This window comes from Herbidospora daliensis (genome assembly GCF_001570585.1).
In the GTDB taxonomy this organism is placed as follows: Bacteria; Actinomycetota; Actinomycetes; order Streptosporangiales; family Streptosporangiaceae; genus Herbidospora; species Herbidospora daliensis.
Genome location: NZ_BBXF01000005.1, coordinates 111,312 through 223,899, shown reverse-complemented (window position 1 = coordinate 223,899; position 112,588 = coordinate 111,312). Strand labels below are relative to the sequence as shown.

General features: G+C 72.0%; 108 protein-coding genes, 3 pseudogenes and 1 riboswitch (2 of these 112 only partly in view). Of the genes and pseudogenes, 54 read left to right on the top strand and 57 right to left on the bottom strand.

Features of this window, described 5'->3' with window-relative positions; translation table 11 throughout:
* Window positions 1-413 carry the 5' end (the start) of an LLM class flavin-dependent oxidoreductase gene (locus tag AW274_RS24280; protein WP_062436582.1) on the bottom strand. The gene continues 625 nt to the left of window position 1, outside the view, so 413 of the gene's 1,038 nt are visible here — the first part of the coding sequence; the start codon lies at window positions 411-413; its stop codon lies beyond the left edge, outside the window.
* Window positions 410-1,462, bottom strand: a complete 1,053-nt coding sequence (locus AW274_RS24275) for an LLM class flavin-dependent oxidoreductase (protein ID WP_198169381.1) — start codon at window positions 1,460-1,462, stop codon at window positions 410-412. The genes AW274_RS24280 and AW274_RS24275 overlap by 4 nt, the downstream gene beginning before the upstream one ends.
* A gap of 59 nt (window positions 1,463-1,521) precedes the next feature.
* On the opposite strand from AW274_RS24275, the gene AW274_RS24270 reads away from it, so the two are divergent.
* Window positions 1,522-2,007: a MarR family winged helix-turn-helix transcriptional regulator gene (locus tag AW274_RS24270; protein ID WP_062436578.1), complete on the top strand. Its 486-nt coding sequence runs from the start codon at window positions 1,522-1,524 to the stop codon at window positions 2,005-2,007.
* A gap of 357 nt (window positions 2,008-2,364) precedes the next feature.
* On the opposite strand, the gene AW274_RS24265 is transcribed toward AW274_RS24270, so the two are convergent.
* Window positions 2,365-3,096 carry a DUF7873 family protein gene (locus tag AW274_RS24265; RefSeq protein ID WP_062437908.1) on the bottom strand — a complete coding sequence of 244 codons (732 nt, stop codon included), beginning with the start codon at window positions 3,094-3,096 and terminating at the stop codon, window positions 2,365-2,367.
* A gap of 33 nt (window positions 3,097-3,129) precedes the next feature.
* On the bottom strand, window positions 3,130-3,309 hold the full coding sequence (locus AW274_RS24260) for a hypothetical protein (RefSeq protein ID WP_062436576.1): 180 nt from the start codon (window positions 3,307-3,309) through the stop codon (window positions 3,130-3,132).
* A 388-nt stretch (window positions 3,310-3,697) separates the two neighbouring features.
* Here AW274_RS24260 and AW274_RS40540 point away from each other — a divergent pair, with 388 nt between their 5' ends.
* The 3 genes and pseudogenes from AW274_RS40540 to AW274_RS42135 form a co-directional block, all read left to right on the top strand.
* The gene (locus AW274_RS40540) at window positions 3,698-4,450 is read left to right on the top strand and encodes a hypothetical protein (protein WP_157520693.1); all 753 of its coding nucleotides are present in this window, start codon (window positions 3,698-3,700) and stop codon (window positions 4,448-4,450) included.
* A gap of 111 nt (window positions 4,451-4,561) precedes the next feature.
* On the top strand, window positions 4,562-5,788 hold the full coding sequence (locus AW274_RS24250; RefSeq protein ID WP_062436571.1) for a cytochrome P450: 1,227 nt from the start codon (window positions 4,562-4,564) through the stop codon (window positions 5,786-5,788).
* Window positions 5,785-6,480: pseudogene (locus AW274_RS42135) on the top strand (enoyl-CoA hydratase/isomerase family protein); the annotation flags it as partial. The gene AW274_RS24250 and the pseudogene AW274_RS42135, both read left to right, overlap by 4 nt.
* Window positions 6,481-6,498: 18 nt before the next feature.
* Here the strand turns inward: AW274_RS42135 and AW274_RS24240 are convergent.
* Both AW274_RS24240 and AW274_RS24235 read right to left on the bottom strand, forming a co-directional pair.
* Window positions 6,499-7,320: an alpha/beta fold hydrolase gene (locus tag AW274_RS24240; protein ID WP_062436568.1), complete on the bottom strand. Its 822-nt coding sequence runs from the start codon at window positions 7,318-7,320 to the stop codon at window positions 6,499-6,501.
* Window positions 7,321-7,352: 32 nt separating this feature from the next.
* Window positions 7,353-7,751 (bottom strand): MarR family transcriptional regulator, encoded by a 399-nt coding sequence (locus AW274_RS24235; protein ID WP_232320325.1) that lies wholly within the window; start codon window positions 7,749-7,751, stop codon window positions 7,353-7,355.
* Window positions 7,752-7,830: 79 nt separating this feature from the next.
* On the opposite strand from AW274_RS24235, the gene AW274_RS24230 reads away from it, so the two are divergent.
* Together AW274_RS24230 and AW274_RS24225 are read left to right on the top strand one after the other, a co-directional pair.
* Window positions 7,831-8,505 carry an NAD(P)-dependent oxidoreductase gene (locus AW274_RS24230; RefSeq protein ID WP_062436564.1) on the top strand — a complete coding sequence of 225 codons (675 nt, stop codon included), beginning with the start codon at window positions 7,831-7,833 and terminating at the stop codon, window positions 8,503-8,505.
* A gap of 50 nt (window positions 8,506-8,555) precedes the next feature.
* Window positions 8,556-9,872: a PP2C family protein-serine/threonine phosphatase gene (locus AW274_RS24225; protein ID WP_083974743.1), complete on the top strand. Its 1,317-nt coding sequence runs from the start codon at window positions 8,556-8,558 to the stop codon at window positions 9,870-9,872.
* Here AW274_RS24225 and AW274_RS24220 read toward each other — a convergent pair.
* Genes AW274_RS24220 through AW274_RS24210 form a run of 3 tightly spaced genes read right to left on the bottom strand, consistent with a single transcriptional unit; the run spans window position 9,853 to window position 12,679 of the window.
* The gene (locus AW274_RS24220) at window positions 9,853-10,983 is read right to left on the bottom strand and encodes an NAD(P)/FAD-dependent oxidoreductase (protein ID WP_062436560.1); all 1,131 of its coding nucleotides are present in this window, start codon (window positions 10,981-10,983) and stop codon (window positions 9,853-9,855) included. The genes AW274_RS24225 and AW274_RS24220 overlap by 20 nt on opposite strands.
* A 53-nt stretch (window positions 10,984-11,036) precedes the next feature.
* On the bottom strand, window positions 11,037-11,906 hold the full coding sequence (gene sigJ / locus AW274_RS24215) for an RNA polymerase sigma factor SigJ (RefSeq protein ID WP_062436558.1): 870 nt from the start codon (window positions 11,904-11,906) through the stop codon (window positions 11,037-11,039).
* Window positions 11,907-11,908: 2 nt separating this feature from the next.
* Window positions 11,909-12,679 (bottom strand): TetR/AcrR family transcriptional regulator, encoded by a 771-nt coding sequence (locus AW274_RS24210; RefSeq protein ID WP_062436556.1) that lies wholly within the window; start codon window positions 12,677-12,679, stop codon window positions 11,909-11,911.
* Window positions 12,680-12,736: 57 nt separating this feature from the next.
* Here AW274_RS24210 and AW274_RS24205 point away from each other — a divergent pair, with 57 nt between their 5' ends.
* The 3 genes from AW274_RS24205 (at window position 12,737) to AW274_RS41455 (ending at window position 15,309) form a co-directional block, all read left to right on the top strand.
* Complete coding sequence (locus AW274_RS24205; protein ID WP_062437907.1) at window positions 12,737-13,663, top strand: ATP-binding cassette domain-containing protein; 927 nt, start codon at window positions 12,737-12,739, stop codon at window positions 13,661-13,663.
* Between the two features lie 103 nt (window positions 13,664-13,766).
* Complete coding sequence (locus AW274_RS24200; RefSeq protein WP_157520692.1) at window positions 13,767-14,555, top strand: ABC transporter permease; 789 nt, start codon at window positions 13,767-13,769, stop codon at window positions 14,553-14,555.
* Window positions 14,556-14,577: 22 nt separating this feature from the next.
* Window positions 14,578-15,309 carry an SRPBCC family protein gene (locus AW274_RS41455; protein ID WP_062436554.1) on the top strand — a complete coding sequence of 244 codons (732 nt, stop codon included), beginning with the start codon at window positions 14,578-14,580 and terminating at the stop codon, window positions 15,307-15,309.
* Here AW274_RS41455 and AW274_RS24190 read toward each other — a convergent pair.
* Entirely contained in the window at window positions 15,306-15,998 is a 693-nt protein-coding gene (locus AW274_RS24190; RefSeq protein WP_232320324.1) for a CHAP domain-containing protein, read from the bottom strand. The two genes, AW274_RS41455 and AW274_RS24190, sit on opposite strands and share 4 nt — an antisense overlap.
* A 12-nt stretch (window positions 15,999-16,010) precedes the next feature.
* A riboswitch (cyclic di-AMP (ydaO/yuaA leader) is annotated at window positions 16,011-16,210 on the bottom strand.
* Window positions 16,211-16,330: 120 nt separating this feature from the next.
* The gene (locus AW274_RS24185) at window positions 16,331-17,674 is read right to left on the bottom strand and encodes a serine hydrolase domain-containing protein (RefSeq protein ID WP_062436550.1); all 1,344 of its coding nucleotides are present in this window, start codon (window positions 17,672-17,674) and stop codon (window positions 16,331-16,333) included.
* 30 nt (window positions 17,675-17,704) lie between these two features.
* Here AW274_RS24185 and recD2 point away from each other — a divergent pair, with 30 nt between their 5' ends.
* Both recD2 and AW274_RS24175 read left to right on the top strand, forming a co-directional pair.
* Window positions 17,705-19,894, top strand: a complete 2,190-nt coding sequence (gene recD2 / locus AW274_RS24180) for an SF1B family DNA helicase RecD2 (RefSeq protein WP_062436548.1) — start codon at window positions 17,705-17,707, stop codon at window positions 19,892-19,894.
* Window positions 19,895-20,059: 165 nt separating this feature from the next.
* The gene (locus AW274_RS24175; RefSeq protein WP_062436546.1) at window positions 20,060-21,265 is read left to right on the top strand and encodes a L,D-transpeptidase; all 1,206 of its coding nucleotides are present in this window, start codon (window positions 20,060-20,062) and stop codon (window positions 21,263-21,265) included.
* Here the strand turns inward: AW274_RS24175 and AW274_RS24170 are convergent.
* Window positions 21,262-21,441 (bottom strand): hypothetical protein, encoded by a 180-nt coding sequence (locus AW274_RS24170; protein WP_062436544.1) that lies wholly within the window; start codon window positions 21,439-21,441, stop codon window positions 21,262-21,264. The genes AW274_RS24175 and AW274_RS24170 overlap by 4 nt on opposite strands.
* A 36-nt stretch (window positions 21,442-21,477) precedes the next feature.
* Here AW274_RS24170 and AW274_RS24165 point away from each other — a divergent pair, with 36 nt between their 5' ends.
* From AW274_RS24165 to AW274_RS24155, 3 genes are all read left to right on the top strand, one after another.
* Window positions 21,478-22,239, top strand: a complete 762-nt coding sequence (locus AW274_RS24165; protein WP_062436542.1) for an MBL fold metallo-hydrolase — start codon at window positions 21,478-21,480, stop codon at window positions 22,237-22,239.
* 388 nt (window positions 22,240-22,627) lie between these two features.
* Window positions 22,628-24,160 (top strand): ankyrin repeat domain-containing protein, encoded by a 1,533-nt coding sequence (locus tag AW274_RS24160; RefSeq protein WP_063813576.1) that lies wholly within the window; start codon window positions 22,628-22,630, stop codon window positions 24,158-24,160.
* Between the two features lie 827 nt (window positions 24,161-24,987).
* Window positions 24,988-25,407, top strand: coding sequence for a VOC family protein (locus AW274_RS24155; protein ID WP_232320322.1), 420 nt, complete (start codon window positions 24,988-24,990; stop codon window positions 25,405-25,407).
* Window positions 25,408-25,694: 287 nt separating this feature from the next.
* On the opposite strand, the gene AW274_RS39465 is transcribed toward AW274_RS24155, so the two are convergent.
* Window positions 25,695-26,542, bottom strand: a protein-coding gene (locus tag AW274_RS39465; protein WP_439648792.1) for an IS5 family transposase whose coding sequence is annotated in 2 segments (ribosomal slippage) — window positions 25,695-26,177 and window positions 26,180-26,542 — 846 coding nt in all. Because the reading frame shifts where the segments join, the coding sequence is not laid out codon by codon here.
* 47 nt (window positions 26,543-26,589) lie between these two features.
* Window positions 26,590-27,210 carry a pyridoxamine 5'-phosphate oxidase family protein gene (locus AW274_RS24140; protein WP_062436539.1) on the bottom strand — a complete coding sequence of 207 codons (621 nt, stop codon included), beginning with the start codon at window positions 27,208-27,210 and terminating at the stop codon, window positions 26,590-26,592.
* 42 nt (window positions 27,211-27,252) lie between these two features.
* Between AW274_RS24140 and AW274_RS40530 the strand changes: the two genes are divergently transcribed.
* Window positions 27,253-27,483, top strand: a complete 231-nt coding sequence (locus AW274_RS40530) for a hypothetical protein (RefSeq protein ID WP_062436538.1) — start codon at window positions 27,253-27,255, stop codon at window positions 27,481-27,483.
* Window positions 27,484-27,923: 440 nt separating this feature from the next.
* On the opposite strand, the gene AW274_RS24130 is transcribed toward AW274_RS40530, so the two are convergent.
* From AW274_RS24130 to AW274_RS24120, 3 genes are all read right to left on the bottom strand, one after another.
* Window positions 27,924-28,829 (bottom strand): hypothetical protein, encoded by a 906-nt coding sequence (locus AW274_RS24130; RefSeq protein WP_062436537.1) that lies wholly within the window; start codon window positions 28,827-28,829, stop codon window positions 27,924-27,926.
* A 794-nt stretch (window positions 28,830-29,623) separates the two neighbouring features.
* Complete coding sequence (locus tag AW274_RS24125) at window positions 29,624-30,352, bottom strand: phytanoyl-CoA dioxygenase family protein (RefSeq protein ID WP_062436536.1); 729 nt, start codon at window positions 30,350-30,352, stop codon at window positions 29,624-29,626.
* A gap of 122 nt (window positions 30,353-30,474) precedes the next feature.
* Window positions 30,475-31,479, bottom strand: a complete 1,005-nt coding sequence (locus tag AW274_RS24120; protein ID WP_232320320.1) for a radical SAM protein — start codon at window positions 31,477-31,479, stop codon at window positions 30,475-30,477.
* Window positions 31,480-31,555: 76 nt separating this feature from the next.
* Between AW274_RS24120 and AW274_RS24115 the strand changes: the two genes are divergently transcribed.
* Both AW274_RS24115 and AW274_RS24110 read left to right on the top strand, forming a co-directional pair.
* Window positions 31,556-31,879 carry a DMT family transporter gene (locus tag AW274_RS24115; protein ID WP_062436534.1) on the top strand — a complete coding sequence of 108 codons (324 nt, stop codon included), beginning with the start codon at window positions 31,556-31,558 and terminating at the stop codon, window positions 31,877-31,879.
* 15 nt (window positions 31,880-31,894) lie between these two features.
* Window positions 31,895-32,218 carry a DUF952 domain-containing protein gene (locus AW274_RS24110; protein WP_062436533.1) on the top strand — a complete coding sequence of 108 codons (324 nt, stop codon included), beginning with the start codon at window positions 31,895-31,897 and terminating at the stop codon, window positions 32,216-32,218.
* Here AW274_RS24110 and AW274_RS24105 read toward each other — a convergent pair.
* On the bottom strand, window positions 32,202-32,861 hold the full coding sequence (locus AW274_RS24105) for a response regulator (protein ID WP_062436532.1): 660 nt from the start codon (window positions 32,859-32,861) through the stop codon (window positions 32,202-32,204). The two genes, AW274_RS24110 and AW274_RS24105, sit on opposite strands and share 17 nt — an antisense overlap.
* On the bottom strand, window positions 32,858-34,018 hold the full coding sequence (locus AW274_RS42705; protein WP_157520691.1) for a sensor histidine kinase: 1,161 nt from the start codon (window positions 34,016-34,018) through the stop codon (window positions 32,858-32,860). The genes AW274_RS24105 and AW274_RS42705 overlap by 4 nt, the downstream gene beginning before the upstream one ends.
* Before the next feature lie 134 nt (window positions 34,019-34,152).
* Between AW274_RS42705 and AW274_RS24095 the strand changes: the two genes are divergently transcribed.
* Window positions 34,153-34,779 carry a DedA family protein gene (locus AW274_RS24095; protein WP_062436530.1) on the top strand — a complete coding sequence of 209 codons (627 nt, stop codon included), beginning with the start codon at window positions 34,153-34,155 and terminating at the stop codon, window positions 34,777-34,779.
* Here the strand turns inward: AW274_RS24095 and AW274_RS24090 are convergent.
* The 5 genes from AW274_RS24090 to AW274_RS24070 form a co-directional block, all read right to left on the bottom strand.
* Window positions 34,770-35,237, bottom strand: coding sequence for a hemerythrin domain-containing protein (locus AW274_RS24090; protein WP_062436529.1), 468 nt, complete (start codon window positions 35,235-35,237; stop codon window positions 34,770-34,772). The two genes, AW274_RS24095 and AW274_RS24090, sit on opposite strands and share 10 nt — an antisense overlap.
* Before the next feature lie 20 nt (window positions 35,238-35,257).
* A complete protein-coding gene (locus AW274_RS24085) occupies window positions 35,258-36,079 on the bottom strand; it encodes an ABC transporter permease (protein ID WP_157520690.1) in 822 nt (273 codons plus the stop codon).
* 4 nt (window positions 36,080-36,083) lie between these two features.
* Window positions 36,084-36,827, bottom strand: a complete 744-nt coding sequence (locus AW274_RS24080; RefSeq protein ID WP_198169380.1) for an ABC transporter permease — start codon at window positions 36,825-36,827, stop codon at window positions 36,084-36,086.
* A gap of 14 nt (window positions 36,828-36,841) precedes the next feature.
* Window positions 36,842-37,765 carry an ABC transporter ATP-binding protein gene (locus AW274_RS24075; RefSeq protein ID WP_232320319.1) on the bottom strand — a complete coding sequence of 308 codons (924 nt, stop codon included), beginning with the start codon at window positions 37,763-37,765 and terminating at the stop codon, window positions 36,842-36,844.
* A 262-nt stretch (window positions 37,766-38,027) separates the two neighbouring features.
* Complete coding sequence (locus AW274_RS24070) at window positions 38,028-38,471, bottom strand: SRPBCC family protein (RefSeq protein WP_062436524.1); 444 nt, start codon at window positions 38,469-38,471, stop codon at window positions 38,028-38,030.
* A gap of 84 nt (window positions 38,472-38,555) precedes the next feature.
* Between AW274_RS24070 and AW274_RS24065 the strand changes: the two genes are divergently transcribed.
* Both AW274_RS24065 and AW274_RS24060 read left to right on the top strand, forming a co-directional pair.
* Window positions 38,556-38,945 carry a DUF3224 domain-containing protein gene (locus AW274_RS24065; RefSeq protein ID WP_062436522.1) on the top strand — a complete coding sequence of 130 codons (390 nt, stop codon included), beginning with the start codon at window positions 38,556-38,558 and terminating at the stop codon, window positions 38,943-38,945.
* 901 nt (window positions 38,946-39,846) lie between these two features.
* Window positions 39,847-40,296, top strand: a complete 450-nt coding sequence (locus tag AW274_RS24060) for a hypothetical protein (RefSeq protein WP_062436521.1) — start codon at window positions 39,847-39,849, stop codon at window positions 40,294-40,296.
* A 659-nt stretch (window positions 40,297-40,955) separates the two neighbouring features.
* On the opposite strand, the gene AW274_RS24050 is transcribed toward AW274_RS24060, so the two are convergent.
* Window positions 40,956-41,522 carry an SRPBCC domain-containing protein gene (locus AW274_RS24050; protein WP_083974737.1) on the bottom strand — a complete coding sequence of 189 codons (567 nt, stop codon included), beginning with the start codon at window positions 41,520-41,522 and terminating at the stop codon, window positions 40,956-40,958.
* 1 nt (window position 41,523) lies between these two features.
* Window positions 41,524-41,877 carry an ArsR/SmtB family transcription factor gene (locus AW274_RS24045; protein WP_062436517.1) on the bottom strand — a complete coding sequence of 118 codons (354 nt, stop codon included), beginning with the start codon at window positions 41,875-41,877 and terminating at the stop codon, window positions 41,524-41,526.
* 55 nt (window positions 41,878-41,932) lie between these two features.
* On the opposite strand from AW274_RS24045, the gene AW274_RS24040 reads away from it, so the two are divergent.
* Window positions 41,933-42,136 carry a hypothetical protein gene (locus tag AW274_RS24040; RefSeq protein WP_062436515.1) on the top strand — a complete coding sequence of 68 codons (204 nt, stop codon included), beginning with the start codon at window positions 41,933-41,935 and terminating at the stop codon, window positions 42,134-42,136.
* Between the two features lie 3 nt (window positions 42,137-42,139).
* Here AW274_RS24040 and AW274_RS24035 read toward each other — a convergent pair whose 3' ends face one another.
* Window positions 42,140-42,625: a cupin domain-containing protein gene (locus AW274_RS24035; RefSeq protein ID WP_062436513.1), complete on the bottom strand. Its 486-nt coding sequence runs from the start codon at window positions 42,623-42,625 to the stop codon at window positions 42,140-42,142.
* A gap of 58 nt (window positions 42,626-42,683) precedes the next feature.
* On the opposite strand from AW274_RS24035, the gene AW274_RS24030 reads away from it, so the two are divergent.
* The 3 genes from AW274_RS24030 (at window position 42,684) to AW274_RS24020 (ending at window position 45,422) form a co-directional block, all read left to right on the top strand.
* Window positions 42,684-43,697: a tyrosine-type recombinase/integrase gene (locus AW274_RS24030; RefSeq protein ID WP_062436511.1), complete on the top strand. Its 1,014-nt coding sequence runs from the start codon at window positions 42,684-42,686 to the stop codon at window positions 43,695-43,697.
* A gap of 88 nt (window positions 43,698-43,785) precedes the next feature.
* Complete coding sequence (locus tag AW274_RS24025; protein WP_062436509.1) at window positions 43,786-44,562, top strand: MerR family transcriptional regulator; 777 nt, start codon at window positions 43,786-43,788, stop codon at window positions 44,560-44,562.
* A gap of 137 nt (window positions 44,563-44,699) precedes the next feature.
* Window positions 44,700-45,422 carry an HAD family hydrolase gene (locus AW274_RS24020; RefSeq protein WP_063813638.1) on the top strand — a complete coding sequence of 241 codons (723 nt, stop codon included), beginning with the start codon at window positions 44,700-44,702 and terminating at the stop codon, window positions 45,420-45,422.
* Window positions 45,423-45,426: 4 nt separating this feature from the next.
* Here AW274_RS24020 and AW274_RS24015 read toward each other — a convergent pair whose 3' ends face one another.
* From AW274_RS24015 to AW274_RS24000, 4 genes are read right to left on the bottom strand one after another with little or no spacing between them, the layout of a single operon-like run.
* On the bottom strand, window positions 45,427-46,464 hold the full coding sequence (locus tag AW274_RS24015) for a DUF4037 domain-containing protein (RefSeq protein WP_063813636.1): 1,038 nt from the start codon (window positions 46,462-46,464) through the stop codon (window positions 45,427-45,429).
* 44 nt (window positions 46,465-46,508) lie between these two features.
* Window positions 46,509-47,357: a GNAT family N-acetyltransferase gene (locus AW274_RS24010; RefSeq protein WP_062436501.1), complete on the bottom strand. Its 849-nt coding sequence runs from the start codon at window positions 47,355-47,357 to the stop codon at window positions 46,509-46,511.
* Window positions 47,354-48,778 carry an adenylosuccinate lyase gene (gene purB / locus AW274_RS24005; protein ID WP_062436499.1) on the bottom strand — a complete coding sequence of 475 codons (1,425 nt, stop codon included), beginning with the start codon at window positions 48,776-48,778 and terminating at the stop codon, window positions 47,354-47,356. The genes AW274_RS24010 and purB overlap by 4 nt, the downstream gene beginning before the upstream one ends.
* Before the next feature lie 38 nt (window positions 48,779-48,816).
* Window positions 48,817-52,017 carry an efflux RND transporter permease subunit gene (locus tag AW274_RS24000; RefSeq protein WP_062436497.1) on the bottom strand — a complete coding sequence of 1,067 codons (3,201 nt, stop codon included), beginning with the start codon at window positions 52,015-52,017 and terminating at the stop codon, window positions 48,817-48,819.
* A 138-nt stretch (window positions 52,018-52,155) separates the two neighbouring features.
* Between AW274_RS24000 and AW274_RS23995 the strand changes: the two genes are divergently transcribed.
* On the top strand, window positions 52,156-52,686 hold the full coding sequence (locus tag AW274_RS23995) for a MarR family winged helix-turn-helix transcriptional regulator (protein WP_063813574.1): 531 nt from the start codon (window positions 52,156-52,158) through the stop codon (window positions 52,684-52,686).
* On the top strand, window positions 52,655-53,428 hold the full coding sequence (locus AW274_RS23990; RefSeq protein ID WP_062436495.1) for an SDR family NAD(P)-dependent oxidoreductase: 774 nt from the start codon (window positions 52,655-52,657) through the stop codon (window positions 53,426-53,428). The genes AW274_RS23995 and AW274_RS23990 overlap by 32 nt, the downstream gene beginning before the upstream one ends.
* Window positions 53,429-53,464: 36 nt before the next feature.
* Here AW274_RS23990 and AW274_RS42125 read toward each other — a convergent pair.
* Window positions 53,465-53,800 (bottom strand): annotated as a pseudogene (locus tag AW274_RS42125) (NUDIX domain-containing protein); the annotation flags it as partial.
* Between the two features lie 197 nt (window positions 53,801-53,997).
* Window positions 53,998-54,471 (bottom strand): pyridoxamine 5'-phosphate oxidase family protein, encoded by a 474-nt coding sequence (locus AW274_RS23985; protein ID WP_062437893.1) that lies wholly within the window; start codon window positions 54,469-54,471, stop codon window positions 53,998-54,000.
* 120 nt (window positions 54,472-54,591) lie between these two features.
* Between AW274_RS23985 and AW274_RS23980 the strand changes: the two genes are divergently transcribed.
* Window positions 54,592-55,563 carry an aldo/keto reductase gene (locus tag AW274_RS23980; RefSeq protein ID WP_062436493.1) on the top strand — a complete coding sequence of 324 codons (972 nt, stop codon included), beginning with the start codon at window positions 54,592-54,594 and terminating at the stop codon, window positions 55,561-55,563.
* On the opposite strand, the gene AW274_RS23975 is transcribed toward AW274_RS23980, so the two are convergent.
* Both AW274_RS23975 and AW274_RS23970 read right to left on the bottom strand, forming a co-directional pair.
* Window positions 55,553-56,308, bottom strand: coding sequence for an alpha/beta fold hydrolase (locus AW274_RS23975; RefSeq protein WP_062436491.1), 756 nt, complete (start codon window positions 56,306-56,308; stop codon window positions 55,553-55,555). The two genes, AW274_RS23980 and AW274_RS23975, sit on opposite strands and share 11 nt — an antisense overlap.
* A 164-nt stretch (window positions 56,309-56,472) precedes the next feature.
* Window positions 56,473-57,441 carry a helix-turn-helix transcriptional regulator gene (locus AW274_RS23970; protein WP_062436489.1) on the bottom strand — a complete coding sequence of 323 codons (969 nt, stop codon included), beginning with the start codon at window positions 57,439-57,441 and terminating at the stop codon, window positions 56,473-56,475.
* Between the two features lie 56 nt (window positions 57,442-57,497).
* Between AW274_RS23970 and AW274_RS23965 the strand changes: the two genes are divergently transcribed.
* Entirely contained in the window at window positions 57,498-58,256 is a 759-nt protein-coding gene (locus tag AW274_RS23965; RefSeq protein WP_062436487.1) for a DeoR/GlpR family DNA-binding transcription regulator, read from the top strand.
* Between the two features lie 11 nt (window positions 58,257-58,267).
* Window positions 58,268-59,476, top strand: coding sequence for an MFS transporter (locus AW274_RS23960; RefSeq protein WP_062436485.1), 1,209 nt, complete (start codon window positions 58,268-58,270; stop codon window positions 59,474-59,476).
* On the opposite strand, the gene AW274_RS23955 is transcribed toward AW274_RS23960, so the two are convergent.
* Genes AW274_RS23955 through AW274_RS23945 form a run of 3 tightly spaced genes read right to left on the bottom strand, consistent with a single transcriptional unit; the run spans window position 59,412 to window position 61,762 of the window.
* Window positions 59,412-60,128, bottom strand: a complete 717-nt coding sequence (locus AW274_RS23955) for a sulfite exporter TauE/SafE family protein (protein WP_062436483.1) — start codon at window positions 60,126-60,128, stop codon at window positions 59,412-59,414. The genes AW274_RS23960 and AW274_RS23955 overlap by 65 nt on opposite strands.
* A gap of 48 nt (window positions 60,129-60,176) precedes the next feature.
* Window positions 60,177-61,028 carry a DUF2268 domain-containing putative Zn-dependent protease gene (locus AW274_RS23950; protein ID WP_062436481.1) on the bottom strand — a complete coding sequence of 284 codons (852 nt, stop codon included), beginning with the start codon at window positions 61,026-61,028 and terminating at the stop codon, window positions 60,177-60,179.
* 41 nt (window positions 61,029-61,069) lie between these two features.
* Window positions 61,070-61,762: a hypothetical protein gene (locus AW274_RS23945; RefSeq protein ID WP_157520688.1), complete on the bottom strand. Its 693-nt coding sequence runs from the start codon at window positions 61,760-61,762 to the stop codon at window positions 61,070-61,072.
* Between the two features lie 188 nt (window positions 61,763-61,950).
* Between AW274_RS23945 and AW274_RS23940 the strand changes: the two genes are divergently transcribed.
* From AW274_RS23940 to AW274_RS23920, 5 genes are read left to right on the top strand one after another with little or no spacing between them, the layout of a single operon-like run.
* Window positions 61,951-62,955 carry an AAA family ATPase gene (locus AW274_RS23940; RefSeq protein ID WP_062437891.1) on the top strand — a complete coding sequence of 335 codons (1,005 nt, stop codon included), beginning with the start codon at window positions 61,951-61,953 and terminating at the stop codon, window positions 62,953-62,955.
* Window positions 62,952-63,854, top strand: coding sequence for a DUF58 domain-containing protein (locus AW274_RS23935; protein WP_062436477.1), 903 nt, complete (start codon window positions 62,952-62,954; stop codon window positions 63,852-63,854). The genes AW274_RS23940 and AW274_RS23935 overlap by 4 nt, the downstream gene beginning before the upstream one ends.
* Window positions 63,851-64,798, top strand: coding sequence for a VWA domain-containing protein (locus tag AW274_RS23930; protein ID WP_062436475.1), 948 nt, complete (start codon window positions 63,851-63,853; stop codon window positions 64,796-64,798). Before AW274_RS23935 ends, AW274_RS23930 begins: the two co-directional genes overlap by 4 nt.
* 23 nt (window positions 64,799-64,821) lie before the next feature.
* On the top strand, window positions 64,822-65,415 hold the full coding sequence (locus AW274_RS23925) for a class I SAM-dependent methyltransferase (RefSeq protein ID WP_232320316.1): 594 nt from the start codon (window positions 64,822-64,824) through the stop codon (window positions 65,413-65,415).
* Complete coding sequence (locus AW274_RS23920) at window positions 65,412-65,957, top strand: TrmH family RNA methyltransferase (RefSeq protein WP_062436473.1); 546 nt, start codon at window positions 65,412-65,414, stop codon at window positions 65,955-65,957. The genes AW274_RS23925 and AW274_RS23920 overlap by 4 nt, the downstream gene beginning before the upstream one ends.
* Window positions 65,958-66,058: 101 nt before the next feature.
* Here the strand turns inward: AW274_RS23920 and AW274_RS23915 are convergent, their stop codons facing one another.
* Window positions 66,059-66,607, bottom strand: a complete 549-nt coding sequence (locus AW274_RS23915) for a TetR/AcrR family transcriptional regulator (protein ID WP_062436471.1) — start codon at window positions 66,605-66,607, stop codon at window positions 66,059-66,061.
* Window positions 66,608-66,684: 77 nt separating this feature from the next.
* On the opposite strand from AW274_RS23915, the gene AW274_RS23910 reads away from it, so the two are divergent.
* Window positions 66,685-67,077, top strand: a complete 393-nt coding sequence (locus AW274_RS23910; protein ID WP_198169378.1) for a nuclear transport factor 2 family protein — start codon at window positions 66,685-66,687, stop codon at window positions 67,075-67,077.
* Between the two features lies 1 nt (window position 67,078).
* On the opposite strand, the gene AW274_RS23905 is transcribed toward AW274_RS23910, so the two are convergent.
* The 3 genes from AW274_RS23905 to AW274_RS23895 all read right to left on the bottom strand — a co-directional run bounded on the left by AW274_RS23905 (window position 67,079) and on the right by AW274_RS23895 (window position 70,375).
* Window positions 67,079-68,152 carry a DUF5685 family protein gene (locus AW274_RS23905; protein ID WP_062437886.1) on the bottom strand — a complete coding sequence of 358 codons (1,074 nt, stop codon included), beginning with the start codon at window positions 68,150-68,152 and terminating at the stop codon, window positions 67,079-67,081.
* Between the two features lie 65 nt (window positions 68,153-68,217).
* The gene (locus AW274_RS23900) at window positions 68,218-69,363 is read right to left on the bottom strand and encodes an MFS transporter (protein ID WP_062436467.1); all 1,146 of its coding nucleotides are present in this window, start codon (window positions 69,361-69,363) and stop codon (window positions 68,218-68,220) included.
* Between the two features lies 1 nt (window position 69,364).
* Entirely contained in the window at window positions 69,365-70,375 is a 1,011-nt protein-coding gene (locus AW274_RS23895) for a LacI family DNA-binding transcriptional regulator (RefSeq protein WP_062436465.1), read from the bottom strand.
* Between the two features lie 148 nt (window positions 70,376-70,523).
* Here AW274_RS23895 and AW274_RS23890 point away from each other — a divergent pair, with 148 nt between their 5' ends.
* From AW274_RS23890 to AW274_RS42120, 3 genes are read left to right on the top strand one after another with little or no spacing between them, the layout of a single operon-like run.
* Window positions 70,524-71,309: an ABC transporter ATP-binding protein gene (locus tag AW274_RS23890; protein ID WP_062436463.1), complete on the top strand. Its 786-nt coding sequence runs from the start codon at window positions 70,524-70,526 to the stop codon at window positions 71,307-71,309.
* Window positions 71,306-72,319, top strand: a complete 1,014-nt coding sequence (locus AW274_RS23885; protein WP_062436461.1) for an aliphatic sulfonate ABC transporter substrate-binding protein — start codon at window positions 71,306-71,308, stop codon at window positions 72,317-72,319. The genes AW274_RS23890 and AW274_RS23885 overlap by 4 nt, the downstream gene beginning before the upstream one ends.
* Window positions 72,316-73,134, top strand: a complete 819-nt coding sequence (locus AW274_RS42120) for an ABC transporter permease (protein ID WP_232320315.1) — start codon at window positions 72,316-72,318, stop codon at window positions 73,132-73,134. The genes AW274_RS23885 and AW274_RS42120 overlap by 4 nt, the downstream gene beginning before the upstream one ends.
* Window positions 73,135-73,263: 129 nt before the next feature.
* On the opposite strand, the pseudogene AW274_RS39450 reads toward AW274_RS42120, so the two are convergent.
* Window positions 73,264-73,800: pseudogene (locus AW274_RS39450) on the bottom strand (MerR family DNA-binding transcriptional regulator); the annotation flags it as partial.
* Window positions 73,801-73,879: 79 nt separating this feature from the next.
* On the opposite strand from AW274_RS39450, the gene AW274_RS23875 reads away from it, so the two are divergent.
* The 7 genes from AW274_RS23875 (at window position 73,880) to AW274_RS23845 (ending at window position 79,794) form a co-directional block, all read left to right on the top strand.
* The gene (locus AW274_RS23875; protein WP_062436459.1) at window positions 73,880-75,010 is read left to right on the top strand and encodes an erythromycin esterase family protein; all 1,131 of its coding nucleotides are present in this window, start codon (window positions 73,880-73,882) and stop codon (window positions 75,008-75,010) included.
* Window positions 75,011-75,040: 30 nt separating this feature from the next.
* Window positions 75,041-75,907, top strand: a complete 867-nt coding sequence (locus tag AW274_RS23870) for a fumarylacetoacetate hydrolase family protein (RefSeq protein ID WP_157520686.1) — start codon at window positions 75,041-75,043, stop codon at window positions 75,905-75,907.
* 20 nt (window positions 75,908-75,927) lie between these two features.
* A complete protein-coding gene (locus AW274_RS23865) occupies window positions 75,928-76,440 on the top strand; it encodes a methyltransferase family protein (RefSeq protein WP_062436456.1) in 513 nt (170 codons plus the stop codon).
* A 156-nt stretch (window positions 76,441-76,596) separates the two neighbouring features.
* Complete coding sequence (locus AW274_RS23860; protein WP_062436454.1) at window positions 76,597-77,448, top strand: ABC transporter ATP-binding protein; 852 nt, start codon at window positions 76,597-76,599, stop codon at window positions 77,446-77,448.
* Window positions 77,448-78,155, top strand: a complete 708-nt coding sequence (locus AW274_RS23855; RefSeq protein WP_062436452.1) for an ABC transporter permease — start codon at window positions 77,448-77,450, stop codon at window positions 78,153-78,155. Before AW274_RS23860 ends, AW274_RS23855 begins: the two co-directional genes overlap by 1 nt.
* Window positions 78,146-79,204 (top strand): sensor histidine kinase, encoded by a 1,059-nt coding sequence (locus AW274_RS23850; RefSeq protein WP_062436450.1) that lies wholly within the window; start codon window positions 78,146-78,148, stop codon window positions 79,202-79,204. Before AW274_RS23855 ends, AW274_RS23850 begins: the two co-directional genes overlap by 10 nt.
* Window positions 79,201-79,794 carry a response regulator transcription factor gene (locus AW274_RS23845; protein ID WP_062436448.1) on the top strand — a complete coding sequence of 198 codons (594 nt, stop codon included), beginning with the start codon at window positions 79,201-79,203 and terminating at the stop codon, window positions 79,792-79,794. The genes AW274_RS23850 and AW274_RS23845 overlap by 4 nt, the downstream gene beginning before the upstream one ends.
* Window positions 79,795-79,883: 89 nt before the next feature.
* Here the strand turns inward: AW274_RS23845 and AW274_RS23840 are convergent, their stop codons facing one another.
* The 3 genes from AW274_RS23840 to AW274_RS23830 form a co-directional block, all read right to left on the bottom strand.
* Window positions 79,884-82,223: an alpha/beta hydrolase gene (locus AW274_RS23840; protein WP_157520685.1), complete on the bottom strand. Its 2,340-nt coding sequence runs from the start codon at window positions 82,221-82,223 to the stop codon at window positions 79,884-79,886.
* A gap of 120 nt (window positions 82,224-82,343) precedes the next feature.
* The gene (locus tag AW274_RS23835) at window positions 82,344-82,925 is read right to left on the bottom strand and encodes a TetR/AcrR family transcriptional regulator (RefSeq protein ID WP_062436444.1); all 582 of its coding nucleotides are present in this window, start codon (window positions 82,923-82,925) and stop codon (window positions 82,344-82,346) included.
* A gap of 13 nt (window positions 82,926-82,938) precedes the next feature.
* Window positions 82,939-83,934 (bottom strand): glycoside hydrolase family 113 protein, encoded by a 996-nt coding sequence (locus tag AW274_RS23830; protein ID WP_062437881.1) that lies wholly within the window; start codon window positions 83,932-83,934, stop codon window positions 82,939-82,941.
* A gap of 99 nt (window positions 83,935-84,033) precedes the next feature.
* Between AW274_RS23830 and AW274_RS23825 the strand changes: the two genes are divergently transcribed.
* Entirely contained in the window at window positions 84,034-94,746 is a 10,713-nt protein-coding gene (locus AW274_RS23825) for a hybrid non-ribosomal peptide synthetase/type I polyketide synthase (protein WP_062436441.1), read from the top strand.
* Here AW274_RS23825 and AW274_RS23820 read toward each other — a convergent pair.
* A complete protein-coding gene (locus tag AW274_RS23820) occupies window positions 94,743-95,324 on the bottom strand; it encodes an NAD(P)-dependent oxidoreductase (RefSeq protein WP_062436439.1) in 582 nt (193 codons plus the stop codon). The two genes, AW274_RS23825 and AW274_RS23820, sit on opposite strands and share 4 nt — an antisense overlap.
* A gap of 63 nt (window positions 95,325-95,387) precedes the next feature.
* Here AW274_RS23820 and AW274_RS23815 point away from each other — a divergent pair, with 63 nt between their 5' ends.
* A complete protein-coding gene (locus AW274_RS23815) occupies window positions 95,388-95,750 on the top strand; it encodes a winged helix-turn-helix transcriptional regulator (RefSeq protein ID WP_232320313.1) in 363 nt (120 codons plus the stop codon).
* Window positions 95,751-95,753: 3 nt separating this feature from the next.
* Here the strand turns inward: AW274_RS23815 and AW274_RS23810 are convergent, their stop codons facing one another.
* On the bottom strand, window positions 95,754-98,081 hold the full coding sequence (locus AW274_RS23810) for a transglycosylase domain-containing protein (protein ID WP_083974731.1): 2,328 nt from the start codon (window positions 98,079-98,081) through the stop codon (window positions 95,754-95,756).
* Window positions 98,081-98,929 (bottom strand): class A beta-lactamase, encoded by an 849-nt coding sequence (bla, locus tag AW274_RS23805; protein ID WP_062436436.1) that lies wholly within the window; start codon window positions 98,927-98,929, stop codon window positions 98,081-98,083. The genes AW274_RS23810 and bla overlap by 1 nt, the downstream gene beginning before the upstream one ends.
* Before the next feature lie 83 nt (window positions 98,930-99,012).
* Between bla and AW274_RS23800 the strand changes: the two genes are divergently transcribed.
* Genes AW274_RS23800 through AW274_RS23790 form a run of 3 tightly spaced genes read left to right on the top strand, consistent with a single transcriptional unit; the run spans window position 99,013 to window position 101,548 of the window.
* Window positions 99,013-99,882, top strand: a complete 870-nt coding sequence (locus tag AW274_RS23800) for a LysR family transcriptional regulator (protein ID WP_062436434.1) — start codon at window positions 99,013-99,015, stop codon at window positions 99,880-99,882.
* 17 nt (window positions 99,883-99,899) lie between these two features.
* On the top strand, window positions 99,900-100,757 hold the full coding sequence (locus AW274_RS23795) for a serine hydrolase (protein ID WP_062437876.1): 858 nt from the start codon (window positions 99,900-99,902) through the stop codon (window positions 100,755-100,757).
* A gap of 29 nt (window positions 100,758-100,786) precedes the next feature.
* On the top strand, window positions 100,787-101,548 hold the full coding sequence (locus tag AW274_RS23790; RefSeq protein WP_062436432.1) for a TIGR02452 family protein: 762 nt from the start codon (window positions 100,787-100,789) through the stop codon (window positions 101,546-101,548).
* On the opposite strand, the gene AW274_RS40520 is transcribed toward AW274_RS23790, so the two are convergent.
* The 5 genes from AW274_RS40520 to AW274_RS40510 form a co-directional block, all read right to left on the bottom strand.
* Window positions 101,538-102,338: a PepSY domain-containing protein gene (locus AW274_RS40520; RefSeq protein WP_157520684.1), complete on the bottom strand. Its 801-nt coding sequence runs from the start codon at window positions 102,336-102,338 to the stop codon at window positions 101,538-101,540. The two genes, AW274_RS23790 and AW274_RS40520, sit on opposite strands and share 11 nt — an antisense overlap.
* Before the next feature lie 177 nt (window positions 102,339-102,515).
* Window positions 102,516-103,190 carry an SPFH domain-containing protein gene (locus AW274_RS23780; protein WP_062436428.1) on the bottom strand — a complete coding sequence of 225 codons (675 nt, stop codon included), beginning with the start codon at window positions 103,188-103,190 and terminating at the stop codon, window positions 102,516-102,518.
* Between the two features lie 1,293 nt (window positions 103,191-104,483).
* The gene (locus AW274_RS23775; protein ID WP_062436427.1) at window positions 104,484-104,768 is read right to left on the bottom strand and encodes a hypothetical protein; all 285 of its coding nucleotides are present in this window, start codon (window positions 104,766-104,768) and stop codon (window positions 104,484-104,486) included.
* Window positions 104,769-104,803: 35 nt separating this feature from the next.
* Complete coding sequence (locus AW274_RS40515; protein WP_157520683.1) at window positions 104,804-105,256, bottom strand: hypothetical protein; 453 nt, start codon at window positions 105,254-105,256, stop codon at window positions 104,804-104,806.
* Window positions 105,257-105,397 (bottom strand): hypothetical protein, encoded by a 141-nt coding sequence (locus AW274_RS40510; RefSeq protein WP_157520682.1) that lies wholly within the window; start codon window positions 105,395-105,397, stop codon window positions 105,257-105,259. It abuts the gene before it with no gap.
* A 360-nt stretch (window positions 105,398-105,757) separates the two neighbouring features.
* Between AW274_RS40510 and AW274_RS23765 the strand changes: the two genes are divergently transcribed.
* The 4 genes from AW274_RS23765 (at window position 105,758) to AW274_RS42700 (ending at window position 108,582) form a co-directional block, all read left to right on the top strand.
* Window positions 105,758-106,291: an RNA polymerase sigma factor gene (locus AW274_RS23765; protein ID WP_157520681.1), complete on the top strand. Its 534-nt coding sequence runs from the start codon at window positions 105,758-105,760 to the stop codon at window positions 106,289-106,291.
* Window positions 106,288-107,439: a hypothetical protein gene (locus AW274_RS40505; protein ID WP_062436421.1), complete on the top strand. Its 1,152-nt coding sequence runs from the start codon at window positions 106,288-106,290 to the stop codon at window positions 107,437-107,439. Before AW274_RS23765 ends, AW274_RS40505 begins: the two co-directional genes overlap by 4 nt.
* Before the next feature lie 507 nt (window positions 107,440-107,946).
* Window positions 107,947-108,267 (top strand): hypothetical protein, encoded by a 321-nt coding sequence (locus AW274_RS23755; protein ID WP_062436419.1) that lies wholly within the window; start codon window positions 107,947-107,949, stop codon window positions 108,265-108,267.
* A gap of 186 nt (window positions 108,268-108,453) precedes the next feature.
* Window positions 108,454-108,582, top strand: a complete 129-nt coding sequence (locus AW274_RS42700) for a hypothetical protein (protein WP_269750619.1) — start codon at window positions 108,454-108,456, stop codon at window positions 108,580-108,582.
* A gap of 206 nt (window positions 108,583-108,788) precedes the next feature.
* Here the strand turns inward: AW274_RS42700 and AW274_RS23750 are convergent, their stop codons facing one another.
* The 3 genes from AW274_RS23750 to AW274_RS23740 form a co-directional block, all read right to left on the bottom strand.
* Window positions 108,789-109,604, bottom strand: a complete 816-nt coding sequence (locus tag AW274_RS23750; RefSeq protein ID WP_062436417.1) for an SGNH/GDSL hydrolase family protein — start codon at window positions 109,602-109,604, stop codon at window positions 108,789-108,791.
* Between the two features lie 678 nt (window positions 109,605-110,282).
* On the bottom strand, window positions 110,283-112,559 hold the full coding sequence (locus tag AW274_RS23745) for an ATP-binding cassette domain-containing protein (protein WP_198169376.1): 2,277 nt from the start codon (window positions 112,557-112,559) through the stop codon (window positions 110,283-110,285).
* Between the two features lie 10 nt (window positions 112,560-112,569).
* Window positions 112,570-112,588, bottom strand: the 3' portion of a protein-coding gene (locus AW274_RS23740; RefSeq protein ID WP_062436415.1) for an ABC transporter permease. 677 nt of this gene lie beyond the right edge of the window; only the last 19 of its 696 coding nucleotides appear in the window; the start codon falls outside the window, past its right edge — the gene reads right to left on this strand; its stop codon occupies window positions 112,570-112,572.

The window sequence follows — 112,588 nt, the reverse complement described above, 5'->3', positions numbered from 1 at the left end:
TTCTCCTCGAACAGCTGGTCGTAGTCGGCCAGGTCGTAGCCGAACAGCGGGAACGACTCGGTGAAGGAGCCGCGGCCGAGGATCACCTCGGCGCGTCCGTTCGACAGCGCGTCGACGGTCGCGAAGCGCTGGAACACCCGGACGGGGTCGTCGGAGCTCAGCACGGTCACGCCGGAGGCCAGGCGGATGCGCGAGGTGCGGGTGGCGATGCCGGCCAGCACGGTCTCGGGCGTGGAGATGGAGTATTCGGGCCGGTGGTGCTCGCCCAGGGCGATCACGTCGACGCCGAGCTCGTCGGCGATCACCGCCTCGTCGAGGACCTGGCGGATCGCGGCGGCGTGGGACAGGGGGGCGCCGGAGTCGTCCGCCGGCACGTCGCCGAAGGTGTCCAGGCCGAAGGTGATGTCGCTCATGCGCTTCTTCTTTTCGGGGAGGAGAGGAGTTCGCGGACACGGGGGGCGACCTCGCGGCCGAGCAGCTCGATGGTGCGGGCTCGGGCGTCGCGGGGGAGCCGCATGATGTCGTACTTGAGGTCGAAGCGGCTGAGCCGCAGGTCACGGGCGGTTCTGACGATCTTCTGGGCGACGGTCTCGGGGGAGCCGACGTACAGGGCGCCCTGGTCGAGTTCGGCTTCGAAGCGGTCGCGGGTGGGGGCGTAGAAGCCGCGTTCGGCCGCGAGTGCGGCCACGACCGGCTGCCAGTGGGTCCACCAGGTCTCGCGGGCCTCCTCGTCGGTGTCGGCGACCAGGCCCAGCGAGTGCTGCCCGATCGGCAGTTCCGGCCGGCCCGCGCGCCGCAGCGCGGTCAGGTAGAGGTCGACGTTGCCGGCGAACCGCTGGGGCCGCCCGCCGATGATCGCCATCATGAGCGGCAGGCCGTGGCGGGCGGCGCGCAGCACCGAGTTCGGGCTGCCGCCGACGCCGATCCAGGTGGGGATGCCTCCGGGGCGCATGCGGGGGCGGGGGGCGTACCGGATCAAGGGGGTTCTGACCGTGCCCGACCAGGTGACCTCCTCCTCGCGTTCGAGGCGGAGGAACAGGTCGAGCTTCTCCTCGAACAGCCGCTCGTAGTCGGCCAGGTCGTAGCCGAACAGCGGGAACGACTCGGTGGCCGAGGCGCGGCCGAGCACGATGCGGGCCCGGCCGTCCGACACCGCGTCGAGGGTGGCGAACTCGTGGTGGAGCCGCACCGGGTCGTTGGTGCTCAGCACGGTCACCGAGGTGCCGAGCGCGATCCGGTCGGTGGCGGTGGCGATGGCGGCCAGCAGCACCGGCGTGGCCGAGTCGGTGTGGCCCTCGCGGTAGTGCTCGCCCAGGCTGAACACGTCGAGCCCGGCCGCCTCGGCGAGCCGGGCCTCCTCGACGATCAGCCGCACGGTCTCGGCGTCGGACAGGGTCCGCCCGCCGTCCGTGGCGACCTCGCCGAAGGAGTTCAGCCCCAGTTCGAACATGTCGTGCCTCAACGTCATATGATCGGAAATGATTGACGTGTCAATTATATTCCCGATGGGAGGAGAGCACGTTGACGCAGCGTAGAGGCCGGTTCCCCACCCGGGAGGAGCTGCGGATCTGGCGGGACTTCATCGAGACCACCGACGCGCTGCGGGCCGCGATGGCCGCCCGGCTGCAGAGCGAGTCGGGGTTGTCGACGGGCGATTACAGCGTCCTGCTGGCGTTGAGCGAGGCCGAGCACGGGCGGCTGCGCTCCTCGGAGCTGGCCGCGACGATCGGCTGGGAACGCAGCCGGTTGTCTCACCACCTCGGGCGCATGGACAAACGGGGGCTGATCAGGCGGGAGAACTGCACCGGCGACAACCGGGGCGCGGAGGCGGTGCTGACCGAGGAGGGCGCCGCGGCCTTCCACGGGGCGACCGTGCCGCACCTGCGCGCCATCCGCGAACTGTTCGTCGACGGGCTCACCCCGGCGCAGGTCACCGCGGCGGGCGAGCTCGCAGCAGCGCTGCGGGAGCACCTCGGAAACGGCGGTGGCCCCCAGGAAATACCCTGAATCCCGGGGGCCGTTACGCCGCCACATCGCGGCGCCGGAGCCTTTGAAGGCCGCGGATCACGGTCATGTCGTCCGCTCTTCCGTTGAGCTACGGGCGCAAGGAGAGCACCCGGTGGGATTCGAACCCCCAACCTGACGACTTTCGTCCGCGACCGGTCGCTCCGGCGACCGGCGGCAATGCTGAGTCTGGAGCGAGAGCCTGAGTTTGAACGGCTGCCTCTACCGATTGGGCCACCCCCGCGTGGATGCGGGGGGCAGGAGTCGAACCTGCGCTGTCACCGTCGTTCAGTCGTGATGCTTCAGTTTCAGCTTGCGCTCATCGCGCTCCCCATCCCTTGCGGGCGGGGGTCTGTGGGGTCACCCGAGCAGGTAACCGAACAGCGCCTCACCGATCCGCTGGTCGGTGATCTCGGTGCCGTTGGCCTCCTCGCGGGCGAACTTGACCGCCTCCTGGAGCTTGGTCAGCCGGGTCAGCAGCTCGTTGACGCGCCGCTGCGGCAGCGCGCCGGAGAAGGCGACGCGCGTCCAGTAGCCGACGACGACATCCTCGGTGAACACCTGCACCTGCGCCGGGTGCTTCTCGGTGGCCTCGGCGAGCACGTGGTTGCGCGGCACCTTCTTGGTCCGGGTGGTGCGGACCGGCTCGGTGCGCCAGGTGTCGGTGTTGCCGTCGAGCGACCACGTCTCCGACGGGTCGAGCGTGGGCAGCCGGGAGATGAGCGCGTGCAGGTCGGTGAGCTGCTTCTCCAGGAACAGCAGGTACGTCACCGGCACGTCGCGCACCAGGGTCGCGCCGTCGACGACGACGTCGGCCTTGGCGGCGCAGTTGGCGACGTCCTTGGTGGCGGTCACGTCGAACAGCCGGGTCAGGGTGACCGTGACGTCGCGCAGCACCTGCTCGGCCTGCACCTGCACGCGCGTCGACTCGGGCGGCAGCTGCTCGCCCTCGTCGTCGATCGGCTGGTAGGTGCGGGAGATGCCGGACAGCAGCGGCGCCTTCTGGATCAGCGTGTTGGCGTCCGCCACCTTGCGCTGGACGTCGGCCTTGACGCCTTTCTCGACGGCCAGGATCTGGTTGAGCTTGGTCACGATCATGACGGTAGCGGGTGAGGTGTCGTGACTTCAGCTGATTTGTTCAAGCTCCAGTTCGAGCATGTGATGCAGGACGTACAGGGCCGCGGCGATGGCCGGGGCGGCCGGGCCCGGCACCCGGGTGCGCCTGATGGGGGTGACGGCGAGCGCCTCGGCATAGACGGCCGCGAGCGCCCGCTCGTCTGCGGCGGCGAGGGCGAGGCGGAGCATCGCGGCGCGGTGGGGCTCGGACGCGGTGCGGTGAGGTTCGGGCAGGGCGCGGTGAGGCTCGGACGCGACGCGGTGAGGTACGGAACCGGTGCGGTGGGGCTCGGTAGCGGCGCGGTGAGGTTCGGAACAGGTCGCGGCCAGGTTGGCGATCGGCCCGATGACGTCGGCCTCGTGGGCAGCTTGGGGGAACGCCGCGGCGAGGAAGGCCAGCGCGCACTGGACGGCTTCGCACTCCTCCGGCCAGCGGCGCAGCAGCGCCGGCGCGGCTGCCTCTATGGCGTGCCGGGTCGCCGTCTCCTCCGGGTCCTCGCCGAAACCGAGCCCGAGGGCCGATCGCCGGTCGGCGTCGCGGGCCGCGTGCCGGCGCCTCGGCGAGCAGGAACAGCAGGTGAGCCCGGTGGACAGGGGCGATCCGGTCGTGTCCGATGACCCCGGCCAGCAGCGGGATCTGTACGGCGGTGTGCGGGGAGCAGGTGCCCTGGTGCAAGACGGAGTCCCAGAACTCGGACACCAACTCGTCGTCGCCGACCTGCCTGGTTTCCTCGGTCAGCCACCAGCTGATCTCCGGTCCCGCCGCACCGTCGGCCGCCACCCGGCACGCGACCGCCTGCACCACGTCTATGAGCGGGCCCGCGACGGTACTCGAGGCGACGCTCGGTGCGGTAATTGTTGTGATGCTCGGACCGGTGTGCAGGGCCGGGAAGGATCGCACGATAGCCGCGCGCCGTTCGTGGGCCTGTTCCTGCGGGGGGTCGTGGAGCAGGCCTCGCAGGTCCAGGACGCGCAGGAGCGTTTCGCGGTCGGCCATGGATCCGCCGTCCATGAAACCGCCGTGGTCGCGGGCGAGCGCGGCGACCGCGGCCTCTTCACATTCGCACTGGTGGTCTTCCGCGTCGTCGTCCACGGCGAGTTCGTCGACCACCGAGGTGACGTGCCACCAGCCTTCGAGTTCCGGCCAGGAGAACTCGGGCTTGCCGAACCAGGGGTGCGCCGGATCCAGGTGCGGGAGGTAGGCGGGGCGCAGGCGTACCCAGCGGTGGCCTCGGTCGGCGAGGGCGGCGGCGAGCAGGCGTCCGTGGGATTCGTCGGGGGTCGCGCACCGGTATTCGCGGAGCAGGGCCGATTCGCGGGGCATCGGTGAAGGATAGATCCGATCAACGTTCGCCAGGTCTTGATCAAGGTCCCTTTCGTCCGCCACCAGGTACTTGATGATTCAACCGCTGGGGGAAGCCGCGGACGAACAAGGTGGACGATGACGACGGCAGGAGAGGTCGGCAGGCTGCTCGTGCGGCTGCGATCGGGGCAGGGCAGGCAGGATCCCTATCCCCTCTACGAGCGGCTGCGGGCGATGGGACCGGCGGTGGAGTCGCCGCTGGGGGCGCTGCTGGTGACCGACTACGCCTCGTGCGCCGAGCTCGCGGCCTCGCCGAACTGGCGCATGCCCGACCCGGAGTGGAAGGACCGGTGGGTGCCGCGCTGGCGGGACTACCCGATGGTCGGCGTGGTCTCCGAGGCGCTCATGCAGCTGAACCCGCCTGAGCACGGCGACCAGAGGGCGCTGGTGCTGCGGCACATGTCGGCCCGGACCGTGCGCGACCTGCAGCCGGTGATCGAGGGGCACGCGGCGGCGGCGGTCGAGCGGCTGGCCGGGCGGCTGGCGGAGTGGGGGCGGGCCGACTACGCCGAGCTGGTCGCCGACGCGCTGCCGCTGCAGGTGCTGTGCGACCTGCTCGGGGATCCGTTCGGCGATCCGGCGACGCTGGGCAAGCTGGCCGCCGACAGTCAGCTCATGCTGGAGATCTCCCCGGGGCGGCACGAGCTGCGGGAGCTGGAGGAGCAGACCCGGCGGTTGTACGAGTACTGCCTGGCCATGGTCGACGAGACCCGGCGGCGGCCCCGGCCGGGGCTGCTGGCGGCGCTGCTGGAGACGGTGGGTTTCCGGGAGCGGCACTGGCTGGCCATCCAGGCCCAGACGATGATCATCGCGGGGTGGAAGACCACCAGCTCGATGCTGAACTCCATGGTCCTGGCCCTGACCGCGCACCCCGCCCAGGCCCGCGACCTCATCAAGAACCCGGGGCTCGTGCCGCAGGCGGTCGCCGAGGTGCTGCGCTGGGATCCGCCGGTGCAGATCCTGGTGCGCGTCGCCGGGCCCGGCGCGACCCTGCACGGCCGGCCGGTCGCCGAGGGCGTGGCCGTCTACCTGATGGTGGGGGCCGCGCACCGCGACCCCGGCGACGGCGGCGACGGTGACCCGGCCCGGTTCGACGTCACCCGGACCTCCTCGCGCCGGTCGCTGGCCTTCGGGCTCGGCCCGCACTACTGCCTGGGGTCGCGGCTGGCCCAGGTCGAGGCCGAGGCCGTGCTGCCGCTGCTGCTGCGACGGTTCGGCGCCCGCCTGGCGCTGGCCGCCCCGCCGGTCAGGCCGCGCGGCCTGGCCTTCCGCGACGTCACCGCGCTGGAGGTGACGCTCGCGTGAGCGTCACCGTCGACCGCGATGGGCGCATCGGCCACGTGCGGCTGCACTGCCCGCCCCCGCACCACACGGTCTCCCTGCGTATGCTGCGCGAGCTCCTGGCCGCGTTCGAGAGTCTCGAATCGGCCGCGGTGATCGTGGTGTCGGGGGAGGGGCCGAGCTTCTGCCAGGGCGGCGACGTCGCCGAGCTGCTCGCGCTGGCGGGCGGCGAGGGCGGCGTCGACGCGGTGCGCCGCGCCGCCGACCTGGGGCATCGGGTGTGCCGGGCCATCGCCGACAGCCCGGCCGTCACCGTCGCGCGGCTGCACGGCGCGGTGGCGGGCACCGGCCTGTGCCTGGCCGCCCACTGCGACCTGCGGGTCGGCGCCGACACCGCGACCTTCCGGCTGCCCGAGCTGGCGCTGGGCGTGCCGCCCGCCTGGGGCGGCACGGCGGCGCGGCTGGCCATGGACATCGGGGTGTCCCGGCTAAGGCACCTGGTGCTGACCTGCGACGCCGTCGACGCCCCCACCGCGCTCCAGTACGGCCTGCTGCACCAGGTCGTGCCCGAGGACCGCCTGATCAGGGCGGCCGACGTGCTGGCCCGCAAGCTCGCCCGCCGCGACCCCGGCGGGATGCGGGTGGCCAAGGCCATGGTGCGGGCCATGGAGAACAGCCACCGCCAGGGCGATCTCACCCAGCTCGACAGCGAGCTGTTCGCCCACGGGCTGGTCTCAGCCCAGGAACGCCGCGACCGTCGCGGTCTGGCCGGTGACCAGGTGCCCGACGCCGGGCAGCAGCCGGACGTCGGCCTTGGGGACGACGGCGCGCACCCGCCGCGCCGTCTCGGGCCCGTTGATGAGCGCGTCGCGGTCGCCGGCCAGGACCAGTAGCGGCATGGTCAGGCCGGCGAGCTCGGCGTCGGTGTAGATCGGCAGATCGGTCCGGCGGGGCTTGAAGTCGCGGTTGATGCGGTCGAAGAACTCCCCGAACCAGCCGGTGTCGCTCAGGTCGGCGCCCAGGATGAGCTTCTGGGAGCGCCTGCGCTGCCCGACGGCCAGCAGGAGCAGCGCCAGCAGCAGGATGCCGCGCCGGACCTTGCCGATGCCGCCGGGGCAGATCAGCACGAGCCGCTCGACGCGCCGGGGGTCGGCGACCGCGAGGCCGGTGGCGATCCAGCCGCCCAGCGACAGGCCGACGACGGTGGCCGACTCGACGCCGAGGCCGGTCATGACCTCGCCGAGCCAGCCGGGGTAGTCGCCGATCGGCGGCCGGTTGGGGGCCGACAGACCGGGCTCGCCGGGGATGTCGACCGCGAAGACGCGGTGATGCCGCGACCAGGCGGCGATGTCGCCGTACCAGGTGAGGGAGTTGGCCATCGCGCCGTGGACCAGGATCACGGGCGGCGCGTTGGCCGGGCCGGAGGCGAGCACGAAGGTGTCGCCGAGCGAGGTCGCGACGGTCAGCCGCTCGGCCGGGACCGGCCAGGTGTCCAGCAGCTCCGCATAACGGCCCAGGAGGGCGCGCCCGGCGTCGGGGGAAGTGAAGATGTCCATGTACGCACCCTAACACTCCCTACGATAGGGAGTCATAGGGAATTTTTCGCCGCGTCAGCGGCATCGGTGACCTTGGTGATGAAGTCGAGGAGGAGGGCACGCTCCTCGGGGGAGTAGCCGTCGCAGATGCCGTCGAGGGCGCGGGTCATGCCGGCGTACAGGGAGACGATCTCGGGGACCCGGTCGGGGAGCGGGCGGATGAGCACCGCGCGCCGGTCGCGCGGGTCGCGTTCGCGGGCGATCCAGCCGCCCTTCTCCAGCCGGTCGAGCACGCCGGTCATGGTCGCCGGGTGGAGCCCGGTCAGCTTGGCCAGCGCCGAGGGCGTCATGGGCGCGTGCCGGGAGATCAGGTAGAGGCAGTCACGGTCGACCGGGCGCAGGTCGAGCCGCCCGCCCACCTGCTGGTTGAGCAGCGACACCTGGGCGGTCAACGCGCGCAGCGCATCCTGGATAGAAGATACTGAAACCATATAATACGACTCTCATACTATTCGTGTTTCGGAGGATTCCGTGAAGATCACGATATTCGGCGCCACCGGCGGCGTCGGCAGCGAATGCCTCAGATTGGCCATGGAGGCCGGCCACGAGGTCACCGTCGTCGTGCGCGACGCCGCCCGCCTGTCGCTCGACCCCCACCACGTCATGGTCGCCGACCTGCGCATCGCCCCCGACGCCAAGGAGCTGATCGTGGCCTGCGAGGGCGCCGGCGCGGTGCTCTCGTGCGTCGGCCCGCGCTCGCCCCAGCACGACCGCGGCGTGGTCACCGCCGCGACCCGCGTGATCGTGGCCGCCATGCACGCCGCCCACGCCCGCCGGATCCTCATCGTCAGCGCCGCCCCCGTCTCGACCATCCCCACCCCGGGCAACCCCGACGCCCCCCGGCACGACCCGGGCGAGGGCTTCTTCGCCCGCCACGTGCTGACCCCGATCGTCAAACGGGCCCTTCCCTCGGTGTGCGCCGACCTGTCGGCCGCCGAAGACGTGCTGCGCGAGAGCGGCCTCGACTGGACGGCCGTGCGCCCGCCCCGGCTGACCGACAAGCCCGGCACCGGCCGCTACCGCACCGCCCCCGACCGCAACCTGCGCGGCGGGTTGTCGATCCCGCGCGCCGACCTGGCCGCGGCGATGCTGGCCATGGCGACCCAGCCCTCGACCGTCGGGCACGCCATGGGGGTGGCAACCTGAGCCCCTTTCCGGGTAGGGGAAGGTAAGGAGAAGCTGTCCGGGAGGCTCAGGTGACGTGGGTAGGACGGGACCGGCTCGCTCAGGCCCAGGCCGCGTTGTCACGGTCGGAGCTGCTGCTGCGCACGGCCGAGGATCTGGCCGACACCGACAACCTCGTCGACATCCGGCGCCGGGTCCGTGACCTGGTCGTCTCCGACCTGAAACCGAGCTACGTCGGCCTGGTGCTGGCCGAGGAGGGGCGGCTGCGCCGGGTCGTCGACGACGAGATCCCCCGCACGGTCGAGACGGTGGCCCGGCAGTACGAGGTCGGTCCCGAGTGGCCGACCGCGCAGGCGTTCCGGCGGCAGCGGGTCGTCGAGATCACCGGCCCGGAGATGTTGCGGGCGGGCCACGGCGAGGCGGCGCTGGCGGCGTTCACCGAACTGGGCCTGGCCTCGGCGGTGTGCGTCCCGCTGCCCGGCGTGGGCGGCCCGGTGGGGGTGCTGGTGCTCGGCTGGGACCGGCCCCACACGGTGGACGTGGAGGAGCGCGCCGTGCTGCTCGCGGTGGCCGGCTACACGGGCCGGGCGGTCGAGCGCGCCCAGCGGCTGCACGAGCGGGTGTCGGTCGCCCACCAGCTCCAGCGGGCCATGCTGACCGACCTGCCCGAGATCTCCGGCCTGGAGGTCGCCGCGCTCTACCGGCCGGCGGTGACGGCCGACCTGGTCGGCGGCGACTGGTACGACGCCTACTTCCTCGGCCTGCCCGGTGACGGCCCCCGGGCGCTGGCCGTCACGGTGGGCGACATCACGGGCCACGACATGCAGGCCGCGACCCTGATGGGCCAGGTGCGCAGCATGCTGCGCCAGGCCGACGTCGACCATCCCGGGCGCGGCCCGGCCACTTCGGTGGCGGCGCTGGAGCACGCCTGCCGGCTCGTGCTCCCGCAGGCCACCGGCAGCCTCGTCCACGGCCACCTGACGCCGCGGCCGGAGGGCTGGGAGCTGACCTGGACCAACGCCGGGCACCCGCCGCCGGTGCTGGTCCACCCCGGCGGCGGGGTCGAGGAGCTCACCGCCCACGACCTGATGTTCTTCCCGACGCTCGAACAGCACGAGGGCCACGGCCCCCGCACCGAGTCCACCCGGCTGCTGCTTCCCGGCACGCTGCTGGTGATGTTCACCGACGGCCTGATCGAGGCCCCCGGCGTCGACCTCGACGTCGCGACGGGGCGCCTGCTCGCGGCGCTGCCCCGCTACGGCGGCGATCCGCTGCCCGCCCTGCTGGAGAAGCTGACCGACGAGATCGCGGGCGCCGACGGCAACGTCGACGACATCGTCGTGCTGGCGGTCCGCGTCCCCGACCTGCTCAGCCCTGCCGGGCGGTGAGCACGCTGATGCCGGGGTGGCGCGGGTTGTAGCGGCCCGCGACCCGCAGGACCGCCTTCTTGATGAGCGCCACCCGGCGGCCGGTCATGGGCGTGCCGTGCGGGACGCCGTCGAGGTCGGTGTGCTGGAGGACGCCGTCCCACGCGCCGAGGCTGACGCACAGGGTGTCGGCCGCCAGGCGCAGGGGCCGGGGGTCGCGTCCGGCCAGGCGGGCGGTGATGGCGTGGTAGGCGCAGGCGCCCGCCAGGCCGCCGGGTCCGCAGCCCATGCGCAGCACGTGGCCGTCCTTGGTGCGGGCGGCGGCGGCGTCGCCGATGCCGTACACCTCGGGGTGGGAGCGGGAGCGCAGGGTGCCGTCGACGAGCATGCGGCCGGTCCCGTCGACGGCGAGCCCGGCCTCGGCGGCCAGGCCGGCGACCCGGAATCCGGCGGTCCAGGCGACCGCGTCGGCGGCCAGGTGGCGGCCGTCGTCGAGCAGCACGCCGCCGGCGTCGACCTTGGCGACGGTGGTGTTCTCGTGCACCCGGACGCCGAGGCGGTCCAGGGCGCGGCGCAGGTGTTCCTGGCCGGGTTCGGTCAGCTGGTGGCCCAGCGGCCCGCCGGTGATCAGGCGCACGGTGCGGCCGGGGTGGGTCTCGGCCAGTTCGGTCGCGGTCTCCAGGCCGGTGGGCCCGGCGCCGATGACCGCGACCGTATCGGCCGTGCGCATCCGGTCGCGCAGCTGTTCCGACTGTTCGACGCCGGCCACGGCGAAGGCGTGGTCGGCGGCGCCGGGGACGGCGTCGAGGTCGGCGTGGCTGCCCAGGGCGTACACCAGCAGGTCGTAGCCGAGGGGTTCGCCGGCGGCGAGTTCGACGTGCCGGGCGGCCGGGTCGAGGCGGGTGACCCGGTCGACGAGCAGCCGGACGCCGCTGCCGCGCACCAGGTCGCGCAGCGGCCGGCGGGTGACGGCGCGGCCGGCGGCGACCTGGTGGTTGCGCATGCGTTCGACGAAGTGGTCGCGGTCGTTGACGAGGGTGACCGGCGCGCCGGTGCGGCGGGCGAGCAGTTTGGCGATCGTCAGCCCGGTGTATCCGGCTCCCAGGACGGCGATGCGGGGTGGTGTCGTCATGCGCGATGAACGGGACAGTGCCGCGATCCGTGACAGCCGGGCCGCGGAAATCTTCAGTTTTTCTGGTTGACGAGGTAGGCGAGCTTGTCGGGGTTGGCGACGGCGTGGATGGCGGTGATCCGGCCGCCGGCGACCTCGACGACGGTGACGCCGGACAGGTGGCCGTCGAGGTAGAGGGCGAGGGCCGGCTGGCCGTTGACGGTCTCGGGTTCGAGGCGGATCCGGGCGGCGTGGCGGGTCAGGGCGAGCAGGTGACGCAGGACCTGTTCGCGGCCGGAGACCGCGACGCGGGTGGCGGGGGCCTTGCCGCCGCCGTCGGCCCAGGCGACCACGTCGTCGGCGAGCAGGCGTTCGAGCGCGGCCACGTCTCCGGCGAGGGTGGCGGCCATGAACCGTCTCAGCAGCTCCTCGCCCTGCCCGGGGGCGGGGGTGAAGCGCCGGCGCTCCTCGGCGACGTGCGCCTGGGCGCGCCGGTAGAGCTGGCGGACGTGCGGCTCGGTGACCTCCAGGATGTCGGCGATCTCGCGGTGGCTGTGGCCGAACGCCTCGCGCAGCACGAACACCGCGCGTTCGGGCGGGGTGAGGCGTTCCAGCAGGACCAGCAGGCCGATGGACAGCAGGTCGCGCTGGGCCACCACCTCCAGCGGGTCGTGGGGGCCGCCGGTGAGGACCGGTTCGGGCAGCCAGGTGCCGACGTAGCGTTCGCGCCGGGCCCGCGCGGAGGTGAGCCGGTCGAGGCACAGGTTGGTGACGACCTTGGTCAGCCACGCCTCGGGCACGACCGCGCTGTCGCAGCGCTCCCAGCGCAGGTAGGCGTCCTGGACGACGTCCTCGGCGGCGGTGGCCTCGCCGAGCAGCCGGTAGGCCACCCCGAACAGGCGGCGGCGGTTGGCCTCGAAGCGCGCCAGCCGCTCGGGGGTCATCGTCACCGCCCCTCGATGAGGACCGCGATCCCGTCGAGGAGGCGGGCCAGCCCGAACTCGAAGGCGCCGGTCGGGTCGGCGGGGGCGTTGTAGGCCTCGCCGCTGGCGCTGCCGACGCGGCCGGCGAGCGGGTAGGCGGAGAAGTCGCCGGCGGCGGCCAGGAACGGCTCGTGGGCGCGCCACCACTCCTCGTCGGTCATGCCGGTCTCCTGGGCGGCGCGGGCGGCCTCGACCACGCCGCGGGCCGCGCCGTGGACGTAGGCGGCGACCAGGGTCAGGACGTTGTCCATCTCCAGGTCGCTCAGGCCGATGCCGTCGAGGGCCGACAGTTCGTGTTCGTACTTGCCCAGCGTGCCGGGGCCGAGCGGGGGGCGACTGACGGCGACCTGCAGGATCCACGGGTGGCGGCGGTAGAGGGCCAGGTTGTCGCGGGCGATGCGCTCGACCCGGGCGCGCCAGCCCTGGGGGACCGCCGCGTCGGCGAAGGTCTCCTTGTAGACGGTGTCGAGCATGACGTCGATCAGTTCGGCCTTGCCCGGGACGTGGGTGTAGAGCGACATCGTGCCCACGCCGAGGTGGTCGGCGACCTTGCGCATGGACAGCGCGGCCAGGCCCTCGGCGTCGGCGACCTCGATCGCGGCGGCGATGACCCGGTCGGCGGTCAGTTCGGGGCGGCCCTTGCGGGGGGCGCGCTCGCGGGCGCGGGAGGGGTCGCGCCACAGCAGCGCCAGTGTGCGCGCGGGGTCGCCGCGTCCGATGTATTCGGTCGTCATGATGCGGCCAGATTACTCGGGACGCTTAACCGTATGCCGTACGGTACGCTGTACGGCATGACGTACACGATAGAGGCGCGCGGCCTCGTCAAGCGCTACGGCGACCGCGCCGCCCTCGACGGGTTCGACCTGACCGTCCCGGAGGGGACGGTCCACGGCCTGCTCGGCCCCAACGGGGCGGGCAAGACCACGGCGGTGCGCGTGCTGACCACGCTGCTGCGTCCCGACGAAGGCCTCGCCCGGGTGGCCGGGTTCGACGTGACCCGCGACGGCGCCGAGGTGCGCCGCCACATCGGCCTGGTCGGCCAGCACGCCGCCCTCGACGAGGCCCTGTCGGGCCGCGCCAACCTGGAGATGTTCGGCCGGCTGTCCCATCTGCGTCCCAAGGCCGCCGCGCGCCGGGCCGGGGAGCTGCTCGACCGGTTCGGGCTGGGCGACACCGGCCGCAAGGCGGTCAAGCACTACTCGGGCGGCATGCGCCGCCGCCTGGACCTGGCGGCCGGGCTGATCCTGTCGCCGCCGGTGATGTTCCTCGACGAGCCCACCACGGGCCTGGATCCGCGCGGCCGCGCCGAGGTGTGGGCGGCGGTGCGCGCCCTGGTCGCCGACGGCACCACGGTGCTGCTGACCACGCAGTATCTGGAGGAGGCCGACCAACTGGCCCACCGCATCAGCGTGGTCAACGAGGGCCGCCAGGTCGCCGAGGGCACGCCCGAAGAGCTGAAGAAGACCGTCGGCGGCGACCGGGTGGAGATCGTCGTCCACGACCCGGCGGACCTCCCGGCCGCCGCGGCCCTGCTCGGCCCCGATGCCGAGACCGACCCCGACACCCGGCGCGTCAGCGCGCCCGCCCCCGACCGCATGGCGACCCTGACGGCGGTCGTCAACGACCTGGCGGCCGGCGGCATCGCCGCCGACGACGTCGCGATCCGCCGCCCCACCCTCGACGAGGTCTTCCTGCACCTCACCCGGAGCGCCGCGTGAAAATCCCGCTCCGTTACGGCTCCGCCCACCCTGCCCCGACCGCCGCCGCCGGCGCCCGCCGTATCCGGCGCCGACCGGCCGCGCCCGCACCGAGGAGTCACGCGTGAACCGACTGACCTGGGCCTTCGCCGACGGCTGGACCGTCACCCGGCGGGAGGTCACCCACTGGACCGCCAACCCCGGAGGGCTCGTCGCGGGGCTGCTGTTCCCCGTCATGGTGCTGCTGCTGTTCGCCTACCTGCTGGGCGGCGGCATCGAGGTGCCCGGCGGCGACTACCGGGAGTTCCTGATGCCCGGCATGTTCGCCATGACGATGGTCTTCGGCCTGGAGGGCACCTTCACCGCCATCAGCACCGACGTCACCAAGGGCGTCACCGACCGGTTCCGGTCGCTGCCGATGGCCTCCTCGGCGGTGGTGTCGGGCCGGGCGGCGGCCGACCTGCTGACCACGGTGTTGTCGCTGGCGGTGCTGATCGTCAGCGGGCTGGCGATCGGCTGGCGCGCCCACAACGGCTTCGGCGATGCGCTGGCCGCCGTCGGGCTGCTGCTGTGGTTGCGCTTCGCGCTGCTGTGGACGGGGATCTGGCTCGGCCTGAAGATCCGCAACCCGGAGGCGGTGATGGCGCTGCAGATCCTGGTGTGGCCGATCGCCTTCCTGTCCAACGCCATCACCTCGCCGGCCACGATGCCGGGCTGGCTGGGCGTGATCGCCGACTGGAACCCGCTGTCGTCGACGGCGGCGGCGACCCGGGAGCTGTTCGGCAATCCCGGCTGGGCCAACGACACCTGGGCGGCCGCGCACGCGCTGGAACTGGCCCTGGTGTGGCCGCTGGTCATCACGGCGATCTTCGCGCCGCTCTCGGTGCGGGCCTACCGGAACCTGTCCCGCTAGCCGCGTCGCTAGTCTGGCGGGCATGTCGCATGAGTTCGAGGTCCGTGAGGAAATCGTCCTGCCCGCCACCACCGAGGAGGTGTGGGAGGCGATCGCGACCGGGCCGGGGGTCGACTCGTGGTTCATGGGCGCCAACGACTTCGAGCCCGGGGTGGGCGGCGCGGGCCGTCAGACGGTCGCCGGGTTCACGACGAATGCCACCGTCACGGGCTGGGATCCGGGTGAGCGGCTGGCGTTCACGACCGACACGGCGGCCGACGGGTCGTTCATGGCGTTCGAATACCTGCTGGAGGGCCGGTCGGGCGGCAGCACCGTGCTGCGGTTCGTGCACTCGGGGCTGCTGACCGGCGACTGGGAGGACCAGTACGACGCGCTGTCCGTGGGCGACGGCCTCTACCTGCGCAAACTGCACGCCTATCTGACGCACTTCCCGGGCCTCACCGCCGATTACGCGCTGTTCGAGATCGGCCGCCCCACCCCCGATGCCGCGAGGGTGTGGGCGGCCTTTCTCGACGCCTTCTCTCTGGGGCAGCCACCGGAGAAGGGCCGCGTCTCGGTTCCGGGCCTGAACCCCGACGACGCGCAGGTCGTGTTCGCCGAGTCGGGGTTCCTGTGCGTGGTGACCGCGACGGCGCTGATCACGCTCGTCCACGGGTACCGCGACGCCGTCGTCGCGGAGTACCACGCCTTTCCGGGGGAGATCGCCAGGCCGCAGGCGGAGACCGCCTGGCGGGCCTGGCTGGGGGATGTCTAGGCCGTGTAGACGGGGTAGCCGTAGCCCACGACGTCGGCGGTCTGCCGCTCGCGGACCTCGACCACGCCGTTGCCGGTGTTGCCTTCCACGGTCTCGATGGTGCCGTCGCCGTTGTCCTTGATGACGAAGCCGACGTGCTGGATGTCGTGGATGTCCTTGCCGCCGTTCCAGTCGAAGAACACGACGGCGCCGGGGGTGGGGACGGTGCCCCAGCGGTTGTTCTGCTCGAACCACTCGGCGTGGCGGACGGTGTAGGCGTCCTCGCCGAGCACGGGGCTGATGCCGAGCTGGTTGCCGACCCAGCTGACGAACATGTCGCACCAGGCCGCGTTGCGGTATCCGAGGCGGGTTCCGCCGTCACGCGCGATGGTCTGGGCCGCGCGGTCGGAGTTCATGTACCAGTCGTGGAATTTTGTTCCACCGCCGTACGTGTTCTCGCTGATGCCGACCTGGCTGGTGGCGAGGTGGAGCACCTGCTGGGCGCTGACCCTGGGGAGCCGCTTGGCGACCTCCAGCAGGGGGCTGTAGGCCGGGGCGACGCCCTCGGGTGCCGCCCCCGCGGGGGCGGCGGCTTCGGCGTGGGCGACGGGGGTCAGGTCGACGGCGGCGAGGGTGCCGCCGGTGACCAGGGCCGCCGTCATCAGGCCGGTGGCCAGGACAGCGCGAATTCCAGGGTTGGGGGCTCGCATGGGTGGGGTTGACTCCTTGCTTCCATGCGCCTACCGGGTTAGCTGACGGACTCGGGCGTGGAAGCCGCCCTACGGCCTGCCGATGAGGGGTTGGCAGGCCGATTCACCCCAGAGGACCCGGTGGGTGGTGCGTGGTGATCGGGAGATGATCACCGGGTCCTCGCTGGTTCCCCGGTTCCGCGCGGGGCGCGCGGATTCGGCGATCTCTAGTTGTCTTCCTTTCGGCGGCTGACCTGCGGTTACGTAGGTCACACCGCCTCGAGTTCCCCAGAAGGTAGTACAACTCCCAGAATCGGTCAAACTTGGACAATCAACACATTGTGGGAGTAACGTCAGCGCCAGCCTTCGGGGTCGACTCCGCCGGGCACCGGACCGGGCGGCCCATAGGGCTCACGAGTGAAGACGAACGTGTTGAGATCGAGGTGAACGCCCTCGCCGGTGCGCACCACGCGGAGCGTCTCCCCGGCGTAGTAACCATCGAGGCCCAGCCAGGTTCCGTCGGCGAGCGCGGCGAACCGGGAGGCGCGCCCGGTCTCGCCGACCGGGGTCAGCGCCAGCCCCCGGCCCGGCAGGGCGCGCATCACATAGGCGGCCGGTCCCCAGTACCAGGGGCCGGTCAGGGCCAGCAGGTCGTCGTCGACCGGGGCGGGCCGCCACTCGGCCGGCAGCGCGGGCTCGTGCTCGTCGAGGATGTCGAGCAGGTCGCCGGTCAGCGCGTTGCCCTTGACGCCGCTGGTGGTGTTGGCCTGGAACAGCACGCCGACGCCGTCGGAGGGGTCGGCCCACACGGTGGCCAGGAAGCCGGGCATCGACCCGGTGTGCCCGGCCAGGCGGCGCCCGTTGTGGCGGCGCAGCTGCAGGCCCAGGCCGTAGCCGGAGGTCCACGACGGGCCGTCTTCGACGGTGGCCGGTTCGCGCATCTCGGCCATCGTGGCCGGGCGCAGCACGCCCGCGCCGTCGCCGCCGACGAAGATCGCCCACCGGGCCAGGTCGGCCGGCGAGCACCACATCTGCCCGGCCGGGGCCAGCGCGACCGCGTCGTGCTCGGGCTCGGGCAGCAGCACGTCGGCCCACGGGTGGACCGCGTAGCCGGTCGCGTGCGGGGCCCTCGGCCGCTCGGTCGTGTCGCGCATGCCCAGGGGGGCCAGCACCTCGTCGTGGACGGCCTGCGCCCAGCCGCGCCCGCGTTTGCGCGCCACCACCTCGCCGAGGAACCCGAAGCCGAGGTTGGAGTAGTGGAAGCGGCGGCCGGGCCGGTGACGGCCGGTCATGTGGTCGAGCAGGCCGATCAGCTCGGGGATCGGCACCCCGGGCGTGCGCTCCCACCACTCGCCGGGCGGCTCGGCGGTCAGCCCGCCGGTGTGCGAGAGCAGCTGGGCGATCGTCACCTCCCCGGCGGGGGTGCCGGGCAGGTGTTTCTCCAGCGGGTCGAGCAGGTCGAGCAGCCCCTCGTCGCGCAGCCGCATGATCATGACGGCGACCATGCTCTTGGTGATCGACCCCACCCGGAACTGGGTCGAGGCGGTCGGCGGGGCGTCGCCGACGCGGCCCCGGTAGCCCGACCAGATCAGCTCGCCGCCGCGGATCACGGCGACCGCCAGGGCGGGGATGCGGGCGGTGGCCTGCTCGGTGGCCACCCGTAGCGCGAGGGCCCGCGCCGTACTCTCCAAGACCATGGGGTCAGGCTATGGTCTACAGTCTGGCGCGTGGAATCGGGCTCCGTCATCGAGGCCGTCCTCGAACGGATCACCTACGCCAACGAGGAGACCGGCTACACCATCGCGCGCGTGGCCACCGAACGGTCGGGCCCCGACCTGCTGACGGTGGTGGGCCCGCTGCTGGGCGCCCAGCCGGGCGAGTCGCTGCGGCTGACCGGCCGCTGGACCTCCCATCCGCGTTACGGCAAGCAGTTCGAGGTCTGGTCGTACACCACCGTTCTCCCGGCGACGATCCAGGGCATCCAGCGTTACCTGGGCTCGGGGCTGATCAAGGGCATCGGCCCGAAGATGGCCGAGCGCATCACCCTGCACTTCGGCGTCGACACCCTGCGGATCATCGAGGAGGAGCCGGGCCGGCTCGTCGAGGTGCCGGGGCTGGGCCCCAAGCGCACCAAGATGATCGCGGCCGCGTGGGAGGAGCAGAAGGTCATCAAGGAGGTGATGATCTTCCTGCAGGGGGTGGGCGTCTCGACGTCCATCGCGGTGCGCATCTTCAAGCAGTACGGCGAGACCTCCATCGACGTCGTGCGCGCCGAGCCCTACCGGCTGGCCGACGACGTGTGGGGCATCGGCTTCAAGACCGCCGACACCATCGCCCAGGCGGTCGGCATCGCCGCCGACAGCCCCGAGCGCGTCAAGGCGGGCCTGCGCTACACGCTCTCGCAGGCGGCCGACGACGGCCACGTCTACCTCCCGGCCCCCAACCTGGTCGCCGACGCCGTCAAGATCCTCACCGTCCCGGCCGAGCTCGTCTCGGCCTGCCTGGACGAACTCGTCGCCGACGAAGGCGTCGTCCGCGAGGAGGTGCCGGTCGCCGAGGGGACCGTCCCGGCGGTCTACCTGGTGCCCTTCCACCGCGCCGAACGTTCCCTGGCGGGCACCGTGCTGGGCCTGCTGCACTCCTCCCGCGACCGGCTGCGCGCCTTCGCCGACGTCGACTGGCCCCAGGCGCTGGCCTGGCTGAAGACCCAGACCGGCGCCGACCTGGCCAAGGAGCAGGACCAGGCGGTCAGGCTGGCGCTGACCGAGAAGGTCGCGGTGCTGACCGGCGGCCCCGGCTGCGGCAAGAGCTTCACCGTGCGCTCGGTCGTCACGCTGGCCCGCGCCAAACGCGCCAAGGTTATCCTGGCCGCCCCGACCGGCCGGGCCGCCAAACGCCTGGCGGAGCTGACCGGCCACGAGGCGACCACCGTCCACCGGCTGCTCCAGCTGCGGCCCGGCGGGGAGCCCACCTTCGACCGCGACAACCCGCTCGACGCCGACCTGGTGGTCGTCGACGAGGCCTCGATGCTCGACCTGCTGCTGGCCAACAAGCTGGCCAAGGCGGTCGCGCCCGGCGCGCACCTGCTGTTCGTCGGCGACGTCGACCAGCTGCCCTCGGTCGGCGCCGGGGAGGTGCTGCGCGACCTGCTGGCCGCCCCCGACGTGCCGCGGGTGCGGCTGACCCAGATCTTCCGCCAGGCCCAGCAGTCGGGCGTGGTCGTCAACGCCCACCGCGTCAACGCCGGGCAGCTGCCTTTGGTGCGGGAGTTCCCCGACTTCTTCCTGTTCCCGGCCGAGGACCCCGAGGAGATCGCCGCCCTGACCGTCGACGTCGTCGCCAAGCGCATCCCGGCCAAGTTCGGCCTCAACCCGCGCCGCGACGTGCAGGTCCTGGCCCCCATGCACCGCGGCGCGGCCGGCGCCGGCGCGCTCAACGGCGCCCTGCAGGAGGCGCTCACCCCGTTCCGGGAGGGCATGCCGGAGCGCCGGTACGGCGGCCGCGTCTTCCGCGTCGGCGACAAGGTCACCCAGTTGCGCAACAACTATGACAAAGGCGCCGCCGGGGTGTTCAACGGAACGGTCGGCGTGGTGACCGCGATCACTCCCGACGATCACAAACTGACCGTTTCCACTGACGAGGACGAGAGCGTCGACTACGCCTTCGACGAACTGGACGAACTCGCGCACGCCTACGCCGTGTCCATCCACCGCTCACAGGGCTCGGAATATCCGGCGGTGGTGATTCCGTTGGCGACTTCCGCGTGGATGATGCTGCAGCGGAACCTGCTCTACACGGCGATCACCCGGGCCAAACGCCTGGTCGTCGTGGTGGGCTCGCGCCGGGCGCTGGGCCAGGCGGTCAGGGTGAAGGGCGCCGGACGCCGCCACACCGGGCTGACGCACCGGCTGCTCTGACAACGATCTGACTTCGCAAGATCAGATCGTGAACCTTACTAGATCGTCAGACGTCTCAAGTGGCATCGCTACCGAATTGTGAGTCAAGTCAGGTGAAAGTGGCTCACAAGCCAGGTAAGCCCTAATAGGGTTTTAGATGCGCTTTGCCACTGTGGGGGAGTAGTTGTGAACAGCAAGACAGGTCGCCGGAAACTGCCTTTCGTCACGGCCGCCGTCGTGATGACGGCGGTGCTGACGGCATGCTCGGGGGGGACGACGCCGGCGCCCGGCGGCGGCGGGAACGTGACAGGCGGCGACAAGCCCTCCGTGGCCGCGCCCGCCATCAAGGTGTCCCCCGCCGAAGGGGCCCAGAAGGTCCGTCCCGACAAGAACGTCGTGGTGACCGCCGCCGGCGGCGAACTCGACGAGGTGACCGTGCAGTCGCAGGGCCAGCCGGTCGAGGGCGAGTTCGACGCCACCCGCACCAAGTGGACCTCCAGCAAGCCGCTGAAGCCCTCCACCACCTACACGGTGTCGGCCAAGGCCACCGGCGCGGGCGGCCCCGCCGCGCTGACCAGCGAGTTCACCACGCTCAAGCCGAAGCGGGAACTGGCCGTCATCGACATCACCCCCGGCATCAAGGGCGAGACTGTCGGCGTCGGCATGCCGATCATGGTCACGTTCAACAACGACGTCACCAACAAGGCCGCCGTCGAGGCCGCCCTGACGGTGGAGTCGGAGAAGAAGGCCACCGGCGCCTGGCGGTGGATCTCCGACCGCCTGGTCATCTACCGGACCGCCAAGTACTGGCAGCCCCACCAGAAGGTCGTCTTCACCGCCGACCTCGCGGGTGTGCGCGGCGCGGGCGACATGTGGGGCACCAAGTCCTTCACCCAGAGCATCAAGATCGGCGCCTCGCAGATCAGCAAGGTCGACACCCGCACCCACCAGATGGTCGTGCGCGTCGACGGCAAGGTGAAGCAGCGCATGCCGATCAGCGCCGGCAAGGGCGACACCCGCGAGTACACCACCACGAGCGGCGTGCACCTGACGATGTCCAAGCACAACCCCGAGATCATGATCTCGCCCGGCAAGAAGGAGGGCGACCCCGGCTACTACAAGGAGATCGTCAACCACGCGGTGCGGATCTCCAACTCGGGCGAGTACGTGCACTCGGCCCCCTGGTCGGTCGGCTCCCAGGGCCGCGCCAACGTCAGCCACGGCTGCATCAACGCCGGCCCGACGCAGGCCAAGTGGTACTACGACAACTTCCAGCGCGGCGACGTCGTCGACATCGTCGGCACCGACCGCGAGCTGGAGTGGAACAACGGCTGGGGCTTCTGGCAGATGTCGTTCGCCAAGTGGAAGAAGGGCAGCGCCCTGGAGGCTTAGCGCACTCCGAGCTGCATGAGCAGCAGCGCCCCCGCGAACTTGACCACGACGACCCCCAGCACGATGCAGAACACGATGAAGGCGGGCCGGTGCTCGAAGTGCCGGCCCTCTTTCAACGGGGGCCGCTTGGCGACGCGGTCGGCGATCCGCTCCTCCAGGGGCTTACGCGCAAACATGACCCCAACGTTACCCTTAGCCGCCACTATGGGGCGGTGAAGGTCCACCACCTCAACTGCGGCACGATGCGCCCTCCGGGCGGGTTCCCCATCGTCTGCCACTGCCTGCTCCTGGAAACCCCGCGCGGCCTGTGCCTGGTCGACACGGGCTTCGGCATCGGAGAGGCGGCCTTCGGCGCCCTGCCCGGCTACTACCGCCCGCTGATCCGCCCCGCCCTGCTCGACTCCGAGGCGGCCGTCAACCAGGTGATCGCGCTCGGCTACGACCCGCGCGACGTGCGCGACATCGTGGTGACCCACCTGGACGTCGACCACGCCGGCGGCCTGCGCGACTTCCCCTGGGCCCGCGTCCACCTGCACGCCCGCGAGCACGCCGCCGCCACCCGCCCCGCCACCTCGGCCGACAAGGGCCGCTACCGGCCCAGGCAGTGGGCGCACGGCGTCGACTGGATGACCTACGACGACCTCGGCGGCGAGACCCTGTTCGGCCTGTCGGCCATCCGCCCCCTGCACGACCTGCCCGATCTGGCGCTGGTGCCGCTGGCGGGCCATTCGCGCGGCCATTCGGGGGTGGCGGTCGACACCGGCTCGGGCTGGCTGCTGCACGCCGGCGACGCCTACTGGTTCCACGGCGAGGTCGCCTCCCCGCCGCACTGCCCGCGCGTGTTGTCGCTGACGCAGCGGCTGCTGGCGACCGACCACCGCCAGCGCCTGGAGAACGTGGCCCGGCTGCGGGACCTGCCGGAGGAGGTCCGGGTGTTCAGCGCCCACGACCCACACGAACTCGACCGCTTCTGACCACGCGGGCCCGCGCGGCCGGTGGCCGGATCGAGGTCCACGTCGACGGCGAGAAGGCGGCGGGGAAGGGCCTGACGGAGGCGGGGACCGGGCAGCGGGTCGCCTCAGGCGTTCCGGGGCAAGATGAGCGGGATCGGCGGCAGGCGGCGCACGAAGGCGCCGTACCCGTCGACCTGCATGAGGTCCGCCGGTGCTCCAGGTCCTGGCGGCGCGTTCGGCTTCGTCGAGGGGGTGTATGACGGGCCTGGCGTACCCTGGTGGGGCGCGCTCAGGGCGCGACCGATCCGCGGGAAGGGCCGAGCCCACCTGATCGCTTCACCAGCGCCACGGCCCGACCTCTTTCCGGCCTGATCATGCGGATGCCAGGCCAGACGGAAACGAGGTTGTGATGTCCGTTCGTCGTCTGCCGGACAACCCGAGCATCGAGTGGCTCCGCAAGCAGGCCAAGACCCTGCTTAGGCGGCCTTCCCCCGAGCTGGTCACCGAGTTCCACCCCCGGCCGCCCCGCGTTCTCCAGCTGGCCGATGCGCAGCTGGTGATCGCGCGCATGTACGGATTCGCGAGCTGGCCCCGGCTCAAGGAGCACCTCGACACCGTCGCCCGCTACTCCCGCTCACCCCACCTGGTGCACCCCGTCGGCGACCTGCCGGGCGAGTTCCTGCGGCTCGCGTGCCTCACCTACGGGGCCGATCATCCCGGCCGGACCCACGAGGCCGACCTGCTGCTGGCCCGCCATCCCGACCTCGCCACCGCGAACGTCTTCACGATGGCGGCCACCGGCTCCGCCGACGCCCTGGCCGAGACGCTGGCCGCCGACCCCGCGCTGGCGCGGGCTCAGGGTGGGCCGTTCGGGTGGGAGCCGCTGCTCTACCTGGCCTACGCCCGGCTCGCGGAGCCCGGTGACTGGGTGGGAGCGGCGCGGCTGCTGCTCCGCCACGGCGCCGACCCCGACGCGGGGTTCCTGTGGGACGGGCTGACGTCGCCGTTCACGGCGCTGACCGGGGCGTTCGGCGGCGGGGAGGGCGACCAGGCGGCGCATCCGCAGGGGCCGGCGCTGGCACGGCTGCTGCTGGAGGCCGGGGCCGACCCCAACGACGCCCAGACGCTCTACAACCGAGGGCTGGGCGGTTCGTTCTCCGACGACGTGTCCCATCTGGAGCTGCTGCTGGAGTTCGGCCTCGGGGCCGGTCCGGGCGGGCCATGGCATCGACGGCTCGGCCCGACGTTGTCCTCACCCCGGCAGCTGCTGCGGGAGGAACTGGCCACCGCGGCGTTGCGGGGCGGCCCACGGCGGGCGCGGCTACTACTTGCACACGGCGCCGATGTCGACGGGCGCGGGAACCATCCGGCGTTCGGCGGACGCAGCCCCTACGAGCTGGCGCTGCTCAACGGGCACACCGAGGCCGCCGAGGTGCTCGCCGCCGCCGGGGCGTCGGCGGAGCTGGAGGAGATGGACGCGTTCGTCGCGGCGTGCCTGCGTGCCGACGCCGCCACCGTGGCGGGGTTCGGGCCCGAGGTGCTTGCACGGGCGCTGGCCGGGTTCCCGGGGCTTATCAACCGGGCGGCCGGGCTGGGCAAGACGGAGGCGGTGCGGCTGCTGGCGCGGCTGGGGTTCGACGTCGACCACCGGGCGTCGTCGACTCCGTTGCACGAGGCGGCGTGGAACGACGACGTCGCGACGGTGAGAGCGCTGCTCGAACTCGGGGCTGATCCGGGGATCCTCGACACCCGGTTCGAGGCCACACCGCTGGGCTGGGCGGAACACGGCGGCAAGCTCCGGGCAGCGGCCGTGCTCCGGGAGGCATCGGAACACCGGGAGGCGTCGGCACACCGAGAAGCATCGGAAGGGCCGGAGGCATCGGAACGGCCGGAACGCAGGAAGGCGATGGAACGGCAGGAGCGGCCATCTGGGTCGAGCTGAGCGGGCGGCGCTCCAGCGGTCTCGGCGGCCCTGGCGGGTTCTGGCGGCGCTGGCGGCCTTGGCGGTTCTGGCTGTGCCGGCACCGCAGGGCGCCGCCTGCCGCCAAAGCCGTGATTGACGCGGCGATGGACGTCCGCAGACCCACCTCTTACCGCACGCGTGCTGGAAGCCACCACCCTTGCCTACCTATCCCACGCGCGTTGGAACGCCCTCGGCCATGACTGGCTGGAGCGGGCCATTGCCTACACCGAAGCGCCGCGCAAAAGCGTTTCGGACCGGTTACCCGGCTCCGCCCCCACCCGGCGCGACGGTCCTCGGCCCACTCGATGACACCGACCTCTCCGCCACCCGCCGGCGACGGCACCGTCGTCGGAGCCGGCCCGTTCCATCAGCTGGCCGACCATCTCGACCAGCATGGCCGCCGCCACCGTTGCGACCAGGTTCTGTGATCGACGCGCATAACCGGCTGCCGGCCCCCGAGGTACTGCCTCGACCACGGTGACGTCGGGCGCGGTTGCCGATGTCCCCACGACCGGACCCCTGACCAAGGCCAAGATGGCCGAACGGGCGGCGGTATGGGAGGCGTCCGCTTCCTCGGGCCTTCCGCTGACCCAGGTCGGCATCATCGGCGTGGCCGTGCATCTTCTTCTTCGTGATGGTCCGCATCAGACGTTTGACGAGCGCCTTCTCTTGCACGGATCAGTCACCCGGCTCGCACCGGGTGACTGTCTTCTTTTCCGGCCAGGGCGTGTATCGAAAGCGCCGGTCACAGCGAGGCAGGGGTAAACCGCTACTTCAGCGGTGGAGGTGGCGAGTACGGTGTGGCCGTGGCCGGTGATCGCGTGCGGCGGCGGCTCACGGAGACGGACGCGAAGGAGCGGATGGTGCCAGGCGCTGTATTGCGAGGGGTGACTCTGGACTGTGCCGACCCGCAGAAGCTGGCGAGCTTCTACGGTGCACTGACCGGGATGCGCGAACTCTTCAGTACGGACGAGTTCGTCGCTCTGACGAACGACTCCGGCTGTGATCTAGGGTTCCAGAGGGTTGACGGATACCGGGCTCCGCAGTGGCCGGGTCAGGACGTGCCGCAACAGTTCCACCTGGATTTCCGCGCTGACGACCTTGATGCGATGGAAGAGCTGGCTCTGAAGCTCGGCGCGGCCAAACCGGACCATCAACCCGGCGACGGACATTGGCGGGTACTCCTGGATCCGGCTGGCCACCCCTTCTGCCTGACGTCTTCGTGACATCACCGCCGTAGCGCTCAGGCTTGGGCGATCGGTTCATCAGCTGCTGGCCGCCTCGGAGAGGGTCACAGCCACTCGTTGATGCCCGCTACCAGTACGGTTGTCTCGTAGCGGACCGAACCCGGAACCGTATGCCGTCGATCTGCTGCCGCCGGGTCGATATCGGTGGCTTCGTGCCCTTCGGTGACAGCAGCTCCAGCACGGCGTCCGTCAGATCTCTACGCGGCACAAACAAAGCAAACCCGAGATCCACTTTCGGCACAGGCCCTAGGACGTGTCTTCAAAGGTCATAACCAGAGCAGTAGCGATGCGAGGGTGACCACGGCGGTGTAGGACGTGGCGGTCTTGTCGTAGCGGGTGGCCAGGCCGCGAAACTGCTTGAGCCGGTTGAAGCAGCGTTCGATGACGTTGCGGCGGCGGTAGATGTCCCGGTCGAAGGCCGGTGGCCGCCCGCCGTTGCTGCCGCGCCGCTTGCGTCCGGCGATCTGATCTGCTCGCTCGGGAATGGTGTGGCTGATGCCGCGACCTCGCAGATACCGGCGGATGGCGCGGGAACTGTAGCCCTTGTCGGTTACCAGATGATCTGGGCGGGTGCGTGGACGTCCTGGTCCGATCCGGGCCACCCGGATGCCGGCCAGGACCTGGATCAGGCGGGTGCAATCGTTGACGTTCCCGGCGGTGACCAGCACCGACAGCGGGCGGCCGAGCCCGTCGCAGGCCAGGTGGATCTTGTTGGTCAGTCCGCCACGGGATCGTCCCAGGGCGTGATCCGCTGGACCGGCACCCGGCCGGTGCCCCCTTTTCGGGCTCCGGCCGCGTGCTGATGGGCCCGGACGATGGTGGAGTCGACCGCCACCAGCCAGTCGATGTCCCCGGCGGCATCGGCTCTGGCCTGGGCCGCCGACAGCATCGCGGTGAACGTGCCGTCCAGCGCCCACCGCCGGAAGCGGGTGTAGAGCGTCCGCCACGACCCGTACCGTTCTGGGACGTCACGCCAGGCGCTGCCGGTGCGGATCTTCCACACGATCCCGTTCAGCACCCGCCGGTCATCTTCACGCGGACGCCCCATCCGACCAGGCGGGAGTAACTCCTTGAGCGCGTCCCATTCCTGGTCGGTCAGCTCATGACGACGAATCACTCCATGATGATCCCGTACAACCTAGATCACTTTGAAGACACGTCCTAGTAGCGGTTCGTCCTGGCGTCGAGGGCCAGGCCCGCGTCGATCACCTTCGCCGGGACCTTCAGCCCCATCTGGTCCTTCGCGATCCGTCCCAGAGAGGGCAGGCTGCCGCGGTCGGGCCAGGTGTCCGGCTTCCACAGGGACGAGCGCAGGAACGCCTTCGCGCAGTGCATGTAGAGCTCCGTCACCTCGACCACCACCGCCAGCCGGGGCCGCTTGCCCTGCACGACCAGGTCGTCGAAGAACGGCGCGTCCGACACGAGCGTCGCGGTGCCGTTGACGCGTAGCGTCTCGTTCATGCCGGGCACGATGAACAGCAGCCCGACGTGGGGATTACGCAGCACGTTCCGCAGACTGTCGACTCGGTGGTTCCCCGGCCGGTCGGCGAGCACCAGGTGGTGGTCGTCCAGCACGAGCACCGACCCGGCGGGGTCACCGCGCGGTGAGACGTCACAGGTCCCGTCGGCGTCGGCGGTGGCGAGCAGGACGAAGGGGGAGTGCGCGATGATCGTGCGCGCGTGGTTGTCGATCCGGGCGATGTCCTTGTCCCAGGCGGTCTGCGGAGGCTCTTTGACGATCTCCCGCAACTGCTCCTCGGTCTCCACCGTGCGCATCTTCATGCGACTAAGGTAACCCTAACCTGGCCGGGGAAAGGTCCTGTCGTGGACGTGAAAGTCGGTGACGTCCTCTTGGGGACGGTCCTGCAAGACGGAGTGCTGCTCGACGGCGACCTCGCCGGCGTCCCCGCGGCGATCGGCCCACTGGACGCCTCGTGGCAGGTTCCCGCCGAGGAGGTCCTCCAGGTCGGCCGGCGCATCACCGCCGAGGTGATCGCCGTCACCGACGGCCGCGTCGCGTTGTCCTCGGCCGCGACCGAGAACCCCGACTTGTGACCTCCCTGAACCCGGGAGACCTCCTTACCGGGACCGTGGCCGCCATCCAGCGCCTCGGCGTGTTCGTGGCACTGGACGACGGCCCGCCCCACCCCGCCTACCCGGGAGCCGGTTGTCGTGGCGGCACGTCGAGGCGATCTCCGACGTCGTCCAGGTCGGAGACCGGATTACCTGTTCCTTCATCTGCATGGACGCCACCAACGGCGAAGCGAGAATCTCGCTCGCGTAGGCATTCCTCGCCGGTCACGTGGACGGCCGGCCCTACGACGGCAGGGTCACCAAGGTGGTTCCTTTCGGCGTCTTCGTCTGGATCGCCGACGGGGTCGAAGGGCTGTTGCTCGAGACGTCACACGAGATCGGCGAGCGGCTCACGGTCTGGGCCGCGCGGGTCGAGCCCGGCAGGCGACGCGTCCTCCTCACCCGCGAGCGCCCGTCGTCGGCTACACCCCCAGTTCGCGTCTCACCTTGAGGTAGGTGCGCCGGGGCAGGAGCGAGGCCGAGCCCCACGGTAGCCATTCCGGGATGCGCATCGGCAGGTCGGTCATGATGCGCCGGGCGCGGTCGTGGTCGCCGCCGTAGTAGAAGGCGGCCCCGAACAGGTGGCGGGCCTCGGTCGTCATCGGGTGGTCGTGCGGGGCGCTCATCCACCGGTCGGTGGTCTCGGCCAGTTCCCGCTGTACTTCGGGGCGGCTGAAGTGGCTCTTCACGATCAGTTCGTGGTCGAGCTGTCCGTCGTCGGCGAGCATCCGGCGTTCGGCGATCTCGAAGTGGGCCAGGGGCAACATCGCGACGACGGGGTCGCCCGTCTCTGCCGTCAGGGCGGTCTCCTTGGCGAATTCGTACGCCTCCTCGTTGGAGCCGCGCCACTTCTCGCACAGGGTTTGGAGACGGGCGTGGCGGCCCGCCCACAGCGCGGGATCCCTGGCTTCCGTCTCCGCCCAGAACCCGTCGAGGTCGGGGCGGGGCAGACTCATGCCGAGCCCGAACCACTGGAGGCACTGCCACGGCACCGGGTCGTCCGGGACCAGGTCCGCGGCGGTGAACAGCGGTTCGGCCGCCGTCTTCAGGACTTCGCGGAAACCCCGGAAGGCGTCTTGGGTGACGTATTTGGCGTAGCCGCCGCCTCGGATCTCCCATGCGAGGCTGACGCGGGCACTCCCCAGCCAGAGCAGCGCGTCGGGGTCGTCGCCGAACTTGCCTGCCAGGACGTCGAGGTGCCCTCCGACGGCCTCACCGAGCCGCGAGACGCGCAGAGCCCGCAGGTCGTTACGGCCACGCGCCTGCTTGATGAGCCTCAGGCCGAGGTCGAGGTTGCCGTCGCTCACCCGTTCGAGCGCTTCGGTCAAGGGCGGGTCGTACCAGACGTCCCCTACCCCGACACCACTCCTGCGCTCGCTGCGGGACATCGCCCACCAGATCAATCTTCCTAAAACCACCGCACATACATACCGTGACTGGCCAGGAGAACAGAACTCCTCGACGATCCACCGCGACGGGACGCGCTCGCCCCCAATCCCGGAGATCAGCCCGGCCTCGCTCGCGCTGTGGGCGGCGTTCGTCCATCCTCGGCCTGCGATGACGCATGCGGCGCCCACAAGATTGCGCGGGAGCCCGAGGTCGCGCACCCACACCCGTCGTATCGGCCAGGCGGGTGCCACCCCCAGCGGGGGTGGCCCTGTCCAGGTAGGCGTAGCCCCAGCGGCGTCGTCACCGGCCTTGGGCTGTCGGCCGCCACGACGGCGTCGAGGAACCGGGCGGGGTGCGCGACGATCTTGTCGGGGGTCATCTCCGGCACGTCACCGGGAGCGGGGAGGTCGTCACCGGAACCGGGGGCGATCCGGATCCGGGCGCAGTCGTCGGAGCCGACCCGGACATCGTCGTCGATCTTGTGTTTATGCGTCTTGGAGTGGTCGCACGACCCGGTCGGTCGGCGCGGGACCGCGGTCGCAGATTCCGTCGGGTCCCGCGTAGATCTTGCCGCCCTGCACGCTGTCGTCATTCGTCATCCCCCCGACGGCCCGGCCGGTGCCCTGTCCGTCGTTGCGGGGGGAGGGGACGCGGCCGGTTGGCGCCGGGTGCGGGGAGGACGGGCGGCGGCGGGCGGGGCCGCAGTAGGCGGAGCCGTAACGGAATGAGCTTTTCAGCGCAGGGCGGCGCCGAGCGGAGTGTCTTCGGCGGGGTCCAGATGCGGGTCCAGGGTGATCGGGAGCTGGGACATGAAGCGGGGGCGGGTGCCGTGGTGGGTTTGGGCGGCGTGGACGAGGAGCGGGTGGCAGATGTAGACGTCGCCCGGCTGGCCGGTCGCATGGGCGAGGGGGCGGTGGCGGCTGGCCTCATCCAGGCGGGGGCCGTAGGCCATCAGGTCGACCTCGTCGTCGCCGAGCAGGGCGGCGGTGTCGCGCTGGGAGCCGGCGCGGATGCGGGTGGGGGCGTCGTCGGGGCCGACTTCGGAGAACAGGGTGAGCAGCAGCAGGCTGCGGGAGCGCACCGCGATCTTCGACCAGTCGGGGGCGGCGTTGAGGTCGATGTGCCAGCCGGTGTCGCCCGCGTCGGGCAGGTCCGGGAACCGGACGGGGATGTTGCCCAGGGTGGTGCGGCCGCCCCAGCGGCCGGGGCCGGCGATCTGGTCGAGGGCGGCGGCCAGGCGGGGCGAGCCGATCATCTGGCCGAACGGGCCGAAGCCGACGGCGTCGGCGGTCCACACGACGGGCTGGGTCCAGCCGGCCGGGTCGTCGGGGGACAGGCCGATCTGCTGCCACAGGATCGCGCGGGCGGCGTCGGCGACCTCCCGGGGGACGATCGCGGGCAGGTGCAGGAAGCCGTCGCGGGCGAAGGCGGCCAGGTCGGCGGGGGAGAAGGGCGCGGACATGGGGGCGAGGCTAGCGATCCGCCGGGGTCGCCAGCCAGCGATTTTGCGGCTGGGCGGGGCGGCAGCCACCCGACCTGTCGAAACCACGCCCTGGGGCGCGGCAAGCCGGCTTTCTATCCGCGCTAGACCAGTGTGAGCTGGCGGTCGGGGGAGCGGCGGCGTTTCCACTGTTTGGAGGTCTTGCCGATGCCGTAGGCGGCGGCCAGGGACTCGACCTGGGCGGCGATGCGGGAGCGGTAGTCGGGCGGGGTCAGCGGGCCGCCGCCGTAGAGGTTCTCGTAGCGCGGCACCAGGCCCGGGTGGTCGCGGGCCAGCCACGCCAGGAACAGGTCGCGCGCGCCCGGCGGCAGCCGCAGCACCCCGGGCACCAGGGAGACCGCGCCCGCTTCGGCGGCGCGTCGGACGGTCGCCTGCAGGCTGTCGGGCGAGTCGGTGATCAGCGGCAGGATGGGCGCCATCAGCACCCCGCACGGCACGCCCGCCTCGTTGAGGGCCGCGCAGATCTCCAGGCGGCGCTGCGGGGAGACGGCGCCGGGTTCCAGGCCGCGCCGCAGGCGGTCGTCGACGAAGCCGACCGACACCGCGACCGACACGCGGGTGACCTTGGCCGCTTCGCGTAACAGGGGCAGGTCGCGCAGGACGAGCGGGCTCTTGGTCAGCACGGTGAAGGGGTTGCCGGCGTCGGCCAGCGCCTTGATGATCTTCGGCATGAGGCGGTAGACCTCTTCGGCGCCCTGGTAGCAGTCGCCGTTGAGGCCCAGCGCGACCGGCTCGCCCCGCCACTTGGGCGCGGCCAGTTCCCGGCGCAGCCGGGCGGCCAGGTCGGTCTTCACCACGATCTTGGTGTCGAAGTCGTCGCCGGTGTCGAGGCCCAGGTAGCGGTGGCCCTTGCGGGCGGCGCAGTAGCGGCAGCCGGTCTGGCAGCCGCGGTAGGGGCTGAGGGCCCAGGCGTAGGGGAGTTCGGCGGCGGCCGGGACGGGCTCGATGGCGGTGCGGGCGCTCACCTCGTAGCAGGTGAGGTCGCCGAACTCGCGGGTGATCGCCTGCCGCTCGACCCGGGGGCGCGCGGGCCCCGGCTCGTGCAGGGTGGGTGCGTCCCAACGCATGCCGACCAGTAGAACACGCATTCGACCCTTCTCGCCAGTCGGACGCGCACACCGATACCGTGTCACAAAAGGTGCAAATAACTCGAAAGGAACAGCTGTGGCGTGGATTTTCCTGGCGGGAGCCATCGTGTCCGAGGTGCTCGCCACCACCGCGCTGAAACTCAGCAACGGCTTCTCCCACCGCCTGTGGTCGGTCGTCGTGGTCGTCGGCTACGTCGCCTCCTTCGCGCTGCTGTCGCGCGCGCTGAAGCTGCAGATGCCCGTCGGAGTCGCCTACGCCGTCTGGGCCGGCGTCGGCACCGCCGTGATCGCCTCCATCGGCGCGCTGTTCCTCGGAGAGACCATGACGCTGGTCAAAGCGGGCGGCATCGCCCTCATCATCGGCGGCGTGGTCCTGCTGAACCTGTCCGGATCGCACTGACATAGGGTCGGAAGGGTGATCTTTCATCTCGCGCTGGCCTCCGACTGGGCGCACGCCCAGAAAGACGGCGAATACCGGATCTCCACCCTGGGCCGCACCCTGGAGCAGGAGGGCTTCATCCACGCCTCCCGCGACCTGCCCCAGGCCCGCGCCGTCGCCACCCGCTTCTACGCCGAGGTCACCGAACCGCTGCTCCTGCTGCACATCGACGACACCCGCCTGGGCGTCCCGGTCGTGCTGGAGGCCCCCGAAGGCACCGCCGAGCAGTTCCCGCACATCTACGGGCCGCTCCCGGTCGACGCGGTCGCGGCGGTGACCCCCTTCAGTCTCCCCGCGTGACCGCGCCCGCCTCGTAGGCGACGATCGCCGCCTGGACCCGGTTGGCCACCCCCAGCCGGGTCAAGATCGCGCTCACGTACGTCTTCACGGTCCCCTCGGTCAGCCGCAGCGACCGGGCGATCGCCTGGTTCGACAACCCCGCCCCCACCAGCTCCAGCACCTCGCGTTCACGCGGGGTCAGCACCGCCACCCGGCCCCGCGCCGCCGCCGCCCGCCCCGAGTCGCGGTTGTTCAGCTCGGCGATCACCCGGGCGGCCACCTTCGGCGACAGATACGCCGCCCCGCCCGCCACGGCGTGAATGCCGGCCAGCAGCTCGCGCGGATCGCCCGACTTCAGCAGGAAACCGCCCGCGCCGACCTTCAGCGCCCGCGCGATGTACTCGTCCTCCCCGAACGTCGTCAGCATCACCACCCCCGTCGCCGGGCAGGCGCGGCGGATCTCGGCGGCGGCCGCCAGCCCGTCCAGGACCGGCATCCGGATGTCCATCACGACCACGTCGGGCCGGTGCGCCAGCGTGCGCTCCACCGCCTCGCGCCCATCCCCGGCCTCGGCGACGACGTCGATGCCCGGATCGGCGTCCAGGATCGCCCGCACCCCGGCCCGGATCAGCATCTCGTCGTCGGCCAGCACCACCTTGATCATGACGGGACCTCGTCGGGCAGGCCGGCGCTGATCTCGAACCGGCCCTCCTCCACCCGCGCCGCGAACGTGCCGCCCGCCAGCCGCACCCGCTCCGACAACCCGACCAGGCCCGTGCCCGGCCGGCCCGCCTCCGCGCCCGGCTCCACGTCGTTGCCCACCCTCACCGTCACCCGCCCCTCCCGCCGCTCCAGCGCCACCGTGACCGGCGCGCCCGGCGCGTGCTTGGCCGCGTTCGTCAGCCCCTCCTGCACCACCCGGTAGACCGCCCCCAGCGGATCGGCGCCCGCCAGGTCGCCGTCCAGCCGCACCGTCATGCCCGACGCGCGCGCCCGCGCCACCAGATCGGCGATGCCGCCCGCCCGCGCGTGGGGGAGCAGCGTCGCCGGTTCGTCCTGCGCCCGCAACATCCCGATCACCCGCCGCAGCCGCTCCGTCGCGTCCCCGGCCGCCTCCCGCAACCCGGCCGCCGCCTCCCGGTGCCGGGCCGGCAGATCGGCCGCCATCTCCATCGCGCCCGCCCGCAACGCGATCAACGCCAGCTCGTGCCCCAAAGAGTCGTGGACGTCCTGGGCGATCCGCGCCCGCTCCCGCAGCCGCGCCTGCTCCTCCACCATCAGCCGCTCCCGCAGCCGCCCCTGACGGCGATGGCGCACGCTGCGCCCGGCCGTCCACGGCAGCAGACTGCAGATCAGCACTCCCGACAGCCCCGACACCCACACGTTCGGCTCCGCCGACGGCACCGGCCCCAGCGTCGAGACCGCCGCGCACACCCCGCCCACCACGACGATCACCCCATACAGCCACACCGCCGGCCGGGCCCGCTCCATCCGCATCCCCGCCAGGAAACTCAACGTCATCACCGCCGGCGTGAACCCGTTGATCGGCCCGATCTTCGCCGAGTGGTTCATCGGCCACAACTGCACCGTCGCCAGCGCCTCACTGGAGGCCCACGGCCCCGTCAGCAGCACCACCACCAGCGCCGCCACCGGACGCGCCCGCGCCAGCGCCACCGCCCCCGCGATCACCAGGCAGCCGGCCACCACCGACACCACCAGCACGTTCCCCGACTGCGGCCGCCAGTCATAGGGGTTGACCGGCGCGAACACCACCGGAACACACAACACCAGCCACAACGGCACGTCTCTCAGGCGCGGCACCCCAGCACGCTACCCCGCGCCCCGACCCCCCGGCCTCATCCCCAGGTCGCACCCCACCCCTGCCGAAAGTCAGCCCCCACGCCCCACCATCGCCGGATCCGGGCCCGCCCCGCCCGCCCCTAGGGTCGGCTGACATGACCGATGCCATCATGACCTTCCTGCACGACGTGATGACATCACCGTGGATCTACGCCGCCATCCTGGCCATCTCGGTGATCGACGCCTTCTTCCCGGTGGTGCCCAGCGAAACCGCCGTGATCACCGCCGGCGTCTTCGCCGCCGCCGCCGACGCCCCCGCCCTCGGCCTGGTCATCGCCGCCGCCGCGACCGGGGCGTTCATCGGCGACAACATCTCCTACCAGATCGGCCGCGCCGGAGGCGCCCGCTTCCAGAAGCGCGCCGCCATCCGCTGGGCGCACGCCGCCTTCGAGGAACGCGGCGGCCTGCTGCTCGTCGTGGCCCGCTACATCCCCGGCGGCCGCACCGCCGTCACCCTCACCACCGGCGTCGTCCGCTACCCGCTGCACCGCTTCGCGTTCTTCGACGGCCTGGCCGTCGTCTCCTGGGCCCTCTACTCCGCCATGATCGGCTACATCGGCGGCGCCGCCTTCGAGGACAACCCCTTCAAGGGCCTGCTCCTCGGCCTCGGCATCGCGCTCACCGTGACCGCGGTCGTGGAGATCGTCCGGTACGTCCTGCGCCGCCGCCGGCCCGCCCCGCAGGAGAGCGGCGAGCGCCCCCGCGAACTCGCTCAGCCGTAGACGCGCAGGAACTCCGGGGGAGCGGTCCGCCACTCGGGGACGTCGAGCCGGTTCAGCGCCGCCACGATCGTGCGCTCCTCGTAGGCGAAATGCGAGGTCACGATCGCCGCCAGCCCCGCGATCTCCCCGGCGATCCGCTCATCACCCGGCTGCCGCGCCAGGTCGGCCAGCCGGGCCAGGATCCCGGAGATCATGTCGTGGTCGCGCCGCAACAACGCCAGCGTCGGCCCGAGCTCGGGGAAGTCGGCCTCCAGCGCCGGAAACCCCCGCGTGTCCTCACCCACGTGATGGCGCTCCAGCGCCGTGCAGAACGCCACGCAGTGGACCCGCAGGTCACGCCCCGCCAGCTCACCGCCGACCAGCCGATCGAGCTCCTCCCGCAACCACAGGTGCACCTCGACGAGCTGAGTCCCGAACGCCGCCAACCGCCCGACCGGGCCCGAATCCGAATAAGACATACGGCCGCCCACTGTAGCGCCTACACCAGCAGCAGCTTCCCGATCCGCCGCGACGCCAGCCACAACCCCGCCACCGCCATCACCCCCAGATAACCGGCGTGCACCAGCAGCACCCACCCCGCCGGCCCGACCGCCAGCCCCCGCACCAGCTCCACCGCGTGATACAGCGGCGTCAACGACACGATCACCTGAAACACCGCCGGATAGTCCTGCACGGGGGAGAAGGTCCCCGAAAACAGGAACAGCGTGAACTGGCCCGTCGTCAGCAGATCGAAATCCTGCCACCCCCGCAGGAACGTCGAGATCGCCATGCCCACCGCCCCGAACGCCACCCCCACCAGCGCCGTCGCCGGAAACGCCGCCAGCGCCCCACCCGCCGACGTCAACCCCAGCGCCACCATCACGACCAGGAACAGCACCGTGTAGAACAGGCAGCGCACCAGCGCCCACGTCAGCTCACCCAGCGCGATCTCCACCGGCCGCACCGGCGTCGCCAGCACCGCGTCATACGTCTTGGCGTACTTGAACTTGAAGAACACGTTGAACGTCGTCTCGGCCAGCGCCCCCGACATCGCCGACACCGCCAGCATCGCCGGCGCCACGAACACCGCGTAGTCGACCGCACGCCCCCCGACCGGGACCGTCCCGACCAGCGCCCCCACCCCGACCCCGATCGACAGCAGATACAGCAGCGGCTCGAAGAACCCCGACAACAACACCAGCCAATAGGCCGGCCCCGACCGCAACGCCCCCACGTTGCGGCCCAGCACCGCCCCCACCCGCCGCACCGACACCCCGCCGGCACGGTGGTTCCGCCGGGCCGCCACCCACGCCGTCATCATCGCGTCACACCGCCAACCGGCGGGCGAACCCGCGCATCGCGAACCAGCCGCCCGCCACCGTCCACGCCACCAGGCACGACAGATGCGCCCAGATTGGCCACGGCGGCGCCACCCCCAGCGTCGCCGCCCGGCACAACTCCACCCCATGCCACAACGGCGACACCCACGCCAGCCACTGCGCCACCACCGGCAGCTGCGCCACCGGGAAGAACACCCCCGAGAACAACGTCATCGGAATCATCACGAACCGAAACAACAACGCGAAATAACCGTCGTTGTCGATCCGCGCCGAAAACCCCATCACCGGCAACGCCGACGCCACCACCACCGCCGCGCACACCAGCGGCGTCACCACCGACCACCACGACCGCAACCCGCCGAACGCCACCACGACCAGCAGGAACACCACCGTCTGCGGCAGCACCCGCACCACCATGAACAGCACCTGACCGGCCACCATGTCACCGATCCGCACCGGCGTCGCCCGCATCGCGTGATACCCCCGCGACCACTTGAAATCGCCCAGCACCGGATAGGTCGTCTCACCGATCGCCATCTGGAACGCCGTGGACGCCATCACCCCCGGCACGATCCACTGCAGATACGACACCCCGCCGAGCTCACCCACATAACCGCCGACCCCGATCCCGATCGACACCAGGAACAACACCGGCAGCACGAACGACGACAACGCCGACGCCCAGAACAACCTGCGATAAAGCGACAGATGCCGCTCCAGCACCGCCACCGTCGAATGCGCCATCAGTCGACCAGCGTCCGGCCCGTGAGATGCAGGAACACATCCTCCAACGTCGACCGCCGCACCAGCACACTCAACGGCGCCAGCCCCCGCCGATGCACCTCCGCCACCGCCGCGTCACCATCACGCGCATACACCAGCACCCGATCAGGCAACGCGTCGACCCGCTCACCCACCCCGTCGAGCTTCCCCGCCACATCCCCGCCCCCGGAGAACCGCAACTCCACCACCTCAGGCGTCGAATACCGCCCGATCAGATCCCGCGGCGACCCCTCCGCCACGATCCGCCCGCCGTCCATCACCACCAGCCGATCACACAACTGCTCGGCCTCATCCATGTAATGCGTCGTCAGCACCAGCGTCACCCCCTGACGCTTCAGCTGATAAAGCCGCTCCCACAACAGATGCCGCGCCTGCGGATCAAGCCCCGTCGTCGGCTCGTCGAGCAACACGATCTCCGGATCGTTCACCAGCGCCCGCGCGATCGTCAGCCGCTGCTTCATGCCCCCCGACAGCGGCTCCACCTTCCCCTTCGCCCGATCGGCCAGCTGCACGAACTCCAGCAGCTCACCCGCCCGCCGCCGCGCCTCCGCCCGCGACAACCCGAAATAGCGCGCATACGTCGTCAAGTTCTCGAACACCGACAAATCAGTGTCGAGATTGCCCAACTGCGGACACACCCCCAACCGCCCCCGGATCGCCACCCCGTCACGCACCGGATCCAACCCCAGAATCCGCAACTCACCCGCCGTCGGCGGCGACACACAACTGATCATCCGCATCGTCGACGACTTACCGGCCCCGTTCGGCCCCAGAAAACCGAACGCCTCACCCCGCTCCACCGACACGTCGATCCCGTCGACCGCCGTGAACTCCCCGAAGCGTTTGACCAGCCCACGCGCGACAATCAACGGTTCCTCAGCCACAAAACCCGACCCTAGCCCCGCCCACCGACAATCCCGCAACGCCATTTCCCCGACCCGACAAACCCGTCAAGCCGCCCACGTCCTCCGCCGCCCCGACCACCTCGGCCACCAGCGGAACGCCCACGCCCGTGCCAGCACCGCCCACGCTGACGACCTCCTCAGTGCCGAACCCCTAAGCGGAAAGCTCGATCCGCCCGGCGCTGTCCTCCAGGTCGGAGGTCACATCCCGTCGCCGCCGACCCCGCCCACGAACTCCGCACCTTCACTCTCCAGCCGCCACCCGCGCCAACCGCTCCAGCGACCACCGCAACGCCGCCGCCATCACCGGCCGCACCACCACCCACCCCGCCCGGCCGACCACACCCAACGGCAGATCCAGGTCCTCCACCCACTCCACCCGGCTCCGCCCACCCGGCAACGGAGAAACCCGGAACACCCCGCCCCCGCGCACCAGCGCCCCCGTGTGACGAACCTCCACCACCGACCCCGGCACGAACGCCGTGATCTCCATCGTGTCCGTGAACCCCACCGGACCCACCCCCGTGAACGCCGACAACCGCGACCCCGCCCCGCGCCCGTCACCTTCCGTCACCCGCGCATCCGTCAGCAACATCCACTCCCGATGCCGCGGCCAATCCGTCATCACCGCGAACAACCGCTCCGCCGGCACCCCCGCCTCCGCCGACACCGCCAACCGCACCGCCATGACCGCCCCCTCATCCGATCTCGAGACGACAGACCCCTACCCCACCTGACAGAACCTGGCAACAATCACCACGACGATGCACCCATGCACGCCACCGGAACCTTCGACATCACCACCTGGGACACCCTCGCCACCGACGAGCACCCCGGCGCCACCATCGCCCGCCACCGCCTCACCAAACACTTCACCGGCGACCTCACCGGAACCTCCACCACCGAAATCCTGACCGTCGCCACCCCCGACGGCCCCGCCGCCTACACCGGCCTCGAACACGTCGACGCCACCCTCCACGGCCGCAAAGGCACCTTCGTCCTCGCCCACAGCGCCGGCGGGGGAGCGGACGGCACCCCCTGGATGCGCTGGGAGATCGTCGCCACATCGGGAACGGGGGAACTGACCGGCATCACCGGCTCCGGCCAGATCATCAACGACGACGGCCACCACTACACGCTCGACTACACCCTCGGTACATAACAGACTTCTTTCCGTTACGGCTCCGCCTGGCCGGCACCGACCACCGTCATGCATCCCGGCCGGGGGAGCGGCGGCAACCGGCCGCTCTGGTTACGCACCGTCACGCCCACGGAGCGACCGAACTCACCGGGGGGAGCGAGGGCCGAGACGTTTCCCCGCCAATCGCTTCACAAGCGCCGGAGGTTGACGGCCAAGGCAGGACAGGAAGGGGACGCGCCATCAACGCGCCGCAAGCCGCTGTCAAAGCAGCCGGCGGCACGCAGGAATCCTCAGGCCAGGGGATTCCGAGATCAAACAGCGCAGACGCGCCTTCGGCCTTGAGCCCGGCCGAAGCATGCGATGCGGAGGAGATCACGGTCGCTCGGCGATAGGCCGCCCATGACCCGTGACGGCGCGGCACCAGCACGGCCGGTTGCCGCCGCGCACCCCGCCGCCGCACGCGGCGGGCGGGGCCGGCCCGGCGGGAGCCGTAACGGAAAAAGAGCCTGAACGTGGAGGAGCCCCCCACCCAACCACGGGAAAGAGGGCCCCTCACCACGTACCGGCACCGGCAGGCGACGGGGGACAGCCGCGCGCGGGTCACCGCCGTAACCCGCGCGGCCGTCACCACCAGCGACCCCGGACAAGGTGGTCGACACCGCCGCGACCGACCACCCGAAAACCAGCGCCACCCATCCCGCCGACACGTCATGCCCGCCGAAAGCCGGACGAACGGCGATGTTCACCTTCGCCGCCCGCCACGGTCAATCCCGAGACCCGCTCACGACCCGACCGAAACGCACCACGACCAGCACAACCGCGCCCACCCGCGCCGCCCGGCGGGCTGAACCTTTCACCTCCACCAGCTAACTTGACATAATGTTCATTATCGAGCAGGCAAAGGCGTCGTAAGATCACCGTCATGGGCAACGTCGGACCCACCGAAATCCTCGTCCTGCTGATCCTCCTCGGCATCATCGCCGGCATCGTCCTGCTCGCTGTCAGAGCCGCCGGCGGACGACCCCGCGCCCAAGTCGCCTACTGGGCGCCCGGCGTCATCCCGCAGATCGCCGAACCCATCCGCGACCGCGTCCGCGACCTCGGCGCCGAGGGACGCGTCCTGGAAGCGATCAAACTCGTCCGGCAGGAAACCGGCCTCGGGCTCCGCGACGCCAAATTCGTCACCGAATCGATCATCGCCGGCCGCTACCTCCCCACCAGCACCGAACGCGCCCTCCAGACCGGGCCCGACCTGGCCGGGCGGGTCCGCGAGCTCAAGGAGGCCGGGCGGACCGAGCAGGCGATCTTCCTGGTGCGCGGCGAGACCGGCATGAACCAGGAACAGGCCGAGGCGTTCGTCGGCCTCATCTGAAAACCCCTTTATCGGGCAAAGATGTCTATACCGTACAGAAGGTGAATTCTGTTTGGTATAAGACATCGGTCAAAGGAGCACCACGGGCTGCTTCGTGAGCCGCACGTCGCGGGTCGCGATGCCGGCCCGCGACCTCCTGACGTCGCGCAATTGGCGGCGGGCTCCATCGGGTCTCCGCCGGGATCGTTGGTGATCCTGACCGACCCGTCGGGCGCCGGGAAGAGCACGCTGCAGCGCCTTCACCAGGTCGGTCTTGGTGTCACGCCGGGCCCCACATCGGTCGAGCATCACGAACAGTCATCCGCCAGCGGCTCCGACGGCGGTCGTCGAACAGGAGCTCCACGCTCGTGTTCACCGGGACCGCCACCCACCGGAAGATCCGCAGGCCATCCACACGCCCCATGGCGAAAACCGGCCAGATCGACGTGGGCGCCAAGCTCATCTACCGGGCTTCCCCTATGGCTTCTCAACGCCGAGAGACGTTCTCCCAACCTCGCCGTCTATGCCAGGGGGGCGTCTGGCTCTGCTCACCCATGTGACCGTCAATGCTCATGAGAAGGCCCGGCGGCTGCATCCACAACCCGGTGCGGTCGATGGTGTCGCCGGGAGTCGTGGTGACGGCATCTCAGTTCGTCGCCTCGCGGACGTCTTTTCCCTGCTCAGCAAACGCCTTGAAGTCCTGCATGTGCTGGAGCGACTGTTTGCGGAAGGCGCCGGGCATCAGTTGTCCGACCAGCTTCATCAGGATGCCGCTCGTCGTCGGTGAGGAAGCGGGCGAGGGTGAGCAGGGCCAGGTCCCAGCCGACGCCGCCGGCGCCGGGGCCGTAGACGGGGAAGGAGGGCTCCCCCATGACCGCTGCGTGGATGAGTTCGAGTTCGGTGTCGCCGGTGGGTCCCGGGGTCAGGCGCACGTGTACTTCGCTGGTGCCGGGCCAGGCGTCGGGTCCGTAGAGCCAGGAGACCTTGAGCAGGTGTGGTGGTTCGCACTGGAGGATGTCGCCGTGTTCGCCGCTGTCGAGGTGGAACTTTCCGCCGGGCCGGAGGTCGCCGGTGATCGTGTTGAGCCAGCGGCGTAGGCGTTCGGGGTTGGTGATGGCGTCCCAGACGTCGTGGATGTCGGCGTCGTAGCGGCGTCGTAGTTCCACGGTGTAGGCGTCGCCGGCGGGCACGGTGCCGTTGCCCATCGTGCGGTGCACGGCGGCCAGTTCGTCGAGTACGTCTTTCATGTCATTCCTGTGTGGGTGGTGGGCCGCCGGCGGGGCGGGTGCGTCTGCCTCGGGCGAGTTCGGTGCTCAGGGCGTCGAGGCGGTGTTCCCAGGATCCGCGGAACCGGTCGAGCCATGTGTCGATCTCGCGGAGTGGCGCAGGCTCGACGGTGTAGAAGCGGCGGGCGCCTTCGGCGCGCACCGTGGCGAATCCGCTGTCGCGCAGGACGCGCAGATGCTGGGAGACGGCCGGTTGGGAGATGGCGAATTCGGCGCGGATGACGTCGGTGATGGCTCCGGAGGTCTGTTCGCCGTCGGCGAGGAGTTCCAGGATGCGGCGGCGCACGGGGTCGCCGAGGATGTCGAACGCGTGCACGACGGTTATCGTACCGTTCTGCACTTATATAAGTAAAGGCTGATATATCGGTGCCGTGCCTGAGGGCGAGCGCGACATGTTCACCCGCCCCGACTTCCTGCGCTACCGGGTGGTGCTCAACTACACCTACCTGCACCTGACGGGGCTGGGCCTGACCCCGCTCGACCGGTTCCGCGCCTGTCATCTGCTCGCGAACGCGGTCGAGGAGGTCTACGGCGTGTCGGGCCTGGAGTCGATGCGCCGCTACGCGCGCGGCTGACGGCTATTTCTCGTCGACCCAGAAGGTGTCGTGGCGGACGAAGAACTCCTGGTCGGTGCGGCCGGAGGCGGCCCATTCGGCGATGCCCTCGAAGTAGGCCTCGCGGGGCGCCCCGGGCGAGAAGATCAGCAGCAGGCTGGCCGGTTCGCCGGATTCGTTGCGGAAGCCGTGGACGCCGCCCTCCGGGACGTGCACGAAGTCGCCGGGCACGGTGGTGATCCATTCCTGCCCGTTGTAGATGCGGACGGTGCCGGTGAGGATGAAGAACGATTCGGTGAGGCTGCGGTGGAAGTGCGGGGCGGGGCCGCTGGGTTTGGCGCCCATGTCCCAGCGGTAGAGGCCGAACTTGCCGTCGGTGGTCGCGCCGGTCGCCAGGTAGGTGCAGCTGCCGCCGTTGGCGTAGGCGATGTCGGGCGGGGCGCCGTGCGGGAGGTAGGTGGCGGTGATCTCCCCGGTGTCCCCCAGGTAGCGCGGTTCCGGATATGTCATGTTATCGATCATGCCACTGAGCTGGGATTGTCGGTGGCGGGGGTTAGGGTCTGGGGTCATGCGTCCGGCGGAGCTGAATCGGTTGTCGGTGGAAGAGGCGGCGGATCGTTATGTGGAGCTGGTCCGCGCCAAGGTGGTGACGGGCGGGTTGTCGCGCGCGACGGCGGAGGTGTACGCGCGTGATGTGCAGACCTTCGTGCGGCTGTCGGCGGCCTGCCGGTTGTCGGGGGTGCTCGACGACCTGTCGGGCGACGACGTCGACGCGGTGCTGCTGGCCTTCGCCCGCAAACCCGACGAACGGCGCAAGACCGCCTCCGGGGAGCTGCAGAGCGCGGCCTCGCAGGCGCGGTTCCGGCGGTCGGTGTCGGCGCTGTTCAAGCACGCGGCGCTGGCCGGGTGGGTGCAGCTGAACCCGATGGCGGCCGCGACGGTGGTGGCGCGCGAGCGGGGCGGGCTGCGGGCCGAGCGGCGGGCGCTGACGCGCGAGCAGGCGCAGGGCCTGATCGGCGCCGCGGCGGCCCCGGAGGCGGGTGAGGAGGGGCGGGGGCGGCGCGACCAGCGGACCGAGGTGCGTGACGCGCTGATCGTGCTGCTGCTGACGATGGTGGGGCCGCGCGTGTCGGAGCTGGTGCGGGCGAACGTGGAGGATTTCTACACCAACGACGGCGAACGCTACTGGCGGATCTTCGGCAAGGGCGGCAAGACGCGTGACGTGCCGCTCCCCCGCCTGGTGGCCCACGCCCTGGCCGCCTACCTGGAGGTCCGCACCGGGGAGGAGAAGGCGTTGTTGTTGTCGTGGCGGGGGCGGCGGCTGGCGCGCGGCGACGTGCAGGGCGTGATCGACCGGGTCCAGGCGCGGGTCGATCCCGAGCGGCGCCGCTCGGTGACCCCTCACGGGCTGCGCCACACCACCGCGACGCATCTGCTGGCGGGCGGGACCGACATGGACGCGGTGCGGCGGGTGCTGGGCCACGGCGACCTGAGCACGCTGGGCCGCTACCGCGACGAGCTGCCGGGCGAGCTGGAGGCGGCGATGCGCGCCCATCCGCTCGTGCACGATACGGGTGTCTAGGGCGGGCGGTAGAAGGCCGTATAAGGCTTGACTCTCACGTAACGGCAGGCCCCAGGCTGAGTCGCGTCAGAAGGAAGGAGGGGGAATCATGGCGGGATATTCGGTGGGCCAGGTGGCGGCATATTCGGTGGGCCAGGTGGCGGCGTTCGCGGGCGTGACCGTCCGCACGCTGCACCACTACGACGAGATCGGCCTGCTGTCGCCGAGCGAACGCACGGCCGCCGGCTACCGGCGCTACGCCGAGCCCGATCTCGACCGGCTGCAGCAGGTGCTGTTCTACCGGGAGCTGGGGTTCCCCCTGGAGGAGATCACCACGATCCTCGACGACCCGGGGGCCGACGCGCAGACGCATCTGCGGCGTCAGCACGAGCTGCTGCGGCGGCGCATCTCCCGGCTCGAGGCGCTGGTGGTGTCCGTGGAGACCGCGATGGAGGCGGCGAGAATGGGAGTGTCGTTGACGCCCGAGGAGCGTTACGAGGTGTTCGGCGAGTTCCGGCCCGAAGACCACGCCGAGGAGGCCGAGAACCGCTGGGGCGGCACGTCGGCGTGGACGGAGAGCCGCCGGCGGACCTCCTCCTACACCAAGGCCGACTGGGAACAGATCAAGGCCGAGGCGGCCGGGCTCGTGCACGACTGGCACGCCCTGTTCGCGGGCGGGACGCCGGCTGATTCGCCCGAGGCGACGGAGGTGGCCGAACGCCACCGGGCCCACATCAGCCGCTGGTTCTACGAATGCACGCCGGAGATCCACGTGGGTCTCGGGGAGATGTACGTGGCCGACGAGCGGTTCGCCCGCAACTACGAGGAGGTGGCCGAGGGGCTGGCGGTCTACATCCGCGACTCGATCACGGCCAACGCCCGCTAGGCCCCTTTTGTCGCCGGTTTGCCCACGGCCGCCCGTGATCTTTGTCATGATGGGCGTGACTGGCTGTGGGTAAGCCCGGTTTCCCCTTTCACGTCGTGGAAACGCCGTTGTAATCGGGGTTCCGGAGGATGGGCGGCATGATCAGGGCCATTCTCTTCGACCTGGACGAGACGCTGTTCGATCATCGTGCGGCGGTCGCGCACGCGGTGACGGCGTGGACGGCCGAACGGTCCCCGTTCCATCCGCTGCTGGCCGAGGGGCCGGGGTTGTGGCTGCGGCTGGAGGACGTCCACCTCCCGGCCTGGCACCGGGGCGAATGCTCCTTCGGCGAACAGCGCCGCCGCCGGCTGCGCGACTACTGCCGCCGCATGGGCGTGCGGGTCCCCGCCGACCTCGACGGCGCCTACGCGCAGTTCCTCGACCTGTACGAACGCGCCTGGACGGCCTTCCCCGACGCCGCGCCCCTCATCGGGAGGCTGGCGGGCACCGGCCTGACGCTCGGGGTGCTGACCAACGGGCAGCCGGTGCAGCAGGAGGCGAAGCTGCGGCGGCTGGGCCTGCTCGACCGGCTCGACCCGGTGCTCACCCCCGACGCGCTGGGCGGGAACTTCAAACCCGCCGCCGAGGTCTACACCGCCGCCGCGGCCAAGCTGGGCCTGCACCCGGCCGAGGTGGTGCTGGTGGGCGACAACCTGAACCTCGACGCCATCGGGCCGACCCGGGCGGGCATGCACGGCGTGTGGCTCGACCGCTACGGGTCGGCCCCTCCCCCGGCGGGCGTCCCGGCGATCCGCACCCTGTCCGACCTCCCGGCGCTGCTGCCGACGCTGGCGTCGGTCCGCCCCCTGGCCCTGGTCTGAGGGTTCAGCGGGCCGCCGCGGCGAGGTTGCGGGCCCGGCGGGGGTGGGTGAGGGCGCCGGTGTTGTCGGCGACCTGGTCGACGGTGCCGACCAGGTCCAGGCGGGCGACGGCGGGGTCGGTGACGGCGTCCATGAGCGCGCGGGCGAACCGGTGGCCGCCGATCACCTGGAACGGCCGGTCGTGGAAGGGCCGGGTGCCCGGTTCGACCGGCGCGGTCAGCGCCAGCCGGTTGTGCAGCGCGGCCACCCGCCGGTAGGCCCGCGACAGATGGTGTTCGCGGCCCTGCCAGGTCGCCTCCCGCAGCGCCCCCGACAGGGCGTCGCCGAGCTCGGCCGACCCCGACAGCCGGTTGAAGGCGCTGCCGAGCCATTTGGTGTACGGCGGGTAGCGCCGCCGCATCAGCAGCGTCAGCCGCATCAGGTCCCGGGCGATCCGCCCCGTGGCCAGCACCGACCCCAGATCGTCGCCCACCTCCCCGGCGCGGCCGGGGAAACCCTCCTCCTGCGCGATGCGGGTCCACTGGCACGCCAGCACATACCGCCACACGTCGTCGGGGTACCAGCGCAGCCGCCGGCGGGCCGCGCACAACTCGTCGAGCCCGTCGTGGAAGACGTCGCCGCCGGTGAACTCCGCCAGCCGCTGCCACGGCGCCCCCAGCCAGTCGTCGACGCCGATCGGGTCACGCGGGTCGAAGCCGAGCAGGTCCCGCGCCCACGGCGTGAACTCGGTGACCGTGACGCCCGGCCGCACCGGATGCACGTCGGACCCGAACGCCGTCGGGAAACCGCCGTACTCGGCCGGCAGCCGCTGCCAGACCCGGTCACGGACCTCCTCGGCGCGGCCGGCGGGCACGAACACGATCGCGCGCGGCCCCCAGTCGTGGTCGGCGGAGCGGGCGGTGTCGAAACCGAGCACCTCCGAGCCGGGCCCGATGAGCGCGGCGCTGTGCGGAACGGGATGGGAACAGTCGTCCAGAAGGGGCCGCAGCACATCGTGGTAGTAGGCGCGGCACAACTCCAGGCCGGGGACAAACGCGGACATCATTCCCTCACTGTGCATGGTCGGGCCGCGCCGCTCACCTGGTTTTATGCCCCCTGTACGGCCCGGGTCGCCGCCACCGCCCGCCGCGCGTAGCCCAGCCGCCGGTAGACGGCCAGCGCGGCGGCGTTGACGTCGTCGACCATGAGGGACACCCGCCCGTGCCGCTCCAGCAGCGCGACGGTCAGGAACCGGCAGATCGCCCCGGCCAGCCCGCTCCCCCGCGCCCGCGGCAGCGTCGCGACCCCGCCGACGAACCCGACGGTCGGCGCCGACCAGGCATCGGCCCCGACCGCCACCAGCCGCCCGCCCTCATCACGGATCCCGGCCCAGCGGAAGATCCCGGGCATACCGGGCCGCGCATAGGCATCGGGATTGGCGACCGCCAGCACCCGCGCGACCTCCTCGACGTCCCCAGGCCCGAGCCATTCGACCCGGGGCTCCACCAGCACCTGCCCTGATGTTCCCAGCGGCCTGGTCTCAAGCCGTGCCGTCTCCAATTGCGCCGTGTCCAGCCCCGCCGTGGCCGACCGCGCCGCGTCCAGGCGGACCGTGCTCGGGTCGACGGTCATCCAGGTGAAGTTCCCCGCCGGGCCCAGTTCCCCCGGCATCGCCTCAACCAGGCGGTGGATCACCTCGCGGTCGCCGAAGGGCCGGAAGCCGGTGCCCATCTCCCGCCACGCCCGCCGCACCAGCTCTGGCAGCGCGGGATCACCGGGCGTGCCGGAGACCGCGAGGCGGTCGTGTTTGGACACCGCCGCGCACGCCGCGACCACGGCCTCGCCGTGCGCCCAGGCGCGGGCTCCGCCGTCGGGCAGCCGCTGGGCCGTCCAGACGAGCAGGTCGTCGCCTCCGCAGGCGGCGGCGACCTCCTCGACGTGGTGCAGTTCGATCACAGAATGGCGCCCGGCGTGTACTGGGCGGCCTGCGGGTGGCGGGCGGTGATCTCTCCCACGCGGGCGGCCACGGCGGCGACCTGGTCGGCGGCCGCGCCGGTGAAGGAGACCCGGTCGGCCAGCAGCGCGTCGAGGTCGGCGCGCGACAGCGGGAACCGGTCGTCGGCGGCCAGGCGGTCGAGCAGGGTGTTGCCGCCGCCGTCCTGGCGCATCGCCAGCGCCGCCGCGACCGCGTGCTCCTTGATGAGCTCGTGGCCCGCCTCGCGGCCCAGTCCAGCCTTCACGGCGGCCATCAGCATCTTGGTGGTGCCGAGGAAGGGCAGGTAGCGGTCGAGTTCGGCCTCGATGACGGCGGGGAAGGCGCCGAACTCGTCCAGGACCGTCAGCATCGTCTCGACCAGGCCGTCGAAGGCGAAGAACGCGTCCGGCAGGGCGACGCGGCGCACCACCGAGCACGACACGTCGCCCTCGTTCCACTGGTCGCCGGCCAGCTCCCCGGCCATGGAGGCGTAGCCGCGCAGGATCACGGTCAGGCCGTTGACGCGCTCGCAGGAGCGGGTGTTCATCTTGTGCGGCATCGCCGAGGAGCCGACCTGCCCCTCCTGGAAGCCCTCGGTGACCAGTTCGTGGCCGGCCATCAGCCGGATCGTCTTGGCCAGCGACGACGGCGCGGCCGCCAGCTGCACCAGCGTGGTCAGCACGTCGTAGTCGAGGGAGCGCGGGTAGACCTGGCCGACGCTGGTGAAGGCGCGGGTGAAGCCGAGGTGGGCGGCGACGCGCTGCTCCAGGTCGGCCAGCCGGTCGGCGCCCAGCAGGTCGAGCATGTCCTGGGAGGTGCCGACCGGGCCCTTGACGCCGCGCAGCGGATAGCGGGCGATCAGCTCCTCCAGCCGCTCGTAGGCGACCAGGAGCTCGTCGGCGGCGGTCGCGAAGCGTTTGCCGAGGGTGGTGGCCTGGGCGGCGACGTTGTGGGAGCGGCCCGCCATCACGGTCGCCGAGTATTCCCCCGCCAGCCGCGCCAGCCGCGCCAGCAGCGCGACGACGCGGTCGCGGACCAGCAGGAGGCTGTCGCGGACCTGCAGCTGCTCGACGTTCTCGGTCAGGTCGCGGCTGGTCATGCCCTTGTGGACGTGCTCGTGCCCGGCCAGCGCGTTGAACTCCTCGATGCGCGCCTTCACGTCGTGGCGGGTGACGCGTTCACGCGCGGCGATCGAGGCCAGGTCGACGCTGTCGGCCGCCTTCTCATAGGCGGCGATCACGTCGGCGGGCACCGGGATCCCGAGATCGGCCTGGGCCTTGAGCACGGCCACCCACAACCGCCGCTCCAGCACCACCTTGTGGTCGGGAGACCACAGACGGGCCAGGGCGGGCGAGGCGTAGCGGGTGGCCAGGACGTTGGGGATGCGCGGCTTGTCGGTCACGTTCCCCGAGCTTATCGAAGCCGCGCATCCCCCCGCGCTTACCGGGTGGGGGCCAGCGCCTCCTCCTCGTACACCTCCAGGCGGCGTTCGTGCTTGGGGGTGCGGCTGAACCGCTCCTTGGTCCGCTCGACCATCACGTACAGCGTCGGCACCAGGACCAGCGTCAGCAGCGTCGAGGACACCAGGCCGCCGATGACGACGATCGCCAGCGCCTGCGAGATGAACCCGCCCGACCCCGTCAGCCCGACCGCCATCGGCGTGAGCGCGCCGATGGTGGCCAGCGCCGTCATCAGGATCGGGCGCACCCGGCGGCGGCCGCCCTCCATGACGGCCTCCACGACGCCCATGCCCTGCTCGCGGTACTGGTTGATCAGGTCGATGAGCACGATCGCGTTGGTGACCACGATGCCGATCAGCATCAGCATGCCGATCAGCGCCGGCACGCCCAGCGCCGTGTCGGTGATCAGCAGCAGCCCGATCGCGCCGGTCGCCGCGAACGGGATCGACACCAGCAGGATCAGCGGCTGCACGAAGCTCGAGAACGTCGCCACCATGATCATGAAGACGATCGCGATGGCCAGCACCATCGCCAGCCCCAGGTCGGCGAACGCCTCCTCCTGGTCGGCCGAGGCGCCGCCGACGGTGGCGGTGACCCCGGCGGGCAGCGTGAGCCCGTCGAGCTCGGCCGTCACCTCGGTCGTGACCGCCCCCAGGTTGGAGGCGTCGGCCGCGCCCGACACGGTCGCGGTGCGCTCGCCGTCGAGACGGCTGATCTGCGTCGGGCCGCCGTTCTTGGCGACCTCGGCCACGTCGGTCAGCTTCACCATGCCGGTCGCCGAGGCGATCTCCAGGTCCTCGACCTGCTTCAGGCTCTCGGGCGTGTCACCCGTGCGCAGCACGATGTCGGCGGCCCGGCCGTCGATGTCGATCGACCCCACCGGAGCGCCCCGGAACGCCTGGGCGACCTGCTGGCCGATCCCCGCCTCCGTCAGGCCCTTGGCCGCCGCCTTCTCGCGGTCGACGTGGACCTCGATCCGCTCGGCGCTGTCCTCCAGGTTGGAGGCCACATCCCGCAGCCCCGGCACCCCGGCCAGCGCCGCCACCACCGTCTTGGACGCCGCCGCCAGCTGGTCGACGTCGGGACCCTGCAGGATCACCTGCATCTGGTTGGACCCCAGACCGCCCCCGCCGCCGCCCCCGCCGACCGTGATCTCGCCCACGCCCGAGCCGAGCGCCGCGAACTTCTCCCGCAGCCCCTCCTGCAGCGCGTCGGCGTCGACGTCGTCGGCCAGCGTCACCGAGAACGAGGCCCGGTCGGCGCTGCCGCCCGCCCCGCCCATGAACTGGTTCCCGCCGCCGACGTTCACCTGGTAGGACGCCACACCCGGCTCGTCGGCCAGGACCCGCTCCACCGCGCCGGCCGCCTCGTCGGTGGCCGCCAGGTTCGTGCCCACCGGCATCCGCTGGGTGATGTTGACCGTGTCCTGGCCGGAGGAGTCGAGGAAGTTCGTCTTCAGGTTCGGCGCCAGCGCCATCGTCCCGATGAAGATCACCACACCGATGGCCAGCGTCACCCAGCGGCGCTGCGTCGCGAACCGCAGCACCGGCAGATAGGCGCGCTGCAGCGGCGAGCGCAGCTCCTTGGCCTCGGCCTCCTCCCGCACCCGGCGCGCCTCCTCCGGCGACACCGCCGGCGCCTTCAGGAACCAGAACGCCAGCACCGGGATCACCGTCAGCGACACCAGCAGCGAGGCCAGCAGCGCCACCGTCACCGTCACCGCGAACGGCGAGAACAACTGGCCCACCATGCCGCCCACGAACGCGATCGGCGCGAACACCGCCACCGTCGTCAGCGTCGAGGCCGTCACCGCGCCCGACACCTCACGCACCGCGCTCAGGATCGCCTGCCGCTTCGGCTCGCCGTAGCCCAGATGACGCTTGATGTTCTCCAGGACCACGATCGAGTCGTCGACCACCCGCCCGACCGCGATCGTCATCGCGCCCAGCGTCAGCAGGTTCAGCGAGTAGTCGCCCACCCACAACGCGATCAGCGCGATCACCACCGACAGCGGGATCGACACCGCCGTCACCAGCGTCGACCGGATCGACAGCAGGAAGATCAGAATGATGATCACCGCGAACGCCAGGCCCAGCAGGCCCTCGGTCGTCAGGTCGTGGATCGACCGCTCCACATACGGCGCCTGGTCGAACACCACCGTCAGCGTCGCCCCCGACCCCAGCGCCGTCGTCAGCTCCGGCATCAGATCCCGCACGTCATGGGAGATCGCCACCGCGTTCCCATCGGGCTTCATCGTGATCGACACGCCCAGGCTCGGCTTGCCGTCGGTCCGCGTCAGCGTCGTGGCCGAGTCGTCGACCACCTCGACGTCGGCCACCGACCCCAGCGCCACCGGCTTGGGCGGCGCCGGCGGCCGCACCGCCTGGCCCGTCGCCGCGCCGGGACGGCCCGGAACCTGCGCCTGCGGCTGCGCGGGCGCGGCCGGCGGAGCCAGGTAGAGGTTCTTCAGGTCCTCCACCGTCGCCACGCGGTCGCCGATCTGGACGGTCAGGTTACGGCCGTCCTCGCTGATCGACCCCGCCGGGATCGCCACGCCGTTGGCGCGCAGCAGCTCCGGGATCGCCGCCGGCGACAACCCCTTCTTCAGCATCTCCTCGGTGTCGGGCGTGATCGTCACCTGCTTGCCGCGCGCGCCGGTGACCTCCACCTCCCGCACGCCGTCGACTCCCCGCAGCGACGGCACCGCCGTCTGCTCCAGCCGGTCGAGCAGCGTCGCCTCATCAGCGCCGGAGGCCGCCAGCACCACCACCGGGATGTCGTCGGTGCCGCCCGCGATCACCCGCGGGTCGACCGTCGCCGGGAGCTGCGCCTCGATGCCCGAGATCGCCTGCTCCATCTGGCCGATGGCCTCGTCGATGTCGGTGCCGAACTCGAACGCCACCTGGATCGAGGCCATGCCCTCACGCGAGGTGGAGGAGATCTCCGTCACCCCGGCGATGCCCTGGAAGCTGCTCTCGATAGGCTTGGTCACCTGGTCTTCGACGATGTCGGGCGCGGCGCCGGCATACGGCGCCACCACGAACGCCCCCGGGAACTCCAGCGACGGGAACAGCTGCTGTTTCAACGAGGGGATGGCATAGGCGCCGAGAGCGCTGGCCACCACCGCAATCATGATCACAAGAGTGCGGTTGGCGAGGCTCAGCCTGGCCAGGAAGGTCATGCGCGAAGGCTCCTTGACAGAAGGTCGGCCGGAAGATTAGTGCGGCTCACCCTAACACTTCGCGTCGTACGAATATTTAATGTCACGTGGCATTCCTGATAACCTTCTCAGGTTTGCGACCGCCCACCGAAGGCCAGCGTGAAAACACACGACACGACAGACGGCGACGAACGCGAGCAGCTCATCGACTGGATCGCCGACACCCAGCGCCTCCTCGGACGCGTCTTCGCCCGCGACCGCTCCCTCCCCCTGCTCGCCACCACCCTGACCATGCAGCAGCTCAAGGTCATCGTCGCCCTGTCGTTCCACGAGTCGGCCTCCGGCCAGGAACTCGCCCGCGAACTCGGCATCGGCCTCGGCACCCTCACCGGCATCGTCGACCGCCTCGTCGCCCACGGCCTCCTCACCCGCCGCGAAGACCCCGCCGACCGCCGCGTCCGCCGCCTCACCCTCACCACCGAAGGCCGCACCCTCACCGACGACATGCTCGACGCCGGCGCCAGCAACTGGCGCCAGCTCCTCACCCGCCTCGACACCGACACCCTGCGCGACATGAGCCGCGTCATGCGGCGCATCAGCGAAGTCATCACCGAAGAACTCGGATCATCCGACGATTCCGGCGATAGGGTGAACCCTCATGACACCTGCGGGCGCCCCCTACCTCACTGACCTGTTCGGCCTCCACGGCCGCACCGCCCTCATCACCGGCGGCAGCAGCGGCATCGGCTACGCCATCGCCCGCGCCCTCGGCGGCGCCGGCGCCCACATCACCATCGCCGCCCGCCGCCGCCCCCAGCTCGACCACGCCCTCACCCGGCTCCGCGACCACGGCATCACCGCCACCGCCGTCCAAGCCGACATGGGCGACCCCGACGACCTCACCCGCCTGTGCGACACCGTCACCGACACCGACATCCTCGTCACCAGCGCCGCCAACAACATCCGCCACCCCATGGGCGACCTCACCCCCGACGACTACCAGCAGACCATCGCCGTCAACCTCACCGCCCCCTACCACCTCGGCCAGCACCACGCCCCCCGCATGGCCGAACGCGGCTGGGGCCGCATCATCAACATCGGCTCACAGCAGACCCACCGCGCCTTCGGCAACAGCGGCGCCTACGGCGTCGCCAAAGCCGCCATCGGCGGCCTGTCACGCTCCCAAGCCGAAGCCTGGAGCCGCCACGGCGTCACCGCCAACACCATCCTCCCCGGCTTCGTCCTCACCCCCCTCACCGAAGCCGTGCAAGCCATCCCCGGCCGCGTCGACGCCCTCGCCGCCCGCCACGCCGTCGGCCGCAACGGCCTCCCCGACGACTACGCCGGCATCGCCGTCTTCCTCGCCTCCGACGCCGCCGCCTTCGTCACCGGGCAGAACATCTGCGTCGACGGCGGCTTCTCCATCACCTGACCCCACGCACGCGAGAAGCATCGGCAGAAACGACTCATGCGCCAGCCGCAGACCGGCGAGCTCGGACGCCCCGAACCACGCCAGATCGTCGTGCTCCTCCGGCGCCGCGTTCACCGGAGTCCCCGCCCACCGCTCCACCAGCCAGACCCGCAGGTGGAACGCCGCCGTCCGGACCACCCGCAGCGGCGGGCCCGACGGCGGCGGCACGGCGACGCCCAGCTCCTCACGAAGCTCCCGGACCAGGGCCGCCTCCGGCGCCTCCCCGTCCTCGACATGACCACCCGGCAGATCCCACACATCGGGATACCAGCGGCGCCCCGCGTTGCGATGGCACAACAACACCCGATCGCCGTCACGCAGAACCGCCGTCACGATCCGAACAGTCACGCCCCCGCCTCCCCGCCGTCACCCGTGACCACCCGGACCGGACACCGCCGGTTCGCGCCGCCCCTCACCCCGCACCGGACACCGGCCGTCGGCGCCGGCCACGCGAAGCCGTAACGGAAAGAAAAGACCCGTACCCATCGGCCGCCCGAAGAAGGGGAAGAACACGGGCGGCCGATGGGGCACTAACGACGCCGGACCACACTCACCCCGCGGCCCGGCGCCCAGCTCTCGATCACCAGCATCGCCTCGTCGACCCGCGTGATCACCGCACCCTCGATCTCCACCCGGAACAGGTGCGACTCCCCCGGATCCCCGCCCACCACGGCCTTGACCACCTGCGGATCGGTGACCTCCACCGCGCGCCCCGACAACTTCGCCTCGCCCGGCCAGGTGCCCGACCCCTCCTCACCCGGATCGGTCGTCGGGCCGTGGAGCGCCATGCGGCCATCACGCAGCAGATCGGCCGCCTTCACCGCCTTGGTCATCGACCCCAGCCACAACTCCCCCTGGGTGAACTGGGTCTCGGTGCCGCTGATCCGCGGCGAGCCGTCACGGCGCAGCGTCGCCATGGTCTTGTGCTTGCCCGCGTCGAACAGCCGCAGAAAGCGCGCTGCGAACTCAGGGGCGTCGTTCTCGATCTCCTGCCACGAGGCCATGCCCGCCATAGTGCACCCCGCCACCGACAAAATCGGCTCACCCGTCGCGGATAGGTTGTGAAGAGTGGGTCAGGGTAAACGAACAGCCCACCGGCTTTACAAAGTAAGTGAGGAGTAGACATGGAGACGCGCACACTCGGCCACCTCACCACCGCCGCGCTCGGCCTCGGCTGCATGGGCATGAGCGACTTCTACGGCCCCGGGGACGACGCCGAATCCATCGCCGCCATCCACCGCGCCCTCGACCTCGGCGTCACCCTGCTCGACACCGCCGACGCCTACGGCCCCTTCACCAACGAGAAGCTCGTCGGCCGCGCCGTCCGCGACCGCCGCGACCAGGTCGTCATCGCCACCAAGTTCGGCATCCAGCGCGCCGGCGACGGCACCCGCCTGGGCATCAACGGCCACCCCGACTACGTGCGCGCCAGTGCCGACGCCTCCCTGAGCCGCCTCGGCGTCGACCACATCGACCTCTACTACCAGCACCGCGTCGACCCCGCCGTGCCCGTCGAGGACACCTGGGGCGCCATGAAGGAACTGGTCGAGGCCGGCAAGGTCCGCTTCCTGGGCATCTCCGAGGCCGCCCCCGAGACCGTGCGGCGCGCCCACGCCATCCACCCGATCACCGCCGGGCAGTACGAATACTCCCTGTTCACCCGCGACATCGAGACCGACCTGCTGCCCACCCTGCGCGAACTGGGCATCGGCCTGGTCCCCTACAGCCCCCTCGGCCGCGGCCTGCTCACCGGCGCCGTCGACCTCGGCGACCTGCGCGAAGACGACTTCCGCCGCACCAACCCCCGCTGGGAGGACGCCAACCTCACCGCCAACATGGCCCTGGTCGGCGAGGTCACCGCCGTCGCCCGCGCCCACCACGCCACCGCCGCCCAGATCGCCCTCGCCTGGGTGCTCGCGCAGGGCGACGACGTCGTGCCGATCCCCGGCACCCGCCGCGCCGCCCGCGTCGAGGAGAACGTCGCCGCCGCCGGCCTCACCCTGTCAGGAGACGAACTGGCCCGCCTCGGCGACCTCGCCGACCACGTCGCCGGCGACCGCTACAACGCGGCCGGCATGGCGACCCTCAACCACTGAAACCCTCGAGCCGGTCAAGCAGCAGCCGCGTGATCTCGCCGGGCCGCTCGACGGAGGGCAGGTGACCCGCCCAGGCGAGCTCCACCAGCTCCGCCGACGCCAGCCCCGCCGCGATCACCCGCGCGGTCTCCTGGAAGTACGGAAGATCGTGCGCCCCCGCCACCACGACCGCCGGGGCCGTGATCGCCGAAAGGTCGATCGGCAGGTGCCCGGCCGTCGGCTCCGGATCGGCGGCCAGCTGCAGCTCGAAGGAGTTGCGCTGCATCTCCGCCACCCAGATCCGCTCGGCCTCCCCCGCCTCGGGCCCGAGCCAGGTGTCGACGTTCAGCCGCACCGCCCCCTCGACGTCGCCCGCCTCGATGAAGGCGTCTTCGGCCTGGCCGAACGCGCGCACGTCGGGCGTCGGCGGCAGGCCCATCCCGGCGCACAGCAGGATCAGCCGGCCCACCAGATCGGGACGCGCGGTGGCCACCTCAAGCGCCACCCGGCCGCCGTGCGAGGCGCCGATCACGGCCGCCCCGCGCACGCCGAGCCCGTCGAGCACCTCGGCGACGTCGCCGGCGTCGGTATAGGGCTCCTGGGCCGCCCACGGGCTGCGCCCGTAGCCGCGGAAGTCCAGCCGCACCACGCGGAAGCGCGCGGTCAGCTCCGGCCAGAGCGGATCCCACATGCGCGCGTCGGCGGCACTCGAATGCAGCAGCACGACAGGAGCCCCGGAACCGGCCTCCTCGAACCAGACACCCAACAGACGTCGGCCTTTCTGAAAGGGGCGCTCTCGCCCCCGTGGCAGAGCGCCCGGCCCATCGTCGCCATCCGGCCCCGTCCGGAGCAAACCATTTACCGTCGCTGCGAGGCTTTTTGCAGGCAAAGTTTGCATTGCACCAGCCCGGCACCTTTACAAAGTAAGTCTCAGCGGTACATCTCCGCCATGCCGAGCGCCGCCTCGGCCATCATCGCGCGCAGATCCGGCGGCCCCAGCACCTCGATCAGCGCCCCCAGCCGCAACAACGTCCACCGCGCGCCGTTCAGCCCCTCGACCGGGATCTCCAGCACCCTCCACCCCGGCCGGTCGGGGTCGGGCTCGGCCAGCGCCAGCGCGGGTTCGGCGCGTTCCTCCCCGATCGTGTACGTCAGCAGCCCCTCTCCCCCGGGCGCCAGCCGGATCCGGGCCGTCCCGGTGTACAGGCGCGCGGCGAACTCGGCCGAGAACCGCTCCCAGAACGCCGGCAGGTCGAACTCGCCCCGCTCGAACCGGCCCGGCAGCCCGGCCAGGGCCAGGATGCGGGCCACCCGGTAGGTGCGCATCGACCCGTCGCACTCGGCGGCCAGGTACCACGACCCGCCCTTGAGCACCAGGCCGTAGGGCAGCACGTCGCGGCGCACCTCGGCCGGGCCCCACCGCCGGTAGGTCAGCCGCAGCGGGCGCTGCTCCCACACCGCCGAAGCGACCTCGGCCAGGAACGGCACGTCCTCGGCGCCCCGGTACCAGCCGGGCACGTCGAGCAGGAACCGCTCGCGCATCCGGGCCGCCTGGGAGCGGGGGCCGGGCGGCAGCGCGGCCAGCAGCTTCAGCTCAGCGGCGGCCGCGACCTCGGCGAGCCCGAGTTCGGCGGCCGGTCCGGGCAATCCGGCCAGGAACAACGACGACGCCTCGGCCTCGGTCAGCCCGTTCAGCTTCGTGCGGTAGCCGTCGAGCAGCTGGTATCCCCCGGCGGGCCCCCGGTCGGCGTAGATCGGGACGCCGGCCGACGAGAGCGCGTCCATGTCGCGGTAGACGGTCCGGACCGACACCTCCAGCTCGGCGGACAGTTCCGCCGCCGTCATCCGCCCCCGGGTCTGCAGGAGCAGCAGCAGGGAGAGCAACCGGCTGGCACGCATGACGCCCAGTCTGTCCCATATTGCCGATCGAACAGAGTTCATGTTCAAATGAACACATGGAGAGTGCCGAAAGGCTGAACGCGATCATGAGCACGCTGCGGTCCGCCGACAGCGTCACGGTGGCCGACCTGGCCGGCCACTACGGCGTGTCGGAGATGACCATCCGCCGTGACCTCGACGAACTCGCCCAGCAGGGCGTGGTGCGGCGGGTCCGCGGCGGCGCGCTCAGCCTGTTGCTGCGCGGCGAGGAACCCCCCTACGGGGCCCGTGAACTGGAGGCCGTCGACGCCAAGAAGCGCATCGCCCAGGCCGTCGCCGGGCTGCTCTCCGACGGCGAGGCCGTCGTCCTCGACGGCGGCTCGACCCTGCTGGAGGTGGCGCGGGCGGTGCACGACCGCCGGCTGACCGTGCTGCCGCTGGCCCTGCGGTGCGCCAACGAACTGGCCACCGCCCCGCGGGTGAAACTCGTCATGCCCGGCGGGGAGGTCCGGCCGGTCGAGCTCAACCTGGTCGGCCCGCTCGCCGAGGCGTCGCTGCGGGCGCTGCGCTTCGACACCGCCGTCATCGGCTGCTGCGGCCTGTCGGCCAAGCACGGCGTCACCGCCCACGACCTGGAGGACGTCGCGGTCAAGCAGGCCGCCATCGCCTCGGCCCGGCGCGTCATCGTGGCCTGCGACTCCGGCAAGTTCACCCGCACCGCCTTCGGCGCCGTCTGCTCCTTCACGGGCCTGGACGTCGTCGTCACCGACACCGGCGTCCCGCCGGACGAACACGACGCCCTCACCGGAGCGGGCGTCACCGTCATCACCGCCTGAGGATCCCCCACATGTTGTTGCGCGCCCGCGTGGCCGTCTACGGGTTGTTCCTGATCTCCGGTGTCGCCCTGGGCACCTGGACCTCCCGCATCCCCGCCATCAAATCCGACCTCAACCTCAGCGAGGGCGAACTCAGCCTGGCCCTGCTGGGCATCGCCGCCGGCGCCATCGCCGGCATGCAGGCCGTCGGCCGCCTGGTCGACCGCTACGGCTCCCGCCGCGTCATGATCCCCGTCGCCCTGCTGCAGGGGCCCGTGCTGGTGCTGCCCGCGCTCGCGCCGGGCCTGACCGGGCTGGCCGCCGCGCTGCTGGCCTTCGGCGTCGTCCACGGCGTGCTGGACGTGTCGATGAACGCCAACGCCGTCATCGTCGAGCGGCACTACCACCGCCCGATCATGTCCTCCTTCCACGCCGTCTTCTCCGTCGGAGGGTTCCTCGGGGCCTCCACCGGCGGTCTGTTCGCGCACGCCGGCGCCAGCGTGGTGGCGACGTTCGCGACGGTCGGCGTGCTCATCCTGGCCGTGTCGCTGGCCTGCGCCCGCATGGCGCTGCCCGACGAGCTCGACCTGTCGCGCGCCCCGGCGCAGCAGGCGCCCGGCAAGACCGGCAACGCGATGGCCGGATGGGTGCTGTTCCTGGGCGTGCTGGCCTTCTGCTGCCTGGTCGGCGAGGGGTCGATGGCCGACTGGAGCTCGGTCTACCTGGTCGAGGACCTGCTGTCGGACGAGAGCGTCGGCGCCGCCGGATACGCCGCCTTCTCGATCATGATGACGGCCGGCCGGTTCGCCGGCGACCGGCTCGCCGCCTGGCTCGGCCCGGTCGTGCTGGTGCGCTGCTGCGGCACGCTGGCCGGCACCGGCCTGCTGGTCGCGCTGCTCATCGGCCACCCGGTGGCAGGCATCGTGGGCTTCGGCCTGTTCGGCGCGGGCCTGTCGTGCATCATCCCGCAGGTGTTCTCCGCCGCCGGGCACCGCGACCCGGCCACCAGCGGCCGGGCGCTGGCCCGCGTCGCCAGCCTCGGGTACGCCGGCCTGCTCGCCGGCCCGGTCCTCATCGGCGGCGTGGCCGAGCTCACCGGCCTGCCGTTCGCCCTCGGGGTGCCGGCCGTCATGGCCCTGTTCGTGGCCCTGGCCGCCGGGGCGCTCAAGCCCGTCGCTACAGCAGATCCCAGCCCAGCCGCAGCACCAGCGCCGACACCACAGTCAGCAGAACGGCCCTGACGAAGCCGGCGCCCCGCTTGAGCGCCATCCGCGCGCCGAGCTGGGCGCCGGCGATGTTCGCCACGCCCATCGCCAGCCCCAGCGCCCAGACCACGTGCCCCTGGGCGGCGAAGACGGCGATGGCGCCGAGGTTGGTCCCCATGTTGATGATCTTGGAGGTGGCGGAGGCCCGCACGAAGTCCATCCCGATCACCGACGTGAACACGATGATCAGGAAGGTGCCGGTGCCCGGCCCGACCAGCCCGTCGTAAAACGCGATCGCCACCCCCGCCGCCAGCACGGCGGCCACCACCCGCGCCCGGGTGCGCCGGTCGGGCAGCGCGACCGCGCCGAAGGAGGGCCGCAGCGCCACGAAGGCCGCCACGCCCACCAGGATCACGATGATCAGCGGCTTCAGGACCGCCGGGTCGAGCAGCGCCGCCAGCAGCGCCCCGCCGGCCGAACTCAGCACCGCCGCCACCCCGGCCGGGACCGCGATCCGGTCGACGCCGGTCCGGCGCGCGTAGGTGTAGGCGGCGCTGGTGGTGCCGAAGACCGAGGCGCTCTTGTTGGTCGCCAGCGCCTCGACCGGGCTCAGCCCGGCCAGCAGCAGCGCGGGCAGTTGCAGCAGCCCGCCGCCGCCCACCACGGCGTCGACCCACCCGGCCGCCATTGCGGCCAATAGCAAAAGTACGATTTGTCCCCCGGTCACGGGCCAGAACTATAGACCCGCGTTCGCGATGATCTCCGCGCTGGTCAGGGCCGTCGACTGCGCCGCGCTCAGCCCCGTCGCCGCCAGGTGCGCCTCGACGATCCGCCGCCCGACCGGATAGCCCGCCATCGCGGGCAGCCCGACGGGCGTGCCGCCGAACCGCGCCGCCGCCGCGTCGCCGAGGACGTAGGCGGCGAAGTTCCCCATCCCCGTCAGCGACAGGTTCGCCACGATCTTCCGGTACGCCCCCTCGTCCGGCGTCCCCGCCCAGTAGCCGGGGGTGCCGCCCAGCTCGGCCGTGAACGCGTCGGCCAGCCCCTCCGACACGATCTGCTCCCCCAGCTGGACCGTCTCCGGGTCCCAGACGACGTTGGCGTACCGCACGTTGTGGTGGAACTCGTGCACCGCGCAGTCGGCGATCGCCCCGACGCTCTCCTCGGTCGGCCAGATCGTGAGATGGATCCAGCCGGGGAAGCCGCCCACGCCGAAGTAGCCGTGGCAGGTCCCGGTCAGATAGGCGTCGTCGGGGTCGCCGAGCACCAGCAGCACGTTCACCGTGTCGGCGACCCGGATGCCCGGCACGGCGGCCTTCTGGTGCTCCCACGCCCGGTGCAGGGCGGCCTCGATCCGGGGCAGCACCCCGTCGAGCCGGTCGAGCGCCGGCAGGTAGCGGGCGTCGTCGCGGTCGGTGCGGAACCCGGACCCCTGGTGGTGGAAGTCGGCGAGCGCGCCGGCGGCCGGCCACGGCATCGCGGCGGCCATCGGTTCGAGCAGGTCGCCGAGCGCCGCGGGCCGTCCGGGCAGCGGGACGGCGAGGATCTCGCGCATCCGGGAGACGGAGTCGATCACGTTGAGTTTCACGCGGCCGACCCTAAGGACTCCCGTTACGTGAGGCTCAAGTCTCAGATGGCGTCGCCGGGGTCGTCCGAGCCGCCGGGCAGCGGCGTCGGGCTGGCCCCCTCGCTCGGGCCCGGCGACGGCGAGGGCTGGGTCGGCTCCGACTGCTCGGGCACCGGCGGCGGGGTCGGCACGAACACCGTCGGCGGCAGCGGCTGCGCCGGGATCGCCTCGTCGTCGCCCCGGAACAGGAACAACCACACCATGACCAGGAGCAGCAGCACCAGCACGGCCAGCACCGCCGAGGCCGCCGCCACCTGGCGCGGCGTCGCCGTCGGCGGCGGAGCGGGCGGAGGCGGCGCGGGCAGCGCCGGATTGCGGTCGCCCAGCCAGTAGGGCACGAAATCGGGGCCGTGCCGGTCGCCGATCAGCATCCCCGACACCATGACCGGCTCCAGGAACTTCTCGGCCCCCGGCCCGCCCGGCACGAACGGCGTCGCCGCCCACGGCGCCTCACCGCCGTCCCACGCCACCACGTAGGGCGTGGCCGGACTCGCGCGGCGGACCCGCGACAGCAGGCCCCGCACCCCCGACCGGGCCGACTCGGCCTCCTTGATGCCGGTCACGAACCGGTCCCTGGCCGCCGCGTCGAGCGCCGCGCCCCGGGTCAGCACGACCACCGACACCGCCCGCCCGTCGGGCGCCTGCCCCAGGTAGACCAGACCCGCCGGGGCCGTCTGCAGACGCGCCTGCAGCACGAACGGACCCAGCCGGGGCGGATCGCCATACTGGAGAGGAGTGGCCACACCCCATCAAAACACACAGGGTGTTTCCGGCGATCGCAACGGGCAGGGTGAGACCATGGTCTTTCCCGCCAAGTCACGATTGAATAACACGCATGATGGTTGCTGATGAAGGGCCGGGCACGTCCGTCGTGCCGGCGAACATGTCCGCAGGTGGCGGCGCCTCGACCGACGCCGACATGGGCGCGCTGCGCGACGCCCTGGCGGAGGTGCGGCGGGTCATCGTGGGGCAGGACCACATGGTCGAACGGCTCCTGGTCGCCCTGCTGGCGCGCGGCCACTGCCTGCTGGAGGGCGTCCCGGGCGTGGCCAAGACGCTGGCCGCCTCGACCCTGGCCACCGTGGTCGGCGGCACGTTCGCGCGCATCCAGTTCACGCCCGACCTGGTTCCCAGCGACATCGTCGGCACCCGCGTCTACCACCCCGGCACCGAACGCTTCGACGTCGAGCTCGGGCCGGTCTTCGTCAACTTCCTGCTCGCCGACGAGATCAACCGCGCCCCGGCCAAGGTGCAGTCGGCCCTGCTGGAGGTGATGGCCGAACGCCAGGTCTCCCTGGCCGGCGTCACCCACCCGCTGCCGCGCCCGTTCGTCGTGCTGGCCACCCAGAACCCGATCGAGTCCGAAGGCGTCTACCCGCTCCCCGAGGTGCAGCGCGACCGGTTCCTGTTCAAGGTCCGCGTCGAGCACCCGACCGCCAACGAGGAGCTGGAGATCCTCCACCGGATGAGCGTCACGCCGCCGACGCCCGACCCGATCCTCGACGCGCCGCGCCTGCTCTCGCTGCAGAAGTCGGCCGAGGCCGTGTCGGTCCACCAGCTGGTGGCCGACTACGTCGTCCGCCTGGTGATGGCCACCCGCGCGCCCGCCGACTACGGGCTGCGCGAACTGGAGGAGACCATCGAGATCGGGGTCAGCCCCCGCGCCACCCTCGGCCTGGTCGCCGCCGGCCGCGCCCTGGCGCTGCTGCGCGGCCGCGACTACCTGCTGCCCGACGACATCCGCGACGTCGCCGTCGACGTCATGTCCCACCGGCTCATGCTCACCTTCGACGCGCTCGCCGACGGCATCGAACCCGAAGACGTCGTACGCCAGATCCTCCACTCCGTGCCGCCGCCGCTGGTCGTCTGGAACCAGGGCCAGCGATGAAGGGCGCCGACTCCGCGCTGCGCAAACTGGAGCTGACCGTCGTGCGCCGCCTCGACGGTCTCCTCCAGGGCGGCCACCTGGGCCTGCTGCCCGGCCCCGGCAGCGAGTTCGGCGACACCCGCGTCTACGTCCCCGGCGAGGACGACACGCGGCGGATGGACTGGAACGTCACCGCCCGCACCACCGTCCCGCACGTCCGCGACCTCATCTCCGACCGCGAACTGGAGACCTGGGCGCTAGTCGACCTGACCGCCAGCATGGACTTCGGCACCGCCGACATGGACAAGCGCACCCTGGTCATCCACGCCGTCGGCGCGCTCGGCTTCCTGTCCAGCCGCGTCGGCGACCGCTTCGGCGCCTACGTCCTGCACGGCGAGGAGGTCCACCGCTACCCGGCCCGGCCCGGCCGCGCCAACCTGTTCGGCCTGCTCCAGTCGCTCACCGACGCCCCCCGCGCGCAGGGCACCAGCAGCCTGGGCGGCGCGATCGAGATGCTCGCCGCCGCCCACCGCCGCCGCGGCATGCGCGTGGTCGTCTCCGACTTCCTCGACGACCCCGGCGACTGGGAACGCCCCATCCGCCGCCTGGCCACCCGCCAGCAGGTGCTCGCCATCGAGGTCATCGACCCGCGCGAGCTCGAACTGCCCGACGTCGGCCGCATCACCCTGCTCGACCCGGAGACCGGCCGCCACCGCGACATCCACCTCACCCGCGCCATCCGCGAACGCTACGCCGAGGCCGCCGCCGAGCAGCGGGAGAACAACCGGGCCGCGCTGCGCCGGGCCGGCGCCGAACACCTCGTCCTGCGCACCGACCGCGACTGGATGACCGACATCGCCCAGTTCGTGCTGCGGCAGCGCCGAACCGCACACCTGATGGCCCGGAGGGCCCGCGCATGATCTTCCTGTCCCCCGCGTGGCTCTGGCTGTTCGCCGCGCTGGTCGCCCTGGCCGCCGGCTACGTGGTCGTCCAGTTCGTCCGCCGCCGCTACGCGGTCCGCTTCACCAACCTGGCCCTGCTGGCCCTGGTCGCGCCCGAGAAGCCCGGCTGGCGCCGCCACCTCACGGCCGGGCTGTTCCTGGCCATGATGAGCCTGCTGGTGCTCGGCGCCGCCCGGCCCGCCGACGAGGTGCGGGTGCCGCGCGACCGCGCCACCATCATGATCGCCGTCGACATCTCGTTGTCGATGGAGGCCGCCGACGTCGCCCCGACCCGCATGGTCGCCGCCCGCCAGGCCGCCGAACGGTTCGTCCAGGACCTGCCCGAGCGCTTCAACGTCGGCGTCGTCTCCTTCGCCCGCTCGGCCGCCGTGGCGATCCCGCCCACCACCGACCACGCCGCCGTGGTCAACACCATCCGCAACCTGACCACGCGGCCCGGCACCGCGATCGGCGAGGCCGTCTTCAACTCTCTCGACGCCATCCGCTCCTTCGACCAGCAGGCCGCCTCCGACCCGCCGCCCGCCGCGATCGTGCTGCTGTCCGACGGCGACAACACCAGCGGCCGGTCGGTCAACGAGGCCGTCGAGGCCGCCGCCGGCGGCAAGGTCCCGGTCTCCACCATCGCCTACGGCACGCCCGAGGGCACCGTGGCCATCGACGGCCGCAGCGTCCAGGTGCCGGTCAACAAGCAGACCCTCCAGTCGCTCGCCGACGGCACCAACGGCCGCGCCTACACCGCCGAGTCGGGCGACGAACTGCGCGAGGTGTACGCCCAGATCGGCACCAGCCTCGGCTATCGCGTCGTCCACCAGGAGATCACCCAGCGGTTCATCATCGGCGCCGTCATCGCCGGGATGCTGGTCGCGGGGTCGGCGCTGGTGCTCGGCACCCGCATCCCCTGAAAGCTCGGGTAACGTTCCACGCCGTGCACTACTTCGACGAACGGCCGCAGGCCGAGAGCCGGCCCGCCACGGTCGCGCTGGTGCTGCCCGACCTGCACCTGCGGCTCGAGACCGACCGGGGCGTCTTCTCCCCCGACCGCGTCGACACCGGCACCAAGATCCTGCTGGAGTCGGTGCCGCCGCCGCCGGCCGCGGGCGACCTGCTCGATCTGGGCTGCGGCTACGGCCCGATCGCGCTCACCATGGCGACCCGGTCGCCGCAGGCGACCGTCTGGGCCGTGGACGTCAACCGCCGGTCACTCGACCTCACCGAGCGCAACGCCGCGGCCGCCCGCCTTGACAAAGTAAGGTGCGTACACGCCGACGAGATGCCCGACGAGGTGAGGTTCGCCGCGATCTGGTCCAACCCGGCCATCCGCATCGGCAAGCCCGCCCTCCACGCCATGCTCACCCGCTGGCTCGACCGGCTCCTCCCCGACGGGGCCGCCTACCTCGTCGTGCAGAAACACCTCGGCTCCGACTCCCTGCAGAAGTGGCTCACCGAGCAGGGCTACGCCGCCACCCGCCACGCCTCCCGCGCCGCCTACCGCATCCTGAAAGTGACGCCTGCCAGATGAGCACCCCGAACCCGCGCCGCCAGCTCCGCCCGACCGACGTCAAGCGGCTCAACCGCACCTGGCGCCGCAACACGGCCGGCCGCCTCGGGATGATCGTCGAATCGGTCACCGGGCCGTTCAACATCGGTTCCATCTTCCGTACGGCCGCCGCCTTCGGCGTCGACGTGGTGTGGCTGGCCGGCAACGCCACCCCGCCGACCAACCCCAAGGCGCAGAAGACCGCCCTGGGCACCGACCGCCTGGTCGAATGGCACGAGCCGGTCCCCGCCGCCCAGGCGGTGCGCGCGGCCAAGGACGACGGGTTCACCGTCGTGGCGATCGAGCTCACCGGCGACGCGCTCCCCCTCCACGAGGCCAAGCTCACCGGCGACGTGTGCCTGGTGGTCGGCAGCGAAGACCACGGCTGCTCCCCCGCCGTCCTGGAGTCGGCCGACGCGGTCGCCTACATCCCGCAGGTGGGCCGCGTCGGCTCCTTCAACGTCGCCGTCGCGGCCGCCATCGCCCTGGCCGAGGCCCGCCGCCAGGAGTGGTCCGCCCTCTAGGACGTGCCGTCAGATCGGGCATGAACCTCGCCTGCCCCGTATCGGCTGGGCGGGCGTAGCGGCTCGATCCGCGCCCATGCGCCAACGGATGCGGCCGGGAGCTAGGCGGGCAGGAGGGCGTGCAGGACCGGGCGGAGCAGTGCGGCCAGTTCCTCCGGGGGGACGTCCCGCAGTTCCTCGATGTCGAGCAGCTGGTGGCCGACGGTCACCCCGAGCATGATCGTGGTCAGCAGGGCGGCGCGCAGCCGGGCGTCGGGTGCGTCGATGCCCGCGGCGAGACGGTCGATCTGCGCGCCCAGCGCCGCCCTGGCCGTCGCGGAGGCGTCGGGGTGGGTGAGCATCGAGCGCATCATCGCCAGCGACTGCTCCGAGAGACCGCCCATCTTCAGCCCGAGGGTGTCGAGCAGGTGGTCGACCAGCCCCTCGGGGCTCTCGGCCCGCTCGTCGGGCGGCGGCGCCTGGACGGCCCGCCGGAAGAGGTCGTCCTTGGTGCCGAAGTGCTGCATGACCAGCGCCGGGTCGACCCCCGCCCTGGCGGCGACGGCCCGGATGGTGGTGCGTTCGAAACCGCGCTCGGCGAACAGCGTGCGTGCCGCGCCCAGGATGCGCTGCTCGCTCCGCTGCCGGCGTTCGGCCCGGGACACTGTCATGCGCCGACTCTACAGGCGTTGACCGAACCCCGTTTTTCGCTCTACGGTTGTTGAGCGAACCCATCCGAGGAGGCCCCGTGTCCATCGTCCGGATCGTCGAGAGATTCCACGCCGCCATGCGCGACAAGTCGGCCGACGACCTCGCCGACCTCTACGCCGAAGACGGCGTGCACGAGTTCCCGTTCCGCCTGCCGGGCATGCCGGAGCGCTACACCGGCCGCGAGGAGATCCGGGCCGGATACGGCCTGAGCTGGGGGTCCTCCCCCGCCGAGGTCGTGCGCGTCCGGCGCGTCTCCCTGCACCAGGGCGGCGACCCGGACGTCGTCGTCGTGGAACACGAGGTGGACGTCACGGTGCACGGCAGGCCGCACACCGTCCCCGGTCTCCTGGTGATCCGCGCCCGCGACGGCCGGATCGTGCACACCCGCGACTACATGGACGCGACGGCCGTGGGCGCCCTGCGCTCGTGACCTAGCAGTCGCAGGAGCAGTCGCAGCACTTGCCGCAGCCCGAGCACCACTCGCAGCACCCCGAGCAGATCTCGCAGCCGCCGCAGTCGAAGCGTTCGGTGCACGACTTGTCGCGGTCCTCGTCCCACGGCGGGCGGTAGAGGCCGCAGGTGCAGCAGGCCGCCGACGTGCACAGCAACGAGGTCAGGCCGCCGGGGTCGCGCTTGAGGCGGCGGTCCTTCCTCGACGCCTCAGCCTCGGCGAAGGTGCGGCCGACGGCGCGGCCGGTCTCCCTGACGAGCAGGGCCCTGACCAGGCCGCGCCGTTCGAGGTCGAGGTCGGCGACGGCCAGGCCCAGCCCGGCGACCGCCTCGTCGCAGTGCCGGCGGGCGGTCGCGAGGTCGGTGCCGGAGGCGGCCAGCGGGTTGTAGGCGCCCTGCTCCCGGTCCTCGTCCAGGTCCTCGACGGCGTCGAGGAGGTGGGCCAGCCGGCCGAAGTAGCGGCCCAGCTCCTCCAGGGTCTCCCGGTTGCCCGGTTTCCCGGCGAGCACCGCCGTGTGGCCGAACGCCGCCGCGACGGCCTCCTCGGTCGGGGCGGTCAGCTGGAGGAGCGAGGGGGCCGGGAGGCGTTCGAGCCGTGCCTGCTCTTGGACGGCCACCAGCAGCGGCCCCGGATCGAAGGCCAGCGCCCCGGCCGTGGCCGTGCCCGCCCGCGACCAGCGGCCGGCCAGTCTCGTGCCGCCCGCGGCGACCAGACGGCGGTCGAAGGGGCCGTCGCCGTCTTCGATGTGGTCCCTGAGCTTGCCCGAAGCCAGGATCAGGGACACGGCGGCGGCCAGCCGGACGCCCTCCGCCTGCGCGATGTCGGCGCCCTTGAACCCGCGCAGGGGGCAGGGGGCGGCGCGGCGGCGCCGGGTCCGTTCCGACTGGGCCTCGGTCAGGACCGAGACCAGCAGGCCGTCGTAGTTGGTGACCAGGCGGGCGGCGTGGCCGTGCTCGTCGCGGAGGGCCACGCACAGGCCGCACAGGTGGGCCGTCCACTCGGCGAAGAGGCCGCCGCACAGGTTGTGCTTGCAGGGGCGAACAATCCCGAACAAGGTGATCCTTTCCAGAAATTTCTGGATCAGCTTGGCAGGGATCACTTGCACGCCGCTTGGAGAGTTCAGGTCGCCGGTTTCCGGGTCGCGCCGGCGACGAGCAGCGCCACCCCTTGGAGGGCGACGACCAGCAGCAGGGCCCGCAGCACCGAGGTGTGGTCGCCGATCCAGCCGATCAGCGGCGGGCCGGTGAAGGCGGCCAGCTTGCCGATGGTGGACACGACGGTCACGCGGGCGGCGGCGTACCGGGGGTCGTCGGCTCCGGCGCTCATGGCGACGGGGTAGCCGAACGCGATGCCCACCCCCCACAACGCCGCCCCGAAAAGGGCGACCGGCAGGGTCGGGCCGAAGACGAACAGCAGCAGGCCCGTGATGGTGGTCGCGCCGAGCACACGCAGCGTCGTGACCCGGCCGTACCGGTCGATCAGTCCCGCGCCCCACCAGCGCACCATCGTCATCGCGGCCAGGAAGACGGCGAAGCCGATCGTGCCCACGGCCGCGGGCGCGCCGTGGCCGTCGATCAGGGCGACCGCGAGCCAGTCGTGGGCCGCGCCTTCGCCGAAGGCGAAGGCCAGCACGTACACGCCGATGAGGAGGGTTCTCGGCTCCCGCCACGCGCGGACCGCGCGGGACCCCGGCTCGGGGACGTGGCGGACGTCGGGCAGGTAACCGCGGGCGGCGAGCGGCACGGCCACGGCCACGAGGACGGCGACGGCCGTCAGGTGGAGCACCACCGGCACCCGCAGGGCGACCATGGCGGCGCCCAGCGCGGCGGCCGCGACGGTCCCGGCCGCGAAGGCGGCGTGGAACCGGGGCATCACCGAACGTCCCAGGGCCCGTTCCACCTCGGCTCCCTGGACGTTCATCGCCACGTCCCACACGGCGGTGCCGAACCCGACGACGAGCAGCCCGGCCACCAGCACCGCCAGGCCGGTCACGTCGCCGAGCCCGATGACCACGAGCCCGGCGGCGGCCAGCACGCCCGTGACGGCGACCGCGCGCCGCTGGCCGAGCCGGTTGACGATGGCCCCCGACAGCGGCCGGGACAGCAGCGCCCCGGCGGCGGCGCCGAGCAGCACCCAGCCGAGCATGGCCGGGTCGAGCTGCAGATGGTCGCGCAGCTGCGGGATGCGGGTCACCCAGCTCGCCAGCAGGAGCCCGCAGGCGGCGAAGACGATGTTCGTCGCCCTGACGGCGACCGCGACGGGCATGTCAGCAGAGCGCCGCGGCCGGGTCGGTGCTCCGGCGGGTGACGAGCCCGACCGGGAAACCGCTCAGCCAGCCGGGGGCCAGGTCGCCGTCGAGCAGGGCGCGGGTCGCCGTGGCCGCCATCTCCTCCACCGGCAGCCGCATCGTGCTCAGCGGCGGGTTTGAGCAGATCGCCGCGATGCTGTCGTCGAAGCCGACCACGGCGACGTCGTCGGGGATGCGCCGCCCGGCCGCCGTGAGCGCCTGCACCGCCCCGGCGGCCATCAGATCGCTGGCGACGAACAGGCCGTCGAGGTCGGGGTGCAGGGCGAGGAGCCGGGCCGCCGCCCGGTAGCCGCCCTCGCGGGTGAACTCCCCCCGGTCGGCGAGGTCGGGCAGGCCGGCGTCGGCGACGAGGCCGAGGTGGCCGGCGCGGCGGCTGGTCGCGCACGCGTTGACGGCGGGCCCGTGGATCGCCGCGATCCGGCGGCGGCCGATCCGGTGCAGGTGCGCCAGCGCGGTGTACGCCCCGGCGGTGTTCTCCGAGGCCACCAGCGGCACCGGCGGCGCGGGGGTGTTGAGCGAGACCACCTGCGGGCACAGCCGCCGGAATCGCTCGGCCAGGTCGGGGGTGACGTTGACGAGCACCGCCCCGACCGTCGTCTCCCGCGCCACCGAATCGACGGTCGCGGCGGCCCGGTCGAGGGGGGTCACGTGGACGCGCAGGTGGACGTCGGTGCCGTCGAGCGCCGTCGTCATCCCGGCGATGACCCGGCCGAAGTAGGGGTGCCCGCCGATGGCGACGAGGTCGGGGTCGTAGTTGACCACCAGGAGGTCGACGGCCGTCCGGCGGCCGGAGGCCAGCGCGCGGGCGGCCGGGTCGGGCCGGTAGCCGAGCTCCCCGGCCGCGCGGGCGACCCGGGCCCGCGTCGCCGTGGACGCGCCGGGCAGGTTGTTCATCGCGCGCGAGGCCGTGGCGCGCGACACGCCGGCCTCGCGGGCCACGTCCTCGATGGTGGGTCTGCGGTGCCGCATGCTCCCGGACTATAGGAGCGAGAGCGCTCTCTCTTCCAGAGCGGATCCGGGCCGGTTCCGGAGGTTCGCCACATTCGTCCCGATCATCGAGCTCTCCGGGGTCCCCTACCCGTTATGTCTATCGGTTTGGTAGGATATAGTCCGGTTCGTGACGATCACTACCGCTCCCGCAGGGGTCTCGCTGCGCGGCGTCGGCCGGGCATTCGGCGACCATGTCGTGCTGCGCGACATCGACCTGGAGATCGCTCCCGGCGAAGTGACCGCCCTGCTCGGCGCCTCCGGGTGCGGCAAGTCCACGCTGCTCCGCATGATCGGCGGGCTCGACCTCGCCACCTCCGGGAGCGTGCGGGTCGACGGGCACGACGTCACCGGGATCGACCCTCGCTGCGCCGTCGTGTTCCAGGAGCCCCGGCTGCTCCCCTGGCGAACCCTCGCGGGCAACGTCGCCCTCGGGCTGCCCCGCGACCTGCCCCGGAACCGGCGTGACGCCGAGAGCCGCCAGTGGCTGGCCGAGGTCGAGCTGCACGGGTTCGCCGGCCACCGGCCCCGCCAGGTGTCGGGCGGCATGGCGCAGCGCACGGCGCTGGCCCGCGCGCTGGCGCGGCGGCCCGGCGTGCTGCTGCTCGACGAGCCGTTCGCGGCCCTCGACGCGCTGACGCGGCTGCGCATGCAGGACCTCGTCGAGGACGTGCAGCGGCGGTCGGGCACCACCGTCGTCCTCGTCACCCACGACGTCGACGAGGCGTTGAAGCTGGCCGACCGGGTCGTGCTCCTGGGCGGCGCTCCCACCGGAGTGAGCGTCGTCCTGGACGTGCCGGGAGACCGGCCCCGGGACCATCATCAGCCGGAACTGGCCGCGCTGAGGTCCGAACTGCTGGCAGGCCTCGGCGTGCCGCGACGTACCCCCCTGGAAAGAGAGACCCACGCACGATGAGCAGACTCCGGATCACGCTGACCCTCGCCCTGGCCGCGACGCTCGCCACCGCCTGCGTCAGCGGTGAGGACGCGACGGGCGCGCCCGCCGCGGAGGGCGCGGGCGGGCAGCAGACCGAACTGCGGCTCGACTACGCCTACTACAACCCCTCCAGCCTGGTCATCCGCGAGCAGAAGTGGCTGGAGACCGAGCTGGCCGCCAAGAACGTCAAGGTCACCTGGACGTTGTCGGCGGGCTCCAACAAGGCCAACGAGAACCTGCGCGCCAACGTGATCGACCTCGGCTCGACGGCGGGCGCCGCCGCGTTCCAGGCCCGGTCGAACGGCACGCCCATCAAGGCCGTCGGCATCTTCAGCCAGCCCGAGTGGGCGGCGGTCGTGGTGGCGAAGGACTCGGGGATCGCCGACGTCGCGGGGCTGAAGGGCAAGAAGGTCGCGGCCACCAAGGGCACCGACCCCTACTTCTTCCTCCTCCAGTCGCTGCACGAGGCCGGCCTCGCCGCCACCGACGTCGAGGTGGTCAACCTCCAGCACGCCGACGGCAAGACCGCGCTGGAGCGCGGCGACGTCGACGCGTGGGCCGGGCTCGACCCGCTGATGGCGCAGAGCCAGCTCGACGCGGGGTCCAAGCTCATCTACCGCAACCCGGGCTTCAACTCCTACGGCTTCCTCAACGCCCGCGAGGCGTTCATCACCGAGCACCCCGATCTCGTCCAGGCGACGATCAACGCCTACGAGAAAGCCCGCGACTGGATCCAGAAGAACCCCGACGCGGCCGTCGCGCTGCTGTCGAAGGAGTCGAAGGTGTCGCCCGAGGTCGCCAAGCTGGTGCTGACCGAGCGCACCAACCTGACCGTCAGCCCGGTGCCCGGCGCCGACCAGCGCGCGGTGCTGGAGCGCATCCTCCCGACGCTCGTCGAGGAGAAGCAGGTCAAGACCGAGCAGGACGCGCGGACCGCTCTGGACACCCTGCTGGAGCCGAAGTTCGCCGAGGCGGCGGCCAAGCCGTGACGCTGATCGAGGCGACCGGCGCCGACGAGGAGACGGCCAAGCCGGTCAGGAAACGCGCCGCCGGGCGGAACTGGCGCCTGGCGGCGGCCGGTCTGGTGCTGCCGGTCGTGGTGCTGGTGGTCTGGCAGGTCACCGCGGCGAGCGGGCTCTACTCGTCCGCCCAGCTCCCGTCACCGCTCTCGGTCCTGGACGCGCTGGGCGAGCTGGCCGGCGACGGCTCGTTGTGGACGCACATCGCGATCAGCGTGCAGCGGGTGGTCGCCGGGTTCGCGGCCGGGGCCGGCGCCGGGTTCCTGCTGGGCGCGGTCGTCGGGCTCTCGGCCCGTGCGCGGGCGTTCGTCGCCCCGAGCATCGCGGCGCTGCGGGCGGTGCCGTCGCTCGCGTGGGTGCCGCTGCTGCTGCTGTGGTTCGGCATCGGCGAGGGGCCGAAGATCACGCTGGTGGCGATCGGGAGCTTCTTCCCCGTCTACACCACGGTCTCGGCCGCCCTCGCCCACGCCGACGCCCACCTCGTGGAGGTCGGCCGCGCCTACGGCCTGCGGGGCGGCGAGCTGCTGGGCCGCATCATGCTGCCCAGCGTCGCCCCGGCGATCTTCTCAGGACTGCGGCTCGCGCTGGCCCAGGGCTGGTTGTTCCTGGTCGCGGCCGAGCTGATCGCCTCGTCGATGGGCCTGGGCTTCCTGCTCACCGACAGCCAGAACACCGGCCGGACCGACATCCTGCTGATGGCCATCGTGCTGCTCGCCACCCTCGGCAAGGTGTGCGACGTGCTCCTCGGGCTGGTCGAGAGGCGCGTCCTGCGCTTCCACAAGTGACAGGTAGGAGCTGAGCCGCGCCGCCGCGTGCAGCGTGGCCAGCCCCCTGCCGGTGAGGCGGCGCCGCCAGTCGTCCAGGGCGCGGGCGAGCGACCCGGCGCCGCCCGCCGTGCGGACCTGCCGCACCACCGTCGCGATGCGCGTCAGCGGGTGGCCGCCGCGCCGGAGCAGGTGGGCGAGTTCGGCGTCGCGGACGTCGTCGGCGCGGAAGACCCGGTATCCGGTGGCCGGGTCGCGGGCCGGGTCGAGGATCCCGGCCTCCTCCCATTTCCGCAGCGTGGCCGGGGTGACCGCGAGCCGGCGCGCGAGCGCGCCGATGCCGCGCGCGCCGGGCCGCGCCGGTCCCTCCGTCAGGTGGTGGACGGCTCCGCGCACCGCGTCGAGCGTCTCCCGGTCGCGGATCAGCTGGGCGTGGCCCGCGTCGATCAGGGCCAGCGCGTCGTCGAGCCGGTCGTCGTGGACGGCGTTCATGATCTGCACCGCCGCCGCGTGCCCGTACGCCGGGACCAGCCCCAGGAAGGCGCGCAGCGCCGCCGCGTGGACCTCGGTGTAGACGCGGTAGCCGCTCGGGGTGCGCGCGGCGGGCGGGAGGCAGCCCGCCTGTTCGTAGTTGCGCACCGCCTGGGGGGAGATGCCGTGTTCGCGGGCCAGGTCGGCGGGACGCATGGTTGAAACTTCAGCCCCTTCGTCCAGCGGAAACACCGCGAAAGTCGCCACGGAGCCTTCAATGTTACGCTTGCGGCACATGAGTCAGGACATCGGTGACTTCGTCCCTCCGTCATGTGAACTGCTGGGCCTCGGCGAGCCGACCCACGGCGAGCCCGCCTTCGGGTGGGTGCGCAACGACCTGTTCCTCGACCGGCTGACCGGCCTCGGCTTCCGCTCGATCGCCCTGGAGATCGACCGGGTCGCGGCGCTGGCCGTCGACGACTACGTCCAGGGCGGGCCCGGCTCGCTCGACGACGTCATGCGCGACGGCTTCTCCCACGACTGGGGCGCGTTCGCGCCCAACCGCGCCCTGGTCACCCGGCTGCGCGAGCACAACGCCACCCGGCCCCCGCAGGAGCGGCTGACCTTCCACGGCTTCGACGCCCCCACCGAGAACACCACCGCGCCCAGCCCGCGCGCCTACCTCGAACACGCCCGCGACCACCTGGGCCTCGACCTCGACCTGGCCGGGCTGCTGGGCGACGACGAACGCTGGCACCACACCGACGCCATCATGGACGCGGCCCGCTCGCCCGGCGCGACCCCGGAGGCCGAGAAGGCGCGGGTGCTCGCCGACGACATGCTCGCCCGGCTGCACGAGAGGGCGCCGCAGACCCCGCGCGCGACCTGGTTGCGGGTCAGGACCCACCTGACGGCGGGCATCGCCCTGCTCCGCTACCACCGGCAGGCGGCGATCCCGCTCGACCAGGGCGCGCGCATCGGCCTGCTGCTGGCCACCCGCGACGGCATCATGGCCGAGAACCTCTTCGCCATCCGCGACGCCGAGTCCCGCCGGGGCCGCACCCTGGTCTTCTCCCACAACCTCCACCTGAAGAAGACCCCGAGCTCCTGGCAACTGGGCGGGCACTCCACGACCTGGCACGGCGCCGGCGAGATCGTGGCGTCGCTGTGGGGAGACCGGTACGCCTTCATCGCCTCCTCCCTGGGCCGCAGCGCGGCCCTCGGCCTGGGCGACCCGGCGGCGGGCACCTACGAGGCCGAGCTGGGCGGCCGGTTCGCCACGTGGGGGCTGACCACCACGATGCCCTCAGGGGTCACCCGCACCGACACCACCCCGCCGATGGGCTACTTCCCGCTGGCCGCCGACACCCTCGACGGCGCCGACGCCCTCCTGCACGTCGCCGACGGAACGGCTTTGGGAGGATAGCCCCGGAGAACCACCCCAAAGGAGCAGATAGTGCACATCGTGCGGTTCATCGGCCCGGTCACCGGCCGTCCTGCCATCGGTCTCGACGACGGCGTCCACCTCACGGAGATCGACGGGACGATCGGCGAACTGCTCGGGCTGACCGTGGAGGAGCTGCGCGACCGGTGCGCCGCCGCCGACGGCCCCCGCCACGACCGGTCGTCGGTACGCCTGCTCCCGCCGCTCGACGACCGCATGGAGGTGTGGGCGGCCGGGGTGACCTACGAGCGCTCCAAGGCGGCCCGCATGGTCGAGAGCGAGAAGGCGGCCGACGTCTACGACCTCGTCTACGACGCCGACCGCCCCGAGTTGTTCTTCAAGTCGGCGGCCTGGCGGGCGACCGGCCACGGCGGCCACGTCTCGGTGCGGGCCGACTCGGAGATCGACGTACCGGAACCGGAACTGGGCCTGGTCGTCAACCGGCACGGCGAGATCGCCGGATACACCGTGGTGAACGACATGAGCTCGCGCACGATCGAGGGCGAGAACCCGCTGTACCTCCCGCAGGCCAAGATCTATCTGGGCGGCTGCGCCACCGGCCCGGCGATCCGGCCGTCGTGGGAGGTGCCCGACCCGTACACGCTCGGCATCGAACTGACGATCACCCGCGACGGCGAGCGTGCCTGGCACGGCGAGGCGAGCACGGGCCAGTTGCACCGCCGGCTCGACGACCTGGCCGGCTACCTGTTCCGCGAGGACGTCTTCCCCGACGGGGTGATCCTGGCGACCGGCACCTGCCTGGTGCCCGAGTTGCCGTTCACGCTGCGCGCGGGCGACGAGATCACCATCACGATCTCCGAGGTCGGCACCCTCACCAGCACGGTCGTCGCCGGGAAGGCGAACATGCCAGGCTTCTGAACCGACGAGAGGAGAGCACGATGACGGAGCCCTGGGGCGGCCGGCTGTGGCAGGCCGCCGACCTCTACACCCCGATGGCCCTGCGGGTCGCGGCCACGCTGCGGGTCGCCGACGAGATCACGGCCGGGGTCACGACCGGGCCGGCGCTGGCCGACCGGCTCGGGGTCGCCGAAGACCCGCTCGTGCGCGTCCTCGACCACCTGGTCACGGCCGGTTTCCTGAGCCGCGAGCAGGGTTCCTACACGCTGACCGACGACGGGCAGTGGCTGCGCGACGACCACCCCGAGCGGGTCCGGAGCATGCTCGACCTGACGGGCGCCATCGGCCGCGCCGACCTGTGCGCGACGGAGCTGCTCCACACGGTCCGCACCGGCGAGGCCGCCTTCCCCCGGCGGTTCGGCCGCGGCTTCTGGGAGGACCTCGCCGCCCAGCCCGACCTGGCCGCCTCGTTCGACGCGGCCATGGGCGCGCGGGAGGTCGGCGAGGTCGCCGCGGCCTACGACTGGGCCGCGAACGCGACGTCGGCCAGCTGACCGGCCTGGCCCGAGGGGCGGGGCTGAGGAGGGGCGCGGTCATCCCGCTGGGCGACCGGCAGATCGTGGAGTTCCTGCCCGTATGACATCCGTCATGCCGTCCGGGCTGATCGGCGGCACTACAGGCGGCCGGGCCCTCGCGGCGAGGCTGGGCGCATGCTGGAACTCACCGGACTGACGAAGAAGTACGGCGCCCTCACCGCGCTCGACGGCGTGAGCCTGCGCGTCGGCGAGGGCGAGAAGGTCGCCCTGCTCGGCCCCAACGGGGCCGGGAAGACCACGTTGTTGTCGATCGCGCTCGGGCTGCTCGCCCCCGACTCGGGCGCCGCCCGGCTGCTCGGTCGCCCGCCCCGCGAGGCGCTGGCCGCCGGGCGCGTCGGGGTGCTGCTGCAGGACGCCGGGCTGCCCGACGACGTCCGGGTCGGCGACCTGGTGGCGGCGGTGGCCGGGATGTATCCCACGCCGTCGATCCTGGCCGACCCCGAGCTCGAAGCGCTGGCCGGACGCCGTGTGGCGGGGTTGTCGGGCGGGCAGCGGCAGCTCGTGCGGTTCGCCCTCGCGCTGGCGGGCGACCCCCGGCTGCTGATCCTCGACGAGCCCACGGTCGGGCTCGACGTCGACGCGCGCCGGGCGTTGTGGCGGCGGGTCCGCGACCGCACGGTCGTGTTCGCCACCCACTACCTGGCCGAGGCCGACGACCACGCCGACCGGGTGGTGCTGCTGGCGGGCGGCCGGGTCGTCGCCGACGGGCCGGTCGAGGAGATCAAGGCGCTGGTCGGGGGCACGGAGGTCCGGCTCACCCTCGATACGATGGACGAACCCGGCCTGCGGGCCCTGCCCGGCGTCCACGACGTCGTGGTCGAGGGGGCGACCGCCGTGCTGCGGACCGGCGACTCCGACGCGACGCTCCGCGCCTTGTTCGCCGGGTTCGGCGACGCGCGGAACGTGCGCACGTCGGGGGCCGACCTGGAGAGCGCGTTCGTCAGCCTGACCGGGAAGGGGGCCTGATGCGGTCCTTCCTGCGGTTCGAGGTGCGGCGCGCCCTGTCCAGCCCGGTCAACCTGGTCTTCCTGGCCGGCTTCCCGGTGCTGCTCTACCTCCTGTGGACCAAGCTGCTCGACCTGGCCTCGGGGCCGGTGTCGATGGTGTCGATGGCGACGTACGGCGCGATGGGCGGCGCGTTGTTCATCGGCGGGGCCATCGCGCTGGAGCGGTCGGGCGGCTGGTTGCGGCAGCTGGCCGTCACGCCGCTGCCCGCCCACGGCTACATCGTGGCCAAGCTGGCAGGCGGCATGCTGGCCGTGCTGCCGAGCGTGGTGATCGTGCTGGCCGCCGGGGCGCTGCTGGGCGGCGTGCGGCTGCCCCCCGCGACCTGGCTGGCGCTGCCGCCGCTGATCTGGGCCGGGGTGGTGCCGTTCGCGGCGCTGGGGGTGGCGTTCGGCTACTCGCTGAAGGGCCAGTCGGCCAACATCGCCATGATGGTCGTCTACTTCGTGACGGCGGTGCTCGGCGGGTTGTGGTTGCCGGTGTCGCGCATGCCCGAGGGGCTGCGCACGCTCGCGGAGTACAGCCCGGCCTATCAGGCGGGGTCGCTGGGCTGGCGGGCGCTCGACGGGCTGCCGCCGACCGCGACGTCGGTGCTGGTGCTCGCGGGGTGGACGGCGCTGTTCGTGCTGCTCGGGGTGTGGCGGTACCGGAGCGCCGGGTGGAGGTGAGCCGCGGGGCGCTGACCGTCGCGCGGCTGGCCTCCCAGGTGTGGCTGCTCGTGCTGGTCTGGCCGCTGTGGGTGGCGTTCCAGACGCGCGGGCCCGCCGAGCTCGTCCTCGTCATGGCTCTGGTCTGCGTGTTCGCCCTCTGCTGGGGGCGGGTCATGTGGCGGGTCATGGGCGTCGGCGGGCCCGCCCCGTGGAGCGTCGTGGTGCTGCTGGTCGCGGCGGGGGCGCTCTGCCCGCTGCTGGGGGCGCCGTGGGCGTACACCGCGTTCGTGCTCGTCATCTCCGTGCTGGGCACGCTGCGCCCGCTGTTGTTCGCGGCCGGGTTCGTGGTGACGCTGGGGGCGACCGTCGCGACGCTGGCCGCGTCCGGTGAGGGGTTCGTGTGGTGGGTGCCGCTGGCGATGACGCTGGAGGCGGGGGCGGTGCGGGCGCTCGTCCACATGCGGGAGCTGATCATGCGGCTCAGCCGGGCCACGGCCGAGAGCGAGCGGCTCGCGGTGGAGAACGAGCGGCTGCGGTTCGCCCGCGACCTGCACGACATCCTCGGCCACACGCTGACCTCGATCACCATCCGCAGCCAGCTCGCCGCCCGGCTGGCCGCGACCGACCCGGCGCGGGCCGCCGAGGAGATGGGCGGGGTCGAGCGCACCGCCCGCCAGGCCCTCGACGACGTGCGCGACGCGGTCGCCGGATACCGCGCGGTGTCGCTGGCGGAGGAGCTGGCCAACGCGCGGGCGGCGCTCGACCTGGCCGGGATCGGGCTGACCGTCACGGGCGCGGGCCCCGTCCCGCCCGGGTCCGAGTCGCTGCTCGCCTGGGTCGTCCGGGAGGCGGTGACCAACGTGCTGCGGCACAGCGGGGCCACCCGGTGCTGGATCACCCTCGGCGAGCGGTCGCTGGAGGTCTCCGACGACGGCCGGGCCGGCCCGGGGGCGGGGCCCGGCACCGGGCTGCTGGGCCTGGCCGAGCGGGTCGAGGCGGCCGGTGGCACCCTGGAGGCCGGCGCCCGCGAGGAGGGCGGCTACCGGCTGCGGGTGGAGGTGCCGTGATCCGCGTGCTCATCGCCGACGACCAGGACCTCGTGCGGGGCGGCCTGGCCGCGCTGCTCGGCCTCGAACCCGACATCGAGGTGGTGGCCGAGGTGGCCCGGGGCGACGAGGTGCTCGCCTCGGTGGCCGCGCACCGGCCCGACGTGGTGCTGCTCGACATCGAGATGCCGGGCCTGACGGGCCTGGAGGTCGCCGAGCGGCTCACCGGCGTGCGGGTGGTCGTGGTGACCACGTTCGGCCGTCCCGGCTACCTGCGCCGCGCGCTCGACGCCGGGGTGGCCGGGTTCGTGGTGAAGGACGCGCCCGCCGCCGAGCTGGCCGACGCCGTCCGGCGGGTGATGGCGGGCGAGCGGGTGGTCGACCCGAAGCTCGCGGTGACGGCGCTGACGGTGGGGGCGAGCCCGCTGACCGTACGCGAGTGCGACGTGCTGCGCGCGGCCGACGGCGGGGCGAGCGTCGCCGACATCGCCCGCTCGTTGTTCCTCACCGAGGGCACGGTGCGCAACTACCTGTCGTCGGCCATCGGCAAGACGGGGGCCCGCAACCGGGCCGAGGCGGTCGGCACGGCCCGGTCGCGCGGCTGGCTCTGAGACCTGGCCTATACCGGGCCTATACGCGGGTGCCCGATGCTGGGAAGTGCCTCCGCCCGGCGTTCCCACCGCCGGGCGGAGGCACTCGGTCAGTCGTCGTCGGTGACGACCAGGCGGGCGAAGCCGTCGCCGATGGTGGCGCCGGCCGAGACGCCGGCCACGACCTGGTACGACTGCGCGGCCGCCGCCTTCACCGTGTTGCCGGCGACGGGCACGGTGAACGTCGCGCCCGTCTGCCCCGCCGGGATGGTGAGCGAGGCCGCCAGCGAGGTGATCACCGGGTTGGTGCCGGCCTGGATGGCCTGCACCGACACCGTCACCGGCCGGTCGGAGACCCGCGACAGCGTCACGGGGATCGTCGCCGTGCCCGCCGCGTTCCCCTCGGCCACGGTCACGTCGCCGACCGACACCTGCGGCAGCGCGGCGATGGTCTCCTCGCCGACGCGGTAGCGGGTGAACGACAGGTCGGCCAGGTAGACGCCGCCGGTCGGCGAGGCGCCGGTCAGCGACACCTCCTTGACGTCCTTCTTGTCGATGCCGCTGAGCCCCGACAGCGGCAGGCGGACCGCCCGCAACCACGTCTTCGGCAGCGGCGAGGCCAGGCCCGGCAGCGCCTCCAGCGCGGTGCTCAGCGAGGAGACCGGCACGGTGACGCTGCGGTCGCGGCCGTCGACCAGGGTGAGGGAGAGGTCGAGCGGCTGGGCCGCCGGGACGTTCTCGTCGCGGGCCACCCGGAAGGTCAGGTACTCGGCCTTGGAGACGTTCCGCTCGGGCAGCGTGACGGTCAGCTTCCCGGTGGTGTCGGTCCAGGCGAACCGCATCAGCGAGGTCGCCGCCGCGTTCGGCAGGTACGTCGCGGGGGTCCACGACGGCGCCTGCGAGGTGGTCAGCTTCGTCGCGCACGACGGCAGCCCGCTCTGCGGGGAGCGGTCGAGCATGCTGGCGCAGACGACGCCGGTCGCGCCGCCGGAGACCGTGGAGATGGTCGACCCGGCGAAGGTGTCGACGTCGATCCGGCTGGCGGCCGGGGCCTGGGCGACCGAGTAGACGACGGCGCGGCCGGTCGAGGCGACCGTCTTGTTGCTGCCGTCGAACAGCGGCAGCAACGCCGTCTCCTGGCCCTGGACGAGCCGGAAGAAGCCGGCCATCAGGGCGGTGCCGACGGCGTACTGCTCACTCGCCGACAGGCGGGAGGGGGCCCGGTTGCCGCAGACGGGGTCGTTGTTGTTCGACCAGTCGTCGGAGGCGGGGGCGGTGGCGACGCCGGGCGTCCACTCGGTGTTGAAGAAGTTGTGGTCGGTGCCCATGACCATCTGGACCGAGCGGAAGGCGGTGTCGCCGGGGACGGCGTACAGGGAGTCGTCGTAGAAGTGCTGGCCCTGCTGGTTCGACACGTCGCCGTCGCAGTACGGCAGGATCGTCAGCGTCGGGATGCCGGGCAGCGAGGCCCGCGCGAAGTCGGTCGGCGCGAGCGGCAGCACGGCGCGGATGCCGTACGGCTTGGCCCGTCCGGCGTTCATCAGCACCGCCTTCGCGACGCCCTCGCCGCCGCGCGAGTGGCCCATCAGCCCGACGTTGTCGAGGTCGACGCGGCCCTTGAACAGGGAGACCAGCTGGGCGTCGCCCTTGCCCTTCTCGGCCTCGTTGATCAGGTCGAGGTGCCGCATGACGACCTCGCCGCGCGCCAGCGCGCCCCGGTCCTCGGAGAAGTTGGCGTCGAAGGCGTTGACCGCGTTGGCGCTGACCGACACCACGATGTAGCCGTGGCTGGCCAGGGCGTCGGCCGGGCCCTTGTAGCCGGAGTAGCTGTCGATGGGGATCTGCGGCGCGGGGCACGGCCAGGCGTTGTTGCTGGTGCGCCGGGTCACGGCGTCGTAGCAGGCGGAGTGCCGTCCGTGCAGGAACAGCACCAGCGGACGCCGGCCGGCCGCGCCCGTGGGCGCGTAGACGCGCGCCTTCAGTTCGCCGAGCCGCCCGCCGAGCCCTTCCAGGGCGATGGCCTGCGCGCCCAGGTCGTAGTCGGTCTCGGTGACCGGGAACGGTCCCGGCACGGCCGGGTCGGTCGGGATGGTCGTCGGCTGCGGGTCGGCCGGCGGGGTGTAGATCGCCCGCGACCTGACCTGCGCCGCCGACTCGGTGACGCCGTTCCAGGCGACCTCGACCCGCTGCGCCCCGGCGGCGCGCGGATCGTCGGTGAGCAGGGTCAGGGTGTGACCGTCGGCGCTCTCGGTGGCGTATCCGAGTGATTCTCCGTCGACCGCCAGCTCGGGGGCGGCGTTCCGGACGGGCAGGGGTTCGTCCAGCGTCAACGTCACCCGGTATCCGCCGTCGACCTCGACGACCGACCAGGTGTCTGCGGCGGCGGGAAGGGGCAGGGCGAGAAGCCCTGTCACCACCGCCAGGATCGCGGTGGCCCTTAAAAGCCTCATGGCATTCCTCTCGTGCATTTACGTCCCGCAAGCCACACAAAGCTCACGAAACAGCACGAGTTAAACTTTCAACTATTGTCCCGGCATTAACTTCCGTTGCAGGGGCGTAAACGATCTACCTCATCGCGAGGTTTGATCAGGTGAGAAGACACAGCTCAGCGCCCGCCGGATGTCGTCGGCGAACGGCCGGTTGGCGGCCGGGGTCAGCCAGTGCCGCCCGGCGACCCTGATCGCGGCGACCACCGCCGCCGCCGTGACCTCGGGACGCAGGCCGCTCTCCCCGGTCCGCTCGGCGATCGCCTCGGCGAGCGAGCTCTCCCCCACGGTGAAGGCGCGCAGCGCCTCGCCCTCCAGCTCGGGGGTCAGCATGATCATCCGCAGCCCGGCCCGGTCGGGCTCGGGGTCGGTGAACAGCCCGACCATCGCCTCGGTGATCGCCACGTCGAGCGGCTCGCCGGCGGGCCGGGCGCGCAGCGCGTCGCCCGCGCGCCGCGACTGGTCGGCCTGCCCGCCGCAGATGGCCTCTTCCCTGCTGGAGAAGTAGTTGTTGTACGTCCGGGGCGACACCCCGGCCGCCGAGGCGATGTCGTTGACCCGCACGAGGGCCAGCCCGCTGGGGCCCTGTTCGACGGCCAGGCGCAGCGCCGCGGCGGTGATCGCCTCGCGGGTGGCCTGCCGGTTGCGGGCCCTCAGGTCGGTCATGCAGGCAGCATATTCACGCGTCCATGCGCCCGTAGACCTCGGCGAGGGCGGCGAAGGACGCCTTCGGCTCCCACCTGGCCCCGCCGTCGAGCACCTTCACCACCCCCGGGCTCGCGACGTCGAAGGCGCCCGGCAGGTCCCACCGCGCGAAGGTGTACCAGAACGCCGCGTCGACCCCTTCGTCGTCGAGGATCGCCAGCACCTCGCGCAGGTAGCGGGCCTGCTCCTCCTCGTCCCTGACGACCTCCCGCGTCAGCCGGGCGGCCGGGCCGCGCTCGCTCCACTCGACCACGGCGTCGCCGCGCTCCCCCGCGTCGGCCGCGCCCCGGTAGGTCACGCAGCCGAACTCGTTGACCGAGAAGGGCTTGCCCAGCTCCCTCGCCTGCGCGACCAGCGCCCGGACCGACTCGCGGTAGGTCGCGGCGGTGGCCGCCGACCGGTAGCCCGCGTCGGTGGCGACGACGTCGAAGATCGTCCAGTCGACCTTCTCGAACGGCAACGACGAGTAGGTGACGCGGCCCCCGAACCGCTCGCGCACCACCGCGACCGCCTCGGCGAGGAAGGCGTTGACCTTGTCCGGCACGAGCGCGACGCCCTCACCCAGCCGGGGCACCCGCTCGCGCAGCGTCTCCCCCGGCAGGAAGCCGTCGGTCATCAGGCCGATCTCCGAGCCGGTGACCATGACCACCTCGGCGCCGCCCTGCCGCAGCCGCTCGGCGTGCGCGGCGCAGTCGGCGAGCACCGCGAGCAGCTCGCCGGTGGTGACGTCGCAGGTGAACGGGGACAACCAGACCTCCAGCCCCGCCTCGGCCGCGGCGGTGGCGGCGATTGTCAGCCGGTCGGCGTACTGCCCGGTGATCCGGACCGCCGTGCAGCGCAGGTCGTCGCGGATGACCCGCATGTCGCGGGCGACCGCGGCGGGGTCGAAGGGTTCGTGAGTGCTGTGCCCGGCCCTGCGGGCGTGGAGGTCGGCGAAGCCGGTGTCGTAGTTGATGCCTCGGGTCTTCATGTCCCACATGTTTGCGTGTCACGCACTATTTGCGCAACACGCAATCAGGGTGATCTCTGCCATCATGTCCCGGAATGCGCGCGGAGCCGGGGGCGAACGATGCTGCTTGACGTACTGCTGGGGGCGGCCGGCGAGGCGCCCGGCCAGGTCGTCGTCCACGTGCGGGGCGACGGCGGCGAACGGGTCGTCACCCACGCGGAACTCCGCGACGAGGCGCTGCGGGTCGCGGGCGCGCTGCTGCGCGAGGGCCTCGCGCCGGGCACCCCGATCCCGCTGGTCGCCGAGCGCAGCGAGGAGTTCCAGCCGCTCTTCTGGGGGCTGGTCGCCGCCGGGCTGGTGCCGGTCCCGCTGGCCCCCGACCCGCGCCGGGTGCGGCCGGTGTGGGAGCTCCTCGGCCGCCCGCCGATGGTCGCCGGCGAGCCTCCGGTCCCGGAGGCGCGGGTGCTCTCCCCCGCCGCGCTGCTGCGCGGGGAAATGGCCTTGGATCTGCCGGTACGGTCACCGCACGACGTGGCGTTCCTCCAGTTCTCCTCCGGCAGCACCGGAGACCCGAAGGGCGTCGAGCTCACCCACGCCGCCGTCGAGGCCAACCTGGCCCAGATCCGGGCCGCCGCCGCGATCACCGCCGACGACGTCTCGGTCAGCTGGATGCCCTACTTCCACGACATGGGCCTCATCGGCACCCACCTCGCGCCGCTGGCGGCCCGCATCAAACAGGTCAAGCTGGGCCCGCTGGCCTTCGCCAAGCGCCCGGCCCTGTGGCTGGAGACGGCCGCGCGCCACCGGGCGACCGTGCTGACGGCGGCGAACTTCGCGCTGGCGCTGGTCGAGCGGCGGGTGCCCGACGACGTGATCGCCCGGCTCGACCTGTCGAGCGTGCGGCTGATGCTGGTCGGCGCCGAACCGATCTCGCCGCGCGTCTGGCGCGCGTTCCTGGCCAAGACCGGCTTGCCGCCCCACGTCCCGCAGCCCGTCTACGGCCTGGCCGAGGCGACGCTCGCGGTGACCGTGCCGCCGCCGGGCACCACGGCCGAACCGCTGGTGCTCGACCGGCGGGCGCTGGCCGAGGGCCGGGTCGAGCTCACCACCCCCGGCCCGCACGCGGTCGAGCTGATGGACGTCGGCGTGCCCGTGCCGGGCTGCGAGGTGCGCGTCGCCGGAGACGACCCGGTCGGGCCCATCCAGGTACGGGGCCCGCAGGTCGCCCGCGGCTACCACGGCGGCGCGCGGTTCGGCGACTGGCTCGACACCGGCGACCTGGGCTTCCTGCACGAAGGCCGGTTGTGCGTGACCGGCCGCGCCAAGGACGTCGTGTTCGTCAACGGCGCCACCTTCCACGCCGCCGACCTGGAGGAGGTCGCGGCCGGGGCGGCGACGGGACCGGCGGCGGTCGTCGGCACGACGGGCCTCGATGGCGAGCGGGTCGTGGTGTTCGTGCGGGCCCCCGCGCCGGCCGAGGTCGTGGGCGAGGTCCGGCGGCGGGTCGCCGAGGCGTGCGGGCACGACGACGTCCGGGTGGTCGCGGTGCCGTCGACCGCGTTCACCCGCACGACCAGCGGAAAGTTGCGGCGGTCGGTGCTGCGGGCCCGGTTCGAGGCCGGGGAGTTCACCCCGGCCCCGCGCTCGCGCAGTGACGTCGAGGCGGCCGTCACGGCGATCTGGGCCGACGTGCTCGGCGTCGCCGAGGTGGGGCCGCACGACCGGTTCGCCGCGCTGGGCGGTTCGTCGCTCACGGCGATGCAGGTGCTGGCCGCCGTCGAAGACCGCTTCGGGGTGACGCTGCGGCCCTCCGACGTCCGCGACCACGACACGGTCGCCGCCCTGGCGGCGCACCTGCTGACCCCGCCCGCCGCGGCCCGGCCGCTCATGGGGAGGGCCGGCGGATCGCCTGTCGCGATCACCGGGATGGCCTGCCGGTTCCCCGGAGCCGACACCCCCGAGCGGTTCTGGGAGCGGCTGGAAGCCGGCTACGACGCCGTCACCCCGATCACCCGCTTCGACCACCCGGGCCACGGCGGCTTCCTCGGCGACCCGGCCCTGTTCGACGCCCGCTTCTTCGGCCTGTCCGACGACGAGGCCGCCGCGACCGACCCCCAGGCCCGCCTGCTGCTCGAACTCGCCCACGAAGCGCTCGAACGCGCGGGCTACGCGGGCCCGCGCCGCCACGGCCGCCGCATCGGCGTGTTCGCCGCGGCCGGGGAGAGCGGCTACCGGGAGATCCTGGAAGCGGCCCACGGCCCGGCGGGCCTCCCGGCCGAGGCGCTGACCGGCAACCTGCCCAATCTGCTCGCCGCGAGGGTCGCCCACACCCTCGACCTGACGGGCCCGGCGCTGGCCGTCGACACCGCCTGCTCGTCGGCGCTGGTCGCCCTCCACCTGGCCCGCCGCAGCCTCCAGCAGGGCGAATGCGACCTCGCGGTGGTGGCGGGCGTCAACCTCACCCTCACCCCCGCCGGCTACCGCGCGCTCGGGAAGACGCGGGCGCTCTCCCCGTCGGGCCGCTGCCACGCGTTCGGCGCGGCGGCCGACGGCTTCGTCCCGGGCGAGGGCGGCGCGGCGCTGGTGCTGGCCCGGCTCGACGACGCCGAACGGGCCGGCGACCCCGTCCTGGCCGTCGTCAGGGGCACCGCCGTCAACAACGACGGCCGGTCGCTGAGCCTGCTCGCCCCCAACCCGCTCACCCAGCGCGAGGTCATCACCCGCGCCTACGCGGAGGCGGGCGTGGACCCGGCCGAGGTCACGTACATCGAGGCCCACGGGACGGGCACCCCGGTCGGCGACCCGATCGAACTGCGGTCGCTGCGACACGCCTTCCCCACCGGCACCCGCCTGCTCGGCTCGGTCAAGACCAACGTGGGGCACCTGCTCAACGCGGCGGCGATGCCGAGCCTGGTCAAGGTCGTGCTGGCGCTGCACCACCGGAGAGTGCCGCCGTCGCTGCACGCGACCCCGCCCGCCGACGGCCTCGACGGCTTCACCGTCCCCTCGGAGCCGGTCGAGTGGCCGGCACCCCGCACCGCCGGGATCAACGCCTTCGGCTTCGGCGGCACCAACGCCCACGCCATCCTGTCCGAACCCCCCGCTTCTTCCATCGAACCCACCGTCCACGAGGGACTCACCCTTCTGACGCTGTCGGCATGGAGCGCCGACGCGCTGCGCCGGGCGGCCGCCGACCTGGCCGCCTTCCTCCCCGGCCACGAGGCCGACGTCTGCGCATCGGTCGCGCAGGCCCGCGACGACGGCCCCCACCGAGTGGCGGTCGTCGCCGACGGAGACCTGCCCGCCCGCCTGGCGACCGCCGAAGCCCGGGTGGCGGGCCCGCGCCCCCGCCTGGTTCTGCTGCTCCCCGGCCAGGGCGCCCAGGGCTCCGGCCCCGACCTCTACCGGCACGCCCCCGTGTTCCGCCAGGTCGTCGACGAGGCATCCGACCTGGTGGGCCCGGTCGGCGGACGCACCCTCAAGGACTGGTGCGCCGATCCCGCCGCCGAGATCGTCCGCACCGACGTGGCCCAGCCCCTCCTGGTCGTGTACGGAATCGCGCTCGCCCGCCAACTGCGCGCCTGGGGCGTGACCCCGGACGCCGTGGCGGGCCACAGCGTGGGCGAACTCGCCGCCGCCTGCGTGTCCGGCCGGCTCAGCCTCGCCGACGCGGTCACGTTCGCGGCCGAACGCGGCCGCCTGATGCACGACCTCTGCCCTCCTGGGGCGATGGCGGTCGTCCCAGATGACACCGACCTGCCGCCGGGGGTGACGGTGGCAGCGGTCAACGCCCCTGGCCGGATCGTGGTAGCCGGTTCCGTGGCGGCGGTCGAGCCGTTGGGCGGCCGCCGTCTCGACGTGGCGCGGGCCTTCCACTCGCCGCTGATGGAACCGGCACTTGCCCCGCTGACCGAGGCGGCGGCCAAACTCACCGTCAGTCCGCCGGAAATCCCCTTGATCAGCACGGTCACCACCGAATGGAACCCGTCGTTCGACCCGGCCTACCTGCGCGACCACGCCGCCCGCCCGGTGCGCTTCGCCGACACGATCGACCGGCTGATCGCCGAGGGCTACAACACCTTCCTGGAGCTCGGCCCTTCCCCTGCACTCAGCGGCGCGGTGCGAGCCGTGTCGGATGCGGCGGCCACACCGGTGACGACGATGGCGGCCGGACACGAGGGCGGCGCGCGGGCCCTGCTGGAAACGGTCGGCGCACTCTGGCAACGCGGCCTCCCGATCGACCGCACGGCCATGGACCGGGGCCGGACCCGGGTGGCGGTGCCGACGTATCCGTTCGAACGCCGCCGCCACTGGCCGTCGTCGCGGCTGCTGCACCGACTGGTCTGGCACGAACGACCGGTCGACGGTCGGCGGGTGACGGTCGGCGGGCTGGCGGAGGCGCTCGACGCTCCCAGATCGACCGTCCTGACCAGCGGCGACGTCACGATCCTCGTGGCGGGAGCGCCCCGGCGAGCGGAGTCGGCCGACGCGCTCGACGCGATGCACCGGGACCTGACGTCGGCGCTGCTGAAGCTCGACGTGAAGCGGCTGCTCATCGTCACCCAGGACGTGCATGTCGACCGGCCCGAGCAGGCGGTGCTCGAAGGTCTTGCGGCGGCCCTCGCCCAGGAGACGGGCACCGAGATCAGAGTCGCCGACCTGGCCTCCCGAGAGCCCGTGGAGCAGCGGATGGCAGCGGTCGAGCACGAGGTCGCCGACCTGACCTCCCGCAAGCCCGTCGAACAGCGAGTGCCTGCGGTCGAGCACGAGGTCGCCGACCTGACCTCCCGCGAGCCCGTCGAACAGCGAGTGGCCGCAGTCGAGCACGAGATCGCCGACCTGACCTCCCGCGAGCCCGTCGAACAGCGAGTGGCCGCAGTCGAGCACGAGGTCGCGGCCCGAGATTACGGGGTCATCGCCTGGCGCGGGGGCAGGCGGTGGGAGCGGGAACTGGAAGCCGTCGTCGCGGCCCGGCGGGAGCTGCCACCCGATGGGGTCTATCTGATCACCGGCGGGGCGGGCGGGGTCGGGGCCGTGCTCGCGCGGGATCTTGCCGACCGGGGGCGGCCCACGATCGTGTTGGCCGGGCGGTCGGCCCGGCCGCCTGCCGGGCTGCTTGCCGACCTGCGCTCCCGGGGGGCGACCGTCGAGTATCACGCCGCCGACGTGTCGCGGGAGGCCGATGTCGAGGCGTTGCTCGCGCGGTTGCCCCGGCTCGACGGGGTGTTCCACGCCGCCGGGGAGGTGAGTCCCGGTGCGTTGCGGAGCAGGTCGGCCGAGCAGGTCGTGGCGGGTATGGCGGCCAAGACCCGGGGCGGGCATCTGCTCGCCGAAGGGCTGCGTCGGCATCGGCTCTCGCCGGTCGTTTGTGTCGCGTTCTCGTCGGTGTCCTCGGTGCTGCCTGGGCTGGCCGGGGGCATCGGTGGCTACGCCGCTGCCAACGCCTACCTCGACGCGTTGTGCCGGGCCGAGCAAGGGCCGTGGATCTCGGTGAACTTCGCCGCTTTCGCGGAGGTCGGTCTGGCCGCTCGTGCCGGGGTCACCCAGGGGGCGCTTGAGCCTTCGGCGGCGTTGGCCGCGCTGCGCGCGGCGATCGGGTCGGGGGGCGCGCAGGTGGTGGTGGCCGATCTGGCCGCCGTACCGGAACCGGCTTCTGGGCCGCCCTCCGGTGAGGTGCGGACGGTCATCAGGAGGCTGGTCGGGAGCGCCCTCAAGCGGGACGACCTCGGGGACGACGAGTCGTTCCTCAGCCTCGGGCTTGACTCGCTCACCGCTGTCGACCTGGTCAAACGTCTGGAGAAGGAGCTCGGCCGTTCGCTGCCGGTCACCTTGTTCTTCGAGTTCCGCACCCTGCGCGAGTTGTCGGCCCATCTCGACGGCGGCGGGGCGTTCCCGCTCACGCCGACGCAGGTCGCCTTCCAGACGCAGCAGCGCCTCTATCCCGAAATTTCGGCGTATGGGTATGTCCGCCAGACCATCACCGGCCCCCTCGACACCGCCCGGCTGCGGGCGGCGCTGGAGTTCCTCGTCGACCGGCACCCGATGTTGCGGTTGCGGGTCGACGCCGACGGCACCCAGTCGGCCGAACCGGCGGGACGGCTCTTCTTCGAGGTGCGCGACACCGACGACCTCGACGCCCTCGAAAGCGACCTCCGCAACCGCCCCTTCGACCTCACCCGCGAGGGTCCGCTGCGCGCCGTGGTCGCCCGGACCCCCGCCGAGACCCACCTGGTCATCGTCGTCAGCCACCTCGCCGCCGACGGCTTCAGCCTGAACGTGCTCGGTGACGAGCTCTGGGCCGTCTACACCGCCCTGTCACACGGCACCACCCCGGTCCTGCCGCCGCTGCCGACGACCTTCGCCGAATACGCCGCCGCCTCCGGACCGGCGGGCGCGGGCGATCTGGCGTACTGGACCGGGGTTCTGGAAAATGCCCCCGACCTGCACCTTCCCTACGACGGCGACCCGGACGGGCCGCCGCTCGACGCCCTTCAGGTCGCCCTCACGCCGGAACGGTCGGCGGCGCTGAAAGCCATGGCGGCGGCGCACGGCGTCTCGCTGTTCCATCTGCTGCTGGCCGCTTATGTGCGCTGCCTCGCCCGTTGGAGCGGGGGCGGCGGCGTCGCGGTGAACGTCGCCAGGGCCCGGCGCGAGATCCGCCTCGCGGGGGTCGAGCGGCTCGTCGGGCCGCTGGCCGACACCTTGCCGCTGGTGGCCGACGTGCGGCCGGGCGAGTCGCTGCCCGAACTGGCGGCCCGGTTGCGGGATCTCTGGCGGGACGCCGAACGCCACGCCTCCCCGACCTCCGTCGATCTGGCCCGGTTGCTGCCCGCTTCGGGCGGACCGCGCACGGCGAGCCCCGCCTCGTTCAGTTTCGCCCGTTTTCCCGCCACGACCGATCCGGGTTGTCCGGTGGACGCCGTCGCGACCGCCGCCGGGACCGCCTCGGCGGCGACCCGGTTGAGCCTGTTGTGCTGGGAGTCGGGCGGTGAGCTGCGGTTCTCGTGGAACTTCCCGTCGCGGTCGTTCCGCCGGGCGACCGTCGGCCGGCTGGCCGCCGAGCATCTGGCCGAGCTGTCCGTGGCGGAGAGTCCGGGGCTGGCGGGGCGGTTGCGGGCGCAGTTCCGCGCCACCCCCGACGCGGTCGCGGTCGACACCGGGACGGCCCGGCTGACCTACGGCGAGCTCGACCGGCGGTCGGCCGCGCTGGCCAACCGGCTGCGCGGGGCCGGGGACCTGATCGGGTTGATGACCGAACCCGGGATCGACACCGTCGTCGGGCTGGTCGGCATCGTCCGCGCGGGGGCGGGCTGGGTGCCGCTCGACGCCGCCCATCCGGAGGCGCGCCGCCGCGACCAGCTCGCCCGCTGCGGGGTGACGACGGTCGTCACCGACGTGTCGGGCGAGGGGTCCTATGACGCTCCGGACGTCTCGGCCGACGCGACCGCCTACGTCATCTTCACCTCCGGTTCGACCGGGCGGCCCAAGGGCGTGCCCATCACATGGCGGTCGGTGGAGAACTACCTCGACTGGGCGCTGGCGACGTTCGGCTACCACGCGGGCGACCGGCTGGCCCAGACGGCGTCGATCTGCTTCGACGCCTCGGTGCGGCAGCTGCTGGCTCCGCTGCTGGTCGGCGCGACCGTGGTGACGTTCACGCGGGAGGAGGTGCGCGACCCCGCGCTGCTGGCGGGGCGGCTGCGTGACGTCACGGTGTGGAGTTCGGTGCCGAGCCTGTGGGCGCGGCTGCTGGACGAAGGGCCCGTCGAGCACCGGCTGCGCTGGATCCACGTCGGCGGCGAGGCGCTGCCGCCCGAGCACGTGCGCCGCTGGTTCGACCTCTACGGCCCCGGCGCCCGCATCGCCAACCTCTACGGCCCGACCGAGTCGACCGTCAACACCACCTGCCACGTCATCGACGAACGGCCCGCCGACGACGTGACCACGATCCCGATCGGCCGGCCGATCGCGGGCACGTTCGTCGAGGTGGACGATTCGGGCGAACTCCTCATCGCCGGAGCCGGGCTCACGCCCGGTTACCTTGACGACCCCGGCACGGCGTTCGTCGAACGCGACGGCGTGCGGTGGTACCGCAGCGGCGACCGGGTGCGGCGCGACGCCGATGGCGACCTGGTCTTCGTCGGGCGGCTCGACGCGCAGGTCAAGGTACGCGGCCACCGCGTGGAGCCCGGGGAGGTCGAGGCGGCGTTCCACACGCATCCGGAGGTCGCGCGGGCCGCCGTGGTGCTGACCGGGGAACGGCTGACCGCCTTCGTCGAGCCCCGGCCCGGCCGCGACCCCGATCCCGTCGCGCTGCGCCGGCACCTGGGGGCGACGCTGCCCTCGTACATGATCCCGGCCCGGATCGAGATCGTGACCGCGCTCCCGCAGACCCCCACGGGCAAGATCGATCGCCGCGAGCTCGACGGCACGCCGCCCGCGACCCCGACCGAGGAACTGGTCGCGGAGGTGTGGCGCTCCCTGCTGGAGGTGCCGCGCGTGTCGCGGGAGGACGACTTCTTCGCCCTCGGCGGCGACTCGATCCTGATCCTGCGCGTGTTCGCCCAGCTCGCCGAGCACATCGGCACCCTGCCGCGCCCGACGGTCGTCTACGAGCACGGCACCCTCGAAGCGCTGTCCCGGGCGATCGACGAGGCCGACCCCGCGCCGTTCGTGCCCGCGGCCGCCGACGGCCCGTTCCCGCTGACGCCCGCGCAACGCGGGTTCCTGCTGTCGGACCAGGCGTGGCTGGCGACGCTGCGCGTGCACGGGCGGGTCGACCGCGAGCGGTTCCAGCACGCGGTCGACGCCTGCGTGGCGCGGCACGGGATGTTGCGCACGCTGTTCCCCGGCGACGTGCAGCAGGAGCTGCCCGGCAGCCTGCGCCTGCCCGTGATCTTCGAAGAGGCCGCCGATCCGGCCGCCTCGATCGCCGCCGAACGGGGCCGGGTCTTCGAGCCGTGGGCGTGGCCGCTGCTCCGGCTCCGGCTCGTGACCTTGAATCCGGAGGAGCACGTGCTGGTCGTGCACGCGCACCATCTGATCGGCGACGGCTACAGCGCGGCGCTGCTGGGGCGCGAACTGCTCGCCGCCTACGACGGGATCGAGTCGCCCGCGCCGCGCAGCACCTTCCGCGACCACGTGGCCCGGCTGCGCCCGCCCGGGGATGAGCGGGAGGCGTACCTCAAGCCCGCGGTTCCGCCGGGACCGGACCGCACGACGGCCTTCACCGTCGACGCGACGGAGTCGCGGCGGGCCGCCGCCGAGGCGGGCACGACGTTGTTCGTCGCGGTGCTGGCCGCCTACCACCGGGCGCTCACGGCGTTCACCGGCCACGACGACCTGATGCTCGGCGTCGCCGTGTCCGGCCGCGACGACGCGCCGCCCGACGCCCATTTGGTGTTCGGCCCGTATGCGCACGCGGTGCCGGTCCGGCCCGCCGCCGGAAGCCTGCGGGCGGTGGCCGAGGAGGTGACGGCCGCCCGCTCGGCGAACACCGGGGACATCAGAGCGGCCCAGTTCTTCTTCACCTACCTCGATTTCACGGCCTTGGGGCCGCTGGAGGGCCGCAGCCTCCGGCTGACCTGGGACCTCGACGGGGAGATCGCCCCCGTGGGCGCGCAGACCTTCTTGTCGGTACGGCCCACGCCGGAGGGCGACCTCCGACTGGTGCTGCGAACCGCCGTGGCCGAAGCGGACCGTTTCGAACGCCTCCTGAGGGCCGAACTGCCACCCCCCGCCGACGGCCGGCCACTTGTGAGCCCAGTACTCTCGCACGCCGGGAGCACAACGCCGGCCAGCGACCTGGCATCGATCGGCCAGGTGCGCCCTGGCGCCGAAGAAGCCATCCCGACCCCGCGTGCCGAGACCGCGGCCCTGGACGCCGCCCTGGTCGGCTATCTGCCCCCCTTCGAGCATGTTCGGGCGCTCGCCCCGAATGCCACCATGACCAGGGAAGACGTGCGCGCCCTGCTCTTCCCCCACGGCCGCCCCCGGCTGGCCGAGGAACTCGACACCCCGCTCGGGCGGTCGGGCTTCGTCTGTCTGCCGTTGTTCGCCGACGAGCTCACCCACACGCCAGACCTGGCGGCCCGGACCGCCGACGCCGTCGAGCACGCTGCCGCCCTGGGCGCGCGGACCGTCTCGCTCGCCGGGATGATCCCCTCGCTGACCGGCTACGGCTTCGACGTCGCGCGGCGGACCGGTGTGCCCGTCACCACCGGTCACGCCGCCACGGCCGTCTCGGTGGTCCTGACCGTTCAGAAGGCGCTGGCGGGACGGCCGATCGGCGACCTGACCGTCGCCTTCGTCGGGCTCGGGTCGATCGGCCGGTCGGCCCTCGGCTTGATGCTGACCGTGGCCGGCCGCCCGAGACGGCTGCTGCTGCGCGACGACGCGGCCCCGCTTGAAAACCTCCACCCAGACGCCGAGAGCTGCGACGCAGACCAGGTCTACGAAGCCGACCTGATCGTCGCCGCCGTCAGCGGCCACGACCTCGTCATCGACGTCGACCGGCTGCGGCCCGGCACGATCCTCGTCGACGACTCCTTCCCCCACTGCTTCGACGTCCAGAAGGCCCGCGCCCGCCGCGACGTCACCGTCGTCGGCGGCGGCCTGCTGTCGATGCCGGGCATCGAACGACGGCTGACAGTGGACGTCCCCGCCCCCTGGTTGCCCGGCACCATCGCCTCCTGCCGCCTGGAGTCCCTCATCCCGGGGCTGAACCCCGTCCACGGCCTGGTCGACACCGGCACGGCCCTGGCCTGCCGGCGCGCGATGACCGAAGCGGGAGTGGAGGCCGCCCCGCTCCACCTCGCGGGCGAATGGGTCTAGACGGCCGTGACGGCGGCCAGTTCCCGGTGCACGGTGGGCCGTTCGACCTCGTCGACCACCGCCGCCGCCAGGTCGGCGTAGCCGAACGTCGTGTCGCCGGGCGCGGTGAGGCCGCCGACCCGGTGCCGCCCGGTCGGCGGCTCGTCGTCCAGGAAGACGGGCGGCGGGGCGAGCACCGCCCAGTCGAGCGCCGACTCCCGCAGCACGCCGAGCTCCTCGACGTGCCCCATCGTGAAGGCCCGCGCGTCCTCGGGGAAGCCGGGCGTCTCGTACAGCGGCACGCCCTCCGGCGTCTCCAGCGTCGTGCCGATGCCGATCGCCACCAGCCGGGTCACCCCCGTTCCGGCCAGAGCCGAGGCCGCCCGGGGGAAGAAGCCCGGTTCAGGGCTGCCGGCCGCCATCACGACCGCGTCGTGCCCGCCGACCAGGGCGGCCACCGTAGACGGGTCGGTGACGTCGCCGACCGTCCAGTCGCCCGGACGGTGGGAGACGCCGGTCACCTCGTGCCCGCGGGCGAGCGCCTCGGTCACGATCCGGCGGCCCGCTCGGCCGCCCGCTCCGAATACCACGATTCTCATGGGGCGTGACGTTAACCTGCGCACCCTTGGTTTCCGCAACGATACTCACGTACCCTCCCGAACGTGGCAGAGCCTCTCGACCCCGACATGTTCGCCGGGTGCGCACCCGTCACCTCGCCCGTGCGGATCGGCGACAAGTGGACCGCGAAGATCATCCGCTGTCTCCAGGACGGGCCCCGGCGCTACTCCGAGCTGAAGGTCCCGCTGACCGGCATCACGCCGAAGGTGCTGACCGAGTCGCTGCGCTCGATGGAGCGCGACGGGCTGCTGACCCGGACCGCCCATCCGGGCATCCCGCCGAAGGTCGTGTACGAACTCTCGCCGCTCGGCCACTCCCTGGTCGAGCCGCTCGACACGATGTGCGCGTGGTCCCGGGCCAACCTCCCGAAGGTGCTGTCGGCCCGGGACTCCTACGACGTCGGCTGAGCGTCAGCCCCGGCCGTTCCCTGGCGACGTGTCCGGCTGGTCGCCCTGGTTCGGTCCGCCCGGATTGTTCGGGCCCTGGTCATCGGGCCCGCCGCCACCCGGTCCGGGGTCGTTCTGCCCCGGGTCCTGGTTGCCCGGACCCTGGTTGCCCGGACCCTGGTTCCCCTGATCCTGGTCTCCCTGGTCCCCGCGCCCCGGGCGGTCGTCGCTCGGGTCGGTGGTGCCGGGGTCGGTCTGGTCCCAGCCGTCCGGCGGGCGCTGGCCGTAGTCGTCCCACGGCTGCTCGCCGTACGGGTCGTCCGCCCACGGGTCGAAGCGTTCCTGTACGCCGAACCGCGCCTGGTCGATCGGCGTGAACGGCGTCGCCGGGATCCCCTCCAGGGCGGCCGTCATGGTCGCCTTCCAGATCGGGCCCGGGACGGTCGCGCCGAACACCGAGCCGTACCAGCGGCCGCCGATCGTCACGTTGTTCAGCTTGTGGGTGATCGCGCCGCGCGGGTCGGCGAGACTGACCGCGCCGGCCAGGTCGGGGGTGAAGCCGGCGAACCAGGCGCTCGACTGGTTGTCGTTGGTGCCGGTCTTGCCGGCCGCCGGACGGCCGATGCCGCCCACGCTGCGCATGGTGCCCTTGGTGAAGACGCCCGACAGGATGTCGGCGGCGGCGTCGGCCACCTCGGCCTCGATCGCCTGGTTGCACTCCGGCGTGAACGAGGTCTTCTCGCCGTTGCGGTCGGTGATCGCGGTGATGGCCATGGGCTTGCAGTACTTGCCGCGCGCGCCGATCGCCGCGTAGGCGTTGGCGACGGTGACCGGGTCCATCTCGTTGATGCCGAGCGTGAAGGTCTCGTACTCCTGGAGCTTCTTGCCGTCGGCGCGCTTGATGCCGAGCGACTTGGCCGTCTTGACCGTCTCGCACAGGCCGACGCGCTCCTCCAGCGTCAGGAAGAACGTGTTGACCGAACCCCACGTCCCGGTCTGGAGGGTGGTGTAGCCGGGCGAGCCCTCGTCGTTGGTGACCGCGTGGCTCGGGTCGCCGACGGCGTTGCCGGCGCAGTCGGTGAACGCCGAGGGCGACGGCGCGGTGTACGACCCGCCGACGGTGAACCCGTCGCTCAGCCGCATGCCCTGGCCGAGCGCGGTGAGCAGCGTGAACGTCTTGAACGTCGACCCCGCCTGGACGCCGCCGAGCCCGCCGTGGGCGCGGTCGGCGACCACGTTGTAGTCGAGGTTGTCGCGGCTGGCGGCCATCGCGCGGATCGCGCCGCTGCCGGGCTCGACGAGCGCCTGGGCGGCCACCGGGCCGTCCTTGGGTCCGACGAACGCCTCGATGCCCTTCTGGGCGGCGTCCTGCATCTTCGGGTTGAGGGTGGTGCGGATCGTCATGCCGCCCTGCTTGAGGGTGCGCTCGCGATCTGCCCGGGTCTTGCCGAAGCGTTTGTCGGCCAGCACCTCCGCGGCGACGTACTGGCAGAAGTAGCGGTAGTCGCTGGTCTCGCAGCCGCCGGGGATCGGCACGCCCTTGTAGCCGAGCTTGCTCTTCTTCGCCTTGGCCGCCTCGGCGGGGGTGATCTTGCCGAGTTCGGCCATCCGGTCGAGCACGACGTTGCGGCGGGCGACCAGCGCGTCGCGGTTCTTCTTGCCGCCCTCGGGGTCGGTGGACGTCGGCAGCCGGACCGCCGCCGCCAGCGTCGCCGACTGGGCGAGGTTCAGCTTGGCCGCCGTGACGCCGAAGAAGCGTTTGGCCGCGGCCTGGATGCCGTGCGCGCCCGCGCCGAAGTAGGCGATGTTCAGGTACTTCTCGAGGATCTGGTCCTTGCTGTACTTCTCCTCGACCGACAGCGCGTAGCGCAGCTCGTTCAGCTTGCGGACGTAGCTGGGCGCGAGCGCGGCCTCCTTCTGCTCCTCGGTGGTGGCGCTGTTGAGCAGGACCTGCTTGACGTACTGCTGGGTGATGCTGGAGCCGCCCTGGGCGACGCCGCCGGCGCTGAGGTTGGCGGCCAGGGCGCGGATGGTGCCTTCGAGGTCGATGGCGCCGTGCTGGTAGAAGCGGTCGTCCTCGATCGCCACGATCGCGGTGCGCATGATGGGCGCTACCTTGTCGACGGTGACGTTCTCGCGGAACTGGTCGTAGAACTGGGCGATGCGTCTGCCGTCGGCGTCCAGGAGCGTGGTCTTCTCGGCCAGTGGCGGTTCGGCCAGCTCCATCGGGCTGAGGTCGATGGTCTCGGCCACGCCGCTGAGGGCGATCCCGGCCGGGAGCGCGAGCCCGGCGGTGATCACCCCGGCCGCGATCCCGGCGACGAGCAGGCCGGGCATGTTACGTAGGCGCATCAGAGTTTCCCGAGGCCACGTGCCGCGATCGTGGCGGTCCTGGCGACGACGGAGTCGTCGGCGGCGGCGTTCCTGTCGGTGCGGTTGGTGTAGATCGCCATGATGATCGGCTTCTTCGACCCCTTCGGCCAGATGATCGCGATGTCGTTGGCGGTCCCGTAGGTGCCGCCCGTCCCGGTCTTGTCGCCGACCCGCCAGCTCTTGGGCAGCCCGGCCCGGATGCGCTTGTCGCCGGTCTCGTTGGCGACCAGCCAGCCGGTGAAGATCCGGCGGTCGCCCGCGTCGAGGGCGTCACCCGCGGCGAGGTCCCTCAGGTCGCGGCCGACGGCGGCCGGGGTGGTGGTGTCGCGGAGCTCCCTGGGGCTCCAGCGGTTCAGGCCGGGCTCGGTGCGGTCGAGCCGCGACACGTGGTCGCCCAGGCCGCGGAAGTACCTGGTCAGGCCCTTCGGGCCGCCGACCTGCTTGAGCAGCAGGTTCGCGGCGGCGTTGTCGCTCTTGGTGACGGCCGCGCGGGCGAGCGCGGCCACGGTCATGGACGACCCGACGTGCTTCTCGACCTCCGGCGAGTAGTCCACCAGGTCCTTCTTCTTGATCGAGATCCGCTTGCCGAGGATGTCGGGCTTCTTGTCCAGCACGGCCGCCGCGAGCACCGCCTTGAAGGTCGAGGCCAGCGGGAAACGCTCGCCCGAGCGGTAGGCGATCGTCTTGCCGGTGGCGGTGTCGATGGCGTACAGGCCGATGCGGCCTTTGAACGAGGTCTCCAGCGCGCGCAGATCCGCGACCGCCGAGGTCGGCGGCGCGGTGACCGCGCCGGAGAGCAGGGCGAGGGACATCACGAAGGAAAGCATGCCGAGGAGTCTGTTCTGTCAGCGTAAATACCGTCAAAGACACTTGAAGACTACATTATGCATTCATGACATAATTCCTGGTCGTGGACCTCCTCGCGGCCTGGAGAGTGTTCGTCAACGTCAGCGAACGCGGCAGCTTCACCGAAGGCGCCGCCGCCTCCCAGGTGCCCCAGCCCGTGGCCAGCCGCCGCATCGCCGCGCTCGAACAGCACCTCGGCGCCAAGCTCTTCGACCGCTCCGCGCGGGGCGCGCTGCTGACCGACTTCGGCCGCGACCTGCTCCCGTCGGCGCAGCGCCTGGTGCGGCTCGCCGACGACATGGAGTGGGAGGCGGGCCAGGCCCGGCTCAAGCCGCTGCGGCTGGCCGTCCCGGAGATCTGCGCGGTCCGCGACCTGGCCCTGCTGACCGTGGAGGCCCGGCAGGAGGGCGTGCACCTCGACGTGGTCGCCGCCGCCGCCGGGATCAGGGCCGAGCTGGCGCGCTCCCGCGAGGTCCGCGCGGCGCTGGTCGCCACGCCGGAAGACGGCGCGACGTGGGTGGTCGACCTGGGCCTGGCCGGCGTGGCGGGTCCGCCGGGTCCGGTCGTGTACGTCGAGAGCCTCCGGCCCGCCCGCGCCGACAGGTCGGGCCGCAGACCGAGGATCTGGATCCAGCCGGAGGACGACGTACCGCACATCAGAGACCGCCTGTTCCGGATCAGGGACGCCGCCGGCCTGCTGCCCTCCCAGGTCGCGGTCGCGCCCTCGCTGGTGACGGCCGCCGCCGAGGTGACGGTCTCGGCCGACCTGCTGCTCTGCTCGCCGCGCCAGGCCGCCGAGCTCGGGCTGGACTGGCGGCCCGTCGGCGAGCTGCGCCTGCCGCGCGGGTACGCTGTGGCCTCCGCCATCGGGGACGACGCCGAGCGGGTGCGGGGATGGCGTCGGGTGGCCGCCTGCCTGGGGGTTGACGCGTGATCCGCAACCTGCGCCGGATGCTCGACGAGGGCGGCCTGCGCGGCTCCTTCCTGGTGCGCGACCTGCGTACCGGCGAGGAGATCGGCATCGACCCCGACGACGAGTACACCACCGCGTCGCTGGTCAAGATCCCGCTGGCGGCGGCCACCCTCGACCGGGTCAGGCGCGGCGAACTCGACGGCGCGATGCGGCTGACGGTCGGCCCCGGCGCCCGCCACTCGCCCGGCCCGACCGGCACCAGCCGGTTCCGCCACCCGGCCGAGATCGCCGTCGACGACCTGCTCCTGCTGACCATGACGGTCAGCGACAACACGGCCGGCGACGCCCTGTTCGAGCTGACCCCGCCCGCGATGGTGGCCGCGTACCTCGACGACCATGGGCTGCGCGGCATCTCGGTCCGCCACACGCTGCGCGACCTGACCGACAGCCCGGTGCAGGCGCTCGGCGGCCATCTGGCCCACGTGCTGGCCATCGAGGGCGCCACCGCCGGACGCGGCCACCCGGTCCCCGAGCTCGACGTGACGCGGGGGTCGTCGGGGTCGGCCCGCGCGTTCGTCGACCTGCTGGCGGCGTTGTGGCGGCCGTCGAAGATCGACCCCTGGGTGGCCGGGCGGGTGCGCGAGCTGATGGGCGACAACGTGCTCCGCCAGCGGCTGGCCCCCGACTTCACCTCCGACCTGACGACCTGGTCGTCCAAGACCGGCACGATGCTCAACCTGCGCCACGAGGTCGGCGTGGTGGAGCACGCCGGCGGCCAGGTCTACGCGGTGGCGGCGCTGACCGAGTCGCGCGTCGCGGCGGTCAGGCAACCCGGGGCCGAGGCGCTGATGGCTCAGGTGGCGCGGGCGTTACGGGATGAAATCCGGTCGCGCTGACGCCGGTCGCCCTGTCACGATCGCGGCAAATGAGCACCCGACTGCGGGCCGTCGCCCGCGAGACCATGGACATCGTCGAGAACGGCGGATACCGGGGGCCTTCCGGCCGCTGGGTCGAGGTGGCCGCCGACCCGTCCCTGACCCGCCTCCACCTGCCCGAAGAGCCTTTGCACCGGCACGGCGATCGCACGCCGCTGATCGAGGTGCGCAACCAGACCACGCTCCAGGGGGCCCGCGAGGTCGGCGGCGACCCGGCCTGCCTCGTCTTCGCCTCGGCGAAGAACCCCGGCGGCGGCTTCCTGAACGGCGCGAAGGCGCAGGAGGAGGACGTGGCCCGCGCCTCGGCCCTCTACGCCTGCCTGACCGCCGCCCCCGCGTTCTACCGCTTCCACCGCGAACAGGGCGATCCGCGCTACAGCGACCGGGTGATCTACTCCCCCGGCGTGCCGGTGTTCCGCGACGACCAGGGGACCCTGCTCGACGAGCCCTACGAAGTGGCGTTCCTGACCTCGGCCGCGCCCAACGCGCGGGCGATGGGGCGGACTCAGCCCGCGCTGCTGACCGCGCGGGCCGCGCGGGTGCTCGACGTCGCCGCCGCGCACGGGCACCGGCGGCTGGTGCTCGGGGCGTGGGGCTGCGGCGTGTTCGGCAACGACCCCGCGACGGTCGCCGCCGCCTTCGCCGCCGCGCTCGCCGGTCCGCAGCCCTTCGACCACGTCAGGTTCGCCGTGCTCGACCGCCACCCGGCCACCCCGACGTTCGCCGCGTTCGCGGCGGCCTTCACCGGCTGACCAGCACCAGAACGGCCGCCAGCACGACCAGCAGCAGCACCACGAGCGGCCCGGTCAGCCCGGCCGCACGGGAGGGCCGCTTCCCGCGAACCTCCCCGGTCGCGCCGTCGACGGTGAACCGCCAGGTCCGGCCGTCGAGCAGATAGGTCCCGGTCCAGTACGGCAGCAGGACCAGATCCCCGTCGATCGCGGCATACGTGGTGACGACGGAGTGCAGCCGCCCGTCGTCGCCGCCGACGTCGGCCAGGCAGGCCGCCCTGACCTTCGGCTTCACCGAGGTCTTGGCCTGGTCGAGCGCCTGGTCGGGCGGGACGGTGTAGCGCGGCGTCTCCACGCCCGACAGGTATTCGGCCCGGAACGGCACCGTCGCCGCCGGCAGCCGTCGCGTCGCGAGGTCGCGTACGCCCGGCACCAGAACGTCGGCGAACCGCCGCCCGACCGTGCCGCGCGCGGCGGTCCAGCGGGTCCGCCGCACCTGGCGGCTGCGCCCGTCGCCGTCGGTCTCGGCCTGGTAGTAGTGGTCGCCGCGCCGTCCGGCGTACCGGGTGACGGTCTCCAGGTCGAACACCCAGGCGGGCAGGAAGGTGGCCCGCATCGAGGCGGCGTCCGACACCCGGGCGGCCGCCCACCGGTCGAGGGCCGTCGAGGCGCGCCGCCGATCGACCGCGAACGGCACCACCGCCCCGGGCCGCACCTCGCCCCCGAGCTCCCTGACGATCGGCGTCTCACACGCCGGGCACCGCGACGACAACAACGCGGGCGTGGACGCGGTCGCACACCGGGGACACACCACCCGATGCTCGTCGGTTACGGTCACCGGCAAGCGCCCCCGCAACGTCTCCACCGGCCGCCGCACCGCCGTCCCGCTCACCACGAGAGGCTGGAAATCCTGACAGTACGGGCAGCGCATGCCCTCGTCCCCAGGGACGTACTCGGTCACGCCGCCACAGAACTCGCAGTGCACCCGCTACCCCCACGGTGGCAGGGGCGTGGTCAGCCCCCCGATGTCGATGTCGCAGATCTCCAGCCCCGTCTCGGCCAGATCCCGGCTGACCGCGGCCGCCACCTCGTCGGCCAGCGCCGCGTCGTTCAGGACGTCGAGCACCGCCCGCCGCCCCGACCAGACGGCGATGGTGCTCGTCAGCCGCCGCAACAACGGCCCCCTGACCGCCTCGGCGACCTGCCCGGCCTCGACGAGCGGCTGCCCCGCGACGAGCTGGTTCAGGAACGCGGTCGGATCGGCCACCCGGAACGAGAAACTCCCATGGGCCGCGAGCAGCACCGGCCCGTTCTCGGGATCCCGCAACTGGACGGGCCGCCGCGTCCCCCACTTGAGATCGCTGAACCTGCGCGTGCTGACGAAGTACACCTCGGCCTTCTCGGGGGACCGGAAGCCGTACCGGAACCCGCGCAACCTGCTGGTCACGGGGGCGTTGCCGGTGCGCAGGGTCTGCGTCCCGGCATGACACTCCCGGACGATCTGCCCGCCCCTGACGAACAACGCGACCTGCCACTCCCGGACGATCAGCTTGCTGCCGTTCTTCAGCTCGTCGAACGGCCGGTCATACCGCCAGGCGACGACCCCCGGCCGACCGCCTTTCCATTCGACGATGTCGATCAGTTCGCTGCGGATGAGGCCCATGTGCTCCCGCCTTCGTGAACTCACACACATCAGTGGGAACAGGTAACCGTCCGCTTGCGGACAGTGGGGGTAACGTGGCGGATAGATAAATGTGGAGAAATGTCGCTTGTGAAACGGGTTGTAACCTAGGACGCGGGACGGCATCCCAAGCGGCGGCGCACGGCGGCCTATAGAAGTACCTCCGGAGCAGTCGACAACCAGACGAACGCCCAGCCCTGTCCCCTCGAACGCCCCGCCTCACCGACGTTCCGGCAGCCGATGCCCACTGCCCCCGACAACGATGGCACCCAAGCCGGGCGGCCGAGCATCCCGCTTCACCTCGCCAATAACGGTCTTCTCGAACGAGCACCGACACATGCTCGAATCCAGGCCTTATTGGCGCCGGAGACCACGGTGACAAGCAGGCATTTCCAGCACCGACGCACAACAGCGCCGCAGCAGCGTTCCTCCCCCGGCGCAGTTGGCCTGAGCACGACCACGACCTCCCGCTCCCCGTCACCAGATCGGCCCCGCGCAGCACCCCTCGGCCCCGCCGCCCGAACAGCCGGTCAGGCGGAAGAGCCGGTCAGTCTTCGATGGGCACACCGAGGCGTCGGCTACCTCTAGGAGGACGGTTGGCCGAGGAGGATGGTCACCGCGGCACCCGAAGACAGGGCACATTCAGACCCATCACCCGAACCTGGCACCCCGCAGCAGGCAGCAGGCAGCAGGCAGCAGGCAGCAGGCAGCAGGCAGCAGGCAGCAGGCAGCGGGATGGTCGCGGTCGCGAAAGGGCTGCCGCTAGCCGGGACCCGGCACCCCGCTCCCAGCACGGCAATAGGCATCCAACCGCCGACAGCGCGCACCCAGCACCCCCGCACCCAACTGCGGACAGCGGACAGCGGACAGCGGACAGCGGACAGCGGACAGCGGGATCGTTGCGGTCGCGAAGGGCTGCTGCTAACCGGTACCCACCGCCTTTCCGGCAGCATCCGCTGCGACCAGCGCCGAAGAACCCGCCAGCCTGGAGATCATCGAGAAGCGGATCGCCGAACTGGCCTCCTATCCGGCCAACCCGCGCGATGACCTGGGAGACCTCGCCGACCTGACCGCCTCCATCACCGAACAGAGCAGCCCTACGAGGGAGGACGGCAGGCGAAGGTCAGTACGCGGCCCGGGAGGTGAGATGATCCGGGCACCACACAGTGGGCGTCTCCTTGACAGTCATCAACACACCCTCCTTCCGGCGACCACCAGAACACCCTTTCGCGGACGCGCGCAGGCGTGCGCCGAATCGCCGCCGCAAGAGCCCGGTCAGGAAAGACTCTCCACCCATCGGTGGGTGATCACGTTGATCAGCTCCCGGCCCTTCTCGATCGCCAGGGGTTGCGATCCGGGCTGGCCCGCAAGGCGCGCGTGCCGGGCGGTGGGGCCGCCGAGTTCGGGCCGGTTGCAGTTCTCGGTCAGCTGGCTCAGGTCCTTACGGGTCACCCACCCCGTCGTGTCGAGCCCGACAGGTTTGATGTTGGCCGTGATGATCTCGAAGACCTTGAAGATCTCGACCCAGCCGAAGGGCTGGCTGGCGAACTGCCGCACCACTTCGGCGACGTCGGGGTGCGTAGCCGCCGCACGCGCTAACGCGTTAGCAGGGGGATACGCGGCTGCGCGACGCCGTCAAGTAGCACCGTGGGAGCGCCGGCCGAGGCCCGTGCCACGACGGTCCCGATGGCGATCACCGCGTGCGTGCGGCCCTGAGCGTCATCGAAGTGGCCATCGAGCTCTACGGGAATAAAGGAACGGTGCACCAGGGTCGCGATGCCATTGACCTCGGTTAGCACGTGGCCGGCGGTCTCCAGCAGCTCAGCACCGATCAGCCCGTCCAGCCGCGGACTGGACAGGAAACATCCTGCCTCGTCTTGCCCGATGCGCAGCTTCCCTTGGGCGAACAGATCCGCCAGGAGCCGTAAGTCGTTATCTGTCCTTTTAAGCGCGCTTTGGTCTGCACACCGCCGACCGTAGAGTGCCCGGCACCCAAACGCGGCAGAGGATTGGCTGGCGTCCGATGACGTGGCCGCACCAGTGATCAACTACAACGCCCGCTTGCTCAACCCGCTGCCCAGCCTGCACGCGTCTAGGAGCTCCTGCGCCCTCTCGACCCGCGTACCCAGCACCTTGGCGTACCGCGCGGCGTACCGGTCGAGATGGAGGTCGGCAACGTCGTACGGCATGTTCATCGCGTGACTCTTGGGGCGCCAGAAAACTGGCTTACCGGTTTTGGTGATTTTCGGCCACACACAGATGAGACCTCTTCTGTGTGACAGGAGCCGAGATGGATGCCGCGTTAGCGGTGCAAGTTTTGATCGCGGTGCTGGGAGTAATCAGCGCCGCGCTTCCTATAGTGAGCCGCTACCGTGGCCGGCGCCGACCATCGGATTGCACCCACTCCGAGGCGCTTACATGCGGCGACCGCTGCCGTCATGGCAGGGCCGACGATGGCCGGGGATGAGACGGATGATGAACCGGTCTACCGCCAAGACTCCGCCCGTTTCCCCACCACGAGCCCGGCGACGGGTGACACAGTGGTGGCGATGCGTAAGCAGTTCCTGGACTTTTACAGCGACCAGTACCCCAAGGTGGTGCGGTTCGTGAGATGGGCCCGGGGCGCCGACCTTCCCGCCGCCGAGGACGCCGCGCAAGGTGCCTTTCTCGAGGCGTGGCGGATAGTGCAGCAGCCGGTCGACTGGGAGATGATCCGCAACCCGGAGGCATGGATCCGAACTGTCGCGCTGCGCCAGCACGATCGCCCGGCGGGGATGCGCCGGTGCCAGCCGATCACCCTCTTCGTTGACGACGAACTGATGGCGCTTATCGCCCCTTCTCAGGATGATCCGGCGGAACTGTCGACGCTGACCATCGATGTTCTGAACGCCTTGCAGGGGATCGATGACGAACAGGCCCGGATCGTGATGGCTTTCACCTTGGACGATTTCACCGACACCACGATCGGCCGCCAACTCGGCATCGACCCTCAGTTGGTGCGCAACCTTCGAGCCAAGGCTCGCAGGGTCCTGGCCAAGCGCTTGGCTCCAGTACACGTGCAGGAAGGAGACACAGCCCGATGATCCGTGACCATGACCCGAGCGACCTTCCCGACGAACTGTCCGACAGCGAATTGGACGCTCTTCTGACCGCCGCCCACTCCAGCATGCTCCGCCACATCCAGCGGCATACTGATCCGGCCGTCGGCCTGCTCGCCCTCATGGCACACCCAGCCTCACAGCCGGATGCCCCGGCTCCCTTACCTCAGCCGGGGCGCGTCGCCGACGCCCAAGCCATCATCGAGCTGCGCAATCTTCTCCGAACCACCGAGGATCCGTACCAGCTCTGCCGGCGGGCACGTCAGTCGGATCTGCCCTTCCGTATCAAGACCATCGCATTGCCGCTCGTCATCAGCGCCGCGGTCATCCGGGCGATCGCGATAGCTGCCGTACCAACCCACCGCAACCTGCTACGCAATTTCCTCGGCGGCCCCGTCCACAGCCTCGTCCATGATCTGGCACGCGATATCGACCTTGCCCTCGCCCTCGATCGTGACCTCGCCCATGCGCTCGACCTCGACCTTGCCCTTGCCCTCGCTCGCGACCGCAGCCGCGGCCGGGCCCTCCACCTCGCCCTCGATCGCGCTCTAGACCGGGTGAGCGGCCTCGGTCTCGACCTTGATTGGGACCTCGACTCCTACCTCGGCTTCGAGCACAACCTCGACCGCGACCGTCGGCGTGCCCGTGAACGTGACCGTGAGCGTGACCTCTCCCTCGTCTTCACCGTTGCCCGTGACCTGGCTCTGGCCCTGGCCCGCGACCTGGTCCGTGACCTGGCACTGGCCCTTGGCCGTGCCCTCGATCGGGCTCTCACCTTCGACCGCGCCCAGGCCCCCGCGCTGGCCCAAGCCCTCAATCTCGCTCAGGTTCTCGACCGTGACCTGACTTCCACCTTTGACCTTGCATGTGCGCAGGTCGTCAGTCTCTATGAGAACCTCGGCGCGATCATGGCCAGAGAACTGATTGCGATTCCCTTGGACGTTTCGGGGATGGACCTGTCGCATCTGCGTGTCACGGACGTGAATGCCGTCGCCGGGGTCATGTGGACACGATCCACCATCTGGTGTGCAGACCTACGAGAAGTCGTTGAAGACCAATCAGAAGAAATCCGGCCAGGTGTCTACAAAGTGCGTGATGGAGACGAACAAGAGTCACAGTCCGCCCTGGCGTAAGTCCCGAAACGTCCAAGCTTGACCTTTGGGATCCGGCGACCTCGACTACCTGATCGCCGATCAGACGCAACCGAAGCCACTGGCGCGACCTGCGGCGGGCCTGCCCGCCCCCAAGAGGGGCAACGCCTGCTCAATGGTCGGGCCCGGGGGGCCGGCGCGCCTGCCGCGCCAAGCGCAGCCGCTGACCCACCCCAGGCCGCGATCTCGTACTCGTAATGCACAGCGCCCCACCCGTGAAGAAGTCGCGGGCGGGAAACCGACTGGCGTTACGGGAGCGGGAGGTCAACCCCGCAACTCGCCGCGATGACCGTCAACAGCAGCGCCAACAGCCAAAACAAGGGCTTCCCCCATTTCAGCGGGATGCGGATGATGAACTCCGCCGGAGGCTCACCCTCACCAGCGTCAGCTTCACGACGTGGACTTCTGGCCATGCAACTCTCCAGGTAACAGGAAGCGACGCCTGGCGCTACTGGCCCGACCCCGAAAATCTCCACTCCCGGCTGCGCCGTGGTCCTGGTCGCCCGGACCCACGCCAGCGGCCTGCGGGCCGCGCAGGCCGCCGCCCGGCAGTGGTCCGCCGCCGCCGTGCCGGAGGGCGTCACGGTGCTGGGGCTGGTCGCCGTGGCCGATGCTCCCGGCCGGCTGCCCCGCCCGCTACGCGAGCTGCTGCCCCTGGTGGGCGACGGGCTGCCGCAGGTGTGGGAGCTGCCCTGGGTGGAGCCCCTGCGCCACGGCGACCCGCACGTCGCCGCCAGCCTGCCCCGCGCCTTCGCGGCGGCGGCCGACCTGACCGTTCTCACCCGACCCACCACTCTGGGAGGTAGTTGATGATCCAGCGCGTGATCGCCGTGATGGAGATGCTCCATCTGGAAGCGCTGCAGCAGGTGCTCGCGGCGGCCGGGCCGCCCGACCCGGGGATGGGCAACTCCCCCGCCCGGCTCCGACAAGCTGCTGAAGTGCTGGGCTGGGGCGTCTGGGTGGTCAGCCGCCGTCTGCGTGGGCGGGGTGTTCACCGTGGCCGCCAAGATGGCCATCTCCCACCACCAGGGAGAAGGCAGTCAGCACGCCGCCGGCCTGGCCTGGGTGCTGGGCGGCTGCGTCCTGCTGGGATCCGCCTCCGGTCTGGTGGGCGCCCTGATGTGAAACGCGCGAAGACCACGTCAACCACGTCGGCCGACGGCATCGCCGGCACCCCCGTTCCCAGCACGGCAACGGGCACCTCCGGCCAACAGCGCGCACCCGACAGCGGGCAGCGGGCAGCGGGCAGCGGGCAGCGGGCAGCGGGCAGCGAGATCGTCGCGAAGGGGTGCCGCTAACCGGGACACGGCCCCCGGCAACGCGGCACCTGGTTACGTCCCGGCACCCTTGCCGAAGACCACGGGCGTGAACGACCGGTCACCCGGCACGACGTCCGTGAGGGCCGGGCGTTTGGCGTGGCGGCCGTTGCCCGAGGAGCGGCCCGTCAGGCGGCGGATCAGCCACGGGCCGAGGAAAGTGACCACCCAGACCGCCTCCGCGAGATACCTGGCCAGCCGGTTCGGGGTCTTCAGCGGCGGCAGCGGCGCGGCCCACGACTCGTCGGCGCCCGGGAGGCCGAGGGCGTGGGCGGCACCGGCCGCGATCAGGGAGTGGCCCAGCGGGGTCGCGTGCACGCGGTCGCGGCACCACAACCTCGGGTCCACGCCGATCTCGTAGGACTCCGTGTCGACCACGATCACCCCCAGACGCCGGGCCGACTCCCGGATGCGCCGGTTGAACTCCAGCAGCCTCGGCCGCAGGTGGCGGGTCATCGCGGAGATCCGGGTCACGTCGGGATAGGTGAAGGTGAGGATGGTCGCCCCGGCCCCGGCGAAGGCGGCGTAGACGGCGTCGAGGTCGGCCATCACCGCGTCGACGTCGAAGCCGGGACGGACCAGATCGTTCATGCCGACCATCACGGTCACCAGGTCGGGCCGCATCGCCAGGGCGGGGTCGAGTTGCAGCGACCTCACGTGGCGGGTGCGGTGGCCGCGGATGGCGAGGTTGGCGTACTGGATTCCGGGATGGTGGACGGCGAGCATCTCGGCGAACCGGTCGGCCCACCCTCGGTAGCCCGCCGTCTCGTCGCCGTCGTTGAGGCCTTCGGTCTGGCTGTCGCCGACGGCGACGTAACGGAGGTAGCGCATGCCGACTCCTGCGCTCGGGTGGTCGTGGCGCGCCCGGCCCGAACCAGGGGACGCGTGCGGTGCGATCGCATCAGCCCCGCCTGTCCGGTTCTCACCGCCCAGGTGACAGCCGTCTTAAGGCCCGGTGAGCCTTGCCCTGCCGTCACACTCGCCGCCGGTTCAAGGCCGGTGAGCCCTTGCCCGCGCTTATGCCCGATGAGCCTCATCCCGCCGCCGCGACAGCCTCCGCCTTAGGGCCCTGGTAAGGCTTCCACCGCCGCGACGCCCGCCCAAGCTTAAAGGCCCGGTGGACCACTCCCGCCGCAGCCGCCTGCGGCTCAAAGGCTGGCACGGATTGCCCCGCCGAAGCCGCCCCCAGTTCAAGGGCTGGCATTGCTTGCCCCGCCGCCGCAGCCACCCCCGACTCAAGGCCCGGCACGGCTTGCCCCGCCGCCGCGGCCGCGCCCGAGCTTAAGGCCTGGCCAGGCTTCCTCCGCCCTCACGCCCGCCCCAGCTCAAGGCCCGGTGAACCAGACACCACCGCCTGCCCCGGCTCAAGGCGAGTGAACCATGCCCGCCGTCACTCCCGCCCCCGGCCAACTGAGCCTTTCCCGCCACCGCGCCTACCCCCGAGTCAGGCCAGGTGGGGCTTGCCCGCCGACCACGCCCGCTCCCGGCTCACCCAAGCTGCCCCGCCCGTCAGGCCACGTACTCCCGCAGGTGCTGGGCCGTCAGGGTGTCGGCGTCCGCGATGAGCGCAGATGGCGGGCCGGTGAAGATGACCTCGCCGCCGTCGTGACCGCCTCCCGGGCCCAGGTCGATGATCCAGTCGGCGTGGGCCATGACCGCCTGGTGGTGCTCGATCACGACGACCGTGTTGCCGTCGTCGACCAGGCGGTCGAGCAGGCCGAGCAGTTGGTCGACGTCGGCCAGGTGGAGGCCCGTGGTCGGTTCGTCGAGGACGTAGACCGACGACTTCTCGGCCATGTGGATGGCCAGTTTCAGCCGTTGCCGTTCCCCGCCCGACAGCGTGTTCAGCGGCTGGCCCAGCCTCAGGTAGCCCACGCCCACGTCGACCATGCGGTCGAGGATCGTGCGGGCCTGGCCGGTGGGGAAGAAGTCGCGGGCCTCGGTCATCGACATGCCGAGGACCTCGTGGATGTTCTTGCCGCGCAGTTTGTAGCCGAGGACCTCGGCGGTGAAGCGTTTGCCCTCGCACTGTTCGCACACCGACGACACCCCGGCCATCATGGCCAGGTCGGTGTAGATGAGGCCGATGCCGTTGCAGCCGGGGCAGGCGCCTTCGGAGTTGGCGCTGAACAGGGCCGCCTTGACGCCGTTCTCCTTGGCGAAGGCGGTGCGGATCGGGCTGAGCAGGCCGCTGTAGGTGGCGGGGTTGCTGCGCCGGGAGCCCCTGATCGCGGTCTGGTCGGCGACGACCACGCCGTCGCGGCCCGACAGGTAGCCGTGGATGAGGGAGCTCTTGCCCGATCCGGCGACGCCGGTCACCACGGTGAGCACGCCGAGCGGGATGTCGACGCTGACGTCCTTCAGGTTGTGGAGGGTGGCTCCCGAGATCGGGATGTGGCCGCTGGGGGTGCGGACGCGGTCGCGGAGTTTGGCGCGGTGGTCGAGGTGGCGGCCGGTGAGGGTGCCGGAGGCGCGCAGGCCGGGCACGTCGCCGGTGTAGCAGATGGTGCCGCCGTTCTCGCCCGCGCCGGGGCCGAGGTCGACGACGTGGTCGGCGATGGCGATGACCTCGGGCTTGTGCTCGACGACGAGCACGGTGTTGCCCTTGTCGCGCAGCATGAGCAGGACCTCGTTCATGCGGCGGATGTCGTGGGGGTGGAGGCCGACGGTCGGCTCGTCGAAGACGTAGGTGACGTCGCTGAGGCTCGACCCGAGGTGGCGGACCATCTTGACGCGCTGCGCCTCGCCGCCCGACAGGGTGCCGGAGGAGCGGTCGAGGCTGAGGTAGCCGAGGCCGATGCCGACCAGGGAGTCGAGCAGGTCGCGCAGGCCGGTCAGCATCGGGCCGACGCTCGGGTCGTCGATCGTGCGGAGGAACGCGGCCAGGTCGTTGACCTGCATCGACGAGCAGTCGGCGATGTTCACGCCGTTGATCTTCGACGACAGCGCGGCGCGGGTCAGCCGGGCGCCCCCGCATTCGGGGCAGGGGGCGAACACGACGGCGCGGTCGACGAACGCCTTGATGGCGCCCTGCATCGACTCGCGGTCTTTGGTCAGGTAGATGCGGTTGACCTTGACGATCAGGCCCTCGTAGCTGAGGTTGTTGGAGCCGACCCTGACCTTGGTGAGCGGCTTGTTGAGGAAGTCGTCCCACTCCTGGTCGGTGAAGTCCTTCAGCTTCTTGTCCGGGTCGTAGAACCCGGAGTGGGCCATGATCTGCCAGTACCAGCTGTCGATGGTGAACTGCGGGACGGTGATCGCGCCCTCGTTGATCGACTTCTCGCGGTCGACGAGCTGGTCGACGTCGACCGTCGAGACCTGCCCGAGGCCCTCGCACTTCGGGCACATGCCGTCGGGCAGGTTGAACGAGAACGCGGTCGACGGCCCGACGTGCGGCTGCCCGAGGCGGCTGAAGATGACGCGGAGCATGGTGTAGGCGTCGGTCGCGGTGCCGACGGTCGAGCGCGAGTTCGCGCCCATGCGCTCCTGGTCGACGACGATGGCGGCGCTCAGGTTGTGGAGCGCGTCGACGTCGGGGCGGCTCTGCGACGGCATGAACGACTGGACGAACGCCGTGTAGGTCTCGTTGATCATCCGCTGCGACTCGGCCGCGATGGTGCCGAACACCAGCGACGACTTGCCCGACCCGGAGACGCCGGTGAAGACGGTGATGCGGCGCTTGGGGATGTCGAGGGAGACGTCGGCCAGGTTGTTCTCTCTGGCCCCCCGCACCTGGATCAGGCTGTGGGAGTCGGCCGCGAGCGATTCGTTGAGGGGAGGCAGCACGCCGGAGAGCCTAGACGACCGGACCGACA

Excerpts from the sequence above, each read along its gene's own strand:
- AW274_RS24260 (WP_062436576.1), bottom strand. The coding sequence starts at position 3,309 with ATGCTCCGCCTCGCCCTCGCCGCCGCAGACGAGCGGGCGCTCGCGGCC.
- AW274_RS24250 (WP_062436571.1), top strand. The coding sequence starts at position 4,562 with ATGACGACGGCAGGAGAGGTCGGCAGGCTGCTCGTGCGGCTGCGATCG.
- AW274_RS24240 (WP_062436568.1), bottom strand. The coding sequence starts at position 7,320 with ATGGACATCTTCACTTCCCCCGACGCCGGGCGCGCCCTCCTGGGCCGT.
- AW274_RS24220 (WP_062436560.1), bottom strand. The coding sequence starts at position 10,983 with ATGACGACACCACCCCGCATCGCCGTCCTGGGAGCCGGATACACCGGG.
- sigJ (WP_062436558.1), bottom strand. The coding sequence starts at position 11,906 with ATGACCCCCGAGCGGCTGGCGCGCTTCGAGGCCAACCGCCGCCGCCTG.
- AW274_RS24210 (WP_062436556.1), bottom strand. The coding sequence starts at position 12,679 with ATGACGACCGAATACATCGGACGCGGCGACCCCGCGCGCACACTGGCG.
- AW274_RS24205 (WP_062437907.1), top strand. The coding sequence starts at position 12,737 with ATGACGTACACGATAGAGGCGCGCGGCCTCGTCAAGCGCTACGGCGAC.
- AW274_RS41455 (WP_062436554.1), top strand. The coding sequence starts at position 14,578 with ATGTCGCATGAGTTCGAGGTCCGTGAGGAAATCGTCCTGCCCGCCACC.
- AW274_RS24190 (WP_232320324.1), bottom strand. The coding sequence starts at position 15,998 with ATGCGAGCCCCCAACCCTGGAATTCGCGCTGTCCTGGCCACCGGCCTG.
- AW274_RS24185 (WP_062436550.1), bottom strand. The coding sequence starts at position 17,674 with ATGGTCTTGGAGAGTACGGCGCGGGCCCTCGCGCTACGGGTGGCCACC.
- AW274_RS24170 (WP_062436544.1), bottom strand. The coding sequence starts at position 21,441 with ATGTTTGCGCGTAAGCCCCTGGAGGAGCGGATCGCCGACCGCGTCGCC.
- AW274_RS24160 (WP_063813576.1), top strand. The coding sequence starts at position 22,628 with ATGTCCGTTCGTCGTCTGCCGGACAACCCGAGCATCGAGTGGCTCCGC.
- AW274_RS24140 (WP_062436539.1), bottom strand. The coding sequence starts at position 27,210 with ATGAAGATGCGCACGGTGGAGACCGAGGAGCAGTTGCGGGAGATCGTC.
- AW274_RS24125 (WP_062436536.1), bottom strand. The coding sequence starts at position 30,352 with ATGTCCGCGCCCTTCTCCCCCGCCGACCTGGCCGCCTTCGCCCGCGAC.
- AW274_RS24120 (WP_232320320.1), bottom strand. The coding sequence starts at position 31,479 with ATGCGTGTTCTACTGGTCGGCATGCGTTGGGACGCACCCACCCTGCAC.
- AW274_RS24105 (WP_062436532.1), bottom strand. The coding sequence starts at position 32,861 with ATGATCAAGGTGGTGCTGGCCGACGACGAGATGCTGATCCGGGCCGGG.
- AW274_RS24095 (WP_062436530.1), top strand. The coding sequence starts at position 34,153 with ATGACCGATGCCATCATGACCTTCCTGCACGACGTGATGACATCACCG.
- AW274_RS24090 (WP_062436529.1), bottom strand. The coding sequence starts at position 35,237 with ATGTCTTATTCGGATTCGGGCCCGGTCGGGCGGTTGGCGGCGTTCGGG.
- AW274_RS24085 (WP_157520690.1), bottom strand. The coding sequence starts at position 36,079 with ATGATGACGGCGTGGGTGGCGGCCCGGCGGAACCACCGTGCCGGCGGG.
- AW274_RS24070 (WP_062436524.1), bottom strand. The coding sequence starts at position 38,471 with ATGGCGGTGCGGTTGGCGGTGTCGGCGGAGGCGGGGGTGCCGGCGGAG.
- AW274_RS24065 (WP_062436522.1), top strand. The coding sequence starts at position 38,556 with ATGCACGCCACCGGAACCTTCGACATCACCACCTGGGACACCCTCGCC.
- AW274_RS24060 (WP_062436521.1), top strand. The coding sequence starts at position 39,847 with ATGGGCAACGTCGGACCCACCGAAATCCTCGTCCTGCTGATCCTCCTC.
- AW274_RS24050 (WP_083974737.1), bottom strand. The coding sequence starts at position 41,522 with ATGAAAGACGTACTCGACGAACTGGCCGCCGTGCACCGCACGATGGGC.
- AW274_RS24035 (WP_062436513.1), bottom strand. The coding sequence starts at position 42,625 with ATGACATATCCGGAACCGCGCTACCTGGGGGACACCGGGGAGATCACC.
- AW274_RS24030 (WP_062436511.1), top strand. The coding sequence starts at position 42,684 with ATGCGTCCGGCGGAGCTGAATCGGTTGTCGGTGGAAGAGGCGGCGGAT.
- AW274_RS24025 (WP_062436509.1), top strand. The coding sequence starts at position 43,786 with ATGGCGGGATATTCGGTGGGCCAGGTGGCGGCATATTCGGTGGGCCAG.
- AW274_RS24020 (WP_063813638.1), top strand. The coding sequence starts at position 44,700 with ATGATCAGGGCCATTCTCTTCGACCTGGACGAGACGCTGTTCGATCAT.
- AW274_RS24015 (WP_063813636.1), bottom strand. The coding sequence starts at position 46,464 with ATGTCCGCGTTTGTCCCCGGCCTGGAGTTGTGCCGCGCCTACTACCAC.
- AW274_RS24000 (WP_062436497.1), bottom strand. The coding sequence starts at position 52,017 with ATGACCTTCCTGGCCAGGCTGAGCCTCGCCAACCGCACTCTTGTGATC.
- AW274_RS23990 (WP_062436495.1), top strand. The coding sequence starts at position 52,655 with ATGACACCTGCGGGCGCCCCCTACCTCACTGACCTGTTCGGCCTCCAC.
- AW274_RS23985 (WP_062437893.1), bottom strand. The coding sequence starts at position 54,471 with ATGGCCTCGTGGCAGGAGATCGAGAACGACGCCCCTGAGTTCGCAGCG.
- AW274_RS23980 (WP_062436493.1), top strand. The coding sequence starts at position 54,592 with ATGGAGACGCGCACACTCGGCCACCTCACCACCGCCGCGCTCGGCCTC.
- AW274_RS23970 (WP_062436489.1), bottom strand. The coding sequence starts at position 57,441 with ATGCGTGCCAGCCGGTTGCTCTCCCTGCTGCTGCTCCTGCAGACCCGG.
- AW274_RS23965 (WP_062436487.1), top strand. The coding sequence starts at position 57,498 with ATGGAGAGTGCCGAAAGGCTGAACGCGATCATGAGCACGCTGCGGTCC.
- AW274_RS23960 (WP_062436485.1), top strand. The coding sequence starts at position 58,268 with ATGTTGTTGCGCGCCCGCGTGGCCGTCTACGGGTTGTTCCTGATCTCC.
- AW274_RS23955 (WP_062436483.1), bottom strand. The coding sequence starts at position 60,128 with ATGGCGGCCGGGTGGGTCGACGCCGTGGTGGGCGGCGGCGGGCTGCTG.
- AW274_RS23940 (WP_062437891.1), top strand. The coding sequence starts at position 61,951 with ATGTCCGCAGGTGGCGGCGCCTCGACCGACGCCGACATGGGCGCGCTG.
- AW274_RS23935 (WP_062436477.1), top strand. The coding sequence starts at position 62,952 with ATGAAGGGCGCCGACTCCGCGCTGCGCAAACTGGAGCTGACCGTCGTG.
- AW274_RS23930 (WP_062436475.1), top strand. The coding sequence starts at position 63,851 with ATGATCTTCCTGTCCCCCGCGTGGCTCTGGCTGTTCGCCGCGCTGGTC.
- AW274_RS23920 (WP_062436473.1), top strand. The coding sequence starts at position 65,412 with ATGAGCACCCCGAACCCGCGCCGCCAGCTCCGCCCGACCGACGTCAAG.
- AW274_RS23915 (WP_062436471.1), bottom strand. The coding sequence starts at position 66,607 with ATGACAGTGTCCCGGGCCGAACGCCGGCAGCGGAGCGAGCAGCGCATC.
- AW274_RS23900 (WP_062436467.1), bottom strand. The coding sequence starts at position 69,363 with ATGCCCGTCGCGGTCGCCGTCAGGGCGACGAACATCGTCTTCGCCGCC.
- AW274_RS23895 (WP_062436465.1), bottom strand. The coding sequence starts at position 70,375 with ATGCGGCACCGCAGACCCACCATCGAGGACGTGGCCCGCGAGGCCGGC.
- AW274_RS23885 (WP_062436461.1), top strand. The coding sequence starts at position 71,306 with ATGAGCAGACTCCGGATCACGCTGACCCTCGCCCTGGCCGCGACGCTC.
- AW274_RS23875 (WP_062436459.1), top strand. The coding sequence starts at position 73,880 with ATGAGTCAGGACATCGGTGACTTCGTCCCTCCGTCATGTGAACTGCTG.
- AW274_RS23865 (WP_062436456.1), top strand. The coding sequence starts at position 75,928 with ATGACGGAGCCCTGGGGCGGCCGGCTGTGGCAGGCCGCCGACCTCTAC.
- AW274_RS23860 (WP_062436454.1), top strand. The coding sequence starts at position 76,597 with ATGCTGGAACTCACCGGACTGACGAAGAAGTACGGCGCCCTCACCGCG.
- AW274_RS23855 (WP_062436452.1), top strand. The coding sequence starts at position 77,448 with ATGCGGTCCTTCCTGCGGTTCGAGGTGCGGCGCGCCCTGTCCAGCCCG.
- AW274_RS23840 (WP_157520685.1), bottom strand. The coding sequence starts at position 82,223 with ATGAGGCTTTTAAGGGCCACCGCGATCCTGGCGGTGGTGACAGGGCTT.
- AW274_RS23835 (WP_062436444.1), bottom strand. The coding sequence starts at position 82,925 with ATGACCGACCTGAGGGCCCGCAACCGGCAGGCCACCCGCGAGGCGATC.
- AW274_RS23830 (WP_062437881.1), bottom strand. The coding sequence starts at position 83,934 with ATGAAGACCCGAGGCATCAACTACGACACCGGCTTCGCCGACCTCCAC.
- AW274_RS23825 (WP_062436441.1), top strand. The coding sequence starts at position 84,034 with ATGCTGCTTGACGTACTGCTGGGGGCGGCCGGCGAGGCGCCCGGCCAG.
- AW274_RS23820 (WP_062436439.1), bottom strand. The coding sequence starts at position 95,324 with ATGAGAATCGTGGTATTCGGAGCGGGCGGCCGAGCGGGCCGCCGGATC.
- AW274_RS23810 (WP_083974731.1), bottom strand. The coding sequence starts at position 98,081 with ATGCGCCTACGTAACATGCCCGGCCTGCTCGTCGCCGGGATCGCGGCC.
- bla (WP_062436436.1), bottom strand. The coding sequence starts at position 98,929 with ATGCTTTCCTTCGTGATGTCCCTCGCCCTGCTCTCCGGCGCGGTCACC.
- AW274_RS23795 (WP_062437876.1), top strand. The coding sequence starts at position 99,900 with ATGCTCGACGAGGGCGGCCTGCGCGGCTCCTTCCTGGTGCGCGACCTG.
- AW274_RS23790 (WP_062436432.1), top strand. The coding sequence starts at position 100,787 with ATGAGCACCCGACTGCGGGCCGTCGCCCGCGAGACCATGGACATCGTC.
- AW274_RS23780 (WP_062436428.1), bottom strand. The coding sequence starts at position 103,190 with ATGGGCCTCATCCGCAGCGAACTGATCGACATCGTCGAATGGAAAGGC.
- AW274_RS40510 (WP_157520682.1), bottom strand. The coding sequence starts at position 105,397 with ATGCCGTACGACGTTGCCGACCTCCATCTCGACCGGTACGCCGCGCGG.
- AW274_RS23765 (WP_157520681.1), top strand. The coding sequence starts at position 105,758 with ATGCGTAAGCAGTTCCTGGACTTTTACAGCGACCAGTACCCCAAGGTG.
- AW274_RS40505 (WP_062436421.1), top strand. The coding sequence starts at position 106,288 with ATGATCCGTGACCATGACCCGAGCGACCTTCCCGACGAACTGTCCGAC.
- AW274_RS23750 (WP_062436417.1), bottom strand. The coding sequence starts at position 109,604 with ATGCGCTACCTCCGTTACGTCGCCGTCGGCGACAGCCAGACCGAAGGC.